Source organism: Streptomyces sp. NPDC058335 (genome assembly GCF_042723915.1).
In the GTDB taxonomy this organism is placed as follows: Bacteria; Actinomycetota; Actinomycetes; order Streptomycetales; family Streptomycetaceae; genus Streptomyces.
In genome coordinates this window covers 1-113,276 of sequence record NZ_JBHXHX010000025.1, presented here as the reverse complement: position 1 = coordinate 113,276, position 113,276 = coordinate 1, and the positions used below count along the sequence as shown (strand labels likewise).

The following is a 113,276-nucleotide window of genomic DNA, read 5'->3' as shown; positions in this document are numbered from 1 at the left end:
CGGAGATGCGCACGCGCTCGTAGCGCTCGATCTCGCTGACGGCGGCGCGGACGACGTCGACCAGCGGGATGGGGCCGGCGTGCTGCTGGACGTGTTCCGTGCCGGCCAGGACCAGGAGGTTCTCGCTGTGCCGGCGCATGACGGTGGCGAAGTGGTCGAGCTTGAAGAGGGTGGCCAGCCGGTCGGGGTCCTGCTCGCGCTCCTCCAGGCCCTCGATGACCGCGAGCTGGCGTTCGACGAGGCCGAGGGTGCGCAGCGAGAGGTTGACGAAGGTGCCGCCGATGCTGCCGCGCAGCCGGTCCAGCTGGGCGGCGGAGTCGGCGAGTTCGGCGCGCAGTTCCTCGCGGGCGTCGGCCATCCGCTGGCGCTGTCCGACGAGGTGCTTGCGGTCGGACTCCAGGGTGGTGACGCGCTCGTGGAGGGCTGCGGCATGCTCGTGCAGGGCGTTCACGGAGCGGACGACCTGGGCGAACTCGTCGTTGCGGCCGGTGAACCGGACGGGCTCCTCGGCCGCCGGGTTCTCGGCGCCGGCCAGCCGGGCGGAGCCGATGCGCAGGACGGCCAGCGGGCGGGTGAGGCTGCGGGCCATGGCGGTGGCGATGCCGATGGCCAGCAGGATCAGCGCGCCGAGCAGGGCGATGCGGATCTCCAGCGCGGTGACGTCGTCGTCGCGCAGCTGGGCGAGGTCCTTGGTGCGGCGGTCGTAGAGGGAGGCCTCGGTGCCGCGCATCAGCTCGACACGGGCGGCGAGCGCGGCGTCGAGCTTCTTGGTGCTGGTGTCGAGCTCGTCGTCGCTCAGTTCCGGCTGGTCCGTGAGGGACGTCAGGTACTTCTCGGCGTTCTCGACGTCGCCGCCGGTGACCGTGGAGTCGTAGGACTCGACGGCCGGTTCGGGCGCGCTCTCCCGGAAGGCGCCGAGGGACGCGTCGGAGCGCAGGCGGGCCTGCTGGGCGGCGGCCGTCAGGGCGTCGCGCTGCTCGGTGTCGGCGTCGGAGGAGACCTTCTCGGTGGAGGTCCGGCCGGTGACGGGGTCGTAGACGCTCTCGGTGGACGTCGGCACGTTCAGTGCGGCGAGCAGCAGTCCGCGGGTGGCGGCGGCCTGCTGGACGGCGGTGTCCAGTTCGGCGAGGGCGTACGCGCCGGAGCCCGCGCGGGGTGGCATCTGCTCGGCGAGCAGCTCGGCCAGGCCGTGCAGCTCGGTGATGGCCTCGGAGTACGCCTGGTGGGCCTGGAGCGCGGTGCTCCGGCCGGTGAGGGCCTCCTGGCGCACGGTCGCGATGCCGTCGAGGTCCTTGCGGAGCGCGGTGGGCGTGTCGGTGTCGGCGGTCAGCTCGCGCACATGCCGGTCCACGCGGGCGCTGCCCTCGGGGGAGGGCGCCTTGGCCTTGGTGCGGCCGGCCGCGACGTAGACGGTGACCTCGTCGCGTTCGTCGGCGAGCGCCTGGGCGAGCGCGAGCGCGTCCTGGGTCTGCTCGGCCAGGGTGACCAGGTCCTGGGAGTCCTTCAACTGCCCGGAGGCGTCGAGGACGGAGGGCGCGCCCGCCGCGGCGATGGTGGCGGCGACGACTGCCACCGCGACGATCAGCCGGTTGCGTACGTGGGTGGGACGGCCCTTGCCGACAGGGGCGCGCTCCGCGCCCCCCTCGGAGGCCGTCCTGCTGCCTGGGCGCCGAGGCCGCGTCTTCTGCACCGGTGCTCGCATTCCTGACTCGTTTACCCATGGGCCGGATGACACTCCGTCAACTGGTGTGTCCTGTCCGGTACGGTTCCCGACCCTCCCAGTGCCGGTGGGCAGGGTTCGCGCATCGCATGCCCCGCCACCCGAAGGAGTGAACATCGGAGGGGAGTTGGCGGGCAAGTTCCTCCGGCGTGTGCGACGGCCTTGCCCGGCGGGCCGGTTGGACGTGAGCGGCAGCCTTTGGCAGTATTCGCCGCCACGCCTTCCCGGAGTGCTTCATTCCCGCCCAAAACAGGCGTCTGACCTGCGCGGGTGCGGCGACCCGGCGGGCGTTGCCAGCCTTTCGTGGAGGGCGTGAAGGGGTCGTGCAGACTGGCGGGATGCGTACGGAACTTGTGTCGGAGCCCGGTGATCGCGGCCTGCCCAACGAGGACTTCGCGAGTGTCGGACTTCCCGCCTCCGGACAGGGCGGTTCGCTGGTCCTCCTGGACGGGGTGACGCCGCCCCCGGGCGGCTCGGGCTGTCGGCATTCGGTTCCGTGGTTCACGGCACGGCTGGGCGGCGCCCTGACCGAACTGACCGTTTCCCTCCCGGATGTTCCCCTGGCCGAGGCGCTGAGCCGTGCCCTCACCCGTACCGCCGAGGCGCACGCCGGAACCTGTGACCTTTCTCACCCGCGTACGCCACAGGCGACCGTGGTCGTGGCGCGCTGGTCGCCGGAGACGGTCGACTACCTGGTGCTGTCCGACTCGGCCCTGCTGCTGGCCTCCCCCGGCGGCACGGTCACGGCCGTCCGCGACGACCGCCTCGACCGGGTGCCGCGGGCCCTGCTCGCCAGCGCGGAGATCTGCGACACCCGCGCCCGCAACAGGGAAGGCGGTTTCTTCACGGCCGCCGCGGACCCGTCGGTGGCCGCTCGCGCGGTGACCGGCTCCGTCCCGCGCGAGGGCGTGGCCGCCCTGGCCGCCCTGAGCGACGGGGTCACCCGCTGGGTGGAGACGTTCCGCGAGGGCGACTGGACGGACCTGTTCGCCTTCGTCGCCAAGCAGGGCGCGCAGGCGGTGGTGGAGCGGGTCCGGGAGCTGGAACGGACGGACGCGGAGCGGGTGTTCCTGGGGCGGGCCAAGACGCACGACGACGCCACGGCCGTGTACGTGGAGCTGTGAGCCCCTGTTGCGGAGCCGCTTGAGCCCTTGAGGTGGGCCTACTTGGCCATGCCCTGGTTCAGCTCGTGGAGGAGCCGCGCCAGTTCGGAGACCTCGCCGCGGTCCCAGTGGGCGAGCTGGCTGACGTACCGCGCGCGGCGCGCCTCCCGGACGCGGCCGACCCGGGTTCGGCCCTCCTCGGTGAGGTCGACCAGCCAGGCGCGCCCGTCGGCCGGGTCGGGCGCGCGGGCGATGAGTCCGAGCTGTTCCAGGGCACGCAGCTGGCGGGACATGGTCGCCTTGCCGACGCCGATGTAGGCGGCCAGCTCGGTCGCCCGCTGCCGGCCCAGTTCCTCCAGCCGGACGAGGAGGCCGTAGGCGGCGGACTCCAGGTCGGGGTGGACCTCGCGGGCCATCTCGCCCTGGTTGGCGCGGGCCCGGCGCAGCAGCACCGTCAGCTCCCGCTCCAGGGAGAGGAACTCCGGGTCCACACCGCTCGGCGACGCCTGGGATCCGCTCCCGCGTCCGTCGCCGTTTCCGTCCTCGTGCACGTCAGCACTCCTGATCAGGTTTCCCGCGCTGAAAGTTTCTCGCCCGTTTCCGCCATTGCCGCAGCTCCTCAAGTATTTCGCAGCCTGGGCCCTTCGTTCTACGTGCGTAGCTTCCCGTGGCGCCGGAGTGGCTGACCCCGCGCAGGGCGAAGGCCCGGGTCTCCCTCAGGAGAACCGGGCCTTCCCTCGTCCGGCGGCGTCCGTCACGCCGCCACCGGAACCTCCGGCACGGCCCCGTTAGTCGCCGGGGACAGCGCCAGCTCCAGGACCTGGCGGACGTCCGTGACGGCGTGGACGTCGAGCTTGTCCAGCACCTCCGCCGGGACGTCGTCCAGGTCGGCCTCGTTGCGCTTGGGGATGACGACGGTCGTCACGCCCGCCCGGTGGGCGGCCAGCAGCTTCTGCTTCACCCCGCCGATGGGCAGGACGCGGCCGGTCAGGGAGACCTCGCCGGTCATCGCCACGTCGGTGCGGACGAGCCGTCCGCTCAGCAGCGACGCCAGGGCCGTCGTCATCGTGACGCCCGCGCTCGGGCCGTCCTTGGGCACCGCGCCCGCCGGGAAGTGGATGTGCACGCCCCGGTCCTTCAGGTCGGCCACCGGCAGTTCCAGTTCGGCGCCGTGGGAGCGCAGGAAGCTCAGCGCGATCTGCGCCGACTCCTTCATCACGTCGCCGAGCTGACCGGTCAGGGTCAGGCCCGCGGCGCCCGTCTCCGGGTCGGCCAGGGACGCCTCGACGAAGAGGACGTCACCGCCGGCGCCGGTGACCGCGAGCCCGGTCGCGACACCCGGTACGGCCGTACGCCGCTCGGCCGGGTCCTGGGCGGACTCGGGGACGTGGTGCGGCCGGCCGATCAGATCGCGCAGATCCTCCTCGCGGACGGTGAAGGGCAGCTCCCGCTCGGCCAGTTCGTGCTGGGCCGCGACCTTGCGCAGCAGCCGGGCGATGGACCGCTCCAGGGTGCGCACACCGGCCTCGCGCGTGTACTCGCCGGCCAGCTTGCGCAGCGCGCTCTCGTCGAGAGTGACCTCGTCCTTGGCGAGCCCCGCCCGCTCCAGCTGGCGCGGGAGCAGGTGGTCACGGGCGATGACGACCTTCTCGTCCTCGGTGTAGCCGTCGAGGCGGACCAGCTCCATACGGTCGAGCAGGGCCTCCGGGATGGCCTCCAGGACGTTGGCGGTGGCGAGGAAGACGACGTCGCTCAGGTCCAGCTCCACCTCCAGGTAGTGGTCCCGGAAGGTGTGGTTCTGCGCCGGGTCCAGCACCTCCAGCAGGGCCGCCGCCGGGTCGCCCCGGAAGTCGGAGCCGACCTTGTCGATCTCGTCGAGCAGGACGACCGGGTTCATGGACCCGGCCTCCTTGATCGCCCGCACGATCCGGCCGGGCAGCGCGCCGACGTAGGTACGGCGGTGGCCGCGGATCTCGGCCTCGTCGCGCACGCCGCCGAGGGCCACGCGGACGAACTTGCGGCCCATGGCGTGGGCGACGGACTCGCCGAGGCTGGTCTTGCCGACGCCGGGCGGGCCGACGAGCGCGAGCACGGCGCCGCCGCGCCGCCCGCCGACGACGCCGAGGCCCCGGTCGCTGCGGCGCTTGCGCACCGCGAGGTACTCGGTGATCCGCTCCTTCACGTCGTCCAGACCGGCGTGCTCGGCGTCCAGGATCGCCTTGGCGCCCCGGATGTCGTAGACGTCGTCGGTCCGCTCGTTCCACGGGAGTTCGAGGACGGTGTCCAGCCAGGTGCGGATCCAGGAGCCCTCGGGGGACTGGTCGCTGGACCGCTCCAGCTTGTCGACCTCCTTGAGGGCGGCCTCGCGGACCTTCTCGGGCAGGTCGGCGGCCTCGACGCGCGCGCGGTAGTCGTCGGACTCCTCGCCCTGCTCCTCGCCGTTCAGCTCGCGCAGTTCCTTGCGGACGGCTTCCAGCTGGCGGCGGAGCAGGAACTCGCGCTGCTGCTTGTCGACGCCCTCCTGGACGTCCTTGGCGATGGTCTCGGCGACGTCCTGCTCGGCGAGGTGGTCGCGCAGCTGCCGGGTGGCGGTCTTGAGGCGGGCGACCGGGTCGGCGGTCTCCAGCAGCTCCACCTTCTGCGCGGTGGTCAGGAAGGGCGAGTAGCCGGAGTTGTCGGCGAGGGCGGAGACGTCCTCGATGGCCTGCACCCGGTCGACGACCTGCCAGGCGCCGCGCTTGCGCAGCCAGGCGGTGGCGAGCGCCTTGTACTCCTTGACCAGCTCGGTGACGTGGCCGGGCAGGGGGTCGGGGACGCTCTCGTCGATCCTCGTCCCCTCGACCCACAGCGCCGCGCCGGGGCCGGTGGTGCCGGCGCCGATCTTCACGCGGCCACGGCCGCGGATCAGGGCGCCCGGGTCGCCGTCGGCCAGCCGGCCGACCTGCTCGACCGTGCCCAGCACGCCGGTGCTCGCGTACGCCCCGTCGATGCGCGGGACCAGGAGGACCCGGGGCTTGCCGGGCTCGGACCGGGCGGCGGCCTGCGCGGCCTCGACCGCGGCGCGTACGTCGTTGTCGTTGAGGTCGAGCGGAACCACCATTCCCGGCAGCACGACCTCGTCGTCGAGCGGCAGCACGGGCAGGGTGAGCGGTGTGAACGGCGCGGACTCAGCAGCCATGATCTCCCCTTAGGCAGTCAAGTTGAGTTATGCCGACTCAATGCACGTGAGCCCCGCATTGTTCCCCGACCGGGCCGCCGTTCGCTGTCAGCGATCACGTCTGCCGCGATCGGCGTACGGCCGCATAGGGTCATCGTAATAGGCAGATGTCTACAGCAACCATTACGGGAGACTGCGTGGACGGCGTCGTACGGGCGTGGGTGGACGGCTGGGTCGTGTCGCGCGGGGCCGCACCGCCGGTGCGGGAGCCCTGGGGGTTCACCGTGGACGTGGGGCAGTCGGCGCACGTGTCGCGGCACGTCCTCACGGCCGTCGGCGACGGCGTCGAGGAGGGGACCGTGCGCAAGGTCGCGGACGGGGTGACCGCGGCCGGCGTGTGGCTGAAGGTGTTCCAGGACCCCACGCTGGTCGGGCGCTGGCTCGGGGAGGGCTGGTGGGTGGATCCCGAACCGGGCTGGCTGATGACGGTGCCGCTGCCGGCCCGCAGGGGGCACACCCGCGTGCCCGACGGCTACCGCCTGCGTCGCTGGACGCGCGGCGGCGTCACCCGCCTCCTGGTCACCACCCCCGACGGCTCCTTCGCCGCCCGCGGCCAGGCCGCCCCGACCGGCGCCACCGCGGTCTTCGACCAGATCGAGACCGCGCCCGAGCACCGGCGCCGCGGCCTGGGCAGCCTGGTCATGCGCACCCTGGCGGAGACGGCGGCGGCGGAGGGCGCGGAGACGGGCGTCCTTGCGGGCACCCCGGACGGCCGGGCCCTGTACGAGTCACTGGGCTGGACGGTGACAGCACCGCTGACCAGCGCGAAGTTCACGGGCGACGGCCGAGCCGCCGACTAGCCGCCCCGGTCACCTGCTCCCGGCGACCTCCGCCGCAGCCCACCGCCGCACCCCACCGCCGTACCCACGGCCAGGTCGCGACGCCTATCACCAGCGCTATCAGGTGGCCCCAGTTGCTCAGCGGGTCGCTGAGGGCGAGCAGGTCCTGGAGGAGCATTCCGCCGAACACCGCGAGGACCGGCCAGCGCAGCCAGGGCGTCAGCAGGCCGGCCAGCGCGCCGACGCTCGCCGCGACACCGAAGCTGATGCCGTAGTCGAGGCGGTGCAGCGAGCTGTCCGGGAGATGGCCCACGAGGACGGCCAGGCCGACGGGGACCTCGGTCGCCAGCGTGGCCAGCACATGCCCGAGCAGGAAGACACCGGCCGTGCGGAGACCGCCGATGCGCCGCTCCAGCGCGGTGAGCACCAGCAGGAAGCCGAGCACGAACGGCGACGCGATCCCGCCGGCCACCCACAGCGCACTGGCCGCCAGCACCGGCACCGGGGCGCTCAGCAGATGCGCGACGTCGGTGCTGGAGTTCTCGTGCAGGGTCCGTACGAGGGCGGAGTCGGCGTGGGCGGTGACGTACGAGGTGACGGTCAGGACGAGGGCGTAGAAGAAGGTGAAGGGGGTGCCGGTGGGGGTGGGCAGCAGGTGCCACGGACGGGGCCGGTGGCCCGGCGGGCGCTGTGGCCGGAGTCCGGACGGGCTCCGGGGGCCGGTGTCGGGGGTGCGTTGGCGGGGGACGCCGTCCAGGAGACCGGGGACGTCGGGAAGGGGCGGGGGCGAGCCGGTCGGGCCGGATGCCGCCGTACCGGTCAGCCTGCGTTCCACGGTGAGGCGCTCCTTCCGTCTCCCTCCACCCTTCGCCCCGGGCGACGCCCCTGTCTGTGACCCACGCCACGCGACAGTCGATTCACAGCAACCTCTCAGACCCCGGCGGTACCCCCGGACGTCAACCGCGCCTACCCCGATCGCCCCTGTTCGAACGCCCCTCCCCCGATATTGCTCAACAAATCGTCAGGGCCGGTGCCAAGATGGTCCGATGGCCATCTCCTACGACACCCCCGAAGTCCTGGACCGTCGTGAGGGCCCCTACGGCGAGGTCGTCCTGCGCCGGCACGGGGGGCTGCTCCAGATCATCGCCAACGGCTGTTTCCTGATGGACACCTCCGACGGCCGCTCGGAACGCCTGCTGGTGGACGCCGCGCTCACCGCGCTGGACGGCCGCCCCGCCCCGCACGTGCTGATCGGCGGCCTGGGCGTCGGGTTCTCGCTCGCACACGCCGCCGCCGACCCCCGCTGGGGCCGCATCACGGTCGTCGAGCGCGAACGCGCCGTCATCGACTGGCACCTCGACGGCCCGCTCGCCGACATCTCCCGCCCCGCGCTCTCCGATCCGCGCACCGCGATCGTGGAAGCGGATCTGACCGACTACGTCAATGAGACATCCGACACGTTCGACGCGCTGTGCCTCGACATCGACAACGGGCCCGCCTGGACCGTCACGGAGGGCAATGACGGCCTGTACTCAGCGGCCGGACTCGCAAGCTGCGCGCGGGTGTTGAGGCCCGGCGGGGTACTCGCGGTATGGTCCGCCCAGCCGTCTCCCAAATTCGAGGGAACCTTGGGGAATGCCGGGTTCCAACAGGTGCGTACCGAAGAGATCCCGGTTGCCCGAGGCGTGCCGGACGTCGTGCACCTCGCCGTCCGACCTGGATAGCAAAGCCGCGGTGACTCCCCGTACGCTGCTGCCCTGACGCAGATGATTAAGGCGTCAACCGCAGTCATGCGCAGAAAAGGAATCACCCCACTGGTTCCGGAAAGCACACTTCAGGGGCGGGCGATGGAGCAGACACACACCGCGCACAACGGCACGGCGACGGCGACACCCGGTGCGCAGCGGCGGGTTCTGGTGGTCGAGGACGACCCCACGATCGTCGACGCCATCGCGGCCCGCCTGCGTGCCGAGGGATTCCTCGTGCAAACGGCGGGTGACGGCCCGGCGGCCGTCGACACCGCGGAGGCCTGGCAGCCCGATCTGCTGATCCTCGACATCATGCTGCCCGGCTTCGACGGTCTGGAGGTCTGCCGTCGCGTGCAGGCCGCCCGTCCGGTGCCGGTACTGATGCTCACCGCCCGCGACGACGAGACCGACATGCTGGTCGGCCTCGGCGTGGGCGCCGACGACTACATGACCAAGCCGTTCTCGATGCGGGAGCTGGCCGCGCGCGTGCACGTCCTGCTGCGCCGCGTGGAGCGCGCCGCGATCGCGGCCTCGACGCCGCGCAGCGGGATACTGCGGCTCGGCGAGCTGGAGATCGACCACGCTCAGCGCCGGGTCCGGGTCCGCTCGGACGACGTGCATCTCACGCCCACCGAGTTCGACCTGCTGGTGTGCCTGGCGAACACCCCGCGCGCGGTGCTCTCCCGGGAGCAGCTGCTGGCGGAGGTGTGGGACTGGGCGGACGCCTCGGGCACCCGCACCGTCGACAGTCACATCAAGGCGCTGCGGCGGAAGATCGGGGCCGAGCGGATCCGCACGGTGCACGGCGTGGGCTACGCGCTGGAGACCCCGACGCCATGAGCCGCGGGCCGGACGGACCGAGAAGCCCCGGGGAACCCTGGGGCGGTGTACGCCCGTTCTCGATCAAGACCAAGCTGGGGGCGCTGGTCGTCATCTCGGTGCTGATCACCACCGGGCTGATGATGATCGCCATGCGCACCGAGACCGAGCTGCGCTTCATCACGGTCTTCTCGATGATCGCCACCCTGCTGATCACGCAGTTCGTGGCGCACTCGCTGACCGCGCCGCTGGACGAGATGAACACCGTGGCCCGGTCCATCTCGCACGGCGACTACACCCGCCGGGTCAGCGAGAACCGCCGCGACGAGCTGGGCGACCTGGCCCAGACGATCAACGTCATGGCGGACGAGCTGGAGGCCCAGGACCGTCAGCGCAAGGAGCTGGTGGCCAACGTCTCGCACGAGCTGCGCACCCCCATCGCGGGTCTGCGAGCCGTCCTGGAGAACGTGGTCGACGGGATCGCCGAGGCCGACCCGGAGACCATGCGGACGGCGCTGAAACAGACCGAGCGGCTGGGCAGGCTGGTGGAGACCCTGCTGGACCTGTCCCGCCTCGACAACGGCGTCGTACCGCTGCGCAGGCGGCGCTTCGAGGTGTGGCCGTATCTGTCCGGGGTGCTGAAGGAGGCCAACATGGTCGCCTCGGCGCGCGCCACGATGGGCTCGGGCGGCAGCCACACCCGCACGGACGTCCATCTGCACCTGGACGTGACCCCTCCGGAGCTGACCGCGCACGCGGACCCGGAGCGCATCCACCAGGTCGTCGCGAACCTCATAGACAACGCGGTCAAGCACAGTCCGCCGCACGGACGGGTGACGGTCAGGGCGCGGCGCGGGCCGCTGCCGGAGTCGCTGGAGCTGGAGGTCCTGGACGAGGGCCCCGGCATTCCGCGTTCGGAGTGGCACCGGGTCTTCGAGCGGTTCAACCGGGGAGCCGTCCGCCGGCCGCACGGTCCGGGCAGCGACGGCGGTACGGGACTGGGGCTGGCGATCGCCCGCTGGGCGGTCGATCTGCACGGAGGCCGGATCGGAGTGGCCGAATCCGAGCGGGGTTGCCGGATTCTTATCACTCTTCCGGGAGACTCTTCCGTCCCAAGTTGACGTAAAGTTCGAAGCGGAGCCACAAGATCCACGGGCGTTCGTCCCGTCGGACACGTGTGATCAGGCAGCCCGCCGGCCAAGGTCGGCCCAGGTCCGCACGCTGAGCGTGTGCGACCGGCATCAATGGATCCCGCTCGCAGCGCAACCGCGTTTGTTTCCCGCCATTTCCACCCCCGAAACAGCCCTTCCGATGTGACTTACGCGACGATGCGGTGGCCCGGCCTGACCTTCACCCTCCGGGAGGCGTAGCCTTTATTCCCGCTGTCCATCACCTTGTGAAGCGGAAGAGGGCGGTTGCCGCCGTGTCGCCACAGTCCCCCAGTAACGCATCGAGCATCTCGACCGACGCAGACCAAACGGGCAAGAATCCCGCGGCCGCGTTCGGACCGAACGAGTGGCTCGTCGACGAGATCTATCAGCAGTACCTCCAGGACCCGAATTCGGTAGACCGTGCCTGGTGGGACTTCTTCGCCGACTACAAGCCGGGCGCGGCCGCGCCTTCGGCTCCGGCGGGTACTGCGGCCGCGGGGGCCGCAGCGACCACCACCACGCCCGCGGCTCCCGCCGCACCGGCGGCGCCAGCCGCTCCGGCTGCTCCGGCTGCTCCGGCCCAGGCCGCGCCCGCCGCACCGGCTCCCGCGCCGGCGCCGGTCGCCCCGAAGCCCGCGGCAGCTGCTCCGGCTCCCGCCAAGGCCGCGGCCCCGGCCGCCAAGCCGGCTGCCAAGGCCGAGCCCGCCGCCTCTCCCGAGGGCCCCGAGTACGTGACGCTGCGCGGCCCGTCCGCCGCGGTCGTCAAGAACATGAACGCCTCACTGGAACTGCCCACGGCCACGTCCGTGCGCGCGGTCCCGGTGAAGCTGCTGTTCGACAACCGCATCGTCATCAACAACCACCTCAAGCGCGCCCGGGGCGGGAAGATCTCCTTCACGCACCTGATCGGCTTCGCGATGGTCCAGGCCATCAAGGCCATGCCGTCGATGAACTGGCACTACGCGGAGAAGGACGGGAAGCCCACCCTCGTCAAGCCGCCGCACGTCAACTTCGGCCTGGCCATCGACCTGGTGAAGCCCAACGGCGACCGCCAGCTCGTCGTCGCCGGCATCAAGAAGGCCGAGACGCTGAACTTCTTCGAGTTCTGGCAGGCCTACGAGGACATCGTCCGCCGCGCCCGCGACGGCAAGCTGACGATGGACGACTTCACCGGCGTCACGGTCTCGCTGACCAACCCCGGCGGCCTCGGCACCGTCCACTCCGTCCCGCGTCTGATGCCCGGCCAGTCGGTCATCATGGGCGTCGGCTCGATGGACTACCCGGCGGAGTTCCAGGGCACCAGCCAGGACACCCTGAACAAGCTCGGCATCTCGAAGGTCATGACGCTCACGTCGACCTACGACCACCGGGTCATCCAGGGCGCCGCGTCCGGTGAGTTCCTGCGCATCGTCGCGAACCTCCTCCTCGGCGAGAGCGGCTTCTACGACGACATCTTCGAGGCCCTGCGCATCCCCTACGAGCCGGTCCGCTGGCTCAAGGACATCGACGCCAGCCACGACGACGACGTCACCAAGGCCGCCCGCGTCTTCGAGCTGATCCACTCCTACCGGGTCCGCGGCCACGTCATGGCCGACACCGACCCGCTGGAGTACCGCCAGCGCAAGCACCCCGACCTGGACATCACCGAGCACGGGCTCACCCTCTGGGACCTGGAGCGCGAGTTCGCGGTCGGCGGCTTCGCGGGCAAGTCCCTGATGAAGCTGCGCGACATCCTCGGCGTGCTGCGCGACTCGTACTGCCGCACCACCGGCGTCGAGTTCATGCACATCCAGGACCCCAAGCAGCGCAGGTGGATCCAGGACCGCATCGAGCGCTCGCACACCAAGCCGGAGCGCGAGGAGCAGCTGCGCATCCTGCGCCGGCTGAACGCGGCGGAGGCCTTCGAGACCTTCCTGCAGACGAAGTACGTCGGCCAGAAGCGCTTCTCCCTGGAGGGCGGCGAGTCCGTCATCCCGCTGCTCGACGCGGTGCTGGACTCGGCCGCCGAGTCCCGCCTCGACGAGGTCGTCATCGGCATGGCCCACCGCGGCCGGCTGAACGTCCTGGCGAACATCGTCGGCAAGTCGTACGCGCAGATCTTCCGCGAGTTCGAGGGCAACCTCGACCCGAAGTCGATGCACGGCTCCGGCGACGTGAAGTACCACCTGGGCGCCGAGGGCACCTTCACGGGCCTGGACGGCGAGCAGATCAAGGTCTCGCTCGCCGCGAACCCCTCGCATCTGGAGGCGGTCGACCCGGTTCTGGAGGGCATCGCCCGCGCCAAGCAGGACATCGTCAACAAGGGCGGCACGGACTTCACGGTCCTGCCGGTGGCGATCCACGGCGACGCGGCCTTCGCGGGCCAGGGCGTGGTGGCCGAGACCCTGAACATGTCGCAGCTGCGCGGCTACCGCACCGGCGGCACGGTCCACATCGTCATCAACAACCAGGTCGGCTTCACCGCGGCCCCCGAGTCCTCGCGTTCCTCGATGTACGCGACGGACGTGGCCCGCATGATCGAGGCCCCGATCTTCCACGTGAACGGTGACGACCCGGAGGCCGTGGTGCGCGTCGCGCGGCTCGCCTTCGAGTTCCGCCAGGCGTTCAACAAGGACGTGGTGATCGACCTCATCTGCTACCGCCGCCGCGGTCACAACGAGTCGGACAACCCGGCCTTCACCCAGCCGCTGATGTACGACCTGATCGACAAGAAGCGCTCGGTGCGCAAGCTCTACACCGAGTCCCTCATCGGTCGCGGCGACATCACCCTGGAAGAGGCCGAGCAGGCGCTCCAGGACTACCAGGGTCAGCTGGAGAAGGTATTCACGGAGGTCCGTGAGGCCACCGCGCAGCCCGCCCCCGGCACGTCCCCCGACCCGCAGGACGGCTTCCCGGTCGCGGTGAACACCGCGATCTCGGCGGAGGTCGTCAAGCGCATCGCCGAGTCCCAGGTCAACATCCCCGACCACATCACCGCCCACCCGCGCCTGCTGCCTCAGCTCCAGCGCCGGGCCACGATGGTCGAGGACGGCACGATCGACTGGGGCATGGGCGAGACGCTGGCCGTCGGCTCCCTCCTCCTGGAGGGCGTCCCGGTCCGCCTGGCCGGCCAGGACTCCCAGCGCGGTACGTTCGGACAGCGGCACGCCGTGATCATCGACCGGGAGACCGGCGAGGAGTTCACGCCGCTGATGTACCTCGCGGAGGAACAGGCGCGCCTGAACGTCTACAACTCGCTCCTCTCCGAGTACGCGGCGATGGGCTTCGAGTACGGCTACTCGCTGGCCCGCCCCGACGCCCTCGTGCTGTGGGAGGCGCAGTTCGGCGACTTCGTCAACGGCGCCCAGACGGTCGTGGACGAGTTCATCTCGTCGGCGGAGCAGAAGTGGGGTCAGACGTCCGGCGTCACGCTGCTCCTCCCGCACGGCTACGAGGGCCAGGGCCCGGACCACTCGTCCGCCCGCCCGGAGCGCTTCCTCCAGATGTGCGCCCAGAACAACATGACGGTCGCCATGCCGACCCTGCCGTCGAACTACTTCCATCTCCTGCGGTGGCAGGTGCACAACCCGCACCACAAGCCGCTGGTCGTCTTCACCCCGAAGTCGATGCTGCGCCTCAAGGCCGCGGCGTCGAAGGCGGAGGAGTTCACGACGGGCCAGTTCCGCCCCGTCATCGGCGACGCCTCGGTCGACCCGGCCGCCGTCAAGAAGGTCGTCTTCTGCGCCGGCAAGGTCTACTACGACCTGGAGTCCGAGCGTCAGAAGCGCGGCTCCACGGACACGGCGATCATCCGCATCGAGCGCCTGTACCCGCTGCCGGGTGCCGAACTCCAGGCGGAGATCGCCAAGTACCCGAACGCCGAGAAGTACCTGTGGGCGCAGGAGGAGCCGGCCAACCAGGGTGCCTGGCCGTTCATCGCCCTGAACCTGATCGACCATTTGGACCTTGCCGTCGGCGCGGACGTGCCGCACGGCGAGCGCCTGCGCCGCATCTCGCGGCCGCACGGCTCGTCCCCGGCGGTCGGCTCGGCCAAGCGCCACCAGGCCGAGCAGGAGCAGCTGGTGCGTGAGGTGTTCGAGGCGTAGGCGTCCTCCTCGACACCATGGGACAGCGGCCGGGCCGCACCCCTTCACGGGGTGCGGCCCGGCCGTTTGCGCCCACTTATCCTTGACCCATGTACTTCACGGACCGTGGCATCGAAGAGCTGGAGAAGAGGCGCGGCGCGGAGGAGGTCACCTTCGAGTGGCTCGCCGAGCAGTTGCGGACGTTCGTCGACCTGAACCCGGACTTCGAGGTGCCGGTGGAGCGACTGGCGACGTGGCTGGCCCGGCTGGACGACGAGGATGACGAGTGACGTGTGAGGTGTGACGTGTGACGAGTAGGTCCACCGACGTCACGCCGGCCGCGTGCGTGGGGGTGCCCTGAGGGGCGCCCCTTTTTTCGTGCCCGCCGGGAACGGCTGGAGGCCGGTCACCATCACCGGAAAGAGTGTCTTGACTTTCGACGACCGCGATATATCGTGTTTTGCATGAGACGCGATATGGCGTGTCGTGTCGTCGAGGAGGTCATCACCATGTCCGAGTGGTCCGTCGCCGAACCGAGGAAACTCTCCTTCGACGAGCCGGTGAGCGAGCTGCACGTCCGCATCGTCGACGGAACGGTCAACGTGGTGGGCACCGAGGAGGGTTCCGCCCGCCTGGAGGTCTCCCGGATCGAGGGACCCCCTCTCGTGGTCACCCACCGGGACGGTGCGCTGACGGTGGCGTACGAGGACCTGCCCTGGAAGGGCTTCCTCAAGTGGCTCGACCGCAAGGGCTGGCAGCGCAGCGCCGTCGTCTCGCTCGCCGTCCCTGCCGGCACCCGCGTGGAGGTGGGTGTGGTGAGCGCCGGAGCGGTGGTCTCCGGCCTCGACGGGCGCGCCGAGGTGAAGGGGGTGTCCGGCGACACGACCCTGGTGGGCCTCACGGGCCCGGTCCGCACGGACACCGTCTCGGGCAACGTGGAGGCGCAGGCCCTCACCGGGGACCTGCGCTTCAACTCCGTCTCCGGGGATCTGACCGTCGTCGAGGCGGGCTCCTCCGTGAAGGCCGACTCGGTGAGCGGCTCGATGATCGTCGACCTCGACCCGGCGGGCCGCCCCACCGACATCAGCCTGACCAGCGTTTCGGGCGAGATCGCCATCCGGCTGCCCCACCCGGCGGACGCACAGGTGGAGGCGAACACCGCGAGCGGCTCGGTCTCCAACGCCTTCGAGGACCTCCGGGTCAGCGGCCGGTGGGGCGCCAAGCGGATCACCGGCCGTCTCGGCACGGGCAGCGGCAGCCTCAAGGCCACGACGGTCTCCGGCTCCATCGCCCTGCTGCGCCGGCCTCCGCTGGAGGACGGGCCATGGGAGGCGGGGGCCGCTCCGGCCGACGGCGAGCCCGTCGGCCCGGGAGACAATTTCCCGTCCGGGGACGGTTCCGCCGGGGACGGTTCCGCGTCCGGCCCGGACGACAGCACGACCGACAAGAAGGTGCTCTGACATGCCTCCCGTCTTCGCCCACGGCCGCCTCCGTCTCTACCTGCTGAAGCTTCTGGACGAGGCCCCGCGCCACGGCTACGAGGTGATCCGCCTCCTTGAGGAACGCTTCCAGGGGCTGTACGCGCCCTCGGCGGGCACCGTGTACCCCCGGCTGGCGAAGCTGGAGGCCGAGGGCCTGGTCACCCACACCAGTGAGGGCGGCCGCAAGGTGTACGCCATCACCGACGCGGGCCGGGCCGAGTTGGCCGACCGCAGCGGTGAACTCGCCGACCTGGAACTGGAGATCCGCGAGTCGGTCGCCGAACTGGCCGCGGAGATCCGGGCCGATGTGCGCGGAGCGGCGGGCGACCTGCGGCGCGAGATGCGGGCGGCGGCCTCCGAGGCCCGCCGAGGCGCCGGTTCTGGCACCGGACCGGGCGCCGGGGAGCACGGGGAGTACGGCGACAAGGAGTCGTGGCGGGTCGCCAAGGAGGAGATGCGGCGCGTCAAGCAGGAGTGGAAGGAGCAGGCCCGCCGTGCCAAGGACGAGAGCCGCCGGGCCCGCGAGGAGGCCCAGCGGGCCCGCCACCAGGCCAAGGAGGCCCAGGACCGGGCCGTGGCCCATGCGCAGGAGGAGGTCCAGCGCATAGCGCGACGGGTTCAGGAGCAGGTCCAGGACCACTTCGCGCGGGGCGACTGGCCGACGGGCGTCCGCGAGGGCCTGACCGAACTGGCCAAGGAGTTCGGCGAGTTCGGAAAGGACTACGGCAAGGAGTTCGGGAAGGACTTCGGTTTCGGCCGGGGCCACGGCACCGCCGAGAAGGCCGCACCGACACCCGAGTACGCGCAGACCCCGGAGGACTTCCCCGGCGCGTACGAGCCGTCGTGGGCCCACGAGGACTTCACCGGCGATCCGGCCCGTGACCTGGACCGCCTGCTCGACCGCTTCCGCGACGACATCCGTGACGCCGCCCGGGACCACGGCGTCACGGCCGACCAGCTCCTCGACACCCGCCGCCACCTGTCGACGGCGGCGGCCCACATCGGGGCGATACTGCGCACCCCGAAGCCCTGACCGACGCACCTCGGGTGATACGGCCGCCCAGCCGCCGACCGGCACGACCGGCACGACGGGTCGGACCGGAGCGAACCGGAACGAACCGGAAGCTCAGCCGTACCACCCAGGGAGGCGCCCCCAGAGTTCCGCCCCCCCGCCCCCTCAGCCCGCCTTGGCCTCGCCCTGGCCTCCGCCGTACAGCACCCGTGTCAGCGACTCGTACGTCACCCCGTGGTCGGCGAGGACCTCCGCGGGCACGCCGGGGCGGGCGGCGAGGGCCAGCAGGATGTGCTCGTCGCCGATGTGACGGTCATGGTGGGCCAACGCGATGCGCAGGGCCTTCTCCAGCACCTCCTTGCCGCCACGCCCGAAGGAACGGCGGCCGGACCACCACCCCTTGCCTTTCATCTCACCGGACATCGCCCCCACTCCGTGCACCTCCTCGACCCGGGCGACGATCTCCGAGACGTCGATGCCCAGCCCCGCCAGGGCATCGGCTTCCGCCTGGGACAGTCCGGCCCGTCGCCGCGCCTCGACCAGCGCCTCCCGGACCGCGTCCCCGCGCTCGGTGAGTCCCAGCGCGGCCAGCGCGAAGGAACCGCGGCTGGCCTCCCGGTCGAGCAGAGCGAGCAGGATGTGCTCCGTCTCCACCGACGGCGCTCCCGCCCGCTCGGCGTGCTCCCACGCCTCGCGCACCACGTCCCGGGCACTCTTGGTGAACCGCTCGAACATCAATGCCTCCCGTACTTCTTGTGCACGGCCTGCCTGCTCACACCGAGCTGCGCGGCGATCTCCTGCCACGACCAGCCCTGATTGCGCGCGTTGCGCACCTGCACCGCCTCCAACTGCTCCAACAGCCGACGCAGCGCGGCGACGGCCCGCAGCCCGACCCGGGGATCGCGATCACCCGCGCGCTCGGCGAGATCCGTTGCTTCGGTCATGGTGTCAACTTACGTTGACACCTGCTCCGCGTCAACCACAGTTGACACGGGAGGTGCGCGAAAGGCGGGCCCGGAGACCGGACCCGCCGTCAGGAGTGCGTGAACCCGTGAGAAGTGCGTTGCGACCGTCAGGAGTGCGTGAGGACGATCTTGCCGAACTGGTCGCCCGACGAGAGCCGTTCGAAGCCCTCCCGGGCCCGGTCCAGCGGCAGCACCTCGTCGATGACGGGCCGGACCCCGGTCGCCGCACAGAAGGCGAGCAGGTCCTCCAACTCGTCCTTCGTGCCCATGGTCGAGCCGACGATCTTCAGCTCGAGGAAGAAGATCCGGGTCAGTTCGGCGTGCGAGGGACGGTCGCCGCTGGTCGCGCCGGAGATCACGAGCGTGCCGCCGGGCCGCAGCGACTTCACCGAGTGGGACCAGGTGGCGGCACCGACGGTCTCGATGACGGCGTCCACGCGCTGGGGCAGCCGCGCGCCCGGTTCGACGGCCTCGACGGCCCCCAGCTCCAGGGCCCGCTTCCGCTTGGCCTCGTCCCGGCTGGTCGCGAAGACCCGGAGCCCCGCCGCCTTGCCGAGCACGATCGCGGCCGTGGCGACACCGCCTCCGGCGCCCTGCACGAGCACCGAGTCACCGGGCCGCACCCCCGCGTTGGTGAACAGCATGCGGTAGGCGGTCAGCCAGGCGGTGGGCAGACAGGCGGCCTCCTCGAAGGACAGCTCCTTCGGTTTGGGCAGGATGTTCCAGGTCGGCACGGTGACCTGCTCGGCGAAGGTGCCCTGATAGTGCTCGGTGAGGATGGACCGGGGCTCGCGGGGACCGACCCCGTGGCCGGTCTGGCCGATGACGGAGTGCAGGACGACCTCGTTGCCGTCCTCGTCGATGCCGGCGGCGTCGCAGCCGAGGATCATCGGCAGCTTGTCCTCCGCGAGGCCGACGCCCCGCAGGGACCAGAGGTCGTGATGGTTGAGGGAGGCGGCCCGGACGGTGACGGTGCTCCAGCCGGGACGGGCGTCGGGGGCCGGTCGCTCCCCCAACTCCAGTCCGGAAAGCGGCTGGTCGCGGTCGATTCGAGCGGCGTAGACGGCGAACATGCCCCCGACGATAGGGTCCACCGCCCCCCGGCGAAACCGGAGGGCACTGTGAGACATGCCCTCTTGCGCGACCGGACGACAGATGTGAGCGGCGGGCCGAGCAGGGCCGCGGGGAACTGCGCGCCCGGCCCGAGACGGCGCGCAGCCGCCGTACGACCGTCAGCGCCGGAGGCGAGGCCCACCCCTCGATCCACCCGGACGGACGGGCGGGCGGGTGGGTGGGTGGGTAGAAGAACGGCCCCGCCCGAGGAACCGGCGGGGCCATCTCTGCCGCAGGTCAGCGACGGGCGACCCCTTCGGCACGGGCAGCCGCGGCAACCGCCGCGGTGACCGCCGGAGCGACCCGCTCGTCGAACGGCGAAGGAATGACATAGTCCGCCGCGAGATCGTCGCCCACGACACCCGCCAGCGCCTCGGCCGCCGCCAGCTTCATGCCCTCGGTGATCCGGGACGCCCGCACCTGGAGCGCACCAGCGAAGATGCCCGGGAACGCCAGCACGTTGTTGATCTGGTTGGGGAAGTCCGACCGCCCGGTCGCGACGACCGCCGCGTACTTGTGGGCGACCTCGGGGTGGATCTCCGGGTCGGGGTTGGCCATCGCGAACACGAAGGCGCCCTTCGCCATGGAGGCGACCGCGGCCTCCGGGACCGTACCGCCGGAGACGCCGATGAAGACGTCCGCGCCGGACAGCGCGGCCTCGAGGGAGCCGGTGAGGCCGGCCTTGTTGGTGAACCCGGCCAGCTCGCGCTTGACGTCGGTCAGGTCCTCGCGGTCCGCGGAGACGACGCCCTTGCGGTCACTGACCGCGACGTCTCCGATGCCGGCCTCGACGAGCATCCTGGCGATGGCGACACCGGCCGCGCCGGCGCCCGAGATGACGGCCCGCAGCTCCGCGATCGAGCGTCCGCTCAGCCGGGCCGCGTTCCGCAGCGCCGCCAGCGTCACGACGGCCGTACCGTGCTGGTCGTCGTGGAAGACCGGGATGTCGAGCCGCTCCTGGAGCCGGCGCTCGATCTCGAAGCACCGCGGCGCCGAGATGTCCTCCAGGTTCACACCGCCGAACGAGGGAGCGAGGCGCACCACGGTCTCGATGATCTCGTCCACGTCCGTGCAGGCGAGCGCGATCGGCACCGCGTCGACCCCGCCGAACTGCTTGAAGAGGATGGCCTTGCCCTCCATCACCGGAAGGGAGGCCTCCGGCCCGATGTCCCCGAGGCCGAGAACGGCCGTACCGTCGGTCACGACGGCGACGACGGACGACTTCCACGTGTAGTCGTTCACCAGGTCCGGCTGTTCCGCGATCGCGGTGCACACCCGCGCGACGCCGGGCGTGTAGGCGAGGGACAGGTCGTCCTTGTCGCGGATCGGAACGGTGGCCTGCACGGCCATCTTTCCGCCCCGGTGCAGCGCGAACGCCGGATCGAACGAGTCGAGGGGCTCCGCACCGCCCTCCTGGCCCGTTCGGTCCGCTTCGCTCTCGCTGCGAGGATTGACGATCTCCGCTGCCACTGTGTCTTACCCCTTAGATGTTTTTGGATGAGGGTGGCCACTCCTGGTTGAGAAGTGGGCGGGCACCGCGCAGGACCCAGCGGTGATACGTACGGGCGTCTGCGCGTCGGGCGCGCCGCACACGCGCCCTGAGCCCCGGGTGAGGGGTGTAAAGAACCTTCTTACCGGACGGACACCACCGACGACGAGTCCATTCGGTGCAAGGTCACATGCCGCTGTTTGCAGGACTCCTACACCTCACCAGCGCCGTCATGCCCCAGTGAGATGACTCATGCGCGAAGCGCGGACAAGTCCCGGCCGAACCCTTGACAAAATGTGAGGCCCACGGGTCATGACGGAGCGTGTTCGTCCACATGGCGAGATGGACCGGAGATCTTCCGGCCGGAAGCAAGGATTCCCGCAGATGGTCCGGTCCGGTCCGGTCGTGATGTACCGGACTGATGGGATTCGGGTGTCGCCCGTTATCCGATTTTGACATAGCTGGCCCCCTGAATGGCGTCGTCCGAATGGCAAGATGCCGTCATCACACGAGGTCGCGACACCCGATGGTGTGTGTTCTCGTCGACCCATCGGCATCTCCATTCCATCCGCCGGAGGCACTCACCATGACCGCACGCTCCATCCGCTGTACCACCGCCGCGCGCACCCGGCTCGCCGCGGTCGGAACCCTCGCGGTCACGGGCGCCCTGCTGCTCACCGCCTGTGGTGACCAGACCAAGGACAACGACTCCGGGAGCAGCGACACCGCCTCGACGAGCGCGGCCCCGCTGGCCGACAAGCTGCCCCAGGCAATCCGTGACAAGGGCGTCATCAAGGTCGGTTCCGACATCGCGTACGCGCCGGTCGAGTTCAAGGACAGCTCCGGCAAGACGGCCGGCATCGACCCCGACATCGCTGCCGCCATGGGCGAGCAGCTCGGCGTGAAGTTCGAGTTCCAGAACGCCACGTTCGACACCCTCATCGGTGGTCTGGCGTCCAAGCGCTACGACATCGCCATGTCGGCCATGACCGACACCAAGGACCGCCAGGAAGGCATCGACGGCGACACCGGCAAGAAGGTCGGCGCCGGCGTCGACTTCGTCGACTACTTCACCGCGGGCGTCTCCCTCTACACCAACGCGGGCGACACCCAGGGCATCAAGACCTGGGACGACCTCTGCGGCAAGACGATGGCGGTGCAGCGCAACACCTTCTCCCACGACCTCGCCAAGGACCAGGCGGCGAAGTGCAAGAAGGACGGCAAGGCGGCCCTCAAGATCGAGGACTTCGCCACCAACCCCGAGGCCGAGACCCGGATGCGTTCCAAGGGCGCCGACGTCGTCTCCGCGGACTTCCCCATCGCCGCCTACTCCGTGAAGAACGCCGGGGGCGGCAAGTACTTCGAGATCGTCGGCGACCAGGTCGAGGCCGGTCCGTACGGGATCGCCGTCGCCAAGGACAACACCGAGCTGCGTGACGCGCTCCAGGCTGCCGTCCAGGCGATCATCGACAACGGCGAGTACAAGAAGATCATCGAGAAGTGGGGCGTCGGCGACGGCGCGATCACCGAGTCCAAGATCAACGGCGGTTCCTGAACCGCCACCGTTCGACTCGGCTCTGAAAGGCTCCACCCGTGACTGTTGACGTCAACAAGACGGACGGTCCCGACGCGACGCCCCCCGCCGGGCCGGAGGCCATCAAGGCCATCCCGGTCCGGCACCCCGGGCGATACGTTTCGGCGGCCGTCGCGCTGGCCCTGCTGGGCTCGGTCGTCTACGCCTTCGCGCAAGGCAATATCAACTGGGACGCGATCCCGGACTACTTCTTCGACGACCGCATCATCGACGGCGTCTGGAACACCCTGCTGCTCACCGTGCTCTCCATGGTGATCGGCATCGTCGGCGGCATCCTGCTCGCCGTGATGCGCCTGTCGAAGAACCCCGTGACCTCGTCGATCGCGTGGTTCTACATCTGGTTCTTCCGCGGCACCCCGGTCCTGGTCCAGCTGTTCGTCTGGTTCAACCTGGGCCTGGTCTTCGAGTACATCAACCTGGGTCCGATCTACAAGGACTACTGGTCCTCGTTCATGACGCCGCTGCTCACGGCGCTGCTCGGCCTGGGCCTCAACGAGGCCGCGTACATGGCCGAGATCTGCCGTGCCGGTCTGCTCTCGGTCGACGAGGGGCAGAGCGAGGCGTCGCACGCACTCGGTATGAGCCACACCAAGACGCTCCGGCGGATCGTCATCCCGCAGGCGATGCGGGTGATCGTGCCGCCGACGGGCAACGAAGTCATCAACATGCTGAAGACGACCTCGCTCGTCTCGGCGGTGCAGTTCGCCGACCTCTTCAAGGAGGCGCAGGACATCGGTCAGAACGCGGGCTCCACGGTGGAGATGTACTTCCTCGCCGCCGCCTGGTACCTGATCATGACCTCGATCCTCAGCGTCGGGCAGTACTACGTCGAGCGGTACTACGCCCGCGGCTCGAGCCGCAGCCTGCCGCCGACGCCGCTCCAGCGCGTCAAGGCCGCCGTCCTGCCCGCGCGCCGCCCGAAGGGAGTCTCGGCATGACGCAGCCCTCCCACCCCATGGTGAAGGCCGAGGGCGTGCACAAGTCCTTCGGCCCCGTCGAGGTCCTCAAGGGCATCGACCTTCAGGTGAACTCCGGCGAGGTGTTCTGCCTCATCGGCCCGTCCGGCTCCGGCAAGTCGACCTTCCTGAGGTGCATCAACCACCTGGAGAAGATCAACGCCGGTCGTCTGTACGTCGACGGCGAGCTGGTCGGCTACCGCCAGAAGGGCGACAAGCTGTACGAGCTGAGGGACAGCGAGGTCGCGCTGAAGCGCCGGGACATCGGCATGGTGTTCCAGCGGTTCAACCTCTTCCCGCACATGACCGCGGTCGAGAACGTCATGGAGGCCCCGGTCCAGGTCAAGGGCCAGAACAGGGGTCAGGCCAGGGAGCGTGCCAGGGAACTGCTGGAGCGGGTCGGCCTCGGCGACAAGGCCGGGAACTACCCCTCGCAGCTCTCCGGCGGCCAGCAGCAGCGCGTCGCGATCGCGCGGGCCCTGGCCATGGACCCGAAGCTGATGCTGTTCGACGAGCCGACCTCGGCGCTGGACCCCGAGCTGGTCGGTGACGTCCTCGACGTCATGCGCGACCTGGCGGAGTCGGGCATGACGATGGTCGTCGTCACGCACGAGATGGGCTTCGCCCGCGAGGTCGGCGACAGCCTGGTCTTCATGGACGACGGTGTGGTCGTCGAGTCCGGCAACCCGCGCGACGTCCTGACGAACCCGCAGCACGAGCGGACGCAGGCGTTCCTGTCCAAGGTCCTCTGACCTGACACCACGCACGGTGGAGGGGCGGTACGGAGTTCTCCGTACCGCCCCTCTCGTCACTTCAGCGCCAGCAACAGCGTGTCCGAGGGCGAGCACCACACCGGCCTCGCCTCCGCGAACCCCTTCTCGCGCAGCACGCGCGCGTGCCAGGACGGGGCCGGCATGTCGCCGTCGGCGTGCTCGCCGTAGATCTCGAAGCGGCGGGCCGTCGGACCGGCGAGGACCGGGTCCTGGGCGGCGAGCTGCCACCACTCGGCCCAGTCGAGGGCGCCGTCGGCCTTGGCCTGATCCATGCGGGCGTGGCGCAGGGCGCGTTCGGCCGCGTTGATCCGGGGCGTGGAGTCGTCGATCATATGGTCCGCGTTCATGAAGACACCGCCGTCGCGGACCAGCTCGGCGACCTGACCGTAGAGGGCCGCGAGGGGTTCGCTGTGCAGCCAGTGCAGGGCCGTGGCGGTCAGGACGGCGTCGTACGAGTCGTACGGCAGCCCGGCCCGCCAGCCGGGGTCCTTGAGGTCGGCGGTCACCAGGGTGACCCGCTCGTCGCCCGCGAAAGTGCCCTCGGCGATGGCCAGGAGCGCCGGGTCGAGGTCGACGCCGGTGCTGGTGGCACCGGGGAGGCGGGCGAGCAGCCGGGCGGTGATGGTGCCGGTGCCGCAGGCGAGGTCGAGAACGCGGGGTGTGGGGCCGACGAACGACTCGACCATGTCGAGCATGATCCGGAAGCGTTCCTCCCGGTCGGGCATGTACCACTCCTGCTGCCGGTCCCAGCTCTCCTGCCAGGACTGCCAGTCGGTTCCCGTACTCGTCGTGGTCATGGGAGCCCTCTCTTCCTTCGCCCGCGTAATACCCTGGAAGCACGATCAGCCGTTACCCGACCGCAACGACGACCATAGAGCCCCTCCGTAAGGACTACAAGTGGAACTGGCCTATTACTCGGACTATGCCGTTCGCCTCGTCAACAGCGAGGAACCGGCCCGGGGCAAGGACTCGCTGACCTCGGTCGAGGCCGTCCGCGGCCTGTTCGTCGGCAACGCGTCGGCGGCCCGCCGCGCCACCGACACGGACGTCACGCGGTTCCGCTCGGTCCGCGGCCGCCTGCGCGCGGTCTTCGAGGCGGCCGACGGCGGCGACGAGACCCTCGCCGTCGACCTGCTGAACTCCCTCCTGCTGGAGTTCCCGGTCAGCCCGCAGATCTCCGGGCACGACCACCGCGACGACGACGGCCGCCCGCTGTGGCACATGCACCTCGCCGACCACCCGTCGAACGCGACCGCCGGCTACGCCGCCATCGCCGCGATGGGCCTGGCCTTCCACCTGACGGAGTACGGCGTCGACCGGCTGGGCCTGTGCGAGGCGAGCCCGTGCCGCAACGCCTACCTGGACACCTCCACCAACCGCTCCCGGCGCTACTGCTCCGACCGCTGCGCCACCCGCGCCAACGTGGCCGCCTACCGCGCCCGCAAGCGCCTGGAGGCCGACCGGTCGGCCAGCACGGGCCTGGCCGCGGAGAGCGCCCAGCGCAGCGCCGCCAGCGGCGAACGCTGACCCCGCTTCCGGGGCCGGTACCGGAACCGCACCGTCCCGAGGATCAGCTCGTCGGGCACCGTGCCGTAGTCGGTGCTGTCACCGCCCGCGTACGCGTTGTCCCCGAGCACCCACCAGCCGCCCTCGCGGCGTTCCACGGCCCGTTTGACGACGAGCAGGTCCTGCTGGAAGGGGTGCCGCAGCACGATCACGTCCCCCGGCCGCACCCTGGCCCCGTACCGCACCACCAGCTGATCGCCGTGGTGCAGCGTGGGCACCATGGACGGACCGGTCACCTCGGCCAGTCCGAACGGCACGGTGGTCCTCCCTCGCTCGACGTCCTGCGACGGCTCCGGCATCGCCGGCACCTCCCCTGGTCCGTTCCTCCACCAGTCTCAGTCTGACCCCGGACTTTTGTCCTAAGCCCATGGGGGCACTCGCGAAAACCGTTCCCGCAGGGAGTAATGTCCCACCTGAGAAGACGATCACGAGGAAGGAACGCTCCATGCTTTCCCGCCTGTTTGCCCCCAAGGTGACGGTCAGCGCGCACTGCGACCTGCCCTGCGGTGTGTACGACCCGGCCCAGGCCCGCATCGAGGCGGAGTCGGTGAAGGCCGTGCAGGAGAAGATGGCCGCCAACGACGACGCGCACTTCCAGGCGCGCGCCACCGTCATCAAGGAGCAGCGCGCCGAGCTCGCGAAGCACCACGTTTCCGTGCTGTGGAGCGACTACTTCAAGCCCCCGCACTTCGAGAAGTACCCCCAGCTGCACCAGCTGGTCAACGACACCCTCAAGGCCCTCTCGGCCGCGAAGGCGTCGACCGACCCGAAGACGGGCGAGAAGGCGCTGGAACTCATCGCCGAGATCGACAAGATCTTCTGGGAGACGAAGAAGGCCTGACACCTGGGCCGTTCCCGACACCGGCGGTCGGTGCACCACCGCGGGGCGAGGGACTTTCCGGAGGGGCCCGGTCGGCATCACGACCGGGCCCCTTCGGCATGCCCGGGGCGGGCACCGCGGCCCCCCGCGGAACCTCCGCACGATCGGGTGCCCCCGTGCGATGCTGGCCGTGTGACCCTGGAGGACCTGGTCCGGCTGCGGCAGGCGCGCGACCGGATGGACCGTGAGTACGCGGAGCGCCTCGACGTAGCCGTGCTCGCCCGCACGGCCCTGATGTCCCCCGGCCACTTCCAGCGCAGCTTCCGCGAGGCCTACGGCGAGACGCCGTACGGCTACCTCATGACCCGCCGGATCGAGCGGGCCAAGACGCTGCTGCGGCGCGGCGACCTCACGGTCACGGAGGTCTGCATGGAGGTCGGCTGTACTTCGCTCGGTTCGTTCAGCGCCCGGTTCACCGAGCTGGTGGGCGAGACGCCGAGTGCCTACCGGGCGCGTTCGCACGAGGCGAGCGCGGTGATCCCGCCGTGCGTCGCACGGACGTACACGCGCCCCCGACGTACATAGGGTGATCGCCATGGATCTCAAACTCCGCCAGTGTTTCCTGGCCGTCGACGACCACGACAAGGCCCTGTACTTCTACCGGGACATCCTCGGCCTGGAGGTCCGCAACGACGTCTCGTTCGAGGGGATGCGGTGGCTGACGGTCGGCTCGCCGCTCCAGCCGGACGTGGAGGTCGTGCTGGAGCCGCCGGGCGCGAGCCCGGACGCCTCCCCCGCCGACCGGGAGCTGATGGCCCGGCTGCTGGCCAAGGGCATGCTGCGCGGGGTCATCTTCACCACGGCCGACTGCGACGCGCTGCACGAGCGCGTGCGGGAGGCCGGCGCCGAGGTCCTCCAGGAGCCGATGGACCAGCCGTACGGCGTGCGGGACTGCGCGTTCAGGGATCCGGCGGGGAACCTGCTGCGGTTCATGGAGCGCTCGGACGACACCGCGGGCGCCTGAAAACCCGGGCGATCCCGCGGGTGCACCGGCCTACGATCGCCGCATGAGCCCCCGCACCAGCACCCACGTCCCCGTCCGCTGGACGTACGCCTTCGCCGACCGGCCCGCCGAGCACTTCGAGCGGGCCTGTGCCTTCTGGACCGCCGTCACGGACACGGCCCTGTCCGAACTCCGGGGGGACAAGGACGAGTTCGCCACCCTGCTGCCGGAGGGAGCCGACGCCTGCGTGAAGGTGCAGGCGGTCGACGACGACAGGGGCGGTGCGCATCCGGACTTCTGCGTCGAGGACGTCGAGGGGTTCGTCGCGGCGGCGCTGGACTGGGGCGCGCGTACGGTCGCCGCCCACGACGGGTGGGCCGTACTGCGCTCCCCCGCCGGTCAGTTGTTCTGCGCGGTGCCCTGGCACGGCGAGTCCGTACGCCCGCCCGTGGTGGCCGGCAGCCGCCTCGACCAGGTCAGCCTCGACATCCCGCCGTCCGCGTACGACGCCGAAGTCGCCTTCTGGAGCGGCCTCCTGCCCGACTGGGCGTCCCGGCCGGGTTCGCTGCCGGAGTTCCACGTGGTGGCGCCGCCGCCGGGACTGCCCGTGCGGATCCTGCTCCAGCGCGTCGGCGAGGAGCGGCCCGTGTCCGCCCACCTCGACCTCGCGTGCGGCCCGGACATCGACGCGGTCCGCGCCCGGCACGAGCGGCTCGGCGCACGGTTCGTCGCCGCCCACCCCCACTGGACGGTCCTGCGCGACCCGGCGGGCGGCCTGTACTGCCTGACGGGCCGCGACGCGGAGACGGGCGGGCTGCCGCGGGCCTAACCAGGGGGCCACGACGTCGACGTACAGGCACTGGACGATCGTGGGGTCGTCGGCGGTCGCTGCCTCCGGCGGGCACCCCGAGTGGTCGTCCGCGTCGATCTCCAGCAGCGGCGCGGATTCCTCGTCCCTGTGCCAGGCGGGCGGGCTGCGACGGCCTGGCCGCGTCCTGCAACCACAGCGTCATCCCGCCCCGACCACGGCCGTCAGCGCCCGTACGGCGACGGCCCACCGCCGGCCCCTACGACGACCCCTCGGGCATCCCTCATGTCCGCCCCTCCCCGTTCGGCCATGGGACCACGCCCGCCCGGCCGGGCGGGCGTCAGGAGGCGGGGGATGCGGGGGCTCTCGGCTCGTCGGCGTGCTCCGGCGATGCGGCGCGGCCGTGCTGCTCGGTGTGGCCGTGCTGTTCGCTGCCGGGCTCGACGCACGCCTCGCAGTCGGGGTTGTGGCACGGGCCCGCGACCCAGCGCGGTACCCACGCGCCCAGCGTCTTGTGGCGCCGGACCACCGTGTCCACGGTCTGCCCACAGGCGGGACAGACGTGCTTTTCCCTGTCCATGTCCTCAGGGTAGGCCGGTCAGCGCGTCCGTGCGTAGGTGCGGACGAGGACTCCGTTGGAGAAGGTGCGCACGGATTCCAGGCTGAAGTCGGTCACGGAGAAGTCCGCGCCGAACATCGGCATGCCGGAGCCGTAGACCTGCGGATAGGTCTTGATGACGAGTTCGTCGATCTCGTCGAGCAGTTCACCGGCGATGCGCGAGCCGCCGCAGAGCCAGATACCGAGCTTGCTGTCCTCGGCCTTGAGCCGGCGGACCCGGGCGGCCAGGTCACCGTCGATGATCTCGACGTTCGGGTCGGGCGAGGCGTCGAGGGTGCGGGAGGCGACGAACTCGCGCAGGTGGCCGTAGGGGCTGGTGATGCCGGCGTCGAGGGCGAGCTGGTAGCTGGCCCGGCCCTGGATCACGCTGTCGAAGTTCGGGTTCTCGGCGTCCTTCAGACCCATCGACTCACGGCCCTGGACGGGGATGGTGTCGGGATACGTGGAGGCGAGGTAGCCGAGGAACTCCTCGTCCAGGAACCCGAACATCGACGAGGCGTCGCCTTGGGGGTCTCCGATGAAGCCGTCGATGGAGCAGGCGACGAAGTAGGTGAGCTTTCGCAAGCCGGTCTCTTTCCCTGGGCTGGTTTCTAACAACTCCAGTTGTAGTACTTCAGCTGTAGTGATTGCAAGGTGTCCGCCAGGGTTTCCGAGAAACCGAGGCAAGTGGGAGAAGAGGTTCCACATGACCGGGGACACGAAGAGGCGGGTCCCGCACACCGTGGGGATGTGCGGGGCCCGCCTGACCGGTCCCCTCGGGGCCGTACGGAGTCAGGAGCCGCACGGTTCCGGAGGTCCGGGGTTTTCGAGAGGCAGGGGCTACCGGCCTTGGTCGCGCCCCTCCTCAGGTGCTGCGACGCGTCACGAACTCCGCCAGGGACAGCAGGCCGCCCGCCGATTCCGGGTCCGGGACGGCGCGGGCCAGCTCGGACATCGCTCGGGCCATGCGGTCGGCCGCCTGTTCCAGGGCCCATTCCCGGCCGCCCGCCCGCTCGACGGCCAGCGTCATCCGCTCCACGTCGTCCCCCTGCTCGTGGGGGAGCGCGTACAGCTCGGCCAGTTCCGCGGCGGCCGGGGAGCCGGAGCCGAGCGCGGCGACCACCGGCAGGGACTTCTTGCGGGCGACCAGGTCGGCACCGGCCGGTTTGCCGGTGTGCCGCGGGTCGCCCCATATACCGATCACGTCGTCGATGAGCTGGAAGGCGAGCCCGGCCTCACGGCCGAACGCGTCCAGCGCCTCGACGTCCTCCTCGGATGCCCCCGCGTACAGCGCGCCGAGCGCACAGGCGCACCCGAGCAGCGCGCCCGTCTTGGCCTCGGCCATGGCGAGCACCTCGTCGAGGGTGACCTCGGCCGGGCCCCGCTTCTCCATGGCGGTGTCCGAGTGCTGGCCGGCACACAGCTCCACCACGCAGTCCGCGAGCCGGGCGGCGGCGGCCGAGGACGCCGGATGCGGGTCCGCGGCGAGCATCCCCAGGGCGAGCGCCTGGAGCGCGTCCCCGGCGAGGATGGCGTCGGCGTCGCCGAACACCGTCCAAGCGGTGGGGCGGTGCCGGCGGGTGGTGTCCCGGTCCATCACGTCGTCGTGCAACAGCGTGAAGTTGTGGATCAGTTCGACGGCGGCGGCCGCCGGGAGGGCCGCTGTCCGAGCCGCCGGGCCGCCGAGCGCGGCGGCCGCGGCGAGCACCAGCGCGGGCCGGATCGCCTTGCCCGCGTTGCCCGCGGCCGGTGTGCCGTCCGCGTGCTCCCAGCCGAAGTGGTAGCGGGAGATCCGCCGCATCGAGCGGGGCAGCGAGTCGAGCGCGGCACGCAGCGCGGGGTCGACCGAGCCCCGGGTCTCCTCCAGGATCGCCGCCGCCTCGTGCCCGTCGGGCGCCCCGGTGCCGCCGTCGGTCTGACTCGGGATGCCCCGTGCCCCCTCCCTCGCCCCGCCGGGGTGCGTCCTGGTCCGCGTCACATACTCGGTCATCGAGCCCCCCTCGCCGGGTCCGCGTACGGCAGCGGATGCGCGGCCACCGGGCGGGTACCCCCTGGGTGTACCCGCCCGGGTGGGCGGGGACACGGCGTCCGCACGGGTGAGGTCACTGCCAGCGGCCGATCTCGACGTTCTCCAGCACGCCCAGCGCGTCCGGGACCAGCACCGCCGCCGAGTAGTAGGCCGTGACCAGGTACTTGATGATGGCCTGTTCGTTGATGCCCATGAACCGCACGGACAGGCTCGGCTCGATCTCGTCCGGGATGCCGGACTGGCGCAGCCCGATGACGCCCTGGTCCTCCTGGCCGAGACGCAGCGCGATGATCGAGCTGGTGCGGGCCTCGGTCACCGGGATCTTGTTGCACGGGTAGATCGGAACCCCCCGCCAGGTGGGGATCCGGTTGCCGGCGACGTCGATCGTCTCGGGGACGAGGCCCCGCCTGTTGAGTTCGCGGCCGATCGCGGCGATCGCGCGCGGATGGGCGAGGAGCATCTTGGTACCGCGCCGGCGGCTGAGCAGCTCGTCCAGGTCGTCCGGGCCGGGGACGCCGTCGTGCGGCTGGATCCGCTGGTCGTACTCGCAGTTGTGGAGCAGGCCGAACTCGCGGTTGTTGACCAGCTCGTGCTCCTGGCGCTCCTTCAACGCCTCGACCGTCAGCCGCAACTGCTGCTCGGTCTGGTTCATCGGCTGGTTGTACAGGTCGGCCACGCGCGAGTGGATGCGCAGGACGGTCTGGGCGATGCTCAGTTCGTACTCGCGCGGCCGGGCGTCGTAGTCCACGAAGGTGTGCGGGATGTCCGGCTCACCGGCGTGGCCCGCGGCCAGCTCGACGGCCTTCTCGCCGTAGCGGTTGGTCGACTGCCGGGGGATCGAGCGCAGATTCCGAAGGTGCTCGGTCAGTGAGTCGGCGCGCTCGGCGACCTGTTCGAAGTCCTGGCGGGACAGGATCAGCACGGTGCAGGCGGTGACCGCGCGCGCGGTGTACTCCCAGATGGCGTCCGGGTCGAGCAGCGCCTGGTCGCCGAAGTAGGCGCCGTCGGCGAGGACTCCGAGGACCTGGTCGTCGCCGTAGGGACCGGTGCCGACCTTCTCGACCCTGCCGTGCGCGAGGAGGTAGACCTCGTCGGTCTGGCTGCCGAAGGAGGCGACCAGCTCGCCCGGCGCGTACTCCCGCTGCCGGCAGCGGGAAGCCAGCTCCGAGAGCACGTCCTCGTCCTCGTACGACCGCAGTGCGGGCAGTTCGCCCAGCTCCGCGGGGATGACCTCGACCTGGTCGCCGGTCTTGACGAAGGTGACGCGGCCGTCGCCGACGGCGTACGTCAGTCGCCGGTTCACTCGGTATGTGCCGCCCTGTACGTCGATCCAGGGCAGATTCCGCAGCAGCCAGCGAGAGCTGATCTCCTGCATCTGCGGTACGGACTTGGTGGTGGTGGCCAGGTTCCGCGCGGCCGCGGTGCCAAGGCTCTGCTGCGGCTTGCCCTGCTCAGCGCGGACTTCTTCGCCTACCGACATAGAGAAATGCCCTCCCGGTGATGCACCGACGCCGTTCTGCGCCGCCGCACTGTTCTCGCGGACAAGCCTTCCATCACTCAGTGTGTTCGTGCCATTACCCGAAAGAGCGGGAATGGATCAACGACGGTGTGGGCACAGCGAGTTTTCGCACGAACGGTGTTCGACAATGGCGAGGTGACCCGCCCTGTTCCGTTCGACTCCGCGGCCCTGCGCCCCCGGCTGCCCTCACCCCTGGAGGAGGTGGCCGACGAGCGGTTCGCGCGGCACGGGGTACGGCTGCTGCTCAAGCGGGACGACCTGATCCACCCGGAGCTGATCGGCAACAAGTGGCGCAAGCTCGTGCCGAACCTGGAGGCGGCGGCGGGACGGCCGGTCGTGACGTTCGGGGGCGCCTACTCCAACCATCTGCGGGCCACGGCCGCCGCCGGCCGTCTGCTGGGCCTGCCCACGGTCGGGGTGGTGCGCGGCGACGAACTGGCGGACCGTCCGCTGAACCCCTCCCTGGCCCGCTGCGCGGCCGACGGGATGCGGCTGCGCTTCGTCGACCGGGCGACCTACCGCCGCAAGACCGACCCCGGCACCCTGGCGGCGGTCCTGCGCGCCGCCGGCGCCGAGGACGCGTACGTCGTACCCGAGGGCGGCAGCAACGCGGCGGCCGTCCACGGCTGCCGCGCCCTCGGCGAGGAGCTGCGCGACCACGCCGACGTCGTGGCCCTCGCCTGCGGCACCGGCGGCACCCTCGCGGGCCTCGCCGCCGGGCTGGGCCCCGGCCGGCGAGCCCTCGGCATACCGGTCCTCAAGGGCGGGTTCCTCGGGGACGGCATACGGGCCCTGCAGACGGACGCCTTCGGCGGCCCGGTGGGCGACTGGCGGCTGGACGAGCGCTTCCACTTCGGCGGGTACGCCCGCACCACCCCCGTCCTCGAGGACTTCGCACGGGACTTCGAACAGCGGCACGGCCTGCCGGTCGAGCGTCTCTATGTCGCCAAGTCGCTGTACGCACTTGTCGTCCTCGCCGAGGAAGGCGCGTTCCCGCGCGGGACACGGCTCGCGGCGGTGGTGACGGGAGCGCCGTTCATCCCCTGAGCCCGCTGTTCCCCGCCCCCTGGCCGAAGCCGCCCGTGCGGCTGCTAGCCGGCCTCCCGGTAGGCCGCGGCCTCCTCCAGGTCCAGCCTGCGCAGCAGCGTCCGCAGCATCTCGTCGTCGATGTAACGGCCGTCGCGCAGACGCACGAAGACCCCGCGCTCGGCGCTGATCATCTCGCGGGACAGGCGGCGGTAGGTGTCGTCGACGGTCTCACCGGTGACCGGGTTGACCTGGCCCAGGCGTTCCCAGACGGCGTTGCGGCGGCGTTCGAGGACGTTGCGGAGCCGGTCGGCCAGCGGCGGGGGCAGGGTGTTGCGCTCGTCGGACAGCAGTTCCTCCAGTCGGTGCTCGGCCGCCCGGGAGGCCTGGGCCTGCGCGTTGGCCTCGGCGAGGGTCGCGGCCTGCGGGTCGGCTTCGGGGAACTTCAGCAGACGGATCAGCGGGGGCAGGGTCAGGCCCTGCACGACCAGGGTGCCGATGACCGTGGTGAAGGTCAGGAAGAGGATCAGGTTGCGGTGCGGGAAGGGCCCCTCTCCGTGATCGACGGTGACCGGGATGGAGAACGCGATGGCGAGCGAGACGACTCCGCGCATGCCGGCCCAGCCGATGACGATCGGCCCTCGCCAGGTGGGGTTCTCCTCACGCGCGCGGATGCGTGCCGACAGCAGCCGGGGCAGGAAGGTCGCCGGATAGACCCACAGGAAGCGGACCACGACGACCACGAGGAAGAGGGCGACCGCGTACCAGGCGGCGTCCAGCCCCTCGTAGTCGCCGAGGCCTCTCAGGACGATCTGGAGTTGCAGGCCGATGAGGGCGAAGACCGCCGACTCCAGGACGAAGGCGACCATCTTCCACACCGCGTCCTCCTGGAGCCGGGTGGCGAAGTCGACCTCCCACGCGCGGTGGCCCAGGTAGAGGGCGACCACGACCACGGCGATGACGCCGGAGGCGTGGAACTGCTCGGCGGTGGCGTACGCGACGAACGGGATGAGGAGGGACAGCGTGTTCTTGAGGAGCGGCTCCTTCAGGCGGGTCCGCAGCCAGTGCAGCGGGGCCATCAGGACCAGACCGACGGCGGTGCCGCCGACCGCGGCCACCAGGAACTCCTCGATCCCGCCGGCCCAGGACGCGCCCTCTCCGACGACGACCGCGAGGGCCACCTTGTAGGCGGTGATCGCGGTCGCGTCGTTGAGCAGGGACTCGCCCTGGAGGATCGTCGTCACCTTCGACGGCAGGCCGACCTTGCGCGCCACCGCCGTCGCCGCGACCGCGTCGGGCGGCGCCACGACCGCGCCCAGCACCAGCGCCGCGGTCAGCGGCAGTCCCGGGACGATCAGATAGGCGGCCCAGCCGACGGCGAGCGTCGCGAAGAGGACGTAGCCGACCGACAGCAGCGCCACGGGCCGCAGCTGGGCCCGCAGGTCGAGGTAGGAGCTGTCGATGGCGGAGGTGTACAGCAGCGGGGGCAGCAGGAGCGGCAGCACGACGTCGGGGTCGAGGGTGTAGTCCGGGACTCCGGGGACGTACGAGACGGCCAGGCCGACGGCGACCAGCAGCAGCGGTGCCGGCACCGGTGTGCGCCGGGCCGCCGCGGCGATCGCCGCGCTGCCCGCCACCAGCAACAGCAGTGGCATCACGTCCATGTTTCGCCCGCCCTCGTTTTTCTGCGCGGTCATCCGCACGACCGTCGTAATCTGGCAATCATGAAACAGTGCACGCACGCCGACGCGCTGCCGCACCCCGAACCCGTCCCGCTCGGCGAGACGTGCCCGGAGTGCCTGCGGGACGGCACCCACCCGGTGCAACTACGGCTGTGTCTGACGTGCGGACACGTCGGGTGCTGCGACTCGTCGCCGGGCCGGCACGCCACGGAGCACCACAAGGACTCCGGCCATCCGATCATGCGGACGTTCGAACCGGGCGAGAACTGGCGCTGGTGCTTCGTCGACCACGTCCTCGTGTGAGCCGCACCGGGCACGGTTCGTCCGTGGACCGGGTACGGTTCGAGCATCTGGCGCCTGGGTACGTCAACCCGGCGCGCCCTCTTCCCTTTTGGGCCGGCAGACCCCTAGACACGGAGCGTGTTCGCAGTTTTACTGTGAGTGACGCCAGGGGGTTGGGGTCCCGGGGACAGGACGGACGAGAGCGCGATAGCGTCACCGCTGCACCACACACGCGTTACCCCGGGGGGCGACCCTCGGCCCCCGAAAAGCTTGTACCACCTTGGAGGTGAGGGTGTCCCAGATCGCAGGCGAGCCCGCGACCCAGGACTTCGTGGAAGTCCGGCTGCCGGCTGCGGGTGCCTACCTGTCGGTGCTGCGGACGGCCACGGCCGGCCTCGCGGCCCGTTTGGACTTCACCCTGGACGAGATCGAGGATCTCCGCATCGCGGTGGACGAGGCCTGCGCGATCCTGCTCCAGCAGGCCGTGCCCGGTTCGGTGCTCAGTTGTGTCTTCCGCCTGGTCGACGACTCGCTGGAGGTCACCGTCTCGGCGCCGACCACCGACGGGCACGCCCCCGCGCGCGACACCTTCGCCTGGACCGTGCTGTCCGCCCTGGCGGGCAAGGTCTCCTCCGCCGTGGACGAGGACAAAACCGTTTCGATCAGCCTCTACAAACAGCGCGGCGCGGGACCCGGGCCGGCGTGAGGAACGGGGACGGGCCGGTGCGGGACGAAGAGCGCGGCACACGGGAGCTGCCGGCCGAGAGCGCCGGGACGGCCGTCTCTCCGGACGGTTCCCGACGCATGGCGGACGGCATCGACGGTATTCCCGAGCAGGCCCGGCCCCATCCGGAGGACGAACCGGCCTCCGTCGGGACCGGCTTCCCGGAGAGTGCCGGGCAGGAGTCGCCTCGGGAGAGGCGGATCGGGGGCACCCCCGGCCGGGCCGAGGAAGAGGCTCGACAGAGGGCGACGGGCGGGACGATGAGCGAGCACGAGCGAGACGACGAACAGGGCGTGCCGGGCACGCGGCACGAGCCTCAGCAGCCCGCGCCTCGGCAGCCGGTGCCACAGCAGGCCGTGCAGCAGCAGCCGGTGTCCCAGGCGCGCGAGGACCGCAGCGGGGCACGCGCGAAGTTCATCGAACTGCGCGCGCTGAACGACGGCAGCCCGGAGTACGCGGAGCTGCGCAACCAGCTGGTCCGCATGCACCTGCCGCTCGTCGAGCACCTCGCGCGCCGCTTCCGCAACCGTGGGGAGCCGCTGGACGACCTCACCCAGGTCGCCACCATCGGACTGATCAAGTCGGTCGACCGATTCGATCCGGACCGCGGCGTGGAGTTCTCGACGTACGCGACACCGACGGTCGTCGGCGAGATCAAGCGGCACTTCCGCGACAAGGGCTGGGCGGTGCGGGTGCCGCGCAGGCTCCAGGAGCTGCGGCTGTCCCTCACGACGGCCACGGCCGAGCTGTCCCAGCTGCACGGCCGCTCCCCGACCGTGCACGAGCTGGCCGAGAAGCTGGCGATCTCGGAGGAGGAGGTCCTGGAGGGCCTGGAGTCGGCCAACGCCTACTCCACGCTGTCGCTGGACGTCCCCGACACCGACGACGAGTCCCCGGCGGTCGCCGACACCCTCGGCGCGGAGGACGAGGCGCTGGAGGGCGTCGAGTACCGGGAGTCGCTCAAGCCGCTCCTCGAGGACCTTCCACCGCGCGAGAAGCGGATTCTGCTGCTTCGCTTCTTCGGCAACATGACGCAGTCGCAGATCGCGCAGGAGGTCGGCATCTCCCAGATGCACGTCTCCCGGCTGCTGGCGCGCACGCTGGCCCAGCTGCGGGAGAAGCTCCTCGTCGAGGAGTGACCCTCCTCGGCTACTTCCGTCCGCCGCTGTCGGCGTCTCCCGCGTGGCCGGGCCCCCGGATCCCGAGGGCCCGGGTCGTCTCGCCGTTGACGATCAGGATCAGCGCGGCGATGGCGGTGGCGGCGAGCGCGATGCCCGCCGGGATCGCCATGCTCTCGGCCTGGAGCAGGTTGTAGGCGACGGGCAGCGCCATGATCTGCGTGATGACCGCCGGCCCTCGGCTCCAGCTCCGGCAGCCCAGCAGTCCGCGGGCGGCGAGCAGGGGCAGCAGCGCGAGGACCACCAGCGTCACCCCGCCGGTGACGGCCTGCTGCCGGTCGTCGGGGGCACCGGTGACTCCGAGGACGAGGATCCAGAGCCCGCCGACGACCAGCGCGAGCCCCTCCAGGCCGACGAGCGCCGCGGCGTACGTCAGACGGCGCGGGCGGGGACCCGCGTGCTCGGTGTCTGCGCCGTGTCCGTCGCTCCCGGCGCTTCCGGCGTTTCCCGTGCTTCTCGGGGTGGCGGGGTTCTGCTCGCTGCTCACCCCAGAAGGGTAGCCGCCGCTCCCCGGCCCGTCCCTGTGCCCCTCCGGCCCCGCACGCCCGTCGTGTCACGGCTCACGCCGCGGGGTCCCGGCCGATCCTCGTCCGGCCTTGTGCCTCGGTACCACCCAGTAGGTACGCTGCCATCCATGCGTGCACTTCTCGTGGTCAATCCGGCAGCAACCACTACGAGTGCACGGACGCGGGACGTCCTCATCCACGCGCTCGCCAGCGAGATGAAGCTGGAGGCGGTCACCACCGAGTACCGCGGGCACGCGCGGGACCTGGGGCGGCAGGCCGCGCAGAGCGAGGACATAGACATGGTCGTCGCCCTCGGTGGCGACGGCACCATCAACGAAGTGGTGAACGGGCTGCTGCACGCCGGCCCCGATCCCGAGAACCTGCCCGGCATCGCCGTGGTCCCCGGCGGCTCCACCAATGTCTTCGCCCGCGCGCTGGGCCTGCCCAACGATCCCGTCGAGGCGACCGGCGCCCTGCTGGACGCCCTGCGCGAGGGCCGGGAGCGCACCGTCGGGCTGGGGCTGACCTCCGGTACGCCGGGTTCGGAGGACGAGGCGGTGCCGGGGCGCTGGTTCACCTTCAACGCCGGGCTCGGTTTCGACGCCGGCGTCGTCGGCCGGGTCGAACAGCAGCGCGAGCGCGGCAGGAGGTCCACCCACGCGCTCTACGTCCGCCAGGCCGTGCGCCAGCTCCTCGGTGAGCCGCAGCGCCGGCACGGTTCGATCACGCTGGAACGGCCGGGCGCGGACCCGGTGACCGATCTGGTGCTGTCCATCGTCTGCAACACGGCACCGTGGACCTATCTGGGCAATCGTCCGGTGTACGCCTCACCTAAAGCCTCGTTCGATACCGGGCTCGACGTACTCGGCCTGAGCCGTCTGTCCGCGGCCTCCGTTGTCCGGTATGGGACCCAGTTGCTCACTTCGTCCCCCGAGCGGGGACCTCATGGCAAGCACGCCGTGTCCTTGCACGACCTGGACCAGTTCACCTTGCATTCGAAGGTCCCGCTGCCCCTCCAGATGGACGGTGACCACCTGGGGCTGCGAACCAGCGTGACGTTCACAGGCGTACGCCGTGCACTGCGTGTGATTGTGTGAGCAGAAAGGGCTGAAGTCCTTTCACTCGAACGTTTAGACCCAGGTCCACCCCATGGAAGTACGGCTGTGACCTAGTCGACACCGAGGAATCAAAAAAAACTTTCCGGAAGGGGTTGTATCCGCCGCCGAGGTTTGCGAGTCTCTATCTGGCGATCGGGACGGCCCGCAGGACCAGCCTCCACTGATCACCAGAACCCCTCTTCAATCCACAGGACCGCGCCAGGGAACCTGGCTGGTGGCCCTTCACTTGTTGAGGGATTCGTGAAAGCGTTCACATTCACAAGCAACTTGCATGTAATACCAAGGAGAGGTAGCAGCCATGGACTGGCGTCACAACGCCGTTTGCCGCGAGGAAGACCCCGAGCTCTTCTTCCCCATCGGCAACACCGGTCCTGCGCTGCTGCAGATCGAGGAAGCCAAGGCCGTCTGCCGTCGCTGCCCCGTTATGGATCAGTGTCTGCAGTGGGCGCTCGAGTCCGGTCAGGACTCCGGCGTCTGGGGTGGCCTCAGCGAGGACGAGCGACGCGCAATGAAGCGCCGCGCCGCCCGCAACCGGGCCCGTCAGGCTTCCGCCTGACGACACCCGCCCCACAAGCCTGACGCTTGGCGGCGCGTACAGCGAGTACGCATCTCCCGCCCCGAGCCGCAGCGCGCAGTACCCCCGATGTCCAGCTCACGCTGGCAACGAGCATTTGAGCCCCGGACCCCTGAACGGTCCGGGGCTTCTTGCTGTGCCCTCGGCCGACGTGGGCTACTTCTGCGCCCGCACCGGGATGTCCAGGATCACCTGCGTGCCCCGCTCCGGCGCCGGGACCATGTCGAACGATCCGCCCAACTCCCCCTCCACCAGCGTCCGTACGATCTGGAGGCCGAGGTTGCCCGAGGTGTGCGGGTCGAATCCCTCGGGCAGGCCGACGCCGTCGTCCTGGACGGTGACCAGCAGACGGCCCTCCTTCGTGGTGCCGCCGCGAACCGCCGAGACCTCGACCGTGCCGGTGTCGCCCTCGCGGAACCCGTGCTCGAGCGCGTTCTGAAGGATCTCGGTGAGCACCATGGACAGTGGGGTGGCGACCTCCGCGTCGAGGATGCCGAAGCGGCCGGTGCGCCGGCCGACCACCTTGCCCGGCGAGATCTCCGCGACCATCGCCAGGACCCGGTCGGCGATCTCGTCGAACTCCACCCGCTCGTCCAGGTTCTGGGACAGCGTCTCATGGACGATGGCGATCGAGCCGACGCGCCGGACCGCCTCCTCCAGGGCCTCCCTGCCCCGCTCGGACTCGATCCGGCGGGCCTGGAGCCGCAACAGGGCGGCGACGGTCTGGAGGTTGTTCTTGACCCGGTGGTGGATCTCCCGGATGGTCGCGTCCTTGGTGATCAACTCACGCTCACGGCGCCGCAGTTCGGTGACGTCCCGGAGCAGGACGAGCGAACCGATGCGGGTGCCCTTGGGCTTGAGCGGGATGGCGCGGAACTGGATGACGCCGTCGTGCGCCTCGACCTCGAACTCGCGCGGTGCCCAGCCGCTGGCGACCTTGGCGAGCGCCTCGTCCACCGGGCCACGGGTGGGGGCGAGTTCGGCGGTGGTCAGGCCGAGGTTGTGGCCGACCAGGTCGGAGGCGAGGCCCATGCGGTGGTAGGCGGAGAGCGCGTTCGGGGAGGCGTACTGGACGACCCCGTCGGCGTCCAGGCGGATCAGGCCGTCGCCGACGCGCGGGGCCGCGTCCATGTCCATCTGCTGGTCGGGGAACGGGAAGGAGCCGGCCGCGATCATCTGCGCGAGGTCGGAGGCGCTCTGGAGGTAGGTCAGCTCCAGGCGGCTCGGGGTGCGCACGGTGAGCAGGTTGGTGTTGCGGGCGATGACGCCGAGGACGCGGCCCTCGCGCCGTACGGGGATCGACTCGACCCGGACGGGGACCTCCTCGCGCCACTCCGGGTCGCCCTCGCGCACGATCCGGCCCTCGTCGAGGGCGGCGTCCAGCAGGGGCCTGCGGCCGCGCGGGACCAGGTGGCCGACCATGTCGTCCTGGTAGGAGGTGGGGCCGGTGTTGGGGCGCATCTGGGCGACGGAGACGTAGCGGGTGCCGTCGCGGGTGGGGACCCACAGGACCAGGTCGGCGAAGGAGAGGTCGGAGAGCAGCTGCCACTCCGAGACCAGCAGGTGCAGCCACTCGAGGTCGGAGTCGCCGAGTGCGGTGTGCTGGCGTACGAGTTCGTTCATGGAGGGCACGTCTGCGAGCGTACCTGGGGGTATGTGCGGGGCCTAAAAGGGGCGGAGACACCCGCCCGGAGACACCCGCGGGCCGCGGCGCCTGAGAGGGACCCTCAGCCCTCCCGGCACCGCAGCCCGGAGCAATATCGGCCGCGGGGTGTGCGGTCCCGCCGACCGAGGGTGAGGATCCGGGGCAGTCAGGGCAGAGAGCTCCGGGTCCTCGGTCCGCCTTCCTGTGCGGGGAAGACGGAAGTCTGCTACCTACCCCCGCCATTCTGGACTAGACCACTTATCGGTGTCCATGTGCCGGAGCTTGTTCAACCGTAGGTATTCGGACGCCCTAGCATCCACAACGCAGCCTAGCCTGTGCGGGTTCCCTCGCGGGGCCCGATCGGCAGGGCAATTTCCGGATCGCCGTGGACACGGACGGCCTCGCGCGACCTTCGCCACCTGGGCGGGGGTGCCCGATTCTGTTAGATTGGTCCGTGGATTGGTCTAAACCACATAGCCCTTCGGGGCCCCACTCGACCCCCTCTCCAGAACGGCAGGCCAGCGTGGAAGTTGTCATCGTTGCGGACGCCAGGTCGGGCGGCGAACTCATCGCCCATGCCATCGCCCAGCTCCTGCGGCGCAAGCCCGACGCCCTGCTCGGCGTGGCCACCGGTTCCACCCCGCTGCCGGTCTACCAGGCGTTGACGGCCCAGGTGCGCTCCGGTGCCGTGGACACCTCACGGGCGCGGATCGCCCAGCTCGACGAGTACGTGGGGCTGCCCGCCGAGCACCCCGAGTCCTACCGCTCGGTGCTGCGCCGGGAGGTGCTGGAGCCGCTCGGCGTCGGCATGGACGCCTTCCTCGGGCCGGACGGCACCGCCGAGGACGTACAGGCCGCCTGCGAGGCCTACGACCGGGCGCTGGCCGCGGCCGGCGGGGTCGACCTCCAGCTGCTGGGGATCGGGACCGACGGGCACATCGGGTTCAACGAGCCCTGCTCCTCGCTGGCCTCCCGGACGCGGATCAAGACGCTCACCGAGCAGACCCGGATCGACAACGCGCGGTTCTTCGACGGGGACATCGAACAGGTCCCGCACCACGTCATCACGCAGGGCATCGGCACCATCCTGGAGGCGCGGCACCTGGTGCTGCTCGCCACGGGCGAGGGCAAGGCGGACGCCGTCGCCGCGACGGTCGAGGGGCCGGTGGCGGCGATCTGTCCCGCCTCGGCGCTCCAGCTGCATCCGCACGCGACGGTCGTCATCGACGAGGGGGCCGCGTCCAAGCTGAAGCTCGCGGACTACTTCCGGCACACGTACGCCAACAAGCCTGATTGGCAGGGGATCTGAGGGCCTCCGCTACAACGCCCGCTACGACAGGACAGGCGCCGGCTCCCCGAAAGGGGAACCGGCGCCTGTGTCGTCGTGGGGGGCGTCACGCGCCCGCGATGACCTCCGCCGCCGCCCGTCCGCAGACGCGGGCCGCGCCGTGGGTGGCGAGGTGGAGGGCGCCGCGCGGTGGGGCCTGCGGGACGCCCATCTCGACGACGACGGTGTCGGGGCGGGCGGCGAGGAGGGTGTCCAGGGCCGCCGTCATCCAGGGGTGGCGGTGCTCGTCGCGGACCACGGCCACGATCCGCCGCTCCCCCGCCGCGACCAGTGCCGCCTGTCCCGCGTCCTCGCCGGCGAAGCTGCCCGTCTCGGTGCCGGGCAGCAGCCGGGCGAGTTCCACGGCCACGCCCCAGGGGGTTTCGTCGCCGACGGCGATGTTGGCGACCGGGGTGAGGGCGGCGACGTAGGGGGCGTCGGTGAGCGGGGTGAAGGGGGCGACGGCGGTGCGGCGCAGTGCGCGGCGCGCGGCGACGAGGCCGATGTCGGTCCGCGCGCCGGCCCGGTCGGCGGAGGCCGCTGCCGAGGCCGTCCAGCGGGCCAGGGCGCGGACCCGTTCCGCCGCGTCGGCCAGGCGTTCCTCCGGGAGGTCGCCGACGCGGACCGCGGCGACGAGGGCGTCGCGCAGGCGCCGTACCGTCTCGTCGTCGGCGAGGCCGCCGCCCACACAGATGGCGTCGGCGCCGGCCGCGATGGCGAGGACGCTGCCGCGCTCGATGCCGTAGGTGCCGGCGATCGCCTGCATCTCCATGCCGTCGGTGACGATCAGGCCGTCGTAGCCGAGTTCGCCACGCAGGAGCTCAGTCAGGATGCGGCGGGACAACGTCGCCGGGCGGTCCGGGTCCAGGGCGGGGACCAGGATGTGCGCGCTCATCACGGCACGGCTGCCGGCGGCGATGGCCGCGCGGAACGGGGCCAGTTCGCGCTCGGCCAGCACCGCGGGGTCCACGGCGATGCGGGGCAGGGCGAGGTGGGAGTCGACGGCCGTGTCGCCGTGGCCGGGGAAGTGCTTGGTGCAGGCGGCGACGCCCGCCGCCTGGAGGCCGGTGACATAGGCCGCGGTGTGCCGGGCGACCAGGTCGGGGTCGGCGCCGAAGGAGCGTACGCCGATCACCGGGTTGCCCGGGTTGGAGTTCACGTCGGCCGACGGGGCCCAGTTGAAGTCGACGCCGCAGGCCGCGAGGCGGCGGCCCAGCTCGAAGGCGACCTGCCTGGTGAGATCCGTGTCGTCGACCGCGCCGAGGGCGTGGTTGCCGGGGAAGCTGGAGCCGGTCCGCACCTCAAGGCGGGTGACGTCGCCGCCCTCCTCGTCGATCGCGACGAGCACGTCGTCACGCTCGGTGCGCAACTGGGCGGTGAGCGCGGCGAGTTGTTCGGGGGAGGCGATGTTGCGGCCGAACAGGCCGACCGAGGCCAGGCCTTCGCCGAGGCGGCGCAGCAGCCAGTCGGGGGCGCTGGTGCCGGCGAAACCGGGCTGGAGGACCGTCAGGGCGTCACGCGTCAGAGTGTCGGTGTCGCTGGCGAGTGTCGTCATCGGGGGCGTTATCCCTTCACGGCGCCCGCGGTGAGACCCGCGGCCATCTTGCGCTGGACGAGGAGGAACAGCACGACGATCGGGACGGCCATCAGGGTGGCGCCGGCCATCATCGGGGCGTACTCGGTGCCGTGCTTGGTGGTGAAGTTGCCGAGCCAGACGGTCGCGGTCTGGTTCTTCTGGCTGAGCAGCATCAGGGCGTAGAGGTACTCGTTCCAGGCCTGGATGAAGCCGTAGACCGAGGTGGCGACCATGCCGGGGGCGAGCAGCGGGAAGACCACGCGCATGAAGGCGCCGGTGCGGGAGCAGCCGTCGACCATCGCGGCCTCCTCCAGCTCCTTCGGGATGTTGACGATGAAGCCGCGCAGGGTCCACACCGTGAAGGGCAGGATGAAGGTCAGGTAGGTGATGATCAGGCCGGTCAGCCGGTCGTACTGGCCCAGGTCGTTCAGGAGCAGGAAGACCGGGATGATCATGGCGACCAGCGGGACCATCTGGACCGCGAGGATGCCGACGATCACGATCTTGCGGCCGCGGAAGGCGAACCGGGAGATGGCGAGCGCGGCCAGCATGCCGACGACGATGCCGATCAGCACGACCGCGAGCGAGACGACGAGGCTGCGGGCGACCGGGCCCCAGAAGTCGGCGATGTCCATCGCGCGGCCGAAGTTGGAGAAGGTCAGCGCGGTGGGCAGCAGGCTCGGGTCGGGGTCGATGGCGTCCTTCGCCGGTTTGAACGCCGTGTTGAGCATCCAGTAGACGGGGAAGCCGACGACGACGAACACGAGGAGGCCGAGGAGGTTCCAGCCGAGCTTGGGCTTCCGACGGCCCGAGCCGCCGCCGGAGCCGCTCCTCGCCGTGGCGATGGCGCTCATTCGACCTCTCCGATCTTCAGCATCTGGCGCATGTACACGGCGACCACACCGAGCAGCAGCAGCACGGTGATCAGGGCGATCGCCGAGCCCTGGCCGTAGTCGTTGACGACGAAGGCGCGGTCGTAGGAGTACGTCGTCAGCAGCTGGAACTCGGCCTCGGGATGGCCGTTGCGCATCACGAAGACCTGCGGGAAGACGCCCATGTCCCAGATGACCGACAGGGTCGTGAGCATCACGATGATCGGCTTGAGGATGGGCAGGGTGACGTACCGGAAGACGCCCCAGGCGCCGGCGCCGTCGAGGCGGGCGGCCTCCTCCAGTTCCTTGGGAACCTGGGTGAGACCGGCGCTGAGGGTGATCACCACGAACGGGACGGCTCCCCAGATCACCAGCAGCATGATCACGGCCAGGCCCTGCGGCCCGCTCGCGAACCAGTTGTGGCCGATCATGTCGACGCCGGGCAGCCTGCTCAGGACCGCGTTGAGGATGCCGTAGTCGGCGTCGAACAGCCACTTGAAGACCGTGGTGGCCACGATGATGGGCATGCCCCAGCTGGCCACCAGCGCGATGTTGATGAGCGTCTTCACCCAGCCGGAGACCCGCTGGAGCAGCAGCGCGATCAGCATGCCGAGGACCATCGTGAAGATGACGCAGCCGGCCGCGAAGACGATCGTGCGCAGCACGACGGACCAGAACTCGCTGTCGCCCAGCACGTTGGTGAAGTTGTCGAACCCGACCGACTCGGCCGGCTGGAAGCCCCACAGCTGGGACTGCCCGAACTTCTGGAAGGAGAGGGTGACCAGGCGGACGAGCGGATAGCCCATCACCAGCACGAGGATCAGCAGGCAGGGGGCGAGCAGCAGCCAGGGGGTGCCGGCGGAGGCGGAGGCCGCCTTGGCGCGAGGCCGCCGTGGCACGGACGGCGGTGGCGGTGCCGGCCGCGGCGGCGGCACCTTGGCAGGGGTGGTGGTGTCTGCGGCACTCATCGCGCGCTCCTCAGCGGTCCCTCAGGTCGTACGAAGGCGAAGCCCCGTGGGGGTACGGAGGCCGGGGCCCTCTCGGTCGTACGGACGGCGGGGCTCCGCCGCAGCGGAGCCCCGCCTCTCGTCACTTGGTGTTGATGACCTTGTCGATCGCGGCGTCCGCCTCCTTGGCGGCCTCCTCGACGGTCTTCTTGCCGGTGCCGATGCTCTGGAGCATGGTCTGGAGGACCTGGGCCTTCTCGACCTGGCCCCAGCCGGGCGCCATCGGGACGAACCAGTTGGACTCGGCGGCGGTGGCCGGTACGACCGTCTTGGGGTCGTTCTTCAGGGTCGCGAGGTCGGTCTTGTTGTTGGGCAGGTTGCCCTTGGCCATCAGGCCCTTCTGGCCGGCCGGACCGGTGAACGCGTTGATCCACTCGGCGGCGAGTTCCTGCGCGTCCGACTTGACCGGGACGGCGAGGTCGGAGCCGCCCAGGAACACGGGGAGGTTCTTGCCGGACGGACCGGGCATCACGAAGTTCTCGAGGTTGCCCTTGAGCTTGCCGCTCTTGTCGTTCTCGGGGGCCTCGGCGGTCGCGCCCTCCCAGGCCGCGCCGAAGATCATGCCGGACTTGCCCTGGCCGTAGACGATGTAACGGTCGGACTCGTCCTTGGTCTTGTCGCCGTGCATGTACTTGTCGACGACGTTCTTGTACTCGTTGAGGCCCTTGACGGACTCGGGGGAGGACAGGTTGCCCTTCCACTGGCCGCCCTCCTCCTTCGCGATGGAGCCGCCGGCGTCGTAGACGAAGGACATGGCCGCGTACCAGTCGCGGGTGGGCTGGTACCAGGAGCTGAACTTGTCGCCCTCCTTCTTCTGGACCTTGTCCAGGGCGGCGGTCAGCTCCGCGTAGGTCTTCGGGGCCGCCTTGACTCCGGCGGAGGCGAAGAGGTCCTTGCGCCAGTTGCCGACGCGGCCACCGGCGTAGTACGGCACGCCGTAGGTCTTGTCCTCGTACGTCACCGAGGCCTTGAGGCCGTCCAGCCAGGCGGAGGAGTTGTCGAACTTGGTGGCGTCGAGGGGGGCGAAGGCGCCCTTGACCATGTAGCTGAGCATCTCGGTGTTGCCCATCTCGACCACGTCGGGCACCTTGTCGGTGGCGAGGACCGCGTCGAGTTTGGCGTTCTTGTCGGGCCAGCCGTAGTACTCGTGGGTGATCTTCACGCCGGGGTGCTTCTTCTGCACCGCCGCGTCCGCGGCCTTGACCAGCTCGGGCCAGTTGTTCTGGGCGTCGACGGTCAGCCAGACCGTCAGTTCCTTGGCGTCGGTGCCCTTGTCCGAGCCACCGCTGTCCTTGTCGTCCCCGCACGCCGCGATGGAGACCATCATGCCCGCGATACCGATCGCGGCTATCAGCTTGCGCTTCACGCCAACCCTCCTCAGGGATGCCACAAACCCCCCTGCCTCCCCGCCGCGGTCGAGCGTCAACGCGTACCGTCCGTGGGACCAGGACCTGGACCAATGGTGTAGACCAGTAAGCCGGAGCTTGGCTCAGACCAATTGGGCTGTCAAGGGTGTTCAACCGGGGTTGAGTCGTCCGTTACGGGACCGCGATATGCAGGGACTTTTCAATTCAAGGGCGACGCATCGACCCCCTTCGGGGGACTGAACCAATCGGCCCTGGCCGAGATGCTGGACTAGACCAACGGGGGTCCCGGAGGTATACAGAAGAGATCACGGAGCGCGCGAGGGCACCGCACTGGACACCCCGCCGACAAACCCGTGCCACGATGTGAGCCGCGGCCGACGGGTTTGTCGGTCGCTTCGGCACCCGGAGCCGGGAAGGCAGGACATGAGCACCGACGTCAGCAGTGCGGAGAACGAGGGTGGGGCGACCGTCCGTACCGCGCGCGTGCCCAAGTACTACCGCCTGAAGAAGCATCTCCTCGACATGACGGAGACGCAGTCGCCCGGCACCCCGGTGCCGCCCGAGCGCACGCTGGCGGCCGAGTTCGACACCTCGCGCACCACCGTGCGCCAGGCGCTCCAGGAGCTGGTCGTCGAGGGCCGGCTCGAGCGCATCCAGGGCAAGGGCACCTTCGTCGCCAAGCCGAAGGTCTCCCAGGCGCTCCAACTCACCTCGTACACCGAGGACATGCGCGCCCAGGGCCTCGAACCCACCTCGCAGCTGCTCGACATCGGCTACATCACGGCCGACGACCGCCTCGCCGAGCTGCTCGACATCACCACGGGCGGCCGCGTGCTGCGCATCGAGCGGCTACGCATGGCCAACGGCGAGCCGATGGCCATCGAGACCACCCACCTCTCGGCCAAGCGCTTCCCGGCCCTGCGCAGGTCACTGGTGAAGTACACGTCCCTCTACACCGCGCTCGCGGAGGTCTACGGCGTCCACCTCGCCGAGGCCGAGGAGACCATCGAGACCTCCCTGGCCACCCCGCGCGAGGCCGGCCTGCTCGGCACGGACGTCGGCCTGCCGATGCTGATGCTGTCCCGCCACTCCGTGGACAAGGACGGCCTCCCGGTGGAGTGGGTACGGTCGGTGTACCGGGGCGACCGATACAAGTTCGTCGCGCGGCTGAAGCGGCCCGTGGACTAGACGTACGGTCCGGGGGGACGGCTGGGGGTCCGGGGGTCACCCCCCGGGACAGCACAGCGTCGCGCGGCTCAAGCCGCCCGTGGACTAGACGTACGGTCCGGCGGGACGGCTGGGGGTCCGGGGGTCACCCCCCGGGACAGCACAGCGTCGCGCGGCTCAAGCCGCCCGTGGACCTAGCAGCGGGACCGATATGCGGACGAGGTCTTCCGCTTACCTTTATCCGTCACCTACATTTCGTGCGCGTTGCACATGATCTGCGAGGGGACGGAGCCGCCCGATGTCAGAAACCCCAGAAGTGAACAGAGGGCCGGTGGTGACGCCCCTGCGTGTCGTCATCGCCCTCTGTCTGTTCGCGCCCTTCGTGGCGATGCTGTGGGTCGGTTCGTACGCGAAGACCGACCCCACGTTCATCGGCATCCCGTTCTTCTACTGGTACCAGATGCTGTGGGTGCTGCTCTCCACCATGCTCACGGTGACCGCGTACAAGCTGTGGCAGTTCGACCAGCGCGGCCGCAGGCACCAGGGCGGAGGTGCGGCGAAGTGAACGACGGCGTGAACGGCGTGGCACTCGCCGTCTTCATCTTCTTCTTCCTGGCCGTCACCGTCATGGGATTCCTGGCCGCCCGCTGGCGCAAGGCCGACGACGAGCACAGCCTCGACGAATGGGGCCTGGGCGGCCGGTCGTTCGGCACCTGGGTCACCTGGTTCCTGCTCGGCGGCGACCTGTACACGGCCTATACGTTCGTGGCGGTCCCGGCGGCGATCTACGCGGCCGGCGCGGCGGGCTTCTTCGCGGTGCCGTACACGATCCTCGTCTACCCACTGATCTTCACGTTCCTGCCGCGCCTGTGGTCGGTGTCGCACAAGCACGGGTACGTGACGACCTCGGACTTCGTGCGCGGCCGGTTCGGCTCCAAGGGCCTGTCGCTGGCTGTGGCCGTCACCGGCATCCTGGCCACCATGCCGTACATCGCGCTCCAACTGGTCGGCATCCAGGCCGTGCTGGACGTGATGGGCGTCGGCGGCGGCGAGGACACCAACTGGTTCGTCAGGGACCTGCCGCTGCTGATCGCCTTCGGCGTGCTCGCGGCGTACACCTACTCCTCGGGGCTGCGGGCGCCCGCGCTGATCGCGTTCGTGAAGGACACGCTGATCTACATCGTCATCGCGGTGGCGATCATCTACATCCCCATCAAGCTGGGCGGGTTCGACGACATCTTCGCCAAGGCGGGCGACGCCTTCGCGCAGACCAACCCGGCGACGGGCGCGCCGCGCGGTGCGCTGGTGCCGGGCGACGCGGGCCAGTGGACGTACGCCACGCTGGCGTTGGGCTCCGCGCTGGCGCTGTTCATGTACCCGCACTCGATCACCGCGACGCTGTCCTCGCGCAGCCGTGACGTGATCCGCCGCAACACCACCATCCTGCCGCTGTACTCCCTCATGCTCGGTCTGCTCGCCCTGCTGGGCTTCATGGCGATCGCGGCCGGGGTGAAGGTCTCCAACGGCCAGTTGGCGATCCCGCAGCTGTTCGAGGACATGTTCCCGGACTGGTTCGCGGGCGTGGCCTTCGCGGCGATCGGCATCGGCGCGCTGGTGCCGGCGGCGATCATGTCCATCGCGGCGGCGAACCTCTTCACCCGCAACATCTACAAGGACTTCATCAAGCCGGACGCCACGCCCAGGGAGGAGACCCGCGTCTCCAAACTGGTCTCGCTCCTGGTGAAGGTGGGCGCGCTGGTCTTCGTCCTCACCATGGACAAGACGGTCGCCATCAACTTCCAGCTCCTGGGCGGCATCTGGATCCTCCAGACCTTCCCGGCCCTGGTCGGCGGCCTGTTCACCCGCTGGTTCCACCGCTGGGCGCTGCTGGCCGGCTGGGCGGTCGGCATGGTCTACGGCACGGCCGCCGCGTACGGCGTCGCCTCCCCGACCCAGAAGCACTTCGGCGGCTCGTCGAAGGAGATCCCCGGCATCGGTGAGATCGGCTACATCGGCCTCACGGCGTTCGTGCTGAACGTGGTGGTGACGGTGGTGCTGACCTTCGTCCTCAAGGCGCTGAAGGCACCGGAGGGCGTCGACGAGACGTCCCCGTCGGACTACACGGCGGACGCCGGCGACCCGGGCGTCAAGGTGGAACTGCCCCCGGCCACGGCGGGCGCGGGGCACTAGCCCGAGGGGGAGGGATCCCCCACCCGAGCCCACAGCGGGCCGCCGAGGCACATCGCCCCGGCGGCCCGCTGTCGTGCGCGCTCCGGCCGGAACTGCCCCATGAGTTGACGCTGCGAAGCCAGCCCGACACAACATCTGGGGGTAACGCGGCAGCCCGGCACAAGATGTATGCTCAAGCTCGCTGTCGCCGCAGGGGAATCCGGTGCGAATCCGGAACTGTCCCGCAACGGTGTACTTGCGTGCGTTCCTATGCATTTGCGCACGCATGGTCAGTCCGAGCACCTGCCGGCAGCGCACCCGGTCCGTCCGGTTCGGGTGCCCTGACGTCCGGGCCTCGCGGAATGGGCCGGTGGACGCGACGCGCCCCGCGCTCGCGTGCTGCCCCCTGCCCTCCGCAAGGCCCCCGCCGAGCGAGGGAGAGCCCCACGTGACCATCGCGCCAGCCGAACCGGTTTCAGCAGCCCTGGAGACCGACGGTCCCGGAGCCGCACTGCTGCGGACGCTGACCGAGCTGACCGCCGACCTTCCCGACGCCGACCCCGGCCGGGTCGCCGCCGCCGCCCTGCGGGGCCGGTCCGCGCGGGCGGACGAGTCGGAGCTGCGCGAGCTGGCCACGGAGGCGGCCGCCGGTCTGATCTCCGAGGATCCCGCCTACTCCCGGCTGGCCGCCCGGCTGTTGACCGTCGGCATCCGCGCGGAGGCCGCCTCCCAGGGCGTCACCTCCTTCACCGGGTCCGTCGCCGTCGGCCACCGTGAGGGCCTGATCGCCGACCGCACCGCCGAGTTCGTGCGGCTGCACGCGGCCCGGCTCGATGCGCTGGTCGACACGGGCGCCGACGACCGCTTCGGCTACTTCGGCCTGCGCACCCTGCACAGCCGCTACCTGCTGCGCCACCCGATCACCCGCAAGGTCGTCGAGACGCCCCAGCACTTCCTGCTGCGCGTGGCGAGCGGCCTGGCCGAGGACGACACGACGAGGTCCGTCGACGAGGTCGCCGCGCTCTACACGCTGATGAGCCGCCTGGACTACCTGCCGTCCTCCCCCACCCTGTTCAACTCCGGCACCCGCCACCCCCAGATGTCGTCCTGCTACCTCCTCGACTCCCCGCTGGACGAGCTGGACTCCATCTACGACCGCTACCACCAGGTCGCCCGCCTCTCCAAGCACGCCGGCGGCATCGGTCTGTCGTACAGCCGCATCCGTTCCCGCGGGTCGCTCATCCGCGGCACCAACGGGCACTCCAACGGCATCGTGCCGTTCCTGAAGACCCTGGACGCCTCGGTCGCCGCCGTGAACCAGGGCGGCCGGCGCAAGGGCGCGGCCGCGGTCTACCTGGAGACCTGGCACTCCGACGTCGAGGAGTTCCTGGAGCTGCGTGACAACACCGGTGAGGACGCCCGCCGCACGCACAACCTCAACCTGGCGCACTGGGTGCCGGACGAGTTCATGCGCCGGGTCGACGCCGACGGGCAGTGGTCCCTGTTCTCCCCGGCCGACGTACCCGAGCTGGTCGACCTGTGGGGCGCGGAGTTCGACGCGGCCTACCGCGCGGCGGAGGCCAAGGGACTGGCGAAGAAGACCATCCCGGCGCGTGATCTGTACGGGCGCATGATGCGCACCCTCGCGCAGACCGGCAACGGCTGGATGACCTTCAAGGACGCCGCCAACCGCACCGCCAACCAGACCGCCGAGCCGGGCCATGTGGTCCACTCCTCGAACCTGTGCACGGAGATCCTGGAGGTCACCGACGACGGCGAGACGGCGGTCTGCAACCTGGGTTCGGTGAACCTCGGCGCGTTCGTCGACACCGACCCCGGGGCCACCGAGGTCATCGACTGGGAGCGGCTGGACGAGACCGTCCGCACCGCCGTCACCTTCCTCGACCGCGTCGTCGACATCAACTTCTATCCGACCGAGCAGGCGGGCCGCTCCAACGCCCGCTGGCGTCCGGTCGGTCTGGGCGCGATGGGCCTCCAGGACGTCTTCTTCAAGCTGCGGCTGCCCTTCGACTCGCCCGAGGCCAAGGCCCTCTCCACCCGGATCGCCGAGCGGATCATGCTCGCCGCGTACGAGGCCTCCGCCGACCTCGCCGAGCGCAACGGCCCGCTGCCCGCCTGGGAGAAGACCCGGACCGCCCGTGGCGTGCTGCACCCCGACCACTACGGCGTCGAGTTCACCTGGCCGGAGCGCTGGGCGGCGCTGCGCGAGCGGATCGCGGCGACCGGGATGCGCAACTCGCTGCTCCTGGCCATCGCGCCGACCGCCACCATCGCGTCGATCGCCGGTGTGTACGAGTGCATCGAGCCGCAGGTCTCCAACCTGTTCAAGCGCGAGACGCTGTCCGGCGAGTTCCTCCAGGTCAACTCCTACCTGGTGCGGGAACTCAAGGAGCTGGGCGTCTGGGACGCCCGCACCCGCGAGGCGCTGCGCGAGGCGAGCGGCTCGGTGCAGGGTTTCACCTGGATCCCCGAGGACGTACGGGCGCTGTACCGCACCGCGTGGGAGATCCCGCAGCGCGGCCTGATCGACATGGCCGCCGCGCGTACCCCCTACCTGGACCAGGCGCAGTCCCTGAATCTGTTCCTGGAGACGCCGACCATCGGCAAGCTCTCCTCGATGTACGCGTACGCCTGGAAGTCGGGCCTGAAGACGACGTACTACCTGCGCTCGCGCCCGGCGACCCGCATCGCCCGCGCCGCCCAGGCACAAGCCCCGATTCCCGTGCAGCAGCCGGCGCCCGAAGAGGCAGTCGCCTGCTCCCTTGAGAACCCCGAGTCCTGCGAGGCCTGCCAGTAATGAGTGCCCACCCGTCGCCCGACCACCACCCCTCAACGACGGCACTGCGTGCCGACACCCGTGTATTCAAGAACCTGCTCGACCCGGGCTTCGAGCTGACCCTGCGTCCCATGCGCTACCCCGACTTCTACGAGCGCTACCGGGACGCGATCAAGAACACCTGGACCGTCGAGGAGGTCGACCTCCACTCGGACGTCACCGACCTCGCGAAGCTGACGCCCGCCGAGCAGCACCTGATCGGCAGGCTGGTCGCGTTCTTCGCGACGGGCGACTCGATCGTCTCGAACAACCTCGTACTGACGCTGTACAAGCACATCAACTCCCCCGAGGCGCGGCTCTACCTGAGCCGGCAGCTGTTCGAGGAGGCCGTGCACGTCCAGTTCTATCTGACCCTGCTGGACACCTACCTCCCCGACCCGGAGGACCGTGCGGCCGCCTTCGACGCGGTCGAGAGCATCCCCTCCATCCGCGAGAAGGCCGAGTTCTGCTTCCGCTGGATGGACTCGGTGGAGAAGCTGGACCGGCTGGAGTCGATGTCCGACCGCCGCCGTTTCCTGCTCAACCTGATCTGCTTCGCCGCGTGCATCGAGGGCCTGTTCTTCTACGGCGCCTTCGCGTACGTCTACTGGTTCCGCAGCCGGGGTCTGCTGCACGGCCTCGCCACCGGCACCAACTGGGTGTTCCGTGACGAGACCATGCACATGTCCTTCGCGTTCGAGGTCGTCGACACCGTCCGCAAGGAGGAGCCGGAGCTGTTCGACGACCGGCTCCAGGAGCAGGTCACCGACATGCTGCGGGAGGCCGTCGAGGCCGAGCTGCAGTTCGCGCGCGACCTGTGCGGGGACGGCCTGCCGGGCATGAACACCGACTCGATGCGCCAGTACCTGGAGTGCGTCGCCGACCAGCGGCTGAGCCGCCTCGGTTTCGCCCCGGTGTACGGCTCGGAGAACCCGTTCTCGTTCATGGAGCTCCAGGGTGTTCAGGAGCTGACCAACTTCTTCGAGCGCCGTCCGTCGGCGTACCAGGTCGCGGTGGAGGGCACCGTCGACCTGGACGAGGACTTCTGAGTCCGCGCCTCGCGCAGTTGGCGGTCGATCCGGCGTTCGTGGGCCAGCCCCACGAGCGCCGGACCCGCGAGGACGAGGAAGAGGACCAGGACCGTGAGGACTTCGGTGAGTGCGTTCATGGGGTAAGCATCGTGCGGGAGCGACACTCCTGACAGTGGCAGGACTGCCGTACACCTTCAAATTCCTGCCACTTCAGGTGCACACTGGCGGCATGCTGAAGAACGTGGCCGCGATCCTCCTCGACGGCGTGCACCCCTTCGAACTCGGTGTCGTCTGCGAGGTGTTCGGCATCGACCGCAGCGACGAGGGGCTGCCGGTCTACGACTTCGCCGTCGCCTCGGCCGAGGGGCCGACCCTGTCCACCCCGCACGCGGGCTTCACGGTGAGCACGTCACACGGGCTCGAACGGCTGGAGAGCGCCGACCTGATCACCGTCCCGGCCGGCGACACGTACACGGCCCGGGAGTTCCCGCCCGAGCTGCTCGACGCGCTGCGCCGGGCGGTGGAGCGCGGGACCCGGGTGCTGAGCGTGTGCTCCGGGGCGTTCGTGCTGGCGGCGGCGGGACTCCTGGACGGGCGGCGCTGCGCGGTGCACTGGCGGCACGCGGAACAGCTCGCCCGCGAGTACCCGCGTACGACCGTCGAGCCCGACGTCCTCTACGTCGACGAGGACCCGGTGATCACCTCGGCCGGTACGGCGGCCGGCATCGACGCCTGCCTGCACCTCGTACGCAAGGAGCAGGGACCCGAGGTCGCCAACGGGATCGCCCGGCGGATGGTCGTACCGCCGCACCGGGACGGCGGCCAGGCCCAGTACATCCAGCGGCCGCTGCCGCGCTCGTCCTGCGACACCGTGGGCGAGGTGCTCGCGTGGATGGAGCAGCACCTCGACCAGGAGGTCACCGTCGAGCAGCTCGCCGCCCGCGCCCACATGGCGCCGCGCACCTTCGCCCGCCGCTTCCAGCAGGAGACCGGCACGACGCCCTACCGCTGGATCCTGCGCCAGCGGGTGCTGCTCGCCCAGCATCTGCTGGAGGCGTCCGACGAGACGGTGGACGCGATCGCGTGGCGGACCGGCTTCGGTACGGCGGGCGCGCTGCGGCACCAGTTCGTGCGGGCGCTGGGCACCACCCCGAACGCCTACCGGCGTACGTTCCGGGGCCCGGAGGCCGCCTGAACGCACGCCGGCAGCGGGGACCGTCTCACCGCGGGACGGGCTTCAGCCGCAGCCGTTGCGGACGCAGCGTGATGCCCACCCGGGTCTCGTCGACCGAGCCGGGGACCTGCTCGAAGCGGAACCCGTCCGCGAGCACCGCCGTGACCAGCGAGAGCAGGGCCATCGAGAAGTGGTCGCTCGGGCACTTCCGGTTGCCCACGCTGAACGGCCGCATCGCGTACTTCGGGATGTCCTTCGACCGCTCCGGGAGCCAGCGGTCGGGGTCGAACTCGAGGTGCCGCTCGTAGGACCGCGGGTCGCGCTGGATCGCGTACGGGCTGTACACGATGTCGGCCCCGGCCGGAATGCGATAGCCACCGAGTTCGGTGTCGGTGACCGCCCGCCGCGTCAATATCCATACGGCCGGACGCAAACGCATGGCCTCGACGACGACGTTGTTCGTGTGCGTGAGCTTGCGAACGTCGTCGAATGCGACGGGCCGTCCTCCCGTGACCTCCCGTACCTCGGCGCACACTTTGTCCGCCTGTTCCGGGTGGTCCGCGAGAACCAGCAGCAGGGACATGATCGTGGAAGCGATGGTTTCGCTGCCGGGGGTGAGGATCGCGACGACCTGGTCGTGGATCTCCTGTTCCCCGATCGGGTCGCCATTGTCGTCCTTCGCTTCCAGCAATGCCGTCAGCAAATCGTCCGGCTTTTGACCGGATGCCCGGCGTTCGGCGACGATCTCGTCGACCAGGAGATGTAAATCGGCCAGGGCCCGGTTGAATTCGCGGTTGGCCGGAAGCGGCAGCCTGTAGAGCGGTCCGAGCGGTACCACCATCCGGTGGTACATACCTTGGAACACACTGGCGAGCGCGATGCACAGCCGCTCGGCCCGCTCGTCCATGAACTGCCCGCGCAGCAGACAGCGGGCCGCCACCCGCACCGCTATCCGGAACGACTCCGAGGTGCAGTCGATCGTCCCGCCGCCCTTCCACCGCTCGACGAGCGCGCGCGTCTCCTCCTCCATGATCGGACCGTAGGCGGGGATGGCGTCGAGCCGGAACGCGGGCTGGATGGTGCGCCGCTGGCGGCGGTGGAGCGGGCCGTTGGCGGTGGCCACGCCCTCCTTGCCGAGCAGCCCTTCAAGGGACTCCCACAGGGGTCCGGCGATGATGTAGTCGGGGCTGAGGGCCATGGCCCCGGTCAGGGCCGGCGTGGTGACGGCGTACACCGTCTTCGGTCCGAGCTTGATGCGGACGATGTCGCCGTGGTCGCGCAGCTGGCTCATGAAGGCCAGCGGGTCACGGGCGAGCTTCCAGCCGTGGCCGAGAAGCGGAACCCCGCCACCGGCCAGTGGCGGCTCACGCAGTTCCGAAACCTCGGGCGTCACGGGTTCAACGGACTCGACGGTCATTTCTCACCTGCCGCTTCGTTGTCGACGTACGGGGGCGTGGACCGGTCGTCCCAGCTGTCGACCATGTAGCGGCCGGACTCGTGGTGGAACCAGTAGACGGAACTGAACCAGTTCCGCATGTTCGCGAGACAGGTCCGTACGGCGGCGCCGAGTTCTTTTCCGTGGACCGTACCGTCGGCGAGCCCGTCGGCCAGCCGTAAGACGTCCTTCTCGACGACAAGGAATTCGGATATGCATTCCTCGACGCGCCGCCTGATTTCCTCGACCGCCTCTTCCAGTGTCAGTCCCTCATGGGTGATGAGACTGATTCCGAGATTGTGCACCTCGTCGCCCGCGATTTCCTTCGGGAGCGAACAGAGGTCGTTGTACCAGGCGGCGAATTCCTGACTCAGCACAGCCGCGCGCCGATAGGCCGGGTGTTTCCGTACGGTGTCCGGGAGTTCGCATCCCGCACTCGGTTCCAGCAGATCCGTCCAGATCCAGTGCGCGAAGGTGAGCCGGCGCAGGGCCAGATACTCCTCGACGCCCGGGATGCGCCCTTCCACCCGGTTCTGGAATTCCCGGTCGTACGCCTCGATCACCTCGTGGAAGTGGCGGGCGAACCGCGCGTTCCACGTCTCGGGGAGGAAGGAGTACAGCCGGCCCACGCTGTCCGCGAGTCCGGCGACCAGCGGATCCTCGTGCTGCAGGTGCTCGTCCGGGGAGTCGAGCCCCGCGTGCAGACGGCGCCTCAACTGCCGCCAGGCGGCGGCCCGGCCGTGCACGACGTCGCGGTCGTGCCGGTCGTCCCAGACGAAGAACCACGCGCTGTAGTCGGCGATGGCCTGCATGACCTCGTTAGGTGCGCCGAGGTAGTAACCCGCCATCAGGTCGGTGTAGCACAGGCCGTCGGCATATTCCGCGACCTTGTCCGCCGGCATGAGCCGCTTTTCGAGCAGCCACGAGCGCGTGTTCTCCTGCAACTGAGGCCAATACGGATGCAGTTGCCGGGGAAACACCGCCTCGATGACCGGGAGAGAGAGCGACGGTGGAACCGCGACCGCGGTCACGGTCCCCGCGGTGCGGTATGTGGTGCGGTATGTGGTGCTGTATGGGAAAGCTGGCACGAACAACCCCTCTCAGCCGCCAGTTGGCACACGCCCCTCCCGCCGTGCCGGGCGTGCGCCGTTGCGTATCCCCGCACTGCCCATTCAGCACCACAACTGACCGTTCTGGGAACGGATTTGCTCCATTCACTACCCCAACACGCCGAGATTCCCCCCTCGCGTGACTGGTTATGGATCAGCGGATGTGCATAAGCGACCGAACGTGCGTCGGACAGACGAACGACGCCCGGCCGCTGCTGATCGCGGTCGGGCGTCGTGGGAAGGAGGGTGACTCAGTCGTTGGGGACCACGGCGTAGCGCGGCTCGTTCTCGGCCATCTGCCGCAGGGCGTCCTTGCGTTCGCGCTTGGAGAGACGGTCGATGTAGAGGTACCCGTAGAGGTGATCCGTCTCGTGCTGCAAACACCGAGCGAAGTAGCCCGTGCCACGCACCTTGACCGGATTGCCCTTCTCGTCCTGGCCGGTCACCTCGGCGTAGTCGGGCCGGGCCAGCGGCGCGTAGGCGGTGGGCACCGACAGACAGCCCTCGTTGCTGTCGTCCAGCCGGCGCCTGTCCGCGGGCAGCTCGACCAGCTTCGGGTTGCAGACCACACCGGTGTGCCGGGCGCCCTCGTCATCGGGGCAGTCGTAGACGAACACCTTCAGGTCGACGCCGATCTGGTTGGCGGCCAGGCCCACGCCCTCGGCGGCGTGCTGCGAGGCGAACATGTCCGCGATCAGCTGCTGGAGCTCCTCGCCGAACTCGGTGACGTCCTTGCACTCCTTGTGCAGCACCGGGTTCCCCACGACGGTGATGGGCCGCGCGGTGCCGGCCCGACGCCAGGCCTGCTCGCGCTCCTCCGTCTCCTCGGTGTCGATGACGAAGCCCTCGTCGTCCACGGGGAGCACTCCCGCGTGCTGCTGATCGGTGTCCTGCTGCGCCATGACCGACGTATGCCTTCCTGCAACCTGAAGAAACCTGCAAACCTGCGAGTACAGCCTAAAGGGAGCCGGCCTCGGGTCTCAGCAGACCTCTTCGAGGTCCCGCCAGTCCCGGGAGTCCGGGCTGTCCGCGACCCACCCGTCCAGCAGCCCCCTCACCAGCGAAGCCGGCGCTGCCACCCCGCACTCCCGCTCGGGCACCCACAGCTGCCCGTCGGTCCGGTGACCCAGCGGCCCGGGGTGACCCGGCTCACTGTGGTCGTGCGGGTCGAGATGCTCGCCGTCGCCCTCGTCGGACGGCATCCGCGACTCGGAGCACATCCGGCACAGCAGCCGTACGGAGGACGACCAGTCCTCCGCTGCGAAGCCCGCGTCGGCGGCCAGCTGCTCCAGCGCGTCGCGGTCCGCCTCCGTGGCCGCCTCCAGCAGGACCACCCAGGTCGGCACCGGCGAGGGCGCCCACAGCTCGATCTCGTCGAAGACGGGGTAGGAGTGCCCCACCGACGTGGTGCGCTCACCGTGCGGCACCCCGTCGTGCAGGACGACCTCGCCCCAGCGCCGCCCGGACGACGGCAGCGGGATCGACAGCACCTCTATGCGCGCGGGGTCCAGCCGCCGCCCCCACACCACCTCGGCCTCCCCCTCGGGCGACAGCCGTACGGCCGCGCTGCCCAGGTCCATGCCGAGGGGCTCGCCCGCGGCGGTGGGACCGCCCGGGACGTGCAGCCCGTAGGCCTGCCAGGAGCGCCGGGCCAGCGGCCAGTCCTGGAGGGCGGTGGCGGCGATGCCGACGTTCCACCAGTCGGGGGCGCCGCTCTCCCGGTCGAGCAGGGCGACCGCACGGAGCCCGGCGGTGCGGGCCTGCTCCCAGTCGTGCCGGAACTTGTGCAGCAGGGCGAGGTTGAACCAGGACTCCGACAGCCAGGGCTCGAGATCGGCGGCACGGGTCAGCAGCGCGCCCGCGTCCTCGTACCGGCCGTCGCCGATCAGCGTGAACGCGCGATCGGTGGCCTGCCGCCAGGAGGCGGAGGGCCGGTGCCGTCCCTTGCCGAAGATCCTCACGATTCCCGCCTGCCAGTTCCGTTCTGTGGGCTGGCCAGTGCCCCCGGACACTCTCTCCCTCGCATCCAACCACGTGTGGCTGGAAGGGCGCTCATTACCCATGGGTTACCCACCCGCGGGCAGGGTCAGACAGTCCCGCGACAGCACCCTGGCCAGGGCTTCCACCACTTCGGGGGCGTACTCGCCGCCCGTGCCCAGCCTCAGTTCCTCCAGCGCCGTGAGCGGCCCACCGGGGCCGGCGTCGCGCACTTTCTCCTCGTAGGCGTTGACCACCCGCACGATCCGCGCCGCCGTCGGCTGCTCCGGGTAGGGGTCGGCCTGGCGCTCCACCACCGCGGCGACCTGCGCGCTCGCCCCGGTCTGGCGGACGACGGCCCCGCCCAGCAGGGCGATGCGCCGCTGCTCGGCCTGCGGCAGCCCGGCCGTGGCCCCGGCCGGCACCGGGTCGACGAGGCTGAGCTGCCCGATGTCGTGCATCAGGGCCGCGTACTCCAGCACGGTCAGCTCCGGCTCCGTGAGGCCGAGGTCCCGGCCGACCGCCTGGCTGAGCGCGGCGACCCGGCGGGCGTGCCCGGCCGGGGTGTAGCCGGCGATCTCGGTGGCGCGGGCGAGGGAGGCGATGGTCTGCCGGTAGGTGGCGCGGACGGCGGCGTACCGGCGCAGGGACAGCTGGGTGAGCAGCAGCGGCACCGAGAACACCGGCAGGGCCCACAGGCCGACGACGGCCACCGCCAGCGCCATCACCGCGCCCGTCGCGGCCACCGCCGACCCGATCCCCGGTACGGACCGCAGCTCGTCGCGGAGCAGCGGGGCGAACGGCCAGCCGGTGCGGGAGTGCGCGAGCGCGGCGGCCACGACGGCGTCGCACAGGGCGGTGAGGACGAGCAGCGCGAGCAGCAGCAGCGCGTAGGCGGGGCCGGTCCAGCGGGCGAACACCCCGTGGTTGTAGAGGGGCTGGAAGCAGACGGCGGCGAACCCGACGGCCAGCACGCGCCGGACCAGGTGGTCCAGGACGGGTCCCTGCCCGCGCGCGAGATGCGGCACGCTGCCGAGCAGCGAGGCGGCCATCACGACGGAGACGACCTGGGCGACCCCGTGGTGCGTGGCGTGCCCGGCGTGCTCCCCGAGCAGCGCGTACGACAGCGAGGCGGCGGAACCGAGCGGCGCGGCCTCGCGCAGTCCCGGCCCGCTCCACCGGGTCAGTTCACCGACGGCCACGAGCACCCCGAAGGCGAGCGCGACGGACCGCTCCGCCAGCCCCGAGCGGAAGACGACGAGCAGCGACGCGACGGCGAGGATCCCGGCGACGGCGTGCAGGGCGCCCAGGAGCCCGCCTGCCCGCGTCGCCCGCCCCCGGCCGCTCACCGCCGGGCCCCCGGCCGGTCGGGAACGGGGACCGGGGACTGCGCCGGCAGGCCGGGTTCGTCGGCGGTGACGATCGGGTGCCAGCCGTCCCGGGCGATCACACGGGTCAGCGCGGTGACCATACGGGGGTCGAAGTGGGCCCCCGCGCACCGCCGGAGTTCCTCGAGTGCCGCCGGCACGGGACGGGCCCGGCTGTAGGAGCGGGTCGAGGTCATCGCGTCGAAGGCGTCGGCGACCGCCACCACTCGCGCGGGTTCCGGGATCTGGCTGCCCACCAGCCCGTAGGGGTAACCGCTGCCGTCCAGCCGCTCGTGGTGGTGGAGGATCGCCGAGCGGGCCTCGCCGAGGAAGGAGATCCCCCGGGTGATCTCGTGCCCGTACTCGGGGTGCAGCTCGATCACGCGCCGTTCCTCGGGCGTCAGCGGGCCGTTCTTGCGGAGCAGCCGGGTGGGCACGCCGAGCTTGCCGACGTCGTGCAGGATCCCGGCGAAGCGGATCACCTCGACCCGGCCCTCGTCCATGCCCAGCTCACGGGCGATCAGCATGGAGGCCTGGCCGACGCGTTCGCTGTGCCCGCGGGTGTAGCCGTCCTTGATGTCCACGGCCTGCACCAGCGCGCGGATCGTCGCCTGGTGGGCGGCGCGCTCCCGGTGGTACTGGGCGAACACCCACCAGGACACGCCCATCGGGAACAGCACGAGCAGCGCGGCGACCGGCCCGTAAGGGCTGTGCCACAGGACGGCCATCATCAGCCCGGCGAGCCCGTGCACCCCTACGGGTGCCAGGGAGCGCAGGAACAGCCCGTGCCAGGCGCGCCGCGGCGGCAGCCCCTCTGCCAGCGCGAGGATCCCGCTGTCCAGGACGGCGAGCACCAGGCAGAGGACCAGAACGGCGGCCGCGGCCGGCAGGAGGAGGGCGGGGCCGTCGGACGCCCCCACGGCGTCCCGGCCGCCCAGCGCCTGGTGCGTGCGGGACGTGGCCCACACACCGAGCGCCAGCCGGGCGGCCCGCCAGACGCGTCGCAGCGGGAAGGGGCGGTGCTCCACCGGGGACAGCAGCGCGCCCGGCAGCGGCACGAGCGCGGCGGCCGCAGCCGGAAACAGAAAAGCCCCGGCCAGCAGGACGGGGTAGAGGGTGCCGGCGAACCGGCGGCGGCCGACGCGCTCACCGCCCGCGTACAGCGCGGCTAGCAGCAGGACCGGCCACCAGGGCGTGCGGTCCGTCGGCAGTGGGAGCAGGCAGCACAGTGCGCCGAGGGCGGCACAGACGACGTACACCCGCGCCCGTACCGGAATGCCGTCCATGTCGCCCTCCCCCCGGCCACGCCTCGTCCAGGCTCCGGAGCCTAGGGTGGCGGGGGGTGGCGACGCGGGCGTATCACCCGCGGATTAGCACATTCGGGTGACGTCGGTGCGTCCTGGGAAGACCCGGGGCCTGCGTGGGCTCAGGACTCCTGAGGGGTGACCGACACATCGTGCTCGGGCACGGCCTGGCCGGAGCGGATCAGCTCGATCCGGCCCATGACCTTCGAGCGCAGGTCGGTCGGCACGTCGTCATGGCCGCAGCAGCGCTTGACCAGCTTCTTGACGGCCTCTTCCAGCCCGTACTTCTCCAGGCACGGCGAGCACTCGTTGAAGTGCTGCTTGAACTTGTCGCGGTCCATGTCCGGCATCTCACTGTCGAGAAACTCGTAGAGATGGTCGAGGACCTCACCGCAGTCCGTCTCGTGCGGCTCTCCACAGCTCATGACCCAGAGCCTTTCGCTTCGTTCGACTCTCCGGCGCCGGCCGGGACCAGTCCGCGCTCACGGGCGTAGTCCTCGAGCATGCCGCGCAGTTGACGGCGGCCCCGGTGCAGCCGGGACATCACCGTACCGATCGGTGTCCCCATGATGTCCGCGATCTCCTTGTACGCAAAGCCCTCTACGTCAGCGAGATAGACGGCGATGCGGAACTCCTCGGGGATCGCCTGAAGCGCCGCCTTCACGTCCGAGTCGGGCAGATGGTCCAGTGCCTGCGACTCGGCGGAGCGCAGACCCGTGGACATGTGCGACTCGGCACGCGCCAGCTGCCAGTCCTCGATCTCCTCGGCCGCGCTGCGCTGGGGTTCGCGCTGCTTCTTGCGGTACGAGTTGATGAAGGTGTTGGTCAGGATCCGGTACAGCCAGGCCTTGAGATTGGTGCCCTCGCGGAACTGGTGGAAGGACGCGTACGCCTTGGCGTAGGTCTCCTGCACCAGGTCCTCGGCGTCCGCCGGGTTGCGCGTCATGCGCAGCGCGGCCGAGTACATCTGGTCGAGGAACTCGAGCGCGTCCCGCTCGAAGCGCGCGCTGCGCTCCGTGCTGGACTCCACTGCCGTCCCCACGTCCGTGCCCTGGCCCTCGGGCAGCTCCGCCTGGCCGTTGTCGGTCCCTGCGTCGGTACCGGTGACCGGACCCACCTCCTCAAGATTGCGGGCAGGACCGAGAGCGGTCCCACTCGAATCGGAGGATAGACGACTACCCGTCCCACCCGCCGCTCGAATAGGAGCGGTCTTGGCCGCGTGCAGCACCGTCCAGTCCAGGTCGGTGCGGCTGGGGCAGATGGTCGAACCCATGCGCCGGACTTCCTCTCCCACGACATCGGTGCTGCTTGTTCAGCACTTCTGCCCGGCTCAACAGCCGTGCGCCCCGCAACATTCCCCGCTGTTCACCCGAGTGACACGGCCCACGGGAGGACCGCCGCGGTGATCGTCTCCAGGGCCTGGCCCTGGGTGACCGGGGCCCGCTTGGGCACGGCGAACCCGTGATCGCCGTAGGGCACCTCGACGAGGTCGTAAGGCCCGTCGGGGAACTCCGCGGGCTTCCCGAAGGGGTCGTTGCCGCCCTGGACGACGAGCGTGGGCACCCCGGCGCCCAGCAGCTCCGCGGCGCGGGACTTCTCGGGCCTGCCGGGCGGGTGGAGCGGGAAGCTGAGCGCGAGGACGGCGTGGGCGCCGAGTTCGGCGGCGGTACGGCAGGCCACGCGGGCGCCCGCGCTGCGCCCGCCGGAGATCACCGGGAGGCCGGCCTTCGCGACGGCGGGCCAGATCCCGCGCCAGCCGACGTCGAGCGTCTTCGGCGCGGGCGCCACCTTCTTCCCGGCGACCCGCCAGGGCTGCTCGACGAGGGCGACGCTGACGCCCTGTCCGGGGAGCGCGTCGGCCAGCGCGCGCAGATCCCGCGCCTCGATGCCGCCGCCGGCACCGTGGCTCACGGCGAGGACCAGCCTGGGGCGCTTCGCCCGGTGCCAGGTGATGCGGGCGGGCCCGGCGTCGGTGTCGATGGTCTCGCTGGTCACGTCTGTCACGTTCGTCCCGTCGGTCACGTCAGAAGAGTGTGCCCTCCTCGGGCCCCTCCAGCTCCTTCAGCAGCTCCGGGCCGTTGTTGCGGACGTTGCTCACGGCCGTGGACACGGGGTACGCGCGCATCAGGCCGGGCGGCGGCGGGGCGAGCAGGGAACGCAGGTCCTCGACGTCCGTGCGGGACGGGTCCAGCCAGGCGTCCCAGCGGTCGCGGGTGAGCATCAGGGGCATCCGGGGGTGGATGTCGTACAGCGTGCGCGGACCCTCGGCGGGCGCCTCGGCCAGCGGGCTCGTCTCCGCGTCGGTGGTGACCACCGAGCAGGTCGCCCACCAGGCCCGCGGATGGTCGTCCGGCAGCGTGCGGTCGCGCCAGAACTCGTACAGCCCGGCCATCGCGAACACCGAGCCGTCGGCCGGGAGCACGAAGTAGGGCTGCTTGCGGGGCCGCTTCTTCCTCCCCTCGACCTCCAGATCGCGCTCCTGCTGTCCGGTGACCCACTCGTAGTAGCCGTCGGCGGGGATGACGCAGCGGCGGGTGGCGAAGGCGCGGCGGAACGACGGCTTCTCGTGGACGGTCTCCGCACGCGCGTTGATCATCCGGGCGGCGCCCTCCGGGGTCTTCGACCAGGACGGGACCAGACCCCATCTGAGTTTGCGCAGCTGGCGAACCGGGCGCGGGTCCGGCACGTCCTTCAGGGGACGGTCCAGGACCACGTGGACCTCCTTGGTGGGGGCCACGTTGTAGTCGGGTTCGAGGGCCTCCTCGGGCTCCCACTTCTCGATCTCAAAGACTCCTGCGAGATCCTCGGGCTGGCGACTCGCCGCATACCGTCCGCACATACGTGCCACACTGCCAGATTCCTTAGGACAAGAGGGAGCCACCGGAAACCATGGACAGCACCGCCGCCACCGCGCTGCCCGACCTCTGGGACCGGCTCGTCGGCACCCAGCCCGACCCCGATGTGTGGGTGGTGATCGCCACCATGGCCGCCGCGCTCGCCGTGGTCGTCCCGCACACCCTCTGGCGCCTCTCCCGCAACGCCATCACCATCGCCCACGAGGGCGGCCACGGGCTGGTCGCCCTCCTCACCGGCCGTCAGCTGACCGGCATACGCCTGCACTCCGACACCAGCGGCCTGACCCTCAGCCGGGGCAAGCCGCACGGCCTCGGCATGATCCTCACCGCGGCCTCCGGCTACACCGCTCCCCCACTGCTGGGCCTGGGCGGCGCCGCACTGCTCGGCGTCGGCCGCATCACGCTGCTGCTGTGGCTGGCGACCGTACTGCTGGTCGCGATGCTGGTGATGATCCGCAACGCGTACGGGGTGCTGACGGTGGTCCTCACCGGCGGCGCCTTCCTGCTGGTGTCCTGGCTGGCCGGTCCCCAGGTGCAGGCGGCGTTCGCGTACGCGGTGGTGTGGTTCCTGCTGCTCGGCGGAGTCCGCCCGGCCTTCGAACTCCAGGCGAAGCGCTCCCGCGGCGGCGCCGGCGACTCGGACGCGGACCAGCTGTCCCGCCTGACCCACGTCCCGGCGGGCCTGTGGCTGTTCCTGTTCCACGCGGTGAGCCTGTGCGCACTGCTGGGCGGCGGGCGCTGGCTGCTGGGGCTCTGAAAGGACCGCGGCCCCGGCCCGCCGGGGCCCCGCGGACCCCCGGCCGGCCCCCACGCCGGACCACCCCGGCCATGCCCTGGCTTATACAGTGGGCCCATGGCCCCGAACCCCGCCCACACCGCCCTTTGGCCCGCCCCGCACGCGAGCGAGGCCGTCGACGCGACGGTCCACGTGCCGGGGTCCAAGTCGGTCACGAACCGCGCTCTCGTCCTGGCCGCCCTGGCCTCCGAGCCCGGCTGGCTGCGCCGCCCCCTCCGCTCCCGCGACACCTTGCTCATGGCGGGCGCCCTGCGCGAGATGGGTGTGGGCATCGAGGAGGGCGTGGGGCCCGACGGGACCGGCGAGGCCTGGCGCGTGCTCCCCGCGGGGCTCCGCGGCCCGGCCACCGTCGACGTCGGCAACGCGGGCACGGTGATGCGCTTCCTGCCGCCGGTCGCCGCCCTCGCCGACGGTCCCGTCCGCTTCGACGGCGACCCGCGTTCGTACGAGCGTCCCCTGACCGGAGTCATCGACGCTCTGCGTTCGCTCGGTGCCCGCATCGACGACGACGGGCGGGGCTCGCTGCCGCTGACGGTGCACGGCGGCGGCGCGCTGGACGGCGGGCCGGTCGAGGTCGACGCCTCGTCCTCGTCGCAGTTCGTGAGCGCCCTGCTGCTGTCGGGCCCGCGCTTCAACCAGGGCGTCGAGGTCCGTCACACCGGCGCCACGCTGCCCTCCCTGCCGCACATCCGGATGACGGTGGACATGCTGCGCGCGGTGGGCGCCCAGGTGGACACCCCGGAGTCGGGCGGCGAGCCGAACGTCTGGCGGGTCACGCCGGGCGCGCTGCTCGGCCGGGACCTGACCGTCGAGCCGGACCTGTCCAACGCGCAGCCGTTCCTGGCGGCGGCGCTGGTCACCGGCGGCCGGGTCGTCGTCCCCGACTGGCCGGCCCGGACCACCCAACCGGGGGACCGGCTGCGGGAGATCTTCACCGAGATGGGCGGTTCCTGCGAACTGACCGAGTACGGCCTCGTCTTCACCGGGTCGGGCGCGATCCACGGCATCGACGTCGACCTGAGCGACGTGGGCGAGCTGACCCCGGGCATCGCGGCGGTCGCCGCCCTCGCCGACTCGCCCTCCACCCTGCGGGGGGTGTCGCACCTGCGGCTGCACGAGACGGACCGCCTGGCCGCCCTCACCAAGGAGATCAACGAGCTGGGCGGCGACGTCACCGAGACCGCCGACGGCCTGCACATCCGCCCGCGCCGGCTGCACGACGGGATCTTCCACACCTACGACGACCACCGCATGGCCACGGCCGGCGCGATCATCGGCCTGGCCGTGGAGGGCGTACAGATCGAGAACGTGGCGACGACGGCGAAGACGCTGCCGGACTTCCCCGAACTGTGGACCGGAATGCTCGGGACGTCCGGGGTATAGGGACTTTCGCCATGCGCCGCTACGGCAAGCACACCGACGAGGACGACATCCGCAGCCGCCCGAACCGCAAGGGCAACCGGCCGCGTACGCACATCCGGCCCAAGCACGAGGACGCGGCCGAGGGCATGGTCCTCACGGTCGACCGCGGCCGCCTCACCTGCCTCGTCGACGGCCGCATCGTGATGGCGATGAAGGCCCGCGAACTGGGCCGCAAGGCCGCGGTGGTCGGCGACCGGGTCGCCCTGGTCGGGGACCTGTCGGGCGAGAAGGACACCCTCGCGCGCATCGTCCGCATCGCGGAACGCACCTCGGTGCTGCGCCGTACCGCGGACGACGACGACCCCTTCGAGCGGGTGGTGGTCGCCAACGCCGACCAACTGGCCATCGTGACCGCCCTGGCCGACCCCGAGCCGCGCCCGCGGCTGATCGACCGCTGCCTGGTCGCGGCGTTCGACGGCGGCCTGACGCCCCTGCTGGTCATGACCAAGTCGGACCTGGCGTCCCCGGACAAGCTGCTGGAGCTGTACGGCCACCTCGACATCCCGTACGTCGTCACCAACCGCGAGGAGCTGGCCGGCGGCGACGCGGCGGAGGTCGTGCGCGAGCAGCTGACCGGGCGGATCACGGCGTTCGTCGGCCACTCGGGCGTCGGCAAGACCACGCTGGTGAACGCGCTGGTCCCGGAGGAACGGCGCCGGGTGACGGGCCATGTCAACGCGGTGACGGGCCGCGGCCGCCACACCACGACCTCGGCCCTCGCCCTGCCCCTGAACGGCACGGACGACTGGGTCATCGACACACCGGGCCTCCGTTCCTTCGGGCTGGCCCACATCGACCCGTCCCGGGTGATCCTCGCCTTCCCCGACCTGGTGCCGGGCACGGAGGGCTGCCCGCGCGCGTGCAGCCACGACGAGCCGGACTGCGCGCTGGACGCGTGGGTGGCCGAGGGACACGCGGACCCGGCGCGGCTGTACTCGCTACGACGTCTGCTGTCGACGAGAGAGCGCACGGAAGGCGACTGACCTTCGCGTGTTTGGGTGCGCCGGGGTTCGGTAAGTGCATAATCGCACCGAGCCGCTTACACGGGAGGACAGCACATGGCGTGGCTGCTGGTCATCGTCGCGGGAATGCTCGAGACCGGCTTCGCCGTCTGCCTCAAGCTGTCACACGGTTTCACCAGGCTGTGGCCGACGATCGCGTTCTGCGTGTTCGCCCTCGGCAGCTTCGGCCTGCTGACCCTCGCTCTCAAGAAGCTCGACGTCGGCCCGGCCTACGCGGTCTGGACCGGCATCGGCGCGGCCGGCACCGCGATCTACGGAATGATCTTCCTCGGCGACCTGGTCTCGGTCCTGAAGATCATCTCGATCAGCCTGGTCATCATCGGAGTGATCGGCCTCCAGCTGTCGGGCTCGGCGCACTAGCCTCCAGCGGACCGCCCCGATCCGACCGACCCGGCACTCGAGTCGCTGAGGCGGGAAACCTGCCCCGTCCCGCACCCCCACCCCATCCCACCGGGCGCAAGCCCGTCAGCACCGGCCGGCTCCACCAGCCCGTCCGGCGCTCGAGGACGAGGCCCGTTCAGGGCCGAAGCGGGTTCTGGGGGCGCAGCCCCAGGTTCGGGACGGGAAGGGGCGGCGGGGGCGAGAACACACCTCAGACCACCCCCAGCCGACGCAAGGTCCCCCGCACCAATTCCCCCACCGCGCCCCCACTCCCCTCCCCCGGCGGCGCCACCACACAGGACAACGCCAGCCGCACCACCAACTCGCACACCCAACCGACCTCGCCGCCAGCCGCACCCCCACCCACCACAGCCGCGGCCACAGCCCGATCCCGCACCACCGCCACCAGCTCCCCCGGCGAGGGCAACGCCCCGTCCGCCCGCCGCTGCGCCGGCACAGCCGAGGACGACGGCACCGCGGCCAAGCTCACCGACGGCAACCAAGAACTCCAGCACCCCGTGACCAACGCCCGCACCACCGCGTTCCCCCGAGCCGCGGACACCACCCACTCCGCCACCGCGGCCAACCGCTCCCGCCCATCCCCCTGCGCCCCCAACACCCGCTCGACTCCGGCGAGATACCCGTCGGCCTCCCGCCGGACGAGCGCCCGCGCCAGCCCGTCCTTGCTCCCGAACTCGTTGTAGAGGGTCTGCCGGGACACCCCGGCCGCCGCGGCGACGTCCACCATCCGCACGGCGGCCCACGGCCGACGCGCGAGTGCCGCGAAGGCGGCGTCCAGTAGGGATTCCCGCGCGGGCATCATCGCCTCCCTGGGACGAGCGGCTCTGGCGCCCAGGTTTGACGCGCCCGCACGCACTGTCAAGGGTCCGCGAAGACCCGTTCCCACCGCACACATCCCGCACGCGGCCCTCACAGGTGCGCACCCCGCCCCGCCAGGCCCCCTGTAGCCCCACCCCCACCACGGCGGATACGGTTCGTCCCATGCCGGACTACCACGACGACCTCCGCCTCGCGCACGTCCTCGCGGACGCCGCCGACGCCGCGACCATGGCCCGCTTCAAGGCCCTCGACCTCAAGGTCGAGACCAAACCGGACATGACTCCGGTGAGCGAGGCGGACAAGGCCGCCGAGGAGCTGATCCGCGGCCAGCTCCAGCGGGCCCGCCCCCGTGACGCGATCCTGGGCGAGGAGTACGGCATCGAGGGGACCGGTCCCCGCCGCTGGGTGATCGACCCGATCGACGGCACGAAGAACTACGTACGCGGTGTCCCGGTCTGGGCCACCCTGATCTCGCTGATGGAGGCCGCCGAGGGCGGCTACCAGCCCGTCGTCGGTGTCGTGTCCGCGCCGGCGCTGGGCCGCCGCTGGTGGGCCGCGAAGGGGCACGGCGCCTACACGGGCCGCAGCCTGACCTCGGCCAGCCGCATGCACGTCTCGAAGGTCTCGACGCTCTCGGACGCCTCCTTCGCGTACTCCTCGATCGGCGGCTGGGAGGAGCAGGGCAGGCTGAACGGCTTCCTGGACCTGACCCGCGAGGTGTGGCGCACGCGCGCGTACGGCGATTTCTGGCCGTACATGATGGTCGCCGAGGGCTCGGTCGACCTCTGCGCCGAACCCGAGCTGTCGCTCTGGGACATGGCGGCCACCGCGATCGTCGTGACGGAGGCCGGCGGCACCTTCACGGGTCTGGACGGCCGCCCCGGCCCGCACAGCGGTAACGCGGCCGCGTCGAACGGCCTGCTCCACGACGAGCTGCTGGGCTATCTCAACGAGCGCAACTGACCGATACAAATGAGCGCGCGCGCCCTCAATTGGACGCGCGCGCCCTCTTGTTGACCCCCGCTTTACCTGCCACGCTGACGGCACCCCCCACTTGTGCATTTGTGAATCCTTGAACTAACGGATTCGTAGGAGGTGCTCAGCCCATGCTCGTCCGCGACGCCATGAGCACGGTGGTCCTCACCATCGGCCCCGCACACACCCTCCGGCAGGCCGCCGCCCTGATGTCCGCACGCCGTGTCGGCGCGGCCCTGGTCCTCGACCCGGACGCCGGCGGCATCGGCATCCTCACCGAGCGGGACATCCTCAACTCCGTGGCGCTGGGCCAGGACCCGGACACGGAACGCACCCACGCCCACACCACCAACGACGTGGTCTTCGCCGCCCCGACCTGGACCCTGGAGGAGGCGGCCGCGGCCATGGCGCACGGCGGTTTCCGGCATCTCGTCGTCCTGGACCGCGAGGAGGCCGCCGGCATCGTCTCCGTCCGCGACATCATCCGCTGCTGGGCACCTCTACGGCAGCCCGCGCCCGCCCTGTGAGCGCGGACGGGCCGGACTCCCCGAGGGGGAATCCGGCCCGTCCGCTCACGACAAGCGGTCCAGTGCTGGAATATCAGCCGCGCAGGGCTTGGACCGCGGCCTCCAGCCGCTTGCCGTAGTCTCCGTCGGCCCGACGGAAGTTGTCGATCGCCCGCTCGACGATGTCGTCGCGGGAGACCTTGGCGATGAAGCCCGCCAGGTTGCCGATCAGGCGGTCCTTCTCGTCCTCCGACATCAGCCGGTAGAGGTTGCCCGCCTGCACGAAGTCGTCGTCCTCGGCGTGGACGGGCGCCGGGTGGTTGCCCGTGCCGCCGGTCACGGCGGTGGCGGACCACAGCGGACGGTCGGTCTGGAAGGGTCCGCCGAAGCTGTTCGGCTCGTAGTTCTTCGCCCCGCCGTGGCGGCCGTCGTACAGGAAGCCGTCCCGCGCCTGGGTGCGCGCCGCCGTGGCGTGCGGGCGGTTCACCGGCAGGTGGTCGGCGTTGATGCCGACGCGGTACCGGTGGGCGTCGCCGTAGGCGAAGAGGCGGCCCTGGAGCATCTTGTCGGGCGAGGGGCCGATGCCGGGCACGAAGTGCGCCGGGGAGAAGATCGACTGCTCGACCTCGGCGAAGACGTTCTCCGGGTTGCGGTTGAGCTCCAGCCTGCCGAACTCGATCACCGGGTAGTCCGCGTGCGGCCACACCTTGGTGAGGTCGAACGGGTTGAAGCGGTACGTCGCCGCGTCCGACACCGGCATGATCTGCACGCCCACGGTCCAGGTCGGGTACTCACCGCGCTCGATGGCCTCGCGCAGGTCCCGCTGGTGGGAGTCGGGGTCCTCACCGGCGAGCCGGTTGGCCTCGGCCTGGGTGAGGTTCTTGATGCCCTGGTCGGTCTTGAAGTGGTACTTGACCCAGAAGGCCTCGCCGGCCTCGTTGTTCCACTGGTAGGTGTGCGAGCCGAAGCCGTCCATGTGGCGGTAGCTCGCCGGGATGCCGCGGTCGCCGAACAGCCAGGTCACCTGGTGGGTGCTCTCGGGGCTGAGCCCCCAGAAGTCCCAGACGTTGTCCGCCTCCTGCGAGCCCGTGTACGGGTCGCGCTTCTGGGTGTGGATGAAGTCGGGGAACTTGATGGCGTCCTTGATGAAGAACACCGGAGTGTTGTTGCCGACGAGGTCGTAGTTGCCCTCCTCGGTGTAGAACTTCAGCGCGAAGCCACGCGGGTCACGGACGGCGTCCGCGGCACCGAGGTTGCCCGCCACGGTCGAGAACCGCAGAAACGTCTCCGTCTGCTTGCCGACCGTGGAGAGGAACGCCGCCCGGGTGTACGGCGTGACATCGGCGGTCACCGTGAACGTGCCGTAGGCGCCGGCGCCGCGGGCGTGCACGACCCGCTCCGGGATGCGCTCACGGTTGAAGTGCGCCAGCTTCTCCAGAAGCAGCTGGTCCTGGACGAGAACAGGGCCGCCGATGCCCGCGGTCTCGCTGTTCTGGTTGTCGGCCACCGGCGCGCCGGCCTCCGTAGTGAGCGGTCCCTGCGACACGTACGCCTCCTGGGTCATTCCCGACCATTCCTGTCTCTTGGCTAAAACCAGTCTCGATCCTACAATGGACATTGTCTAAGTCAAGTGAGGCTCCAAAGTCACACCTGTTCGGGACTCGACCCCCTCTGCTGTTAGGCTGGTGCTCATGAGTGACCTTCTGGAACGGCTGCGCGGACGCGGATGGCGGATGACCGCGCAGAGGCGCGTCGTGGCCGAGGTGCTCGACGGCGAACACGTCCATCTGACGGCCGACGAGGTCCATGCGCGGGCCGTCGCCAAGCTGCCCGAGATCTCCCGGGCGACCGTCTACAACACGCTCGGTGAGCTGGTCTCCCTCGGCGAGGTGCTCGAGGTCGCCACCGACAAGCGCGCCAAGCGGTACGACCCGAACGCGCACCGGCCGCACCACCACCTGGTCTGCGCCCAGTGCGGCGCGATCCGCGACGTCCACCCGGGCGGCAACCCGCTGGCCGACCTTCCGGACACGGAGCGCTTCGGCTTCACGGTCTCGGGCGTCGAAGTGACGTACCGCGGCGTCTGCCCGAACTGCGCGGCGGCGTAACCCACGCAACACCGAAGCCCCGGCGTCCGTCCTGGACGCCGGGGCTTCGTACTGCCTGGGGTCTTGGGCTCTTGTACCTGCCTGGAAATGAGTCGAGGGTCGGAACCCTTTCGGATTCCGACCCTCGACCTTCAGTAGCGGGGACAGGATTTGAACCTGCGACCTCTGGGTTATGAGCCCAGCGAGCTACCGAGCTGCTCCACCCCGCGCCGTTGAATGCAACATTACGTCACGGGGGCGGAAAGAAGCAAATCAATAGCCGCCCCCAGTCATCGCAGGTCAGGCCTCCCCAGCCCCTCCGGAGGAGTTGGAGGACCAGGCCGTTCAGGCCGACAGCCGGGGTCTGAGGGCGGCAGCCCCCAGAGACGGCAAGGGAGGGGCGGCGGGGGCGATACCCATACGGGCACCGGCGTCAACCCTCAACCAAGGTGAAGGCCACCCCGTCAACCGCACAGCCGCCGGCCAGGCTCACGCCGACAGTTCCTCCCGCAGAGCGTCCCGCAACCGCGCAGCCCGCTCCGCCACCTCGCCCGGCCCGAGCGACACCGCCCGGTCCGCCCAGCGCTGCCCTTCCGCCAGCTCTCCACGACGCGCGTAGACAAGGGCCAGCCGCAACGCCGCCCGCCCGTGCCCCGCGTCGGCCGCGCGCGTCCACCACACGGCCGCCTCGGGCTCGCTGCCCTCCCGCGCGAGCAGCAGCCCGAGGTTGAAGGCGCCGTTGCGCGACCCGGCCTCCGCGGCCGTGCGGTACCACCGCGCCGCCTGCACCACATCACCGCGCGCGGCGGCCAGCATCCCGACCCGCACCTGCGCCCGCCGGTGCCCCTGGGTCGCCGCGCGCTCGTACCACTCCTCGCATTCGGTCTTCTCGTGCACGGTCTCACCCAGCTCGTGCGCCGGCTGGGGCGGCCGACGGGCGTCGAGCACGGCGGCCAGCCGGTACGCCGCCTCCGCGCTGCCCCCGCCCGCGGCGCACCGCAGATGCCGTTCGGCGGCCTGCTCGTCGCCCTCCCGGAGCCGGGCGATGCCGACCTGGAGCGCCGCCTCGGTGTGTCCGGCCGCCGCCGCCCGCTCGTACCAGCGCAGCGCGACCGCGTCCTCGCGACGGCCCGCGAACAGGATCCCGAGGTTGAAGGCGGCGTCGACGCTGCCCGCCTCCGCGGCCTTGGAGAACCAGGGCTCGGCCCCGGCCGCGTCCCCGACCTGGAGCAGCAGGACGGCCAGCGCGTTGGCCGCCTCGCGGTGCCCGGCGTACGCGGCGCGCCGGTACCACTGCTCGGCCTGTGCTGTGCGGCCCTGCTCGGCGCAGAGCAGGGCGAGGTTGTAGGCGCCGTTGTCGTCCCCGGCGTCCATGGCCGCCCGGTACCAGCGCTCGGCGGTCTGGGTCTGGTTGCGCTCGGCGTAGAGAGCGCCCAGCGCGTTCGCCGCGTTGCCGTCGCCGTCCTGGGCGGCGCGCAGCCACCACACGGCGGCGTTCTCGGTGTCGCCGGCGTCGCGCAGCAGGAAACCGAGCGCGCAGGCGGCCCGGGGCTCGCCGTCCTTGGCGGACGTCAGGTACCAGCGCCCGGCCTCCTTCAGCTCGCCGCGCCGCTCCAGGATGGCCCCGAGGTGCAGTGCGGCCCGCCGGTGCCCGCGCGCGGCGGCCTGCCGGTACCACTGCTCGGCCTCCGCCGGCACCGCGACACCGTTGTCCGCGGCGTTCCTCTGCCGGTCGCCGAAGAGCGGCTCCCTGCGGTCGAGTGCCCGCGCCAGCCGGTACGCCGCCTCCCGGTGCCCGCGTTCGGCGGCGGCCCGCATCCACCGCTCGGCGCCCGGGTGGTCCCCCCGGTGCTCCAGCAGGTCGGCGAGGGCGTAGGCGCCCAGGACGTGTCCCTGTTCGGCGGCCTGGCGCAGCCAGTACTCGGCGGCGGGTTCGTCGCCGCGCTCGCGGTGGTGACGGCCCAGCGCGTGGGCGGCGGGCGCGGAGCCGGCGACGGCGGCGACCCGCCACCAGCCGGCGGCCTCGTCGGGGTAGCCGCGCTGGTGGAGGAGGACGCCCAGGTTGTTGGCGGCGGCACGGTCGCCCGCCGTGGTGGCGGCGCGCAGATGGGGTTCGGCCGCGTCGAGATCGCCGCGGCGCAGCAACAGGGCCCCGAGGACGCTCATCGCCTCGACGTCGCCGGACTCGGCGGCGAGCCGTCGGCGCGCTTCCTCGACCGCCTCCCCCGTCTCGTCCCGGCTCTCGTCCCGGCCCATGCCCGGAGTCTCCTCCGCGGTCTCGTACGCGGTCTCGTACGGAGTCTCTTCCGGGGTCGCTTCCGTACCGGAAGGCTGCACAAATCGCCCTGTCTCGAACAGAGTTGCCTTGTCCCCCATAACGTCCATCGTCGCACCACCTGCAACCCGGGTACACCTGGTATACCGCAGCCCGTAAGGTCACTTCAGCGTTTTGTCGACATGCCCACAGAGAGACAAGTCAAACACAGATGCCCCAACTCCCCACGGCGGCACGACGATCCCGATCCGGGCACATGCGTTCGCACACCACGAAGGCCCGGATCCTTTTCAGGATCCGGGCCTTCGCCTGGAGTAGCGGGGACAGGATTTGAACCTGCGACCTCTGGGTTATGAGCCCAGCGAGCTACCGAGCTGCTCCACCCCGCGTCGTGTTCCACAACCGTACCACGACGCGGGGTGGCTCTTGATCAGCCGCTGGGACTGCCGCTCGGACTCGGCTTGGGACTGGCGGTGGTCCCCGGCTTGGCGCTCGCGCTCGGCGAACTGCTCGGGCTCGGGCTGCTCCCGCCGTTCTTGTCCGCCGCGGCCTGCGCGTCCTCGGCCCGCTTCAGCGCGGCCTCCAGCTCCGCCTGCGCCTTGGCGTACGCCTCCCAGTCGGGCTTCTTGAGGGCCTCCTGGCCCGCCGTGAAGGCCTCCTGGGCGTCCTTCAACGCTTCCTGGACGGTCGCGTTGCCGGTCGCCGGTGGCGGGGTGGTGGTGTCACCGTCGTCCGCGGGTGGCTTCGGTGTCGCACCCTCCGCGCCGAAGACCTTGTTGAGGGCCTCGTCGAGGGAGTCCTCGAAGGCGGTGATGCCGCCGTAGGACACCAACACCTTGCGCAGCAGCGGGTACTTGAGTCCGCCACCGCGGACGTAGACCGGCTCCACGTAGAGCAGCCCTCCGTCGAGCGGCACCGTCAGCAGGTTGCCGTACTCGACCTCCGAGTCGCCGCCCTTCAGCAATCTGATGGACTCGGCGATGTCCTGTTCGGAGTTGAACTGGCTCTGCACCTGTTTGGGTCCGTCGACGGTTGTGCTGGTCGGCAGCTTCAGAACTCTGATCTTGCCGTAGCCGGACGTGCCGGCCTCGGAGTCGACCGACATGAACGCGCTGAGGTTGTCACGGCCGTTGGGCGTGAACGTCGTCGTCAGCGAGAACGCCTGCGCCTTCTGGTCGGGCATCTTCATGCTCAGGTAGTACGGCGGCACCGCGTCGTTCGACTGGTTGGTCGGGTCGTTCGGCACCTGCCACACCTCGCTGCCGCTGAGGAACGTCGTCGCGTCCTTCACGTGGTAGCGGGTGAGCAGCTCGCGCTGCACCTTGAACAGGTCCTGCGGGTACCGGAGATGGGCCATCAGGTCGCCGGAGATCTCCGACTTCTTCTCCACCGTGCCGGGGAAGGCCTTCATCCAGGTCTTCAGGACCGGGTCCTGGGTGTCCCACTGGTAGAGCTTGACCTCGCCGGTGTACGCGTCGACGGTCGCCTTCACCGAGTTGCGGATGTAGTTGACCTGGTTCTGCTGGGCCACCACCGCACGGTTGTTGTTGGTGGCGGTCAGCGAGTCGGCCGTCGTGTCGCCGAGGGTCGTACGCGAGGCGTACGGATAGCCGTTGGTGGTCGTGTACGCGTCGACGATCCACTGGACCTTGTCGCCCACGACCGCCGGGTAGGCGTCGCCGTCGATGGTCAGCCACGGGGCTACCGCCTCGACGCGATCCTTGGGCGTGCGGTTGTAGAGGATCCTCGAACCCTCGCCGATCGCGCCGGAGTACATGATCTGCGGTTCGCCGAACGCCACCGCGTAGGCGGCCCGGTTGACCGGGTTGGAGAGGTTGACCCCGCTCTTGCCGGTGTAGCTGGTGGTCTTCTCGCCCTGGTCGTCGGAGTAGTCGATCTCCTTCTGGGGACCGCCGACGATCGAGTACGTGGTCGTCTTCTCGCCGTAGTAGATCCGCTGCTCGTACTTCCCGAGCACGCCCTCCGACGGCAGGTTGGACTCGGTGAAGGCAGGGCGACCGTCGGTGTCGGCGGTGGTGCCCTTGGCGGCGACCACGCCGTAGCCGTGGGTGTAGCGGAAGTGGTTGTTGATCCAGTTCTGCTTGTCCACGCCCGCGAGGTTCAGCTCGCGCAGACCGATGACCGTGTCCTGGTCCTGGCCGTTCACGTTGTAACGGTCCACGTCCAGGTTGGTCGGGAAGGCGTAGTACTTCCGGATCTGCTGGAGCTGCTGGAAGGTCGGCGAGACGATGTTCGGGTCCAGGACACGGATGCTCGCCGCGGCCGCCACGTCGTCGCGCAGCGTCGTCTTGTCCTCGGTCTTGCTCGTCCCCGAGTAGTCGGTGACCTGGGCGCCCTCGATGCCGTAGGCCTCACGCGTCGCCTTGAGGTTCTTCTCGACGTACGGCGCTTCCTTGGCCTGCTCGTTCGGCTGGACCTGGAACTTCTGGACGATCGCCGGGTACAGACCGCCGATCAGGATCGCGGAGAGCACCATCAGGCCGAAGCCGATGACGGGCAGCTGCCAGGTGCGCCGCCACAGGGTGGCGAAGAACAGCAGGGCACAGATGACCGCGATGCAGAACAGGATCGTCTTGGCCGGCAGGTAGGCGTTGGCGTCGACGTAGCGCAGGCCGGTCCAGTTGTCGGTGGCCTTGAAGTCGCTGGACTTCACGGCCAGGCCGTACCGGTCGAGCCAGTAGGCGACCGCCTTCAGCGCGACGAAGATGCCGAGCAGCACCGACAGGTGTCCGGTGGCCGCGGCCGTGGCGCGCGCGCCGGGGCTGGTGACGCGCAGCCCGCCGTACAGGTAGTGGGTGAGCGCGGCGGCGATCAGGGAGAGAATCGTGGCGGCGAAGCCGAAGCCGAGCAGGAACCGGTACCAGGGCAGGTCGAAGGCGTAGAAGGACACGTCGAGGTGGAACTGCGGGTCCTTCTGTCCGAAGGACACGCCGTTGACCCACATCAGCCAGGTCCGCCACTGCCCCGACGCCGAGGCGCCGGCGATCAGCCCGACGAGGGCGGTGATCCCGAGCAGCAGCCACTTCTTGTAGGGCGCGATGCCCATGCGGTACCGGTCGAGGCTCTGCTGCTCCATCGACATGGCGCTCAGCGGCGGCCGCAGCCGGTGGGCCAGCCACAGGTTGAACCCGACCGCGAGGGCCATGAGCAGACCGAAGACGAAGAAGAGGCCGATCTTGGTCGACAAGGTGGTCGTGAACACCGAGGAGTAGTTCACCGACCGGTACCAGAGCCAGTCCGTCCAGAACCCTGCGAACATGGTGAACGCCATGCCCAGGACGGCAAGCACGCCCAGTGTCATGAGCAGAGTGCGGACACGCCGGGACGGGCGGCCCACTCTGATCCGTGGCCCGGTCGGGCCTCCGCCGCGGTCCGGCATCTGGAAAGCCAAGGTTCGCACCCCGAAGTTCGCTGTTGATCCGTCAGGTCCGCGTCTTCGTGGACCCTCCGTGGCCCCCCGTGATCGCGGGTCCACACCTATGCAACTTACTCACCGTTTACTCGGTTCCCGATTCCGGCCCTGAACGAGGCAGGATTGTGACCATGTCCAACACTCCCATGGCGGCGAGCCCGCTCACCCGGGCCGTACTCGAGATCGACGAGTACGCCTCCGGCCTCGGCTGGGACCAGCCCGCCCGCCTTTTCGCCCTCGTCGACACCGCGCGTCTGCGGACTCAGGAACCCGGCCTCGCCGCCCAGCTCGGCCTGGCGGATGCGCCCGAGACCACCGGTCTCACCCCGATCGAGCAGGATGAAGTGCCAACGGACAAGCCGCTCGACGAGTTCCTCGCCACGATCGCCTGGCCCGACGCGGTGGTCGGCTGTGCGCTGACCGTGGAGCGTCTGATGCTGCCCCCGTCCGCCGAGGCCCAGGTCCCGCAGGGGCTGAGCGAGGCGAAGCTGACGCAGTGGGTGGCCGAGCACCCGGACCGTCAGGAGGTCCGGATGACCGTGGCGGTCCTGCGGAACGGCGCCCGTGACTCGGCCCTTCGGCTGCGCCAGAAGGACTCCCCGACGGAGGTCCTCACCGGTTCGGAGCTGGTCCCGGGCCTCGCGGAGGCCCTGTCGGCGACGTTCGAGGAGTAGCCTCGCCGCGTCACCTCGCGGTCTGGCCGGCCGTGCACTTCGGCAGGTCGGCGGTGTCGCCGCTGCGGATGTCCTTCAGGGCGCCGAGGGCGTCGTCGATCGTGTTCACCTTGACGAGCGTGAGCCCGCTGGGGGTGTCCTCGGCGGCGGAGGCGCAGTTGTCGGCGGGCGTCAGGAAGTACTGGGCGCCCTTGTCGCGTGCGCCGACGGTCTTCATCTCGATGCCGCCGATCGGGCCGACCTTGCCGTCGTCGTCGATGGTGCCGGTGCCGGCGACGAACTTGCCGCCGGTCAGACTGCCCGGGGTGAGCTTGTCGTAGATGCCGAGCGCGAACATCAGGCCGGCGCTCGGGCCGCCGACATCGGCGAGCTTGATGTCGATGGTGAACGGGAACGTGTGGTCGGTGCCTGCGGAGATCCCGACGATGGCCCGCTTCTCGCCGGTGTCGTCGGAGGCCGCGGTGGTGATCGTGATCTTCTGCGTCCTGGTCGCCGTCTTGTTGTCCTTCTCGGCGGCGGCCTGGTCCTTCGCCGGCACGATGGTGAAGACGACGTCCTCGCCGGGCTTGTGCTTCGTCACCAGCTTGGCGACGTCGGAGGGGTCCTTCACCGTCGTACCGTCCACGTCCTTGATCACGTCTCCGGCGTGCAGCCGGCCCTCGGCGGGCGAGCCCTTCACGACGGTGGAGACGATCACCCAGGACTGCACCGGGACGTCCAGTTCCTTCAGGGCGGCGACCTTGGCGCTCTCCTGGGACTGACTGAACTCCTCGGCGTTCTCCTGGGTGGACTGCTCCTCGGTCTTGCCGTCCGGGTAGAGCGTGTCGTGCGGTACGACCTTGTTGTCGTGCGCGAGCCAGCCGTAGACGGCCTCGACCAGGTTCATCCGGTAGTCGGCGCTGGTGACCCGGACGGTCGTCATGTTGAGGTGGCCGTCGGCCGGGTAGGTCTTGCGCCCGGTGATCTGGAGCACCGGCTCGCCCCCGTGCTCCCCGAGGGTGTTCACCGTCGGACCCGGGGACATCTCCGCGTACGGCACGGGGATGAGCACTCCCGCGCACAGGAGCGCGATCAGCATCAGGGTGGAGGCGAGCATCGTCGCGGTGCGGCGTGGCATGACTCGACAGTACGGGACGGTTCTGTCAGCGCACCGTCAGGGCCACCGCCCGGGTCACCGCCCTCAGGTGCCCGAGTGGGACCTCTCCATGGCCGCGCGGAAGCGGGCGTAACCGTCCAGCTCGGGACCGTCGCCGCGGGCCTTGCGGGTGCGGGCGGCCCAACTGCCCCACAGCCCGGCACCGATCGCGGCCACCAGCGGAATCAGCAACCAGGCGAGCGCCCCCATACCGACCTCCCAACCCCATGTGCGACCGCACCTGACTGATCAGCAGATTAACCATCCGCACTGACAACGCTCAGGCCAGGGGTGCGGTCACGCAACCGGACAGGTGGGGTTCAGCAGGCCCCGACCCATTCCTCGGTGCCGTCGGAGAACTTCTGGTGCTTCCAGATGGGCACCTCGTGCTTGAGGTCGTCGATCAGCTTGCGGCACGCCTCGAACGCCTCGCCGCGGTGCGGACAGGACACGGCGACGACGACGGCCAGGTCGCCGACCCTCAGGTCTCCCACGCGGTGCACGGCCGCGAGCGCCCGCACCGGGTACTCGGCGACGACCTTCTCCGCGACCCGCCGCATCTCCGCCTCGGCACTGGGATGACTGGAGTAGCCGAGGTTGTCCACGTCGGCGCCGCCGTCGTGATTGCGCACGGTCCCCACGAACAGGGCCGTCCCGCCGGCCGCGTCGTCCCCCACGGCCCGGAAGACCTCGTCCAGGGACAGCGCGCTGTCCCTGATCGCGATCAGCTTGACGGGATCCTGCGCGGCCTGCTCACCGGGGTGATCGTTACTGGGTGCCATGGCTCAATCGTGCCGCACCACGACGACAAGCGGGAAGACCGGGATCACCCGGCACGCACGCGTGCGGGCTTGGAGCCTCCTACAGGGGACACCCCAGCCCGTCCGGGGGCGCGCAGCCTCCAGGGACGGGAAGGGGCGGCGGGGCGACCCCAGGAGGGCCCCCCACCACGCCCCGCTACCGCCGCCGTGCCTTGCGGGCCCGGCGCACCACAGCGGCAGCGCCCAGCAGAGCCACCGTCGCCCCCGCGGCGCCCGCAGCCGTCGCGTCCTTCCGCCCCAGCCGCCGCCCGGCGACGGTGTGCCGTCCGGCGACCTCCTCCAGCAACTCCGCGAGCACTTCCTCATTGGTCCACCGAGGCCGCCACCCGGCGTCATGCAGCCGGCTCCCGCTGACCACCCACGGGTACATCGTGTAGGCCAGGTCCCCCGCCGGGGACGGCGTGAGCCCGATCCGGTGCAGCCGGGCCGCCGCGCCGAGCGCGACCGCCGACGGCAGTTCCATCCGCCGGATCCCGCTCAGCTCCTCGACCTCCTCCTGCTCCAGCCACCCGTCGCAGCCGACGGCGAGTTCCCCGTCGACCTTCTCCAGGACGGCGTACTCCAGCGCCCCGCACAGGTCCTCGACATGGCAGAACTGCCAGACCGGCCGCGACCCGGCGACGACCAGCAGCCGGGGCGACTCGAAGTAGCGGGTCAGCGCGGTGTCCGTGCCGCCCACCAGTACCGCCGGCCGCACCACGGTGACGTTGAGCCCCGGATGCGCGCGCGGGGCGCGCCGCGCGAGCCGCTCGATCTCCAGCAGGTCCCCCACGCCGGTCGCCTCCGCCGTGGCCTTCAGCTCCGCGTCCTCCGACAGGGGCAGCTCGTTGTCCGGCAGCGCCCCGTAGACCATCGCGGAGGTGCACAGGACCACGCGGTGCACCCCGGCGGCCGCGGCGGCGGTCAGGACCGTCTGGGTCCCGCGCACGTTGTAGGCCGTTCGGGCGGCGGCTTCGCTCCCCAGGTCGAGATCGAGCGCCAGATGGACGACAACGTCCGCGCCGCGCAATTTCTCGGCGATCGCCGGATCGCGGACGTCGAGGATGTGCCACTGTGCCGCATCGCACTCGCCCCGCCGTTCGTCGATGGCGATGACCTGCTTGATCTCGTCGGACGTGGCGAGCCGCTCGGTCAGCAGCGCGCCCACCCCGGTCGCGGCGCCGGTGACGGCGACGACGGGGCCGCGCGGCCCGCCCGGGGTTGAGGGGTTTCGCGCTGCGCGAACCTGCGGATCTGGGGAACTCACCAGGTGTCTCCAGCGGTTGTTTTCCATACGGGCGCGAGTGACGCGTTCGTACCAGGTGGCATCCATCCTGCCGCAGGCCGCGAGTCGGCGAAGCACCGAGGCCCGATCGGGCCCAGGTGTCTACGCTGGGTGGTGTTGCAGGGCAGCCGCGCCACCGGACGAGAGCCGGTGGCCTTACCAGCCGAGGAACCCCGTGAGTGACACCCCATTCGGATTCGGCCTTCCGCCGGAGGAGCCGGACGACGGCGACGAGGGCAAGAAGAAGGACCCGCAGAGCGGCGGTGGTCAGGGACCGGCCAACCCGTTCGGCTTCGGCGGGCTGCCCGGCGCCGGAGGCTTCGGCGGCCCCGGCGCGGACAATCCGCTCGCCGCCATGTTCGGCTCGCTGAACCCCACCGACCTGGGCGCCGCGTTCCAGCAGCTGGGCCAGATGCTCTCCTACGAGGGTGGCCCGGTGAACTGGGACATGGCCAAGCAGATCGCCCGCCAGACGGTCTCCCAGGGCACCTCCGACGGCGTCAAGGACGCGAGCATCGGTCCCGCGGACCGCACCGCGGTGCAGGAGGCCGTCCGCCTGGCCGACCTGTGGCTGGACGACGCGACGTCCCTGCCGTCCGGCGCCGGCACGGCCGTGGCGTGGTCGCGCGCGGAGTGGGTCGAGGCGACCCTGCCCGCGTGGAAGGAGCTGGTCGACCCGGTCGCCGAGCGTGTCGGCGCGGCCATGGGCGAGGTCCTGCCGGAGGAGATGCAGGCCATGGCAGGCCCGCTGATCGGCATGATGCGCTCGATGGGCGGCGCCATGTTCGGCTCGCAGATCGGGCAGGCCGTCGGGGTGCTCGCGGGCGAGGTCGTCGGTTCGACCGACATCGGCCTGCCGCTCGGCCCGGCAGGCAGGGCCGCGCTGCTCCCGCTGAACATCGAGTCGTTCGGCAAGGACCTGGGCGTCCCCAAGGAGGAGGTGCGGCTCTACCTCGCCCTGCGCGAGGCCGCCCACCAGCGCCTCTTCGCGCATGTGCCGTGGCTGCGCTCGCACCTGTTCGGCGCGGTCGACGGCTACGCGCGCGGGATCAAGGTGGACACGGCCAAGCTGGAGGACGTGGTCGGCCAGTTCGACCCGCAGAACCCCGAGCAGCTTCAGGACGCCCTTCAGCAGGGCATGTTCCAGCCGGAGGACACCCCGGAGCAGAAGGCCGCCCTGGCCCGTCTGGAGACGGCGCTGGCACTCGTGGAGGGCTGGGTCGACGCGGTCGTGCACGCGGCCGCCAAGCCGCGTCTGTCGTCCGCGGACGCCCTGCGCGAAACCCTGCGCCGCCGACGTGCCACGGGCGGTCCGGCGGAGCAGACCTTCGCGACCCTGATCGGTCTCGAGCTGCGCCCGCGCCGTCTGCGGGACGCGTCCCGGCTGTGGGCCTCACTGACGGACGCGCGCGGGGTGGACGGCCGTGACGCGCTGTGGGCCCACCCGGACATGCTGCCGACGGCCGCCGACCTGGACGACCCGGACGGCTTCGTGCACCGCGAGCACATGGACTTCTCCGAGTGGGACAAGATGCTCGGCGAGGCGGCGAGCGGCGGCGCGGGATCCGGTGAGAGGCCGAGTCCGAGCAAGGACGACGACGCCGACGAGGGCAAGGGCGGCGGCAAGGGCGGCAGCGCCGAGTGAGCCTGCACGACGACGCGGTTCTCGTACTGAAGGCGTACGAGGGCCAAGCAGAGCTGCGCCAGATCTACCTCGATCACCTGGCGGCGCACCCGGACGGCATGTGGAAGGCCTGCGAGGCCGGGCATCTCACGGCGAGCGCCCTGGTGATCGATCCCGACCAGGGGCGGGTGCTGCTGACCCTGCACAGGAAGCTGCGGATGTGGCTCCAGATGGGCGGCCACTGCGAGCCGCAGGACGTCTCCCTGGCGGCGGCCGCCCTGCGCGAGGCCACCGAGGAGTCCGGCATCCCCGGCCTGACGCTGCTGGGCGGCCCGGTCCGACTGGACCGCCACCCGATCCCGGCCCCCTGCCACTGGCATCTCGACGTCCAGTACGCGGCCGTGGCCCCGCCCGGCTCCACCCAGGCGATCAGCGAGGAGTCCCTCGACCTGCGCTGGTTCCCCTACGAAGCGGTCGCGGAGGTGGCGGACGAGTCGGTCGTGCGTCTGCTGGAGGCGACGCGGGCGCGCCTGTGAGGGGGAACGCGTAAGGGGCGACCCTGTAGGCGGTCGCCCCTTACGTCTGCTTTCCGGACGGTCAGCTCCAGGCATTGCCCTGGTTCTGCGCCCGAGCCCCCTGCTGGCCCATGCCGTACTGAGCGGCGAGGCCGGAGCCGATCTGGGCACCCTGCGGCGGGAGCAGTTCACTCGGCTGGACGAGTGCGAAGCCGCTGCCCATGAAGCTCAGCTCCCAGCCCTCGCCGGTGTTGCCGCGTCGCCGCCACACCCCGGAGGAGTGCGTCTGCGCCTGCATCTGCACCCGCAGCCCGGTGGACCAGGCGACGATGGCGTCGGCGTCGCAGTTGACGTACTTGTCGGGCGTGACCTGAAGCATCAGGGGCGCGCCCGAGGTCATCAGGGCGACCCGTCCGCTGCCGGTGATGTTGAGCTGGTACTTCCCGGAGCCGGAGATGCCGTAGAGGCTGTCGACGGCGATGACCTCGTGGTGCAGCCCGGAGTCCATGGCGAGGACGTAGCTGCTGTCGACGGTCAGTCCCTCGTGGTCGACCTCGACCACATGGATGTGCTGGGCGAGGTTGGCGAGGTACACGATGCCCTGCCCGTGGCAGCGCATCAGGTCCAGGCCCTCACCGGTGCGCGCACGCGCGCGTGACTGGCTGTTGCTCTGGAACTCGGCGTCGAACTCGACGAGTCCCTGGTAGGCGACCATCGTGCCCTTGCGGGCGAGGATGTCGTCGTGGCCTTCCAGGGCGACGCGGAGCATCTGCTTGTTCTGGAGGCTCCAGCGTTCCTGGGTCTGCTGGTCGTTGTGGGCGAAAAGCGGGCTCTGCATGTGACTCTGGCTCCCCCTCAGCCCCGGACCCGAAGGCGGTCGGTGCTGTCCTCGCTGGGCTGGACGACGACGATGCCCTCACCGGAGAAGGCCATCTGGTAGGCCTCGCCGCTGCCCCGGCCGAGCAGCGACTGCGCCTTGAAGCTGCGCTTGCCCTTGACCTTGAGGTTCGGGGACCAGGCGACGAGCGCGTCCGGGTCGACGTAGGTCTCGTTCTCACCGCCGCCGCAGTCGACGACGATCGGCTTGCCCCGGGAGGTCAGCGCGACCCAGCCCTGCCCGGAGATCTTGGTGTTCCACAGGCCCTGCCCGGCGAACTTCGCCAGCCCCTTGACCCGCTCGACACCCCAGGTGAGGTGGGCGTCGAAGGCGAGCAGGTTGGTGGCGTTGACGGAGATGCCGTCGCCGTTGAGGTTGATCACGACGACGTTCGCGCCGTAGTCGGCGAGGTAGAGCAGGCCGTCGCCGGAGCACTTCATCAGGGGCGCGCCCTCGCCGGTCATCCAGTCGCGCGCGATCTGGCGCACGGCCGGCGGGTTGGGCTCGTACTGGATGAAGCCCTCGTAGGCGACCATCGAGCCCACGCGCGCGAGGAGGTCGTTTCCGGTCTGGAGGGCCACCTTCAGCATGTGGTTGCCGTGGTTCTCCATGCGGGCGGTGACGGGTGCGGGGGCGTAGCCCGCGAGCGGCTGGTTCATGACGGGCTCCCTCAGACCTCGTACGGCTGGACGACGATGAAGTTTCCGGGAGCGGCCCGGAACTGGAGGTTCACGCTCTCTCCCGTGTCGCCCGGATACGCGTTGCGGCGCATGCGTACCTGGCTGGATACGACGACCTGGGCGGCGGCCGACCAGGCGACGACGGCGTTGCAGTCGGCGAAGGTGGTCGGCGTGACCGGCAGGACGACGGGCGTGCCGTGCGTCTTCACGACGACCGTGCCGGTACCCGTGAACTGCATGGTGAAGAGCGCGCCGCCGGGGATGCCGTGGCCCTCGATGCGGCGGACCTCGTACTGGAGGCTCTCGTCGAAGGCGAGGACGTTCTCCGCGGAGACGCAGATGCCGTCGCCCTGGAGCTCGATGGGGTGCAGCATCGTGGAGTCCTCGGCGAGGAACACCTGTCCCTGACCGGTGCAGCGCATCAGCTGCATCTCCTGGCCGGTCGCGTTGCCGACGATCCGGCCGGCGAAACCGGCGCCCTTGTAGCTGAAGTCGACCTTGCCCTGATAGAGCACCATGCTGCCCTGCCGGGCGAGCACGGGCTGGCCTCCGACGCCGAGGTCGACGCGGATGAGCTTCCGGGTCTGCGGCGTCCAGCGCTGCCCGGTGGGCGTCTCCTTGAACTGCTGGAGGGCCGCGCCCACACCGGCGCCGCCCTGGGGAGCGCCCTGCGGCACGCCGTAGGGCTGCTGGCCCGGGGCCTGGCCGAACGCGGGCTGCTGGCCGTAGCCCGGCGGCGGGGTCGGCTGCCCGTAGCCGGGCGGCGGCGTGGGCGCCTGCGGCGCCTGGGGCTGGCCGTAGCCGGGGGGCAGCGGGGCGGTCGGCGCGCCGGGCTGCCCGTACGGCTGCGGCTGCGGCGGCTGGCCGTACGGCGGCTGCTGGCCGGGCTGGCCGTACGGCGCGGGAGCCGGGGACGGCGGCGGGATCTGGACTCCGCCGGGCGGGGTCATGGGCGCGACGATCGTCGGCGCGGCGTGCACCGGCGGGGTCGCGGCCGGGGGCGGGCCGGCCGGCGGGGCGAAGCCCTGTGCCGCGGGCTGCGGCTGCTGCGGGGCGGGTGCCGGGGCCGGCGCGGACGGGGCGCCGAAAGCGGGCGGGGCGAAGCCGGGAGCGGCACCGGACTGCGGCTGGGGCGCCGCGGCGGGGGCCTCCTCCTCGGCGACCTCGCCGCCGAAGTTCTTCAGCAGCGCGTCCAGGCCGCCGTCGAAGCCCTGTCCGACGGCCGCGAAGCGCCACACGTCCTTGAAGTAGAAGTCGCCCAGCATCACTGCGCGCTCGGTGGAGAACTCCGAGCCGTCGAAGGAGTAGCGGGCCACCTCCTCGCCGCCCGCGACGATGCGCAGGTAGCCGGGGGCGATCTGCGACATCTGGCCCGCGCCGTCGAGGGTCGCGGTGAAGGACAGTCTCCGGATCTGCGACGGGATCCGGTCGAGGGTGACGCGGAAGGACTCCGTGTCACCCGCCTGGGCGCCCAGGAGCTGGACCGACTCCTCGGGGGTCTTCGGCTGGTTGAAGAAGACGAAGTACCGGTCGTCCGAGAGCCGCTCGTCGGCGTCGAGGCCGAAACAGCTGATGTCGAAGGTCAGACCGGGGCCGGAGATCTGCACACCTACGTACAGATCCGTGCCCGCGGTGAGGTCACTGATCCTGGTCTTGTGGCCGCGTTGGAATTCCCTGGGCATGCGTAACGACCGTCCCCCATCCCGATTGCGAGTGCGTCGCGTCAGGCTAACGGCAAACTCGGACACCGGACGATGTCGGTACAGACCCGGTACACAACCCGCGCGGGACGCCGCCGGACGACACGCGCGCGGGGCTCACTCCCCGCCGGCGCCGGGCAGGTGGGGCAGTCGCTCGGCCGCGACCACCCCTTCCAGGTAGCCGCGGGCCCGCTCGGTGCGCGGATACGCCTCCAGCAGCCGCCAGAAGTCGGGGCCGTGGCCGGGCACGAGCAGGTGCGCCAGTTCGTGGAGGAGCACGTAGTCGATCACGTACTCCGGCATGCCCTTGAGACGGTGCGAGAGGCGGATGCTGCCCTCGGCGGGGGTGCACGAGCCCCAGCGGGTGTTCTGGTTGGTGACCCAGCGGACCGTGGTGGGCCGGGCCCGGCCGCCGAGGTACTGCGCCGACAGCCGCTCGGCGTGCCCGGCCAGCTCTGCGTCGCCGGGGACGCGCCGACGGCTCTCCTGGGCGGCGAGCTTGTCGAGCATGACGCTCACCCAGCGTTGCTCCTCGGCCTCGGACATCCGGGCAGGGATGAGCACGACGGTGCGATCGCCCTCGCGGTAGGCGGAGACCGTCCGGCGTCGGCGGGCGCTCCTGCGGACCTCGATCGCGCTCGCCCGTGAGCCGCTCGGCGGCTGGCTCGTCGTGCTGCGCTGTGGCGTTCCGGCGCGGTGCAGTGGGTCGGCGGGCACGCCCCGACGTTACCCGCTGCGCAGGCGGGAAGTCCCGACTCCGGGACGGTTCGGTTCCGATCTCTCACCTCCTGTTTGCCTCGTACGACGCATTTGTACGATGAATCCCGGTCCCTGTGGACAACTTTCGGCGCCCTTCGGCGCGGCCGGGCATCCTGGCACTCGTCGGCGGAGCGAGGTCGCCCCATGGCGGCCCCGCACCGTCGGCGTACGGGGAGATTCCAGGCTGACGGGGGCCTTCTATGCATCCGATGGTGAAGCCCGCGCTGCGGCGCGGCTGGCGTGATCTGAACACCGTGCAGTTCGGGCTGGCCCCGGCGCACGCGCTGACGCTCGGCCCGGTGGACACCGCGACGGGCAGTTTCCTGGACCTGCTGGACGGCACCCGCGGGCTCCCTCTCCTGCGGGAGGAGGGCCGCCGGATGGACCTGCCGGACGGACATGTCGATCAGCTGGTGCGGCGGCTGGCGCGAGCGGGCCTGCTCGACGACTCCCGCGGCGGCGGGCCGGACGAGGCCGCCCTGCGGGAGAAGAAGGGCGTCATGGACCGGCTGCGCCCGGACCTCGCGTCGCTGTCGCTGACCACGTCGGAACCGGGCGAGGCCCTCGAGCACCTGGCCGCCAGACGCCGGCTGCGGGTGCAGGTACGGGGTGCGGGCCGGGTGGGCGCGGTGCTGGCCTCGCTGCTGTCGGGCGCGGGGGTCGGCGAGGTGGACGTCCGTGACGGCGGCGTGGTGGAGCCGGAGGACGTCTCTCCGGGCGGGCTGCCCGCCGAGGCGATCGGTGAGCGCCGGGACGAGTCCGCCCGTCGTGCGGTGCGCCGGGCGGCCCCGGACCGGCCGCCCCGCAGGAGCACCCGCTCACCGGCCGGGGCGGACGTGCCCGGTTTCTCCCTGGTGATCCTCGCCCCGCGGGACGACGTGTCCGTGCACGCCCCGGCTCCCTCCGAGACCGAGCCCTTGATCGCCTCGGGCACACCGCATCTGTACGCCGGGGTCGTCGAGGCGACCGGAGTGGTCGGTCCGCTCGTCCTGCCCGGCGAGACGGCCTGCGCGGGATGCCTGCACCAGGCGCGCACCGACCGGGACCCGGCGTGGCCCCGGCTGGTCGCGCAGTGGCACTCCGGGACGCGCCGTGCCGTCCGCGCCTGCGACCTGACGCTGGCCACCACGGTCGCGGGGCTGGCGGCGGCCCATGCGCTCGCCTTCCTCGACGGCATGCTCCCGTCCAGCGCGGGCACGCGCTGGGAGGTCTCCGTACCGGCCCTCCAGTGGCATCCGCGGCCGGTGTGGGCGCATCCCGCGTGCCTGTGCGGGACAGCCGAGAAAGGTAACGAGGAACACACCCGCTCCGAGGACACCGAGTCGCGCGCGACAATGACGGAGCAACGGCATTCGAAGGAGTTACGCCGTACGGCAGACGCGGCGCGGCTCTCTGGGACCTGGAGGGCGCATGTCTGATCTTCCCCGGAAGGCGGTCACCCGGACCGCCAAACTCGCCGCGCTCCCGCTCGGCATCGCGGGCCGGGCCACATGGGGCCTCGGCAAACGGATCGTGGGCGAGTCCGCGGAGATCGTCGGCCGTGAGCTGCAACAGCGCACGGCGGAACAACTCTTCAAAGTCCTCGGCGAGTTGAAGGGGGGCGCGATGAAGTTCGGACAGGCCCTGTCCGTCTTCGAGTCGGCGCTGCCCGAGGAGGTCGCCGGCCCCTACCGCGCGGCGCTCACCAAGCTCCAGGAGGCGGCACCGCCCATGCCGACCCGCACCGTGCACTCCGTGCTCGCGGGGCGGCTCGGCGAGGACTGGTCCGAACTGTTCCTCACCTTCGACGACAAACCGGCCGCGGCCGCGTCGATCGGCCAGGTGCACCGGGCCGTGTGGCACGACGGGCGGGAGGTCGCGGTCAAGGTCCAGTATCCGGGCGCGGGCGAGGCCCTGCTGTCGGACCTCAATCAACTCAGCCGTTTCGCTCGGCTGTTGGGTCCCCTCATCCCCGGCATGGACATCAAGCCGCTGATCACCGAACTGCGGGACCGCGTCTCCGAGGAGCTGGACTACGGGCTGGAGGCGCAGGCCCAGCAGGCCCATGCGGAGGAGTTCGACGGAGATCCCGACGTCCTGGTCCCGGCGGTGGTCCACCAGTGCGACCAGGTCCTGGTCACCGAGTGGATCGACGGCGTGCCCCTCTCCGAGGTGATCTCCGGCGGCACCCCCGAGCAGCGCAACCGCGCCGGCCAGCTGCTCTCGCGTTTCCTCTTCTCCGGGCCGGCCCGCACCGGTCTGCTGCACGCCGACCCGCACCCCGGCAACTTCCGTCTCGTGCCCGGCGGTCCGGACGGCGAGGACGACTGGCGCCTGGGCGTCCTGGACTTCGGCACCGTCGACCGGCTCCCCGGCGGTCTGCCCGAGCCGATCGGCACCTCGCTGCGCATGACCCTCGACGGCGAGGCGGACGCGGTCTACGAGCTGCTGCGCGAGGAGGGCTTCGTCAAGGAGTCCATCGAGCTGGAGCCCGACGCGGTCCTCGACTACCTTCTGCCGATCATCGAACCGGCGCTGGTCGACGAGTTCACGTTCACCCGGGACTGGATGCGGAGCCAGGCGGCCCGGATCGCCGACCCGCGCTCCCCCGCTTACCAGTTGGGCAGGCAGCTCAACCTTCCCCCCGCGTACCTGCTGATACACCGGGTGACCCTGAGCACGATCGGCGTGCTGTGCCAGCTCGGTGCGACGGTCCGGCTGCGGGAGGAACTGGAGGGGTGGCTCCCGGGGTTCGTCCTCGACGAGGGCCTGGAGGACGAGGTCCTGGAAGTGGAGGAGTCGGTCGCGGAGGCGTGATCACCCCGGGGGCCGACCGGCCGCCCGGCCGAGTGCGGCCGCCCTCGGTCACGCCTCGGTCGCACGTCACTCTCCGTGCCCTGACGCGGCGCGGGGGCCGGTCCGTTCGGACGGACCGGCCCCCGCGGGGAAAGCTTCGCCTCCCCCTGTCTGCGGGAGGCCACCGCTTCAGGTGGAAGGGACTACTGCATCACGGCCATGGCGAGCGCCCGCCGGGCACGCAGCGAGGCGCGCTCGGCCCGGCGCTGCATCCGGCGAGCGGTCACCAGGCGCATGGCCCGGCGTTCCCGCTCGGCCTCCTGCAGCCGGTCGTGCATATGCGCACGAGCCAGGGCTTCTGGGATGAGTTGCATCTCGCGGGTCCTGTTCTGACGCGAGTCGTTCGCGCCGGTGGTGGTGACGTCTTGGGTCGCGGAGCCTGCGGGCTCGCTGGTCGACGGCTTCATCGGGGCCTGCTTCTTGGGGTCGTGCGTGACGGGACGGTCGATCGTTCCTGCGATGGTGTTCATGCCGTGACCGGGTTCTTGCGCGGGCGGCCACGCGGCCGCTTCCGGGCGACGACGACACCCTGGACGAACAGCTCGCCACCCCAGACGCCCCAGGGCTCACGCCGCTCCTTGGCGCCGGCGAGGCAGGCCTCGACCAGCGGGCAGGTCCGGCAGAGGGACTTGGCGTACTCCACGTCCGCGGGCGACTCGGCGAAGAAGACCTCCGGGTCGTAGGAGCGGCAGGGGACGGGTACGCCGAGGTTCTCGATGGCGTCGTCGAGCGCGGTGAGCGCCGTGAGCGGGGTCAAGGTGGAGTCCTCCGTGAGGCCGGGCGGGGGGATCGTTTCGGAAGGCGGTACGGACGGGGCGTGCGCTTCGAGTTGCACGGTTCGTCTTCCTCGTCTGGTCGTTCCGGCCCTGTTGGGCCGGGTGGCGGCTTGGTACCGGGTTCTTTTCTTGTCCCGAGGCCCCTTCGCTCTGTCGTCCCGGGTCGGGACAAACAGAAGGGCCGCGGATCCCGGGTGGGGTTCCGCGGCCCTGAAGGCGCCGGCCTGATCGACGATCAGGCTGGATCACTCCAGGGTTCTGGCCCACGGAAGGCCCACATCAGGTGGTGCTGCGTCGTCTGCTTCCGGGCTCCGGCACCGGTCGCCGTAAAGGCATAGGCCTTCGCCTGTGCCGCTACTGCTGCTTCCAGTGCCTCGGTCGGTCGCTCACTGCGCTCGCGGACAACAAGACCCGCGGGGGCAACGGAGAGGGACGCCGGCCGATCGGCACGAATGCCGGACAGACCGGTGCCCAGGTTCGAGGCGGCGAGAGTGCACACGGAGACGATCGAGCGATCGGTCAGTTTGGCGGTGCTGACGGAGCTGTTGTTGATGATGATCACTGGAATCGCCTCCTCTCGGCGTCTCGGGGGACCGGGATCGAACCCAGTCCGGCGGATATGCAAGTACAGCACGGAACCTCGGCCTCCGAGAAGGCCTCTGTTCTCGTGCCTAAGAACCTATGGGGATTGCTGGGGCATGCGCAAACTATTTTTCCGACGAGTTCGGATCAGTCGTCCTCGTCCTCGGCGCCCAGGTCCTGGCCTGCGCAGATGGCCAGGACATCGGTTCCGTAGCGGTTGAGCTTCCGCGTGCCGACGCCCGGGATCCGCGCGAGTTCGCCCGGTTCCTCGGGGGCGGCCTCGGCGATCGCGATCAAGGTCTTGTCGGTGAAGACGCAGAACGCGGGCTGACCGGCCCGGCGTGCCTGGACCGCGCGCCAGGACCGCAGCCGCTCGTAGAGCCCCTCATCCATGTCGGAGGGGCAGTCCTCGCAGCGCATCAGCTTCATCTCGCCGGCGTCGGTCAGGGTGCGCCCACAGACCCGGCAGCGGGCCGGGCTGCGCTGGGTCCGGCGCGGCACGGCCGCAGCCACGCCCGCCGCCGCAATCGGGAAGCCGCGCTCGACGCCTCCGGCACCGCCGCCGGCACCGCGTCCGGCCGCGCTGCCGGAGCCCGGACGCAGTCCGTCGAGGAACCGGCTGGGACGGCGGTTCGGCCGACCTCCAGGCGAACGGCAGAGTGCCCATGAGACGTGGAGGCGCTCGCGGGCCCGGGTGACGCCGACGTAGAGCAGGCGGCGCTCCTCCTCGATCTGCTCGTCGGTGCGCGCGTAGGAGATCGGCATCATGCCCTCGGCGACGCCGACCAGGAAGACGACGTCCCACTCCAGGCCCTTGGCCGAGTGCAGGGAGGCCAGAGTGACGCCCTGGACCGTCGGGGCATGCTGGGCGCCCGCGCGCTCGTCGAGTTCGGCGACCAGGTCGGCGAGCGTGGCACTCGCTCTGGCGGCGGTGAAGTCCTGCGCCAGGTTCACCAGGGCGGCCAGCGACTCCCAGCGCTCCCGGACGGCACCGGATCCGGCGGGCGGCTGGGGCGTCCAGTTCTCGCCGGACAGGACCGCGCGCACCTGGGAGGGCAGGTCGACGGCGTCCTCGAGGAGGGCGTCGTTGCCGCCGAAGCGGGCGGCGGCGCGCAGGGCGTTGATCGCCTTGCGCACCTCGGGGCGGTCGAAGAACCGCTCGGCGCCGCGCAGCTGGTAGGGGATGCCGGCGTCGGCGAGGGCCTGTTCGTAGGTCTCGGACTGGGCGTTGGTGCGGAACAGGACGGCGATCTCGGCGGGCTGCACACCGGCGTCGACCAGCTCGCGGATGCGGCGGGCCGCCCCCTCGGCCTCGGCGGGCTCGTCGGTGTACTCGGTGTAGACGGGTTCAGGTCCCGGCGTGCGCTGGGAGATCAACTCCAGGCGGTGGTCGGCGGCCCGGCCGCGGGCCTGGGCCAGCAGACCGTTGGCGAGGTGGACGACCTGCGGGGTGGAACGGTAGTCACGGACCAGCTTGACGACGGTGGCCCCCGGGTGGCGGGTACGGAAGTCGAGGAGGTGGTCGGGAGTCGCTCCGGTGAAGGAGTAGATCGTCTGGCTGGCGTCGCCGACCACGCACAGGGTGTCCCGGTCGCCGAGCCACAGCTCCAGCAGACGCTGCTGGAGGGGGCTGACGTCCTGGTACTCGTCGACCACGAAGTGCTGGTACTGGGCGCGGACCTGCTCGGCGATGTCCTGCCGATCCTGGAGGACGGCGACGGTCAGCAGGAGCACGTCCTCGAAGTCGATGACGCCGCGCTCCCGCTTGAGGTCCTCGTAGGCGGCGTACAGCTGGGCGATCTCGGCGGGCGCGCGGGGGGTCTCGCGGCCGGCCTTGGCGGCGGCCGCCTGGTAGTCGGCGGGGACGGTCTGGGTGACCTTGCACCACTCGATCTCCGCGGTGGTGTCCCGCAGCTCGCCGCGGTCGAGGCGAATGCGGCAGGAGGCTGCCGCGTCGGCGACGAGCTGGGCCTTGCGATCGACGAGCCGGGGCAGTGAGCCACCGATCGCTTTCGGCCAGAAGTATTGGAGCTGACGCAGGGCCGCGGAGTGAAAGGTGCGGGCCTGGACACCCTGGGCACCGAGCATCCGCAGCCGCCCGCGCATCTCGCCGGCGGCGCGGTTGGTGAACGTGACGGCGAGGACGCTGGAGGGTTGCAGGATGCCCGCGCGCACGCCGTAGGCGATGCGGTGGGTGATGGCCCGGGTCTTGCCCGTACCGGCTCCGGCCAGCACGCACACCGGTCCGTGCAGGGCGGTGGCCACCTCGCGCTGCTCGGGGTCGAGCCCTTCGAGCACCGCGTCGGCCGAGTCCGGTACCTGCGGGAAAAGGGTGGAGTGCGTTGCTGCTGTCACACAGCCATGCTGCCAGGTCACCGGAGACTGGTGAGCCGGTTGTCCACAGGGAGGCACCAGCAGTCGTATTAATGCGGCAGGCGTCACAGCCACCCGCGGCAGGCGTCACAGTGTCTCTCGGCAGGCGTCACGGCGGTCCGGGGCCGTTCGCGGGAATGGCGGTGCCTCCCCGCGCGTTCCCTCTCCGCGACCCCACATCCCCCGAGTCGCCGAAGGAGCGCGAGAGACATGCCGGGCACTGTGACGATGTACAGCACCACGTGGTGCGGCTACTGCCGCAGGTTGAAGAGCCAGATGGACCGCGAGGGCATCACGTACAACGAGATCAACATCGAGCAGGACCCGGAGTCCGCGGCGTTCGTGGAGAAGGCGAATGGCGGAAACCAGACGGTGCCGACCGTGCTGTTCCCGGACGGCTCCACGCTGACGAACCCCTCGCTGGCTCAGGTAAAGCAGAAGATCGGCGCATGACTCGCCGTATGTAGCGGCGGAATGACGAAGAGGGCGGCCCCTGGATCTCAGGGGCCGCCCTCTTCGTGTCACGTCTCACGTGAAGGTGCGGATGGGCAGCGGCTTGCCGTACCAGAGTTCGATCAGACGGGCCGCGATGGAGATGCCGTAGGGGGGAAGGACCTCGCCGGACTCGAAGCCCGCGCCGAGTTCGTCGCGGGAGAACCAGCGGGCCTCGTGGATCTCGTCGCCGTCGACGTCGATGACGGTGGAGGTGGCGCGGGCCATGAAGCCGAGCATGAGGCTGGACGGGAAGGGCCACGGCTGGCTGGCGACGTACTCGACCTGGCCGACGGTAATGCCGGCCTCCTCGAAGACCTCCCGGCGCACCGTCTGCTCGATGGACTCGCCGGGCTCGACGAAGCCGGCCAGCGTCGAGAAGCGGCCCTCCGGCCAGTGCACCTGACGGCCGAGCAGGATGCGGTCCTCCTCGTCCGTGACCGCCATGATCACCGCGGGGTCGGTGCGCGGGTAGTGCTCGGCGCCGCAGGCGGGGCAGCGGCGGATGTGGCCGGCGGCGGCGATGACCGTGCGCTCGCCGCAGCGCGAGCAGAAGCGGTGGGTGCGCTGCCAGTTCTCCAGGCCGACCGCGTGCACCATGAGGCCCGCGTCGCGCGGGGACAGCAGCAGTCCGGCCTCGCGCAGGCCCGCGGGGCGGGCGGACTGGTCGATACGGCCGGGCAGCGCGTCCTTCTGGAGGGCGAAGTAGCTGACGCCGTCGTCGTCGGTGCCCAGGAAGTAGCGGTGGGCTTCGGTGAGGGGAGCCTCGAAGGAGGGCGTCATGACGAGTTCGGTCCGGCCGTCGGACGTCTCGTCGATGAGGACCTGGCCGCCGGAGACGACGAAGCAGCGTGTCGTGGGGTGGCTCCATGCCGCGGCGAGCCAGGCCTCGTCGAGCCGGTGGTGGGCGGCGCGGTCGATGCCGCTCGGGGCGGTGAGCGAGATGGGTCGGTCGGCGTTCTGGTCGGTCCAGGTGGTCACGGGTGCTTCCAACTCCCCCGGTGGAACGGTTGTTTCGGCGGGCGGTTCAGCGGGACGTGCGGCAGGGGGCGACCGGGTCCGGTGCGGTGTCGCCGGGCGGGGCGGCCTGTCCAGTGTGCCCCGCGCGCGGTGTCGCTCCGGACCGGGCGAGGTCGTCAGGGCGCATGGCGCCAGGTCTCGGCGAGGTCGCCCCAGAGGTACGCGGTGGTCTCGACGCCCTTGAGGAGGAGGTCCAGCTCTACCTTCTCGTTCGGGGCGTGCCATCCGTCGGAGGGCACGGAGATCCCCAGGAAGAGCACCGGGGCGTCGAGTACCTCCTGGAGGTCGGCGGCGGGTCCCGAGCCTCCCTCACGGGTGAAGCGGACGGGGCCTTCGAAGGCGCGGCTCATGGCGCGCACGACGGATCGCAGGGCCGGGTGGTCCAGCGGGGTCAGGCACGGGCGCGTGGCCGGGCTGAACGTGATCTCGTGACGGATGCCGGCGGGCACCCGCTCCTCGGCCCAGGCACGGGCCGCCTTCTCCACCTGGTCGGGGTCCTGTCCCGCGACCAGTCGGAAGGACAGCTTCACGAAGGCGGAGGACGGGACGATCGTCTTGCTGCCGGGGCCCTGGTAGCCGCCGCCGATGCCGTTGACCTCGGCGGTGGGGCGGGCCCAGATGCGCTCCAGGGTGGTGTGCCCGGTTTCTCCGTGGGTGGCGTGCGACTTGGCGGTGCGCAGCCAACTCCCCTCGTCGAAGGGCAGTTCGGCGAAGAGTTCGCGTTCGCGGTCGGTGAGTTCGACGATGCCGTCGTAGAAGCCGGGGACCGTCACGCGTGCGTGCTCGTCGTGCAGGGCGGCGACGAGGCGGGCGGCGGCGGTGGCCGGGTTGGGCACGGCACCGCCGAAGGAGCCGGAGTGGATGTCCTGGTCGGGGCCGTACAGCCGGATCTCGCACTCGGCGAGCCCGCGCATGCCGGTGCACACCGTCGGGGTGTCCTCGGACCACATGCCGGTGTCGGAGACGATCACGGCGTCGGCGGCGAGCCGCCGGGCGTGCTCCTCGACGAGGGCGCGGAAGTTCGGGGAGCTGGACTCCTCCTCGCCCTCGATCAGCAGCTTGAGGTTGACGGCCGGGGCGGTGCGGCCGGTGGCGGCGAGGTGGGCGCGCACGCCCAGGGTGTGGAAGAAGACCTGGCCCTTGTCGTCGGCCGCCCCGCGCGCGTAGAGACGGTTTCCGCGGACGACCGGCTCGAAGGGGTCGCTGTCCCAGCCGTCCTCGCGGGCGGCGGGCTGCACGTCGTGGTGGCCGTAGACCAGGACGGTGGGTGCCTGCGGGTCACCGGACGGCCACTCGGCGAAGACGGCGGGCGCACCGGGCGTCTGCCAGACCTCGGCGGTCGGGAAGCCGGTCTCCTTGAGCTTGGCGGCGAGCCAGTCGGCGCTGCGGCGGACATCGGGCGCGTGGTCGGGCTGGGCCGAGACCGACGGGATGCGCAGCCACTCGGCGAGGTCGTCGAGGAACGCCGCACGATGGCGCTCGATGTACGTGCGGACGGCGCTGTCCGGGGTCTGGCTCATGGTCACGAGCCTATCCGGCCGCACCGACATCCTGGCCGGGTGCTTACGCACGGTTTACTTGCGCTGCCCGTTCCCCGCTGTCGTCCTCCAGGGCGTCCTCCTGGGTCAACAGGCGCTCCAGCGCGGCCCGGTCCGGCAGATTCGCGGGTCGTACGACCTCACCGGTGCGCACGTAGACGAACGCCGCTGTGACGGATTCCACGGGCACACCGTGCTGCTCGGCCCACGCGAGCCGGTACACGGCGAGCTGGAGCGGGTCGCCGTCGCGTCCCCGGCCGGTCTTCCAGTCGACGATCTCGTACGTCGCGCTGTCGCCGTCGCCGTCCTTGTAGACGGCGTCGATACGGCCCCGTACGACGCGGTCGGCGAGGGTGAGCTGGACCGGGGCCTCGACGCGGTAGGGGGTGCGGCGGGCGTACTCGGTGCGCTCGAAGGCGTCCTTGAGTGCCTCCAGGTCGCGTTCGTCGGCGATCTCCGCGTCCTCGCCGGGCAGTTCCTCCGGTTCCAGGAAGGGCAGGGTCAGCTCCTCGAAGCGGGCCTCCACCCACGCGTGGAACCTGGTGCCCCGGCGCGCGGCCGGCTGGGGCGGGCTGGGCATGGGGCGCGCGAGTTCCTGGGCGAGTCCGTCCGGGTCGGCGGCCAGGCGCAGCAACTGCGACGCGGTGAGCGTCACCGGGAGGGGTACGTCCGTGACGCGCTGCCGGGCGCGTACCAGCTCCCCGGCGAGTGCGTCCAGGTCACGGTCCCAGGAGGCGACCGTACGGGCCTCCTCCGGGGTGAGGCGGGGCCGGCGCGGCTCGGGGCGTGATGCCTGGTGCGGGACGGCCGGGCGGGCGGTGGTCCAGCCGTCCTGGTCGTGCGGGGCCTCGTCGAAGGGGTCGGGCTCGCCGGGGGGGTCGGCCTCGCCGTACGGGTCCGGCTCGTAGGGATCCGCCTCGAAGGGGTCCGCCTCGTCGGCGTAGGGAGGCTCCGTCGGGGCGGGCTCGTCCTCGTCCGGCGGCGGGGGCCAGTCGGGGTCGTGGTGGGTCTCGGGGTCGTGTGTGGCCGTGGGCGCGCCGGTCTGGGCGGCGGCGAGGTTCTCCAGGTGGGCGAGGACGGTCGCGGCGGCGGCGCGGCGGCGGGCCAGCGAGGCGTCGTCCAGGGGCAGCGGCCAGACCTGGTCGGCGGACGCCTGATGGAGGACGGGGTTCTCCTCGTCCTCCTCGGGATGGTCGGCCCAGGCCTCGATCTCGCCGTATCCGGCCGTGCAGTGGTCGTGGAGGGCCTGGAGGAAGTCGGAGGGGCCGCGGGGCTTCTTCTGGGTGGGGCCCCACCAGTGGCCGGAGCCGAGGAGCAGGGACCGGGGGCGGGTGAAGGTGACGTAGCCGAGGCGCAGTTCCTCGGTGTGCTGGTGGTCCTTCATGGCCTCGTGGAAGGCCTTCATGCCGCGGGAGTCCCAGGCCTCGATGTCGGGGAGCGTGTCGGCGTCGCCGCGCAGTCCGTGCGGCAGCACCTTGGCCTGGGCGGTCCACTTCTCGCGGCCCTGGCCGCTGGGGAAGGTGCCGGTGACCAGGCCGGGGACGGCGACCACGTCCCACTCCAGGCCCTTGGACCTGTGTGCGGTGAGGACCTTGACGGTGTTCTCCCCGCCGGGCAGGGCGTTGTCCAGGCCCTTCTCGTACTGGGCGGCGGTGCGCAGGAAGCCGAGGAAGGCGAGGAGGCTCGCCTCGCTCTCCGCGGCGGCGAAGGAGGCGGCGACGTCGAGGAAGTTCGACAGGGTCTCCCGGCGGCGGGCCGCCAGGGCGTGCGGGGACGCCGACAGTTCGACCTCGAGGCCGGTGACGGCAAGGACGCGGTGCAGGACGTCCATCAGCGGGTCGGCCAGCGAGCGGCGCAGGTCGCGCAGTTCGGCCGCGAGCCGGGCGAAGCGCACGCGCGCGTCCGGGGAGAAGGGCAGCTCGTCGTCGTCGCCGGTTCCCTCCAGGGGCGTCTCGAGGAAGGTGTCGAGCGCGTCCGCGAGCGAGATCACCTCGGAGGGATCCACGCCCTCGACGGCCGCGGCGAGCCGCCGGTCCGGGTCGTCGCCGTCGCCCCCGCGCGTGTGGGACACCAGCAGCCGCGCGCGTCGCCCCAGGAGGGCCAGGTCACGGGGGCCGATGCGCCAGCGCGGGCCGGTGAGCAGGCGGACCAGGGAGGCGTTGGCTCCGGGGTCCTGGAGGACCTCGCAGACGGCGACGAGGTCGGCGACCTCGGGCAGGTGCAGCAGGCCCGAGAGGCCCACCACCTCGACGGGTACGTTTCGGGCGACCAGGGCGCCCTGGATCTCGGCGAAGTCGGTGGCCGTGCGGCACAGCACGGCGATCTCGCCGGGCGCCTTGCCGGTGTTCACCAGGTGGGCGACGGAGTCGGCGATCCAGTCGATCTCCTCCGCATGGGTGGTCAGGAGCGCGCAGCGGACCATGCCGTCGCGCTCGGCGCCGGGAGCGGGGCGGAGTGCCTCCACGCCCGCGTGCATCGCGCGCAGCGGTTCGGCCAAGCCGTTGGCGAGGTCGAGGAGTCGGCCGCCGCTGCGGCGGTTCTCGCTGAGCGCCTGCCGGGTCGCGGGGCGGCCGTCGGCGTGGGCGAAGTGCTCGGGGAAGTCGTCGAGGTTGGCGACGGAGGCGCCGCGCCAGCCGTAGATCGCCTGGCAGGGGTCGCCGACGGCGGTGACGGGATGGCCGGTCCCGCCGCCGAAGAGGCCGGCCAGGAGGGTGCGCTGGGCCACGGAGGTGTCCTGGTACTCGTCCAGGAGCACCACGCGGAACTCGTCACGCAGGATGCGGCCCACTTCGGGGATCCGGGCGAGCTGCGCGGAGAGGGCGATCTGGTCGCCGAAGTCGAGCAGGTCGCGCTCGCGCTTGACGGCCCGGTAGCGCAGCACCAGCTCGGTGAGTTCGCGCCGGGCGGCGGCCGTCTCGGGCACTTTGCGCAGATCGGCGTTGCTGAGCTTGGCGCCCTCCAGGGTGCGCAGCAGCTCGGCGTCCCACCCGCGCAGGTCCTCGGGGCGGACCAGGTGCTCGGCCAGCTCGGAGTCGAGGGCGAGCAGGTCGCCGACCAGGTCGGCGAAGGACCGGGTGAGTGCCGGGTAGGGGCCGGGCGCCTCGCGCAGGACGCGCGCGGCGAGCTGGTAGCGGGTGGCGTCGGCGAGCAGCCGGGACGTCGGTTCCAGGCCGATGCGCAGGCCGTGGTCGGTCAGCAGACGGCCCGCGAAGGAGTGGTACGTGGAGATCACCGGCTCGCCCGGCGGGTTGTCCGGGTCGATGACGTCGGGGTCGGTGACGCCGGCCCTGATCAGAGCTTTGCGGACGCGCTCGGCCAGTTCGCCCGCGGCCTTGTTGGTGAAGGTCAGGCCGAGGACCTGCTCGGGGGCGACCTGGCCGGTGCCGACCAGCCACAGCACGCGCGCGGCCATCACCGTCGTCTTGCCGGACCCGGCTCCGGCCACGATCACCTGCGGGGCCGGCGGCGCGGTGATGCAGGCCGTCTGCTCCGGGGTGAACGGGATCCCGAGGAGCTCCTTGAGCTGCTCGGGATCGGTGATACGGGCGGGCATGGGGAGAGGCTAGCGGCGGGCACTGACAGTCGATGACAAATCGCCTGTCGCCTCACAGGAAGCGCAGGTCAGCACGTGTGGTGCGGTCCGTCACACTGGCCACTCGCGCAGCGCGGCACACCGGCCACTCACACCGTGTGCCGGACCTGACCGCTCACGCCCCGCGGCACACCGGCGAGCACGCCGACGGGCTCACTCGACCACCTGGCGCCCCTCGGGCCGGGCGGTGCAGGAGGCGCGGAAGGCGCAGTGCGTGCAGTGCTGGCCGGCGCTGGGGGTGAACCGTTCGTCGAGGACCTTGCCGGCGGCGGTGGCGAGCAGGTCGCCGACCCATTCGCCCTCCAGCGGCTCCTGCGCCTGCACCTTGGGCAGGCTCTCGCCGCCGTCCCGCTTGGCGGCGCCCTGGCGCAACTGCACGAGTTCGGCGCCGCCCGGCTCGGGGCGGGCGCCGTCGAAGACCTCGTCGACGGCGCCCTCGCTGACGGCGAGCTGGTAGACGGCGAGCTGCGGGTGGCGTTCCACCTCGCGCGCGGTGGGCGCCGCTTTGCCGGTCTTGAAGTCGACGACGTAGGCGCGGCCGTCGCCGTCGGCCTCGACGCGGTCCATCTGGCCGCGGATGCGGACCTCGTACTCGCCCGCTTCGAGGGTGACGTCGAAGTCGTGCTCGCTGGCGACGGGCGTGCGGCCGGTGCGGTCCATGACGTGCCACTTCAGGAACCGTTCGAGCGCCACGCGAGCGTGCTCCTTCTCCTGCGCCGACTTCCAGGGCGCGTCGAAGGCGAGCGCGTTCCACACGGAGTCGAGGCGCTCCATGAGGACGGCTAGGTCGGCCGGGGTGTGTCCGGAGGCGACCTCGTCGGCGAGGACGTGCACCACGTTGCCGAAGCCCTGGGCGACCGTGGCGGGGGCGTCGGCCTTCACCTCTCGGCCCAGGAACCACTGGAGGGCGCAGGTGTTGGCGAGCTGGTCGAGAGCGCTGCCGGAGAGCACGACGGGCCGGTCGCGGTCGCGCAGCGGCACCTTGCTCTCGGTCGGCTCGAACATGCCCCACCAGCGGTACGGGTGCGCCGACGGCACGAGGGGCCGGCCGTCCTCGTCGGCCAGGGCGGCCAGGCGGGCCAGGCGACGTGCCGCGGCTTCCCTGAGCGGTTCCGAGACACGGGGGTCGACCGTCGTGGCGCGCAGTTCGGCTACCAGCGCGGCGACCGACAGGGGGCGGCGCGGGCGGCCCGTGACGTCCTTGGGCTCGACGCCGAGTTCGGTGAGGAAGCGGGAGGGCTGGTCGCCGTCGTCCGCGGGCGCCTTGACCGCCGTGACGACGAGCCGGTCACGCGCGCGCGTGGCGGCCACGTAGAACAGGCGGCGCTCCTCCGCGAGGAGGGCGCCCGGTGTGAGCGGTTCGGCGAGCCCGTCGCGGCCGATGCGGTCGGCCTCCAGCAGGGAGCCCCGACGGCGCAGGTCCGGCCACAGCCCCTCCTGTACGCCCGCGACGACGACCAGGCTCCACTCCAGTCCTTTGGCGCGGTGCGCGGTCATCAGGCGAACGGCGTCGGGGCGCGCGGCGCGCCGGGTGAGGGTGTCGGCGGCGATGTCCTCGGCCTCGATCTCGGCCAGGAAGTTCAGCGCGCCCCGCCCGCCGGTACGCTCCTCCGCGCGCGCGGCGGTGGCGAACAGCGCGCATACGGCGTCCAGGTCACGGTCGGCGTTGCGCCCCGCCGCGCCGCCGCGGCGGGCGGACCGCTCCAGGCGTGCGGGCCAGGGCGTGCCCTCCCACAGGTCCCAGAGGGCCTCCTCGGCCGTACCGCCGCCCGCGAGACGCTCACGGGCCTTCCTCAGCAGGGCGCCCAGGCGCTGTGCTCCGCGCGCGTACACCGGGTCGTGCACGGCCAGGCGCTCCGGCTCGGCGAGGGCCCGCGCGAGCAGTTCGTCGGACGGCGGCGGCAGGGGGTTGCCAGCGGCCCGCTCCTCGTCGCGGAGGGCACGCCCGAGGCGGCGCAGATCGGCGGCGTCCATGCTCGCGAGGGGCGAGGCGAGCAGGGTGAGGGCGGTTTCGGTGCCGAGCCAGGACGCTTCCACCGCCTCCGTGTCGGCAGGCCCGCTTTCCCCCTCACCTGACACGTCGCCCTCACCGGGCCGGTCGGCGCCCGCGTCGGGCCGTACCGCAGCCGAGGCCGTCTCCGCCGTGGCCACCGCGCGCAGTGCTGTCAGCAGGGGCGCCACCGCCGGTTCGTGGCGCAGGGGGAGGTCGTCGCCGTCGATGTCGAGGGGGACTCCGGCGGCGGTGAGGGTACGGCGGACCGTGGGGATCGTGCGGGAGCCGGCCCGCACCAGGACGGCCATCTCGCCCCAGGGCACGCCGTCCTCCAGGTGCGCCCGGCGCAGGATGTCGGCGATGTTGTCCAGCTCGGTGCCGGATGTCGGGTACGTGTAGACCTCGACCCGGCCGCCCTCGCGCGCGGGGGCGAGATCGCGGTGGGCGCGGACCTTCTCCGCCGGGAGGCGGGTCAGGGGCATGCGCTGGGTCACGAGCCGGGTGGCGGCCAGCACCGCGGCGCCGGAGCGGCGGGAGGTGCGCAGGACCTCTACGGGGGCCGGACGCCCGTCGCGGCGCGGGAAGGTCTCCGGGAACTCCACGATGCCGTTCACGTCGGCGCCCCGGAAGGCGTAGATCGACTGGTCCGGGTCCCCGAAGGCGACCAGGGTGCGGCCGCCTCCCGCGAGCGCGTGCAGCAGCCGTACCTGGGCGGGGTCGGTGTCCTGGTACTCGTCGACGTAGACGGCGTCGTACTGCGTGGCGAGCCGCTGAGCGATCTCGGGGCGGTGGGCGAGCAGGACTGCACGGTGGACGAGTTCCGCGTAGTCGATCACGCCGTGCAGGTCGAGGACGTCGAGGTACTCGGCGAGGAAGGAGGCCGCGGCCCGCCAGTCGGGGCGGCCGATGCGGCCGGCGAAGGCGTCCAGGGCGTCGGGGCCGAGGCCCAGTTCACGGCTGCGGGCGAGCACCGCGCGGACCTCGTCGGCGAATCCGCGCGTGGTGAGGCAGGCGCGCAGCTCGTCCGGCCAGCGCGCGTGCGCGAGGCCGTGCCGCTGGAGTTCGACCTGGCCGGCGAGCAGCTCGCGGACGGCCACGTCCTGTTCGGGGCCGGAGAGCAGCCGCAGCGGTTCGGCGAACAGGTCGCTGTCCTGTTCGGCGCGCACCAGGGCGTAGCAGTACGAGTGGAAGGTGGTGGCGCGCGGCGCGCGGGCGGCACCCATGCGCAGCGCCATGCGGTCGCGCAGCTCGACGGCCGCCTTGCGGCTGAACGTCAGCACGAGGATGCGCTCGGGGTCGCCGCCGCGCGCCACACGGGCCGCGACCGACTCGACGAGCGTGGTGGTCTTCCCGGTGCCCGGACCCGCCAGGACGAGCAGCGGGCCGGTGGTGTGGTCAACCACGGAGCGCTGTGCGGCGTCCAGACGAGGGGGATCCACCCGCGCCGGGCGGGTACGAACCAGCCGGTACGCGCCATGGCTCCCCTGCCGCCCCTGGGGGTGCGGCAGGCGCCTGGTGGAGGAAGAGGAGCTCACGTGGTTCGCCGGTCCTGGTGGGTGTGCAGATCGTCACGTCCGGCGCGGGGCGCCGTCGAGAGGGGGTCGTGGGACGGGTGCCGTCCGAGGCGGGCGGTGGTCCCGGGATGAGGGCGACGCGTGCAGCCGCCGCTACGCCGACAGGCAGCTCGGAAGGACGGCTTCCACTTCTTCCCTCACGGCCCGTGCGGCCCGTAGGCCACGCCAGTCCCTCGCCCCTCGAACGTACGCCATGTCACGGACGTGCCCCCTTTACCCCGTACGGGCCACAGGGTCCCCCTGGGCGGGGTCGATGGCGGAAGCTGTCAGATGTGACCCTCCGCACGCTCACCGCCGTCCCACCTCGCCCGTCTCATGTCCAGGCGCGGCAGATGCCCTGCGGCGGCCCGGCTCGCCTCTCTCAGCGGCGTGCCCTCGGCGCGGTAGCGGTCGAGGGCCCGCAGTTCGTGGCCCGGCAGCAACACCCCGTCGGCGCGCACGACGCGCCACCAGGGGACGGCTCCGCCGTAGAGGGCCATCACCCGGCCGACCTGCCGCGGCCCGCCCTCCTCGAGCCACTCGGCCACGTCGCCGTAGGTCATGACCCGCCCGGTCGGGATCAGCTCCGCAACCTCGAGGACGCGCTCGGCGTACTCCGGCAGCGCGTCGTCGGCGGGGTCGGGCGGCGTGTCGCCGGTGTACTCCGGGCGGGCGACGTCCGGAAGGCTCTGCTCGCTCATCCGACCCATCCTGCACCACCGCACCGACAATGCGACGGGCCCGCGACCCAGCGTGACCCTCGCCCCACAGCGACGCTTCGGGCAGACTGTGCGCCCCGTGTTTGCACCCTGATGCCCCTGTGTGTCGGTGGGGCATGCCACCATCGTGCGGGCGGTGACCGGTGATACGAGATCAAGAAGAGACGATGAAGCAGCAGGGTGTGCATCCCGAGGACCCGGAGGGCACCTCTGACGCTGCGTCGCGCCCCGACACCGCCGGCCCGGCGGAACAGGACGAGGACCTGGTCGAGGTGACGCACATCGACGAGGTCGAGGGCGACGAACCCCTGCTCCCCGCGCGCGTGCACCGCCCCTCCGACCTCATGCGGCTGCTGATCGGCGTGCTCGCCGTCGTCGTCCTCCTGGGCATCGCCGCCTTTGCGCACGGAACGACCTCGGGCCTGGAACAGGACATCAACAAGGGCACCGGCCAGGCGCCCGATCTTCTCATCAAGATCGCGGGACTGGCGTCCAGCATCGCGATCCTGCTGGTGCCGGTGGCGTTCGCCATCGAGCGGCTCATCAAGCGCGACGGGCTGCGGATCGCCGACGGCGTGCTCGCGGCGGTCCTCGCCCACGGAGTGACCCTCGCCACCGACCTGTGGGTCGCCAAGGCCGCCCCGAACTCGATCCAGGAGGCGCTCACCCAGCCCTCCCCCGGCGACATCCACGCCCTCACCGACCCCGTGCACGGCTATCTGGCGCCCGTCATCGCCTATATGACGGCCGTCGGCATGTCACGGCGACCACGGTGGCGCGCGGTGCTGTGGATCGTGCTGATGCTCGACGCGTTCTCGATGCTCGTCACCGGCTACACGACACCGTTCTCCATCATCCTGACGGTTCTGATCGGCTGGACCATCGCCTACGGCACGCTGTACGCGGTCGGCTCGCCCAATGTCCGGCCCACGGGACGGACGCTGATGGCGGGCCTGCGGCACGTCGGCTTCCGCCCGGTGAGCGCCGCGCGCGAGGAGGTCTCGGAGACCCCGGAGACCGGCGACCGCGGCCGACGCTACTTCGTCACCCTGGAGGACGGCCCACCGCTGGACGTCACCGTGGTCGACCGCGAGCAGCAGGCGCAGGGCTTCTTCTACCGCGCGTGGCGCAATCTGACCCTGCGCGGCTTCGCCACCCGCAGCAGCCTCCAGTCGTTGCGCCAGGCGCTGGAGCAGGAGGCCCTGCTGGCCTACGCGGCGATCGCAGCCGGAGCCAACGCGCCGAAGCTGATCGCGACCTCCGAGCTGGGCCCCGACGCCGTCATGCTCGTCTACGAACACACCGGCGGCCGCACCCTCGACTCGCTGGCCGACGAGGAGATCACCGACGAACTGCTGCACGACACCTGGCAGCAGGTGCGTGCCCTCCAGTCCCGCCGCATCGCGCATCGCAGGCTGGTCGGCGACGCGATTCTGGTGGATCGTTCCGGCACGGTGATCCTCACCGACATGCGGGTCGGCGAGATCGCGGCCGGTGATCTGCTGCTGCGCATGGACACCTCGCAACTGCTCGTGACGCTCGGCCTGCGGGTGGGCGCCGAACGCGCGGTCGCCTCCGCGGTGAGCGTGCTCGGTCCCGACGCCGTCGCCGACTGTCTGCCGATGCTCCAGCCCATCGCCCTGAGCCGCTCCACGCGCGCGACGCTGCGCAGACTGGCCCGGGAGCGGGCGCAGCGCGAGCGCGACGCCGTCCTGGAGGCGTCCCGGCAGGCCAAGCAGGCCCGCCACGCGGCGGCCGGGCACGAGAGCGGGCCTCCCCTCGACAAGGCCGAGAAGAAGGCCGTGCGCGCGGAGACGCGGGCCGAGAAGCGGGCCATCGACGACGCGCTGGACGAGGCCCGCGAGGAGGACCTGCTCACGCAGATCCGGCACGAGGTGCTTCTCATCCGGCCTCAGGCGCCGGTGGAGCCGGCCCGCCTGGAGCGGGTGCGGCCGCGCACGCTGATCAGCTTCATCGCCGGCGCGATCGGCGCGTACTTCCTGCTGACCCAGCTCACACACATCGAGTTCGGTCCGCTCATCGCCAACGCCGAGTGGGGCTGGGTCGCCGCGGCCGTGCTGTTCTCGGCGGTGAGCTATGTGGCGGCGGCGATGAGCCTGCTGGGGTTCGTGCCGGAGCGGGTGCCGTTCCCGCGGACCGTGGCCGCGCAGGTCGCCGGGTCGTTCGTGAAGATCGTCGCGCCCGCCGCGGTCGGCGGGGTCGCCCTCAACACGCGGTTCCTCCAGCGCGCGGGCGTGCGGCCGGGGCTCGCGGTGGCGAGCGTCGGTGCCTCGCAGCTGTTCGGGCTGGGCTGCCACATTCTGATGCTGCTGTCGTTCGGCTATCTGACCGGCACCGAGAAGACGCCGTCGCTGTCGCCGTCCCGGACCGTCATCGCGGGTCTGCTGACCGTGGCGGTGCTGGTGCTGGTGGTGACCTCGGTGCCGTTCCTGCGGAAGTTTGTCGTCACGCGCGTGAGGTCGCTGTTCGCGGGAGTCGTGCCGCGCATGCTGGACGTGCTCCAGCGGCCGCAGAAGCTGGTCACCGGCATCGGCGGCATGCTGCTGCTGACGGCCTGCTTCGTGATGTGCCTGGACGCGTCGATCCGCGCGTTCGGCGACGAGACGACCTCCATCAGCCTCGCCAGCGTCGCCGTCGTCTTCCTCGCCGGCAACGCGCTCGGTTCCGCCGCCCCGACACCGGGCGGTGTCGGCGCCGTGGAGGCCACCCTGACGGTCGGTCTGATCGCCGTGGGCCTCCCCAAGGAGGTCGCCGCCCCCGCGGTGCTGCTCTACCGGCTGCTGACGCTGTGGCTGCCGGTGCTGCCGGGCTGGCTGGCCTTCACCCACCTCACCCGCAAGGGCGCCCTCTAGGGGTAGGACCTCTCGTCTGGGGTCATGCCGGGCTCGTGGGCCCTGGCACCGCACCTCGCCGCGTCGTCCTGCGATGCTCTCCCACTGCCCTGAAGGCATGGAACGTCCCCCACCACCGGGCCCCGCTCCCTGTCCCGGTCCGACCCGAACGACAGACCCCGGCGACGCGAGAACGCCCGTAGCTCGTACGGACCGTGCCCCGCGCGCGGGGGCGGGTGCGACCCCAGGATGGGATCATGCCGAACCCCTCCCGCCCGCGCGCCGTCGTGCTCACCGCCACCGCCGTCCTGTTGACCTCCCTGGTCTCGGGCTGCGGCGACGACTCCCAGGACGAGGATCTGACGGCGCAGAAGCTGAGCTGGAAGGACTGCCCCGCACCGTCCCAGTCCGAGGGCGGGGGCAACGCCCCGTCACCGCTGCCGGACGGCGACGAGTGGCAGTGCGCGACCATGCAGGCACCTCTGGACTGGAGCGAACCCAAGGGCGACACGATCGGCGTCGCGCTGATCCGGGCGCGGACGAGCGGTCCCGAGAACCGGCGGATCGGTTCGCTGCTGTTCAACTTCGGCGGACCGGGCGGCTCCGGTGTCACCACCCTGCCCGCGTTCGGCGAGGACTACGCGACCCTGCGCACCCGCTACGACCTGGTGAGCTTCGACCCGCGCGGGGTGGGCCGCAGCGCGGGCGTGCGCTGCCAGAGCGACGAGCAGCTGGACGCGTACTTCCAGCAGGACATGACGCCCGACGACGCCGCCGAGCGCAGCACGCTCCTGGACAACACCAAGGAGTTCAACGCGGCCTGCGACAAGAAGTCGAAGAAGATCCTTCCGCATGTGCGCACCACCGACGCGGCCCGCGACATGGACCTGATGCGCCAGGTCCTCCGCGACGACAAGCTGCACTACTTCGGCATCTCCTACGGCACCGAACTCGGCGGCGTGTACGCCCACCTGTTCCCGAAGAACGTGGGCCGTGCCGTCTTCGACGCCGTCGTCGACCCGACGCAGACGCCCGAGCAGGGCGCGCTGGGGCAGGCCGAGGGGTTCCAGCTGGCGCTCGACAACTTCGCCGAGGACTGCACGTCGAAGACGGAGGACTGCCCCGTCGGGGACACCCCGCAGGATGTGAAGGACCGGATCAGAGCCCTGCTGAAGACCCTGGACGCCAAGCCGATCCCCGGCGTCTTCCCGCGCGAACTGACACAGACCGCCGCGACCAACGGCATCGCACAGTCCCTGTATTCGAAGGACTTCTGGGAGTACCTCACCGTGGGCCTGGAGCAGGCCTACGACGGCGACGGCAGGATCCTCATGCTGCTGTCCGACTCGATGAACGGCCGCAACGAGAACGGCGAGTACAGCAACATCACCGCCGCCAACGTCTCGGTCAACTGTGCCGACGACAAAGCGCGTTACTCCGTGACCCAGGTGGAGCGGAAGCTTCCCGAGTTCCGGGCGGCCTCCCCGCTGTTCGGGGACTTCCTGGCCTGGGGCATGGTCGGCTGCACCGACTGGGCCGTGCCGGGCGCCGCCGACCATCCCGACGTGAGCGCGGCCGGCTCGGCGCCGATCCTCGTCGTGGGCAACACCGGGGACCCGGCGACCCCGTACGAAGGCGCGCGGAGGATGGTGGGCGCCCTCGGCAAGGGCGTAGGCGTCGAGCTGACGTACAAGGGGCAGGGGCACGGTGCGTACGACAGCAAGAACAAGTGCGTGCGGGCGGCGGTGGACGGCTACTTGCTGAACGGAAAGGTGCCGACCGCCGGGACGGTCTGCTCCTGACACTCCGAATCTCGACAAAGATGCAGGTCAAAGGGTTATCCACAGGCTCCGACGGGTGTGCTGCGATCCGCCTACTATGGCCTGACAGCCTCCGCCACCGGTGCGGACGGTCCCGCGAGGGGGGAAACGCACATGGCGCGATTCGTACGGTGGACGGCGTCGGGAGCCGTCGCCGCACTGCTGATGACGGGCTGCGGTGGCTCGTCGGACGACGGGGACGACAACAAGGGACGTACGGCCGACGCGCGCCCGTCAGCCTCCTCCTCCGGCACCGCGGAAGTGACGGCGGCACCCCTGCCCGCCTCGCTGACCGGGCAGAAGCCCGCCTGGGGCCGCTGCAAGGCCACCGCGGACGCCGACGCTCCGGGCGGCGAGTGGCAGTGCGCGGAGCTGAAGGTGCCGCTGGACTGGTCGAAGCCGGACGGGGACACGATCGACCTCGCGATGATCCGCGCCAAGTCCCGCGCCACCGGGAGCAAGCGGATCGGCTCGCTCCTGTTCAACTTCGGCGGTCCGGGCGGCTCCGGGGTGTCGACGATGCCGGCGTACGGCTCCACGGTCTCCTCCTTGCGCAAGCACTACGACCTGGTCAGTTGGGATCCGCGCGGCGTGGGCGCCAGCGAAGGCGTCCGCTGCCGCAGCGACAAGGACATCCAGACCGCCGAGTCGGTCGACTCCACCCCGGACACCACGGCCGAGGAACAGGCCTACCTCCGGGACGCCGTCGACTTCGGCGAGGGCTGCCAGGAGGACGCCGGGGAGCTGATGGCGCATGTCTCGACCACCGACAGCGCGCGCGACATGGACCTGATGCGCCAGGTCCTCGGCGACGACAAGCTGCACTACTTCGGCATCTCCTACGGCACCGAACTCGGCGGTGTGTACGCCCACCTGTTCCCGAAGAACGTGGGTCGGGTGATCCTCGACGCGGTCGTCGACCCGAGCGCCGACACGGTGGGGCACGCGAAGAACCAGGCGAAGGGCTTCCAGCTCGCACTCGACAACTACCTGAAGTCGACCGGCCAGAACCCCGAGCAGGGCAGCCGGAAGATCGCCGACCTGCTGCAGCGGATCGATGCCGACCCGCTGCCGACGTCCTCCGGGCGGAAACTGACCCAGACGCTGGCGGTCACCGGCATCGTCCTGCCGCTGTACAGCAAGGAGGGCTGGCCGACCCTGACCAGCGCCCTGGAGTCGGCACAGGAGGGCGACGGCTCCGAGCTGCTCACGCTCGCCGACGCCTACAACGAGCGGGACTCCGAAGGGAACTACGGCACGACGACGCACTCGCAGCGGGTCATATCGTGCTTGGACGACAAGCAGCGGCCGACGCTGGAGGAGACGAAGAAGCTGCTGCCGGAGTTCGAGAAGATCTCACCCGTGTTCGGCACGTTCCTGGGCTGGGACACGGCCGGCTGGTGCCACGACTGGCCGGTGGCCGGGCAGTTCGACAGCCCGGAGGTGAGCGCGGCCGGAGCTGCGCCCATCCTGCTGGTCGGCAACACCGGCGACCCGGCGACGCCCTACGAGGGCGCGCAGCGGATGGCGGACGAACTGGGCAAGCGTGTGGGCGTGCTGCTCACCTGGAAGGGCGAGGGCCACGGGGCGTACGGCAGCGGGAGCGACTGCGTCGACTCGACGGTGGACGACTACCTGCTCGACGGCACGGTGCCCAAGGACGGCAAGGTCTGTTCATGACGACGGCGGGGGTCGCGCGCACCCGTGGTG

98 protein-coding genes, 2 tRNA genes and 1 riboswitch (1 of these 101 running past the window's edge) are annotated in these 113,276 nt (G+C 71.0%); of the genes, 46 read left to right on the top strand and 54 right to left on the bottom strand.

Annotated features, from left to right (window positions below):
• Positions 1 to 1,690, bottom strand: the 5' portion of a protein-coding gene (locus tag ACFWJX_RS35500) for a nitrate- and nitrite sensing domain-containing protein (protein ID WP_383250440.1). The gene continues 1,001 nt to the left of window position 1, outside the view; the window shows 1,690 of its 2,691 coding nt (coding positions 1-1,690); the start codon lies at positions 1,688 to 1,690; its stop codon lies beyond the left edge, outside the window.
• Between the two features lie 368 nt (positions 1,691 to 2,058).
• On the opposite strand from ACFWJX_RS35500, the gene ACFWJX_RS35495 reads away from it, so the two are divergent.
• Positions 2,059 to 2,844: a protein phosphatase 2C domain-containing protein gene (locus ACFWJX_RS35495; RefSeq protein ID WP_383250439.1), complete on the top strand. Its 786-nt coding sequence runs from the start codon at positions 2,059 to 2,061 to the stop codon at positions 2,842 to 2,844.
• 38 nt (positions 2,845 to 2,882) lie between these two features.
• Here ACFWJX_RS35495 and ACFWJX_RS35490 read toward each other — a convergent pair whose 3' ends face one another.
• Both ACFWJX_RS35490 and lon read right to left on the bottom strand, forming a co-directional pair.
• Entirely contained in the window at positions 2,883 to 3,374 is a 492-nt protein-coding gene (locus ACFWJX_RS35490) for a MarR family winged helix-turn-helix transcriptional regulator (RefSeq protein ID WP_383250438.1), read from the bottom strand.
• Positions 3,375 to 3,577: 203 nt separating this feature from the next.
• Positions 3,578 to 6,001: an endopeptidase La gene (gene lon / locus ACFWJX_RS35485; RefSeq protein WP_383250437.1), complete on the bottom strand. Its 2,424-nt coding sequence runs from the start codon at positions 5,999 to 6,001 to the stop codon at positions 3,578 to 3,580.
• Positions 6,002 to 6,147: 146 nt separating this feature from the next.
• Here lon and ACFWJX_RS35480 point away from each other — a divergent pair, with 146 nt between their 5' ends.
• Positions 6,148 to 6,840, top strand: a complete 693-nt coding sequence (locus ACFWJX_RS35480; RefSeq protein ID WP_383250436.1) for a GNAT family N-acetyltransferase — start codon at positions 6,148 to 6,150, stop codon at positions 6,838 to 6,840.
• Here ACFWJX_RS35480 and ACFWJX_RS35475 read toward each other — a convergent pair.
• A complete protein-coding gene (locus ACFWJX_RS35475; protein WP_383250435.1) occupies positions 6,812 to 7,654 on the bottom strand; it encodes a rhomboid-like protein in 843 nt (280 codons plus the stop codon). The genes ACFWJX_RS35480 and ACFWJX_RS35475 overlap by 29 nt on opposite strands.
• A gap of 211 nt (positions 7,655 to 7,865) precedes the next feature.
• On the opposite strand from ACFWJX_RS35475, the gene ACFWJX_RS35470 reads away from it, so the two are divergent.
• From ACFWJX_RS35470 to ACFWJX_RS35440, 7 genes are all read left to right on the top strand, one after another.
• Complete coding sequence (locus tag ACFWJX_RS35470; RefSeq protein WP_383250434.1) at positions 7,866 to 8,543, top strand: spermidine synthase; 678 nt, start codon at positions 7,866 to 7,868, stop codon at positions 8,541 to 8,543.
• 123 nt (positions 8,544 to 8,666) lie between these two features.
• Positions 8,667 to 9,407, top strand: a complete 741-nt coding sequence (locus ACFWJX_RS35465; RefSeq protein WP_073491368.1) for a response regulator transcription factor — start codon at positions 8,667 to 8,669, stop codon at positions 9,405 to 9,407.
• On the top strand, positions 9,404 to 10,507 hold the full coding sequence (locus ACFWJX_RS35460) for a sensor histidine kinase (RefSeq protein ID WP_383250433.1): 1,104 nt from the start codon (positions 9,404 to 9,406) through the stop codon (positions 10,505 to 10,507). Before ACFWJX_RS35465 ends, ACFWJX_RS35460 begins: the two co-directional genes overlap by 4 nt.
• Before the next feature lie 302 nt (positions 10,508 to 10,809).
• Positions 10,810 to 14,622 (top strand): multifunctional oxoglutarate decarboxylase/oxoglutarate dehydrogenase thiamine pyrophosphate-binding subunit/dihydrolipoyllysine-residue succinyltransferase subunit, encoded by a 3,813-nt coding sequence (locus ACFWJX_RS35455; RefSeq protein ID WP_383250432.1) that lies wholly within the window; start codon positions 10,810 to 10,812, stop codon positions 14,620 to 14,622.
• An 89-nt stretch (positions 14,623 to 14,711) separates the two neighbouring features.
• Positions 14,712 to 14,891, top strand: a complete 180-nt coding sequence (locus ACFWJX_RS35450) for a DUF6104 family protein (RefSeq protein WP_073491365.1) — start codon at positions 14,712 to 14,714, stop codon at positions 14,889 to 14,891.
• A gap of 219 nt (positions 14,892 to 15,110) precedes the next feature.
• Complete coding sequence (locus ACFWJX_RS35445) at positions 15,111 to 16,061, top strand: DUF4097 domain-containing protein (protein ID WP_383250449.1); 951 nt, start codon at positions 15,111 to 15,113, stop codon at positions 16,059 to 16,061.
• A 1-nt stretch (position 16,062) separates the two neighbouring features.
• The gene (locus ACFWJX_RS35440; RefSeq protein WP_383250431.1) at positions 16,063 to 17,115 is read left to right on the top strand and encodes a helix-turn-helix transcriptional regulator; all 1,053 of its coding nucleotides are present in this window, start codon (positions 16,063 to 16,065) and stop codon (positions 17,113 to 17,115) included.
• A 144-nt stretch (positions 17,116 to 17,259) separates the two neighbouring features.
• On the opposite strand, the gene ACFWJX_RS35435 is transcribed toward ACFWJX_RS35440, so the two are convergent.
• The 4 genes from ACFWJX_RS35435 to ACFWJX_RS35420 form a co-directional block, all read right to left on the bottom strand.
• Entirely contained in the window at positions 17,260 to 17,829 is a 570-nt protein-coding gene (locus tag ACFWJX_RS35435; protein ID WP_383250430.1) for a Clp protease N-terminal domain-containing protein, read from the bottom strand.
• Entirely contained in the window at positions 17,829 to 18,038 is a 210-nt protein-coding gene (locus tag ACFWJX_RS35430) for a helix-turn-helix domain-containing protein (protein ID WP_383250429.1), read from the bottom strand. Before ACFWJX_RS35430 ends, ACFWJX_RS35435 begins: the two co-directional genes overlap by 1 nt.
• Positions 18,039 to 18,166: 128 nt before the next feature.
• Positions 18,167 to 19,132, bottom strand: a complete 966-nt coding sequence (locus tag ACFWJX_RS35425; RefSeq protein ID WP_383250428.1) for a zinc-binding dehydrogenase — start codon at positions 19,130 to 19,132, stop codon at positions 18,167 to 18,169.
• 277 nt (positions 19,133 to 19,409) lie between these two features.
• A complete protein-coding gene (locus ACFWJX_RS35420) occupies positions 19,410 to 20,642 on the bottom strand; it encodes an NADP-dependent malic enzyme (RefSeq protein WP_383250427.1) in 1,233 nt (410 codons plus the stop codon).
• Positions 20,643 to 21,247: 605 nt separating this feature from the next.
• Here ACFWJX_RS35420 and ACFWJX_RS35415 point away from each other — a divergent pair.
• The 3 genes from ACFWJX_RS35415 to ACFWJX_RS35405 are packed head-to-tail and all read left to right on the top strand — an operon-like array spanning position 21,248 to position 23,963.
• Complete coding sequence (locus tag ACFWJX_RS35415) at positions 21,248 to 22,216, top strand: ABC transporter substrate-binding protein (protein ID WP_383250426.1); 969 nt, start codon at positions 21,248 to 21,250, stop codon at positions 22,214 to 22,216.
• A gap of 38 nt (positions 22,217 to 22,254) precedes the next feature.
• The gene (locus tag ACFWJX_RS35410) at positions 22,255 to 23,193 is read left to right on the top strand and encodes an amino acid ABC transporter permease (protein WP_383250425.1); all 939 of its coding nucleotides are present in this window, start codon (positions 22,255 to 22,257) and stop codon (positions 23,191 to 23,193) included.
• 17 nt (positions 23,194 to 23,210) lie between these two features.
• The gene (locus tag ACFWJX_RS35405; protein WP_383250448.1) at positions 23,211 to 23,963 is read left to right on the top strand and encodes an amino acid ABC transporter ATP-binding protein; all 753 of its coding nucleotides are present in this window, start codon (positions 23,211 to 23,213) and stop codon (positions 23,961 to 23,963) included.
• A gap of 56 nt (positions 23,964 to 24,019) precedes the next feature.
• Here the strand turns inward: ACFWJX_RS35405 and ACFWJX_RS35400 are convergent, their stop codons facing one another.
• Positions 24,020 to 24,781 (bottom strand): class I SAM-dependent methyltransferase, encoded by a 762-nt coding sequence (locus tag ACFWJX_RS35400; protein WP_383250424.1) that lies wholly within the window; start codon positions 24,779 to 24,781, stop codon positions 24,020 to 24,022.
• A 100-nt stretch (positions 24,782 to 24,881) separates the two neighbouring features.
• Between ACFWJX_RS35400 and ACFWJX_RS35395 the strand changes: the two genes are divergently transcribed.
• Positions 24,882 to 25,511: a CGNR zinc finger domain-containing protein gene (locus ACFWJX_RS35395; protein WP_383250423.1), complete on the top strand. Its 630-nt coding sequence runs from the start codon at positions 24,882 to 24,884 to the stop codon at positions 25,509 to 25,511.
• Here the strand turns inward: ACFWJX_RS35395 and sodX are convergent.
• The gene (sodX, locus tag ACFWJX_RS35390) at positions 25,415 to 25,849 is read right to left on the bottom strand and encodes a nickel-type superoxide dismutase maturation protease (RefSeq protein WP_383250422.1); all 435 of its coding nucleotides are present in this window, start codon (positions 25,847 to 25,849) and stop codon (positions 25,415 to 25,417) included. The genes ACFWJX_RS35395 and sodX overlap by 97 nt on opposite strands.
• A gap of 146 nt (positions 25,850 to 25,995) precedes the next feature.
• Between sodX and sodN the strand changes: the two genes are divergently transcribed.
• The 4 genes from sodN to ACFWJX_RS35370 all read left to right on the top strand — a co-directional run bounded on the left by sodN (position 25,996) and on the right by ACFWJX_RS35370 (position 28,202).
• Positions 25,996 to 26,391, top strand: a complete 396-nt coding sequence (sodN, locus tag ACFWJX_RS35385) for a superoxide dismutase, Ni (RefSeq protein WP_383250421.1) — start codon at positions 25,996 to 25,998, stop codon at positions 26,389 to 26,391.
• A gap of 171 nt (positions 26,392 to 26,562) precedes the next feature.
• Positions 26,563 to 26,955: a helix-turn-helix transcriptional regulator gene (locus ACFWJX_RS35380; protein ID WP_383250420.1), complete on the top strand. Its 393-nt coding sequence runs from the start codon at positions 26,563 to 26,565 to the stop codon at positions 26,953 to 26,955.
• Between the two features lie 10 nt (positions 26,956 to 26,965).
• The gene (locus ACFWJX_RS35375) at positions 26,966 to 27,394 is read left to right on the top strand and encodes a VOC family protein (protein WP_383250419.1); all 429 of its coding nucleotides are present in this window, start codon (positions 26,966 to 26,968) and stop codon (positions 27,392 to 27,394) included.
• A gap of 43 nt (positions 27,395 to 27,437) precedes the next feature.
• Positions 27,438 to 28,202, top strand: coding sequence for a VOC family protein (locus tag ACFWJX_RS35370; protein ID WP_383250418.1), 765 nt, complete (start codon positions 27,438 to 27,440; stop codon positions 28,200 to 28,202).
• A gap of 319 nt (positions 28,203 to 28,521) precedes the next feature.
• Here the strand turns inward: ACFWJX_RS35370 and ACFWJX_RS35365 are convergent, their stop codons facing one another.
• From ACFWJX_RS35365 to ACFWJX_RS35350, 4 genes are all read right to left on the bottom strand, one after another.
• Positions 28,522 to 28,761, bottom strand: coding sequence for a hypothetical protein (locus ACFWJX_RS35365; RefSeq protein WP_383250417.1), 240 nt, complete (start codon positions 28,759 to 28,761; stop codon positions 28,522 to 28,524).
• An 18-nt stretch (positions 28,762 to 28,779) separates the two neighbouring features.
• Positions 28,780 to 29,364 carry a dihydrofolate reductase family protein gene (locus ACFWJX_RS35360; protein WP_383250416.1) on the bottom strand — a complete coding sequence of 195 codons (585 nt, stop codon included), beginning with the start codon at positions 29,362 to 29,364 and terminating at the stop codon, positions 28,780 to 28,782.
• A 280-nt stretch (positions 29,365 to 29,644) separates the two neighbouring features.
• Positions 29,645 to 30,769 (bottom strand): family 2 encapsulin nanocompartment cargo protein polyprenyl transferase, encoded by a 1,125-nt coding sequence (locus tag ACFWJX_RS35355; RefSeq protein WP_383250415.1) that lies wholly within the window; start codon positions 30,767 to 30,769, stop codon positions 29,645 to 29,647.
• 112 nt (positions 30,770 to 30,881) lie between these two features.
• Entirely contained in the window at positions 30,882 to 32,288 is a 1,407-nt protein-coding gene (locus ACFWJX_RS35350; RefSeq protein WP_383250414.1) for a family 2B encapsulin nanocompartment shell protein, read from the bottom strand.
• 174 nt (positions 32,289 to 32,462) lie between these two features.
• On the opposite strand from ACFWJX_RS35350, the gene ACFWJX_RS35345 reads away from it, so the two are divergent.
• Positions 32,463 to 33,374, top strand: a complete 912-nt coding sequence (locus tag ACFWJX_RS35345) for a 1-aminocyclopropane-1-carboxylate deaminase/D-cysteine desulfhydrase (protein ID WP_383250413.1) — start codon at positions 32,463 to 32,465, stop codon at positions 33,372 to 33,374.
• A 44-nt stretch (positions 33,375 to 33,418) separates the two neighbouring features.
• Here the strand turns inward: ACFWJX_RS35345 and ACFWJX_RS35340 are convergent, their stop codons facing one another.
• Positions 33,419 to 35,017 carry a Na+/H+ antiporter gene (locus tag ACFWJX_RS35340; protein WP_383250447.1) on the bottom strand — a complete coding sequence of 533 codons (1,599 nt, stop codon included), beginning with the start codon at positions 35,015 to 35,017 and terminating at the stop codon, positions 33,419 to 33,421.
• Positions 35,018 to 35,077: 60 nt separating this feature from the next.
• On the opposite strand from ACFWJX_RS35340, the gene ACFWJX_RS35335 reads away from it, so the two are divergent.
• From ACFWJX_RS35335 to ACFWJX_RS35325, 3 genes are all read left to right on the top strand, one after another.
• Positions 35,078 to 35,338, top strand: coding sequence for a UBP-type zinc finger domain-containing protein (locus tag ACFWJX_RS35335; protein ID WP_073491348.1), 261 nt, complete (start codon positions 35,078 to 35,080; stop codon positions 35,336 to 35,338).
• Between the two features lie 271 nt (positions 35,339 to 35,609).
• A complete protein-coding gene (locus ACFWJX_RS35330) occupies positions 35,610 to 36,023 on the top strand; it encodes an anti-sigma regulatory factor (RefSeq protein WP_019058277.1) in 414 nt (137 codons plus the stop codon).
• Entirely contained in the window at positions 36,020 to 37,180 is a 1,161-nt protein-coding gene (locus ACFWJX_RS35325) for an RNA polymerase sigma factor SigF (RefSeq protein ID WP_383250412.1), read from the top strand. Before ACFWJX_RS35330 ends, ACFWJX_RS35325 begins: the two co-directional genes overlap by 4 nt.
• 10 nt (positions 37,181 to 37,190) lie before the next feature.
• Here ACFWJX_RS35325 and ACFWJX_RS35320 read toward each other — a convergent pair whose 3' ends face one another.
• Positions 37,191 to 37,706, bottom strand: a complete 516-nt coding sequence (locus ACFWJX_RS35320) for a hypothetical protein (protein ID WP_383250411.1) — start codon at positions 37,704 to 37,706, stop codon at positions 37,191 to 37,193.
• A 147-nt stretch (positions 37,707 to 37,853) separates the two neighbouring features.
• On the opposite strand from ACFWJX_RS35320, the gene ACFWJX_RS35315 reads away from it, so the two are divergent.
• A complete protein-coding gene (locus ACFWJX_RS35315) occupies positions 37,854 to 38,822 on the top strand; it encodes a diacylglycerol/lipid kinase family protein (RefSeq protein ID WP_383250410.1) in 969 nt (322 codons plus the stop codon).
• A gap of 319 nt (positions 38,823 to 39,141) precedes the next feature.
• Entirely contained in the window at positions 39,142 to 39,399 is a 258-nt protein-coding gene (locus ACFWJX_RS35310) for a WhiB family transcriptional regulator (RefSeq protein WP_006142322.1), read from the top strand.
• Between the two features lie 174 nt (positions 39,400 to 39,573).
• On the opposite strand, the gene ACFWJX_RS35305 is transcribed toward ACFWJX_RS35310, so the two are convergent.
• On the bottom strand, positions 39,574 to 41,040 hold the full coding sequence (locus ACFWJX_RS35305; protein ID WP_383250446.1) for a sensor histidine kinase: 1,467 nt from the start codon (positions 41,038 to 41,040) through the stop codon (positions 39,574 to 39,576).
• A 545-nt stretch (positions 41,041 to 41,585) separates the two neighbouring features.
• Here ACFWJX_RS35305 and nagB point away from each other — a divergent pair.
• Positions 41,586 to 42,371: a glucosamine-6-phosphate deaminase gene (nagB, locus tag ACFWJX_RS35300; RefSeq protein WP_383250409.1), complete on the top strand. Its 786-nt coding sequence runs from the start codon at positions 41,586 to 41,588 to the stop codon at positions 42,369 to 42,371.
• Positions 42,372 to 42,456: 85 nt separating this feature from the next.
• Here nagB and ACFWJX_RS35295 read toward each other — a convergent pair whose 3' ends face one another.
• From ACFWJX_RS35295 to ACFWJX_RS35280, 4 genes are all read right to left on the bottom strand, one after another.
• Complete coding sequence (locus tag ACFWJX_RS35295; RefSeq protein ID WP_383250408.1) at positions 42,457 to 43,944, bottom strand: glycoside hydrolase family 3 protein; 1,488 nt, start codon at positions 43,942 to 43,944, stop codon at positions 42,457 to 42,459.
• A gap of 8 nt (positions 43,945 to 43,952) precedes the next feature.
• Positions 43,953 to 44,819, bottom strand: a complete 867-nt coding sequence (locus ACFWJX_RS35290) for a carbohydrate ABC transporter permease (RefSeq protein ID WP_383250407.1) — start codon at positions 44,817 to 44,819, stop codon at positions 43,953 to 43,955.
• Positions 44,816 to 45,805: a carbohydrate ABC transporter permease gene (locus ACFWJX_RS35285; RefSeq protein ID WP_383250406.1), complete on the bottom strand. Its 990-nt coding sequence runs from the start codon at positions 45,803 to 45,805 to the stop codon at positions 44,816 to 44,818. Before ACFWJX_RS35285 ends, ACFWJX_RS35290 begins: the two co-directional genes overlap by 4 nt.
• Positions 45,806 to 45,926: 121 nt before the next feature.
• On the bottom strand, positions 45,927 to 47,210 hold the full coding sequence (locus ACFWJX_RS35280) for an extracellular solute-binding protein (RefSeq protein WP_383250405.1): 1,284 nt from the start codon (positions 47,208 to 47,210) through the stop codon (positions 45,927 to 45,929).
• A gap of 424 nt (positions 47,211 to 47,634) precedes the next feature.
• Between ACFWJX_RS35280 and ACFWJX_RS35275 the strand changes: the two genes are divergently transcribed.
• The 6 genes from ACFWJX_RS35275 (at position 47,635) to ACFWJX_RS35250 (ending at position 55,609) form a co-directional block, all read left to right on the top strand.
• Positions 47,635 to 48,399: a GntR family transcriptional regulator gene (locus tag ACFWJX_RS35275; RefSeq protein WP_383250404.1), complete on the top strand. Its 765-nt coding sequence runs from the start codon at positions 47,635 to 47,637 to the stop codon at positions 48,397 to 48,399.
• Positions 48,400 to 48,676: 277 nt separating this feature from the next.
• Positions 48,677 to 48,943, top strand: a complete 267-nt coding sequence (locus ACFWJX_RS35270) for a DUF3311 domain-containing protein (protein WP_383250403.1) — start codon at positions 48,677 to 48,679, stop codon at positions 48,941 to 48,943.
• Complete coding sequence (mctP, locus tag ACFWJX_RS35265; RefSeq protein WP_383250402.1) at positions 48,940 to 50,568, top strand: monocarboxylate uptake permease MctP; 1,629 nt, start codon at positions 48,940 to 48,942, stop codon at positions 50,566 to 50,568. Before ACFWJX_RS35270 ends, mctP begins: the two co-directional genes overlap by 4 nt.
• Before the next feature lie 138 nt (positions 50,569 to 50,706).
• A riboswitch (cobalamin riboswitch) is annotated at positions 50,707 to 50,873 on the top strand.
• Between the two features lie 122 nt (positions 50,874 to 50,995).
• Entirely contained in the window at positions 50,996 to 53,365 is a 2,370-nt protein-coding gene (locus ACFWJX_RS35260; RefSeq protein ID WP_383250401.1) for a ribonucleoside-diphosphate reductase subunit alpha, read from the top strand.
• Positions 53,365 to 54,432 carry a ribonucleotide-diphosphate reductase subunit beta gene (locus ACFWJX_RS35255; RefSeq protein ID WP_383250400.1) on the top strand — a complete coding sequence of 356 codons (1,068 nt, stop codon included), beginning with the start codon at positions 53,365 to 53,367 and terminating at the stop codon, positions 54,430 to 54,432. Before ACFWJX_RS35260 ends, ACFWJX_RS35255 begins: the two co-directional genes overlap by 1 nt.
• A 211-nt stretch (positions 54,433 to 54,643) precedes the next feature.
• The gene (locus ACFWJX_RS35250; protein ID WP_383250399.1) at positions 54,644 to 55,609 is read left to right on the top strand and encodes a GlxA family transcriptional regulator; all 966 of its coding nucleotides are present in this window, start codon (positions 54,644 to 54,646) and stop codon (positions 55,607 to 55,609) included.
• A gap of 25 nt (positions 55,610 to 55,634) precedes the next feature.
• On the opposite strand, the gene ACFWJX_RS35245 is transcribed toward ACFWJX_RS35250, so the two are convergent.
• From ACFWJX_RS35245 to ACFWJX_RS35200, 10 genes are all read right to left on the bottom strand, one after another.
• A complete protein-coding gene (locus ACFWJX_RS35245; RefSeq protein ID WP_383250398.1) occupies positions 55,635 to 57,005 on the bottom strand; it encodes a cytochrome P450 in 1,371 nt (456 codons plus the stop codon).
• Complete coding sequence (gene cyc1, locus ACFWJX_RS35240; protein ID WP_383250397.1) at positions 57,002 to 58,111, bottom strand: epi-isozizaene synthase; 1,110 nt, start codon at positions 58,109 to 58,111, stop codon at positions 57,002 to 57,004. The genes ACFWJX_RS35245 and cyc1 overlap by 4 nt, the downstream gene beginning before the upstream one ends.
• 272 nt (positions 58,112 to 58,383) lie before the next feature.
• The gene (gene def, locus ACFWJX_RS35235; RefSeq protein WP_383250396.1) at positions 58,384 to 59,034 is read right to left on the bottom strand and encodes a peptide deformylase; all 651 of its coding nucleotides are present in this window, start codon (positions 59,032 to 59,034) and stop codon (positions 58,384 to 58,386) included.
• Between the two features lie 78 nt (positions 59,035 to 59,112).
• Positions 59,113 to 60,093: a hypothetical protein gene (locus ACFWJX_RS35230; RefSeq protein WP_319253121.1), complete on the bottom strand. Its 981-nt coding sequence runs from the start codon at positions 60,091 to 60,093 to the stop codon at positions 59,113 to 59,115.
• A gap of 105 nt (positions 60,094 to 60,198) precedes the next feature.
• Positions 60,199 to 61,458, bottom strand: a complete 1,260-nt coding sequence (locus tag ACFWJX_RS35225) for an HD-GYP domain-containing protein (protein ID WP_383250395.1) — start codon at positions 61,456 to 61,458, stop codon at positions 60,199 to 60,201.
• Entirely contained in the window at positions 61,455 to 62,762 is a 1,308-nt protein-coding gene (locus ACFWJX_RS35220; RefSeq protein WP_383250394.1) for an HD-GYP domain-containing protein, read from the bottom strand. The genes ACFWJX_RS35225 and ACFWJX_RS35220 overlap by 4 nt, the downstream gene beginning before the upstream one ends.
• 140 nt (positions 62,763 to 62,902) lie before the next feature.
• Positions 62,903 to 63,205, bottom strand: a complete 303-nt coding sequence (gene rsrA / locus ACFWJX_RS35215) for a mycothiol system anti-sigma-R factor (RefSeq protein WP_073491330.1) — start codon at positions 63,203 to 63,205, stop codon at positions 62,903 to 62,905.
• Positions 63,202 to 63,897 carry a sigma-70 family RNA polymerase sigma factor gene (locus ACFWJX_RS35210; RefSeq protein ID WP_383250393.1) on the bottom strand — a complete coding sequence of 232 codons (696 nt, stop codon included), beginning with the start codon at positions 63,895 to 63,897 and terminating at the stop codon, positions 63,202 to 63,204. Before ACFWJX_RS35210 ends, rsrA begins: the two co-directional genes overlap by 4 nt.
• 248 nt (positions 63,898 to 64,145) lie before the next feature.
• Positions 64,146 to 64,802: an alpha/beta family hydrolase gene (locus ACFWJX_RS35205; RefSeq protein WP_383250392.1), complete on the bottom strand. Its 657-nt coding sequence runs from the start codon at positions 64,800 to 64,802 to the stop codon at positions 64,146 to 64,148.
• A gap of 1 nt (position 64,803) precedes the next feature.
• On the bottom strand, positions 64,804 to 65,619 hold the full coding sequence (locus ACFWJX_RS35200) for an SOS response-associated peptidase (protein WP_383250391.1): 816 nt from the start codon (positions 65,617 to 65,619) through the stop codon (positions 64,804 to 64,806).
• Between the two features lie 50 nt (positions 65,620 to 65,669).
• Between ACFWJX_RS35200 and ACFWJX_RS35195 the strand changes: the two genes are divergently transcribed.
• The 4 genes from ACFWJX_RS35195 to ACFWJX_RS35180 all read left to right on the top strand — a co-directional run bounded on the left by ACFWJX_RS35195 (position 65,670) and on the right by ACFWJX_RS35180 (position 69,235).
• The gene (locus ACFWJX_RS35195) at positions 65,670 to 66,392 is read left to right on the top strand and encodes a M50 family metallopeptidase (RefSeq protein ID WP_383250390.1); all 723 of its coding nucleotides are present in this window, start codon (positions 65,670 to 65,672) and stop codon (positions 66,390 to 66,392) included.
• 96 nt (positions 66,393 to 66,488) lie between these two features.
• Positions 66,489 to 67,814 (top strand): 3-phosphoshikimate 1-carboxyvinyltransferase, encoded by a 1,326-nt coding sequence (gene aroA, locus ACFWJX_RS35190; protein WP_383250389.1) that lies wholly within the window; start codon positions 66,489 to 66,491, stop codon positions 67,812 to 67,814.
• Positions 67,815 to 67,825: 11 nt separating this feature from the next.
• Entirely contained in the window at positions 67,826 to 68,836 is a 1,011-nt protein-coding gene (rsgA, locus tag ACFWJX_RS35185; RefSeq protein ID WP_383250388.1) for a ribosome small subunit-dependent GTPase A, read from the top strand.
• A 75-nt stretch (positions 68,837 to 68,911) separates the two neighbouring features.
• A complete protein-coding gene (locus ACFWJX_RS35180; RefSeq protein WP_383250387.1) occupies positions 68,912 to 69,235 on the top strand; it encodes a DMT family transporter in 324 nt (107 codons plus the stop codon).
• Between the two features lie 232 nt (positions 69,236 to 69,467).
• Here the strand turns inward: ACFWJX_RS35180 and ACFWJX_RS35175 are convergent, their stop codons facing one another.
• Entirely contained in the window at positions 69,468 to 70,079 is a 612-nt protein-coding gene (locus ACFWJX_RS35175) for a TetR/AcrR family transcriptional regulator (protein WP_383250386.1), read from the bottom strand.
• A gap of 179 nt (positions 70,080 to 70,258) precedes the next feature.
• Here ACFWJX_RS35175 and hisN point away from each other — a divergent pair, with 179 nt between their 5' ends.
• Together hisN and ACFWJX_RS35165 are read left to right on the top strand one after the other, a co-directional pair.
• Positions 70,259 to 71,059 carry a histidinol-phosphatase gene (hisN, locus tag ACFWJX_RS35170; protein WP_383250385.1) on the top strand — a complete coding sequence of 267 codons (801 nt, stop codon included), beginning with the start codon at positions 70,259 to 70,261 and terminating at the stop codon, positions 71,057 to 71,059.
• A 143-nt stretch (positions 71,060 to 71,202) separates the two neighbouring features.
• Entirely contained in the window at positions 71,203 to 71,598 is a 396-nt protein-coding gene (locus tag ACFWJX_RS35165) for a cyclic nucleotide-binding/CBS domain-containing protein (protein WP_383250384.1), read from the top strand.
• A gap of 73 nt (positions 71,599 to 71,671) precedes the next feature.
• Here ACFWJX_RS35165 and ACFWJX_RS35160 read toward each other — a convergent pair whose 3' ends face one another.
• Positions 71,672 to 73,123 carry a catalase gene (locus ACFWJX_RS35160; protein ID WP_383250445.1) on the bottom strand — a complete coding sequence of 484 codons (1,452 nt, stop codon included), beginning with the start codon at positions 73,121 to 73,123 and terminating at the stop codon, positions 71,672 to 71,674.
• 145 nt (positions 73,124 to 73,268) lie between these two features.
• Between ACFWJX_RS35160 and ACFWJX_RS35155 the strand changes: the two genes are divergently transcribed.
• Positions 73,269 to 73,685 (top strand): Fur family transcriptional regulator, encoded by a 417-nt coding sequence (locus ACFWJX_RS35155; protein WP_383250383.1) that lies wholly within the window; start codon positions 73,269 to 73,271, stop codon positions 73,683 to 73,685.
• A 135-nt stretch (positions 73,686 to 73,820) separates the two neighbouring features.
• On the opposite strand, the gene ACFWJX_RS35150 is transcribed toward ACFWJX_RS35155, so the two are convergent.
• From ACFWJX_RS35150 to ACFWJX_RS35135, 4 genes are all read right to left on the bottom strand, one after another.
• Positions 73,821 to 73,894 (bottom strand) — tRNA-Met (locus ACFWJX_RS35150).
• 259 nt (positions 73,895 to 74,153) lie between these two features.
• On the bottom strand, positions 74,154 to 76,049 hold the full coding sequence (locus tag ACFWJX_RS35145; RefSeq protein ID WP_383250382.1) for a tetratricopeptide repeat protein: 1,896 nt from the start codon (positions 76,047 to 76,049) through the stop codon (positions 74,154 to 74,156).
• A 205-nt stretch (positions 76,050 to 76,254) separates the two neighbouring features.
• Positions 76,255 to 76,328, bottom strand: a tRNA-Met gene (locus tag ACFWJX_RS35140).
• A gap of 41 nt (positions 76,329 to 76,369) precedes the next feature.
• Positions 76,370 to 79,339, bottom strand: coding sequence for a UPF0182 family protein (locus ACFWJX_RS35135; RefSeq protein ID WP_383250444.1), 2,970 nt, complete (start codon positions 79,337 to 79,339; stop codon positions 76,370 to 76,372).
• Between the two features lie 164 nt (positions 79,340 to 79,503).
• Between ACFWJX_RS35135 and ACFWJX_RS35130 the strand changes: the two genes are divergently transcribed.
• Positions 79,504 to 80,046, top strand: a complete 543-nt coding sequence (locus ACFWJX_RS35130; protein WP_383250381.1) for a PPA1309 family protein — start codon at positions 79,504 to 79,506, stop codon at positions 80,044 to 80,046.
• 10 nt (positions 80,047 to 80,056) lie between these two features.
• On the opposite strand, the gene ACFWJX_RS35125 is transcribed toward ACFWJX_RS35130, so the two are convergent.
• The 4 genes from ACFWJX_RS35125 to ACFWJX_RS35110 all read right to left on the bottom strand — a co-directional run bounded on the left by ACFWJX_RS35125 (position 80,057) and on the right by ACFWJX_RS35110 (position 83,248).
• Positions 80,057 to 81,163, bottom strand: a complete 1,107-nt coding sequence (locus ACFWJX_RS35125; protein WP_383250380.1) for a PDZ domain-containing protein — start codon at positions 81,161 to 81,163, stop codon at positions 80,057 to 80,059.
• 63 nt (positions 81,164 to 81,226) lie between these two features.
• A complete protein-coding gene (locus ACFWJX_RS35120; protein WP_383250379.1) occupies positions 81,227 to 81,391 on the bottom strand; it encodes a hypothetical protein in 165 nt (54 codons plus the stop codon).
• 110 nt (positions 81,392 to 81,501) lie between these two features.
• Entirely contained in the window at positions 81,502 to 81,963 is a 462-nt protein-coding gene (locus ACFWJX_RS35115) for a molybdenum cofactor biosynthesis protein MoaE (protein ID WP_383250378.1), read from the bottom strand.
• Between the two features lie 175 nt (positions 81,964 to 82,138).
• Positions 82,139 to 83,248, bottom strand: coding sequence for an SDR family oxidoreductase (locus tag ACFWJX_RS35110; RefSeq protein WP_383250377.1), 1,110 nt, complete (start codon positions 83,246 to 83,248; stop codon positions 82,139 to 82,141).
• A gap of 193 nt (positions 83,249 to 83,441) precedes the next feature.
• Between ACFWJX_RS35110 and ACFWJX_RS35105 the strand changes: the two genes are divergently transcribed.
• Together ACFWJX_RS35105 and ACFWJX_RS35100 are read left to right on the top strand one after the other, a co-directional pair.
• A complete protein-coding gene (locus ACFWJX_RS35105; protein ID WP_383250376.1) occupies positions 83,442 to 84,911 on the top strand; it encodes a zinc-dependent metalloprotease in 1,470 nt (489 codons plus the stop codon).
• Positions 84,908 to 85,426, top strand: a complete 519-nt coding sequence (locus tag ACFWJX_RS35100) for an NUDIX hydrolase (RefSeq protein WP_383250375.1) — start codon at positions 84,908 to 84,910, stop codon at positions 85,424 to 85,426. Before ACFWJX_RS35105 ends, ACFWJX_RS35100 begins: the two co-directional genes overlap by 4 nt.
• 61 nt (positions 85,427 to 85,487) lie before the next feature.
• On the opposite strand, the gene ACFWJX_RS35095 is transcribed toward ACFWJX_RS35100, so the two are convergent.
• The 4 genes from ACFWJX_RS35095 to ACFWJX_RS35080 form a co-directional block, all read right to left on the bottom strand.
• Positions 85,488 to 86,243, bottom strand: a complete 756-nt coding sequence (locus tag ACFWJX_RS35095; protein WP_383250374.1) for an AIM24 family protein — start codon at positions 86,241 to 86,243, stop codon at positions 85,488 to 85,490.
• A 17-nt stretch (positions 86,244 to 86,260) separates the two neighbouring features.
• Positions 86,261 to 86,941, bottom strand: coding sequence for an AIM24 family protein (locus ACFWJX_RS35090; RefSeq protein WP_383250373.1), 681 nt, complete (start codon positions 86,939 to 86,941; stop codon positions 86,261 to 86,263).
• Positions 86,942 to 86,952: 11 nt separating this feature from the next.
• The gene (locus tag ACFWJX_RS35085) at positions 86,953 to 88,644 is read right to left on the bottom strand and encodes a TerD family protein (protein ID WP_383250372.1); all 1,692 of its coding nucleotides are present in this window, start codon (positions 88,642 to 88,644) and stop codon (positions 86,953 to 86,955) included.
• A gap of 135 nt (positions 88,645 to 88,779) precedes the next feature.
• The gene (locus ACFWJX_RS35080; RefSeq protein ID WP_383250371.1) at positions 88,780 to 89,379 is read right to left on the bottom strand and encodes a M48 family metallopeptidase; all 600 of its coding nucleotides are present in this window, start codon (positions 89,377 to 89,379) and stop codon (positions 88,780 to 88,782) included.
• A 242-nt stretch (positions 89,380 to 89,621) separates the two neighbouring features.
• Between ACFWJX_RS35080 and ACFWJX_RS35075 the strand changes: the two genes are divergently transcribed.
• Positions 89,622 to 90,839: a ThiF family adenylyltransferase gene (locus tag ACFWJX_RS35075; protein WP_383250370.1), complete on the top strand. Its 1,218-nt coding sequence runs from the start codon at positions 89,622 to 89,624 to the stop codon at positions 90,837 to 90,839.
• Complete coding sequence (locus tag ACFWJX_RS35070; RefSeq protein ID WP_383250369.1) at positions 90,832 to 92,217, top strand: ABC1 kinase family protein; 1,386 nt, start codon at positions 90,832 to 90,834, stop codon at positions 92,215 to 92,217. Before ACFWJX_RS35075 ends, ACFWJX_RS35070 begins: the two co-directional genes overlap by 8 nt.
• Positions 92,218 to 92,399: 182 nt before the next feature.
• Here ACFWJX_RS35070 and ACFWJX_RS35065 read toward each other — a convergent pair whose 3' ends face one another.
• From ACFWJX_RS35065 to ACFWJX_RS35050, 4 genes are all read right to left on the bottom strand, one after another.
• Positions 92,400 to 92,726, bottom strand: coding sequence for a hypothetical protein (locus tag ACFWJX_RS35065; RefSeq protein ID WP_073498831.1), 327 nt, complete (start codon positions 92,724 to 92,726; stop codon positions 92,400 to 92,402).
• Positions 92,723 to 93,091 carry a WhiB family transcriptional regulator gene (locus tag ACFWJX_RS35060; RefSeq protein WP_030038270.1) on the bottom strand — a complete coding sequence of 123 codons (369 nt, stop codon included), beginning with the start codon at positions 93,089 to 93,091 and terminating at the stop codon, positions 92,723 to 92,725. The genes ACFWJX_RS35065 and ACFWJX_RS35060 overlap by 4 nt, the downstream gene beginning before the upstream one ends.
• A gap of 176 nt (positions 93,092 to 93,267) precedes the next feature.
• Positions 93,268 to 93,594, bottom strand: a complete 327-nt coding sequence (locus ACFWJX_RS35055) for a hypothetical protein (protein ID WP_383250368.1) — start codon at positions 93,592 to 93,594, stop codon at positions 93,268 to 93,270.
• Between the two features lie 167 nt (positions 93,595 to 93,761).
• Positions 93,762 to 95,969 carry an ATP-dependent DNA helicase UvrD2 gene (locus ACFWJX_RS35050; protein ID WP_383250367.1) on the bottom strand — a complete coding sequence of 736 codons (2,208 nt, stop codon included), beginning with the start codon at positions 95,967 to 95,969 and terminating at the stop codon, positions 93,762 to 93,764.
• 228 nt (positions 95,970 to 96,197) lie between these two features.
• Here ACFWJX_RS35050 and ACFWJX_RS35045 point away from each other — a divergent pair, with 228 nt between their 5' ends.
• A complete protein-coding gene (locus ACFWJX_RS35045; RefSeq protein WP_045559070.1) occupies positions 96,198 to 96,440 on the top strand; it encodes a mycoredoxin in 243 nt (80 codons plus the stop codon).
• Positions 96,441 to 96,515: 75 nt separating this feature from the next.
• On the opposite strand, the gene nudC is transcribed toward ACFWJX_RS35045, so the two are convergent.
• From nudC to ACFWJX_RS35020, 5 genes are all read right to left on the bottom strand, one after another.
• A complete protein-coding gene (nudC, locus tag ACFWJX_RS35040; protein ID WP_383250366.1) occupies positions 96,516 to 97,460 on the bottom strand; it encodes an NAD(+) diphosphatase in 945 nt (314 codons plus the stop codon).
• Between the two features lie 155 nt (positions 97,461 to 97,615).
• Positions 97,616 to 99,019: a dipeptidase gene (locus ACFWJX_RS35035; RefSeq protein WP_383250365.1), complete on the bottom strand. Its 1,404-nt coding sequence runs from the start codon at positions 99,017 to 99,019 to the stop codon at positions 97,616 to 97,618.
• Between the two features lie 43 nt (positions 99,020 to 99,062).
• Entirely contained in the window at positions 99,063 to 102,590 is a 3,528-nt protein-coding gene (locus ACFWJX_RS35030) for an ATP-dependent helicase (protein WP_383250364.1), read from the bottom strand.
• Positions 102,591 to 102,782: 192 nt separating this feature from the next.
• Complete coding sequence (locus ACFWJX_RS35025; RefSeq protein ID WP_383250363.1) at positions 102,783 to 106,157, bottom strand: ATP-dependent helicase; 3,375 nt, start codon at positions 106,155 to 106,157, stop codon at positions 102,783 to 102,785.
• Positions 106,158 to 106,462: 305 nt separating this feature from the next.
• A complete protein-coding gene (locus ACFWJX_RS35020; RefSeq protein ID WP_383250362.1) occupies positions 106,463 to 106,876 on the bottom strand; it encodes an MGMT family protein in 414 nt (137 codons plus the stop codon).
• Positions 106,877 to 107,061: 185 nt separating this feature from the next.
• Here ACFWJX_RS35020 and ACFWJX_RS35015 point away from each other — a divergent pair, with 185 nt between their 5' ends.
• From ACFWJX_RS35015 to ACFWJX_RS35005, 3 genes are all read left to right on the top strand, one after another.
• Positions 107,062 to 109,767 carry a YbhN family protein gene (locus tag ACFWJX_RS35015; protein WP_383250361.1) on the top strand — a complete coding sequence of 902 codons (2,706 nt, stop codon included), beginning with the start codon at positions 107,062 to 107,064 and terminating at the stop codon, positions 109,765 to 109,767.
• A gap of 236 nt (positions 109,768 to 110,003) precedes the next feature.
• Positions 110,004 to 111,548, top strand: a complete 1,545-nt coding sequence (locus tag ACFWJX_RS35010) for an alpha/beta hydrolase (RefSeq protein WP_383250360.1) — start codon at positions 110,004 to 110,006, stop codon at positions 111,546 to 111,548.
• Between the two features lie 132 nt (positions 111,549 to 111,680).
• A complete protein-coding gene (locus ACFWJX_RS35005; RefSeq protein ID WP_383250359.1) occupies positions 111,681 to 113,246 on the top strand; it encodes an alpha/beta hydrolase in 1,566 nt (521 codons plus the stop codon).
• Positions 113,247 to 113,276 lie beyond the last annotated feature (30 nt).

Excerpts from the sequence above, each read along its gene's own strand:
- ACFWJX_RS35015 (WP_383250361.1), top strand. The coding sequence starts at position 107,062 with ATGAAGCAGCAGGGTGTGCATCCCGAGGACCCGGAGGGCACCTCTGAC.
- ACFWJX_RS35175 (WP_383250386.1), bottom strand. The coding sequence starts at position 70,079 with ATGATGCCCGCGCGGGAATCCCTACTGGACGCCGCCTTCGCGGCACTC.
- ACFWJX_RS35195 (WP_383250390.1), top strand. The coding sequence starts at position 65,670 with ATGGACAGCACCGCCGCCACCGCGCTGCCCGACCTCTGGGACCGGCTC.
- ACFWJX_RS35290 (WP_383250407.1), bottom strand. The coding sequence starts at position 44,819 with ATGAGCGCCATCGCCACGGCGAGGAGCGGCTCCGGCGGCGGCTCGGGC.
- ACFWJX_RS35035 (WP_383250365.1), bottom strand. The coding sequence starts at position 99,019 with ATGAGCCAGACCCCGGACAGCGCCGTCCGCACGTACATCGAGCGCCAT.
- ACFWJX_RS35285 (WP_383250406.1), bottom strand. The coding sequence starts at position 45,805 with ATGAGTGCCGCAGACACCACCACCCCTGCCAAGGTGCCGCCGCCGCGG.
- ACFWJX_RS35155 (WP_383250383.1), top strand. The coding sequence starts at position 73,269 with ATGAGTGACCTTCTGGAACGGCTGCGCGGACGCGGATGGCGGATGACC.
- ACFWJX_RS35115 (WP_383250378.1), bottom strand. The coding sequence starts at position 81,963 with ATGGCACCCAGTAACGATCACCCCGGTGAGCAGGCCGCGCAGGATCCC.
- ACFWJX_RS35335 (WP_073491348.1), top strand. The coding sequence starts at position 35,078 with ATGAAACAGTGCACGCACGCCGACGCGCTGCCGCACCCCGAACCCGTC.
- ACFWJX_RS35120 (WP_383250379.1), bottom strand. The coding sequence starts at position 81,391 with ATGGGGGCGCTCGCCTGGTTGCTGATTCCGCTGGTGGCCGCGATCGGT.
- ACFWJX_RS35085 (WP_383250372.1), bottom strand. The coding sequence starts at position 88,644 with ATGCCCAGGGAATTCCAACGCGGCCACAAGACCAGGATCAGTGACCTC.
- rsgA (WP_383250388.1), top strand. The coding sequence starts at position 67,826 with ATGCGCCGCTACGGCAAGCACACCGACGAGGACGACATCCGCAGCCGC.
- ACFWJX_RS35275 (WP_383250404.1), top strand. The coding sequence starts at position 47,635 with ATGAGCACCGACGTCAGCAGTGCGGAGAACGAGGGTGGGGCGACCGTC.
- ACFWJX_RS35370 (WP_383250418.1), top strand. The coding sequence starts at position 27,438 with ATGAGCCCCCGCACCAGCACCCACGTCCCCGTCCGCTGGACGTACGCC.
- ACFWJX_RS35045 (WP_045559070.1), top strand. The coding sequence starts at position 96,198 with ATGCCGGGCACTGTGACGATGTACAGCACCACGTGGTGCGGCTACTGC.
- ACFWJX_RS35495 (WP_383250439.1), top strand. The coding sequence starts at position 2,059 with ATGCGTACGGAACTTGTGTCGGAGCCCGGTGATCGCGGCCTGCCCAAC.
- ACFWJX_RS35130 (WP_383250381.1), top strand. The coding sequence starts at position 79,504 with ATGTCCAACACTCCCATGGCGGCGAGCCCGCTCACCCGGGCCGTACTC.
- ACFWJX_RS35435 (WP_383250430.1), bottom strand. The coding sequence starts at position 17,829 with ATGTTCGAGCGGTTCACCAAGAGTGCCCGGGACGTGGTGCGCGAGGCG.
- ACFWJX_RS35415 (WP_383250426.1), top strand. The coding sequence starts at position 21,248 with ATGACCGCACGCTCCATCCGCTGTACCACCGCCGCGCGCACCCGGCTC.
- ACFWJX_RS35250 (WP_383250399.1), top strand. The coding sequence starts at position 54,644 with ATGCTGAAGAACGTGGCCGCGATCCTCCTCGACGGCGTGCACCCCTTC.
- ACFWJX_RS35090 (WP_383250373.1), bottom strand. The coding sequence starts at position 86,941 with ATGAACCAGCCGCTCGCGGGCTACGCCCCCGCACCCGTCACCGCCCGC.
- ACFWJX_RS35350 (WP_383250414.1), bottom strand. The coding sequence starts at position 32,288 with ATGTCGGTAGGCGAAGAAGTCCGCGCTGAGCAGGGCAAGCCGCAGCAG.
- def (WP_383250396.1), bottom strand. The coding sequence starts at position 59,034 with ATGGCGCAGCAGGACACCGATCAGCAGCACGCGGGAGTGCTCCCCGTG.
- ACFWJX_RS35030 (WP_383250364.1), bottom strand. The coding sequence starts at position 102,590 with ATGCCCGCCCGTATCACCGATCCCGAGCAGCTCAAGGAGCTCCTCGGG.
- ACFWJX_RS35425 (WP_383250428.1), bottom strand. The coding sequence starts at position 19,132 with ATGTTCGCCGTCTACGCCGCTCGAATCGACCGCGACCAGCCGCTTTCC.
- ACFWJX_RS35125 (WP_383250380.1), bottom strand. The coding sequence starts at position 81,163 with ATGCCACGCCGCACCGCGACGATGCTCGCCTCCACCCTGATGCTGATC.
- ACFWJX_RS35245 (WP_383250398.1), bottom strand. The coding sequence starts at position 57,005 with ATGACCGTCGAGTCCGTTGAACCCGTGACGCCCGAGGTTTCGGAACTG.
- ACFWJX_RS35180 (WP_383250387.1), top strand. The coding sequence starts at position 68,912 with ATGGCGTGGCTGCTGGTCATCGTCGCGGGAATGCTCGAGACCGGCTTC.
- ACFWJX_RS35400 (WP_383250424.1), bottom strand. The coding sequence starts at position 24,781 with ATGACCACGACGAGTACGGGAACCGACTGGCAGTCCTGGCAGGAGAGC.
- rsrA (WP_073491330.1), bottom strand. The coding sequence starts at position 63,205 with ATGAGCTGTGGAGAGCCGCACGAGACGGACTGCGGTGAGGTCCTCGAC.
- ACFWJX_RS35315 (WP_383250410.1), top strand. The coding sequence starts at position 37,854 with ATGCGTGCACTTCTCGTGGTCAATCCGGCAGCAACCACTACGAGTGCA.
- ACFWJX_RS35165 (WP_383250384.1), top strand. The coding sequence starts at position 71,203 with ATGCTCGTCCGCGACGCCATGAGCACGGTGGTCCTCACCATCGGCCCC.
- ACFWJX_RS35070 (WP_383250369.1), top strand. The coding sequence starts at position 90,832 with ATGTCTGATCTTCCCCGGAAGGCGGTCACCCGGACCGCCAAACTCGCC.
- ACFWJX_RS35075 (WP_383250370.1), top strand. The coding sequence starts at position 89,622 with ATGCATCCGATGGTGAAGCCCGCGCTGCGGCGCGGCTGGCGTGATCTG.
- ACFWJX_RS35460 (WP_383250433.1), top strand. The coding sequence starts at position 9,404 with ATGAGCCGCGGGCCGGACGGACCGAGAAGCCCCGGGGAACCCTGGGGC.
- ACFWJX_RS35375 (WP_383250419.1), top strand. The coding sequence starts at position 26,966 with ATGGATCTCAAACTCCGCCAGTGTTTCCTGGCCGTCGACGACCACGAC.
- ACFWJX_RS35145 (WP_383250382.1), bottom strand. The coding sequence starts at position 76,049 with ATGGACGTTATGGGGGACAAGGCAACTCTGTTCGAGACAGGGCGATTT.
- ACFWJX_RS35200 (WP_383250391.1), bottom strand. The coding sequence starts at position 65,619 with ATGTGCGGACGGTATGCGGCGAGTCGCCAGCCCGAGGATCTCGCAGGA.
- lon (WP_383250437.1), bottom strand. The coding sequence starts at position 6,001 with ATGGCTGCTGAGTCCGCGCCGTTCACACCGCTCACCCTGCCCGTGCTG.
- ACFWJX_RS35480 (WP_383250436.1), top strand. The coding sequence starts at position 6,148 with ATGTCTACAGCAACCATTACGGGAGACTGCGTGGACGGCGTCGTACGG.
- ACFWJX_RS35020 (WP_383250362.1), bottom strand. The coding sequence starts at position 106,876 with ATGAGCGAGCAGAGCCTTCCGGACGTCGCCCGCCCGGAGTACACCGGC.
- ACFWJX_RS35270 (WP_383250403.1), top strand. The coding sequence starts at position 48,677 with ATGTCAGAAACCCCAGAAGTGAACAGAGGGCCGGTGGTGACGCCCCTG.
- ACFWJX_RS35305 (WP_383250446.1), bottom strand. The coding sequence starts at position 41,040 with ATGAACGAACTCGTACGCCAGCACACCGCACTCGGCGACTCCGACCTC.
- ACFWJX_RS35095 (WP_383250374.1), bottom strand. The coding sequence starts at position 86,243 with ATGCAGAGCCCGCTTTTCGCCCACAACGACCAGCAGACCCAGGAACGC.
- sodX (WP_383250422.1), bottom strand. The coding sequence starts at position 25,849 with ATGCCGGAGCCGTCGCAGGACGTCGAGCGAGGGAGGACCACCGTGCCG.
- ACFWJX_RS35440 (WP_383250431.1), top strand. The coding sequence starts at position 16,063 with ATGCCTCCCGTCTTCGCCCACGGCCGCCTCCGTCTCTACCTGCTGAAG.
- ACFWJX_RS35445 (WP_383250449.1), top strand. The coding sequence starts at position 15,111 with ATGTCCGAGTGGTCCGTCGCCGAACCGAGGAAACTCTCCTTCGACGAG.
- ACFWJX_RS35405 (WP_383250448.1), top strand. The coding sequence starts at position 23,211 with ATGGTGAAGGCCGAGGGCGTGCACAAGTCCTTCGGCCCCGTCGAGGTC.
- ACFWJX_RS35220 (WP_383250394.1), bottom strand. The coding sequence starts at position 62,762 with ATGGACGGCATTCCGGTACGGGCGCGGGTGTACGTCGTCTGTGCCGCC.
- ACFWJX_RS35255 (WP_383250400.1), top strand. The coding sequence starts at position 53,365 with ATGAGTGCCCACCCGTCGCCCGACCACCACCCCTCAACGACGGCACTG.
- ACFWJX_RS35310 (WP_006142322.1), top strand. The coding sequence starts at position 39,142 with ATGGACTGGCGTCACAACGCCGTTTGCCGCGAGGAAGACCCCGAGCTC.
- aroA (WP_383250389.1), top strand. The coding sequence starts at position 66,489 with ATGGCCCCGAACCCCGCCCACACCGCCCTTTGGCCCGCCCCGCACGCG.
- ACFWJX_RS35065 (WP_073498831.1), bottom strand. The coding sequence starts at position 92,726 with ATGAACACCATCGCAGGAACGATCGACCGTCCCGTCACGCACGACCCC.
- ACFWJX_RS35355 (WP_383250415.1), bottom strand. The coding sequence starts at position 30,769 with ATGACCGAGTATGTGACGCGGACCAGGACGCACCCCGGCGGGGCGAGG.
- ACFWJX_RS35135 (WP_383250444.1), bottom strand. The coding sequence starts at position 79,339 with ATGCCGGACCGCGGCGGAGGCCCGACCGGGCCACGGATCAGAGTGGGC.
- hisN (WP_383250385.1), top strand. The coding sequence starts at position 70,259 with ATGCCGGACTACCACGACGACCTCCGCCTCGCGCACGTCCTCGCGGAC.
- ACFWJX_RS35465 (WP_073491368.1), top strand. The coding sequence starts at position 8,667 with ATGGAGCAGACACACACCGCGCACAACGGCACGGCGACGGCGACACCC.
- ACFWJX_RS35470 (WP_383250434.1), top strand. The coding sequence starts at position 7,866 with ATGGCCATCTCCTACGACACCCCCGAAGTCCTGGACCGTCGTGAGGGC.
- ACFWJX_RS35365 (WP_383250417.1), bottom strand. The coding sequence starts at position 28,761 with ATGGACAGGGAAAAGCACGTCTGTCCCGCCTGTGGGCAGACCGTGGAC.
- ACFWJX_RS35430 (WP_383250429.1), bottom strand. The coding sequence starts at position 18,038 with ATGACCGAAGCAACGGATCTCGCCGAGCGCGCGGGTGATCGCGATCCC.
- ACFWJX_RS35010 (WP_383250360.1), top strand. The coding sequence starts at position 110,004 with ATGCCGAACCCCTCCCGCCCGCGCGCCGTCGTGCTCACCGCCACCGCC.
- sodN (WP_383250421.1), top strand. The coding sequence starts at position 25,996 with ATGCTTTCCCGCCTGTTTGCCCCCAAGGTGACGGTCAGCGCGCACTGC.
- ACFWJX_RS35005 (WP_383250359.1), top strand. The coding sequence starts at position 111,681 with ATGGCGCGATTCGTACGGTGGACGGCGTCGGGAGCCGTCGCCGCACTG.
- ACFWJX_RS35340 (WP_383250447.1), bottom strand. The coding sequence starts at position 35,017 with ATGGACGTGATGCCACTGCTGTTGCTGGTGGCGGGCAGCGCGGCGATC.
- ACFWJX_RS35450 (WP_073491365.1), top strand. The coding sequence starts at position 14,712 with ATGTACTTCACGGACCGTGGCATCGAAGAGCTGGAGAAGAGGCGCGGC.
- ACFWJX_RS35295 (WP_383250408.1), bottom strand. The coding sequence starts at position 43,944 with ATGACGACACTCGCCAGCGACACCGACACTCTGACGCGTGACGCCCTG.